Source organism: Paenarthrobacter nitroguajacolicus (assembly GCF_029952445.1).
Taxonomy (GTDB): Bacteria; Actinomycetota; Actinomycetes; order Actinomycetales; family Micrococcaceae; genus Arthrobacter; species Arthrobacter nitroguajacolicus_B.
The window spans coordinates 1-115,343 of sequence record NZ_JAQPPK010000005.1 but is presented as its reverse complement, the minus strand read 5'-3'; the positions used below and the strand labels follow the sequence as shown (position 1 = coordinate 115,343).

General features: G+C 62.9%; 103 protein-coding genes and 1 pseudogene (1 of these 104 running past the window's edge). 42 read left to right on the top strand and 62 right to left on the bottom strand.

What is annotated here, in order from left to right:
• On the bottom strand, positions 1 to 418 hold the beginning of the coding sequence (gene glgA / locus PJL15_RS05045; protein ID WP_281450113.1) for a glycogen synthase. It extends 779 nt beyond the left edge of the window; the window shows 418 of its 1,197 coding nt (coding positions 1-418); the start codon lies at positions 416 to 418; the stop codon falls past the left edge of the window.
• Positions 419 to 511: 93 nt separating this feature from the next.
• Between glgA and glgC the strand changes: the two genes are divergently transcribed.
• Together glgC and PJL15_RS05035 are read left to right on the top strand one after the other, a co-directional pair.
• A complete protein-coding gene (gene glgC, locus PJL15_RS05040; protein WP_281450112.1) occupies positions 512 to 1,912 on the top strand; it encodes a glucose-1-phosphate adenylyltransferase in 1,401 nt (466 codons plus the stop codon).
• 54 nt (positions 1,913 to 1,966) lie between these two features.
• Positions 1,967 to 3,418, top strand: coding sequence for an SDR family NAD(P)-dependent oxidoreductase (locus tag PJL15_RS05035; protein ID WP_281450111.1), 1,452 nt, complete (start codon positions 1,967 to 1,969; stop codon positions 3,416 to 3,418).
• A gap of 74 nt (positions 3,419 to 3,492) precedes the next feature.
• Here PJL15_RS05035 and PJL15_RS05030 read toward each other — a convergent pair whose 3' ends face one another.
• Genes PJL15_RS05030 through PJL15_RS05020 form a run of 3 tightly spaced genes read right to left on the bottom strand, consistent with a single transcriptional unit; the run spans position 3,493 to position 6,882 of the window.
• Positions 3,493 to 4,344 carry a transglutaminase family protein gene (locus PJL15_RS05030; protein WP_281450110.1) on the bottom strand — a complete coding sequence of 284 codons (852 nt, stop codon included), beginning with the start codon at positions 4,342 to 4,344 and terminating at the stop codon, positions 3,493 to 3,495.
• The gene (locus PJL15_RS05025; protein ID WP_281450109.1) at positions 4,341 to 5,267 is read right to left on the bottom strand and encodes an alpha-E domain-containing protein; all 927 of its coding nucleotides are present in this window, start codon (positions 5,265 to 5,267) and stop codon (positions 4,341 to 4,343) included. The genes PJL15_RS05030 and PJL15_RS05025 overlap by 4 nt, the downstream gene beginning before the upstream one ends.
• 58 nt (positions 5,268 to 5,325) lie before the next feature.
• Positions 5,326 to 6,882, bottom strand: coding sequence for a circularly permuted type 2 ATP-grasp protein (locus PJL15_RS05020; protein ID WP_281450108.1), 1,557 nt, complete (start codon positions 6,880 to 6,882; stop codon positions 5,326 to 5,328).
• A gap of 111 nt (positions 6,883 to 6,993) precedes the next feature.
• Between PJL15_RS05020 and PJL15_RS05015 the strand changes: the two genes are divergently transcribed.
• Both PJL15_RS05015 and pepN read left to right on the top strand, forming a co-directional pair.
• On the top strand, positions 6,994 to 8,049 hold the full coding sequence (locus PJL15_RS05015) for a YeiH family protein (RefSeq protein ID WP_281450107.1): 1,056 nt from the start codon (positions 6,994 to 6,996) through the stop codon (positions 8,047 to 8,049).
• A gap of 4 nt (positions 8,050 to 8,053) precedes the next feature.
• Complete coding sequence (gene pepN / locus PJL15_RS05010; RefSeq protein ID WP_281450106.1) at positions 8,054 to 10,660, top strand: aminopeptidase N; 2,607 nt, start codon at positions 8,054 to 8,056, stop codon at positions 10,658 to 10,660.
• A gap of 33 nt (positions 10,661 to 10,693) precedes the next feature.
• Here the strand turns inward: pepN and PJL15_RS05005 are convergent, their stop codons facing one another.
• Positions 10,694 to 11,434, bottom strand: a complete 741-nt coding sequence (locus PJL15_RS05005) for an alpha/beta fold hydrolase (protein WP_281450105.1) — start codon at positions 11,432 to 11,434, stop codon at positions 10,694 to 10,696.
• 73 nt (positions 11,435 to 11,507) lie between these two features.
• Between PJL15_RS05005 and PJL15_RS05000 the strand changes: the two genes are divergently transcribed.
• The gene (locus PJL15_RS05000) at positions 11,508 to 12,206 is read left to right on the top strand and encodes a helix-turn-helix transcriptional regulator (RefSeq protein WP_281450104.1); all 699 of its coding nucleotides are present in this window, start codon (positions 11,508 to 11,510) and stop codon (positions 12,204 to 12,206) included.
• A gap of 21 nt (positions 12,207 to 12,227) precedes the next feature.
• Here PJL15_RS05000 and PJL15_RS04995 read toward each other — a convergent pair whose 3' ends face one another.
• The 5 genes from PJL15_RS04995 to PJL15_RS04975 all read right to left on the bottom strand — a co-directional run bounded on the left by PJL15_RS04995 (position 12,228) and on the right by PJL15_RS04975 (position 16,221).
• Positions 12,228 to 13,328: a lipoyl protein ligase domain-containing protein gene (locus PJL15_RS04995; protein WP_281450103.1), complete on the bottom strand. Its 1,101-nt coding sequence runs from the start codon at positions 13,326 to 13,328 to the stop codon at positions 12,228 to 12,230.
• An 85-nt stretch (positions 13,329 to 13,413) separates the two neighbouring features.
• Positions 13,414 to 13,671: a type B 50S ribosomal protein L31 gene (locus PJL15_RS04990; protein ID WP_017200906.1), complete on the bottom strand. Its 258-nt coding sequence runs from the start codon at positions 13,669 to 13,671 to the stop codon at positions 13,414 to 13,416.
• Positions 13,672 to 13,813: 142 nt separating this feature from the next.
• Positions 13,814 to 14,623: a TrmH family RNA methyltransferase gene (locus PJL15_RS04985; protein ID WP_281450102.1), complete on the bottom strand. Its 810-nt coding sequence runs from the start codon at positions 14,621 to 14,623 to the stop codon at positions 13,814 to 13,816.
• A gap of 7 nt (positions 14,624 to 14,630) precedes the next feature.
• Entirely contained in the window at positions 14,631 to 15,416 is a 786-nt protein-coding gene (locus PJL15_RS04980) for a sulfite exporter TauE/SafE family protein (RefSeq protein WP_281450101.1), read from the bottom strand.
• A 19-nt stretch (positions 15,417 to 15,435) separates the two neighbouring features.
• Positions 15,436 to 16,221 (bottom strand): ABC transporter ATP-binding protein, encoded by a 786-nt coding sequence (locus PJL15_RS04975; RefSeq protein ID WP_281450100.1) that lies wholly within the window; start codon positions 16,219 to 16,221, stop codon positions 15,436 to 15,438.
• 111 nt (positions 16,222 to 16,332) lie between these two features.
• Between PJL15_RS04975 and serB the strand changes: the two genes are divergently transcribed.
• Both serB and PJL15_RS04965 read left to right on the top strand, forming a co-directional pair.
• On the top strand, positions 16,333 to 17,226 hold the full coding sequence (gene serB, locus PJL15_RS04970; protein ID WP_281450099.1) for a phosphoserine phosphatase SerB: 894 nt from the start codon (positions 16,333 to 16,335) through the stop codon (positions 17,224 to 17,226).
• A gap of 559 nt (positions 17,227 to 17,785) precedes the next feature.
• The gene (locus PJL15_RS04965; protein WP_281450098.1) at positions 17,786 to 18,154 is read left to right on the top strand and encodes a hypothetical protein; all 369 of its coding nucleotides are present in this window, start codon (positions 17,786 to 17,788) and stop codon (positions 18,152 to 18,154) included.
• Between the two features lie 99 nt (positions 18,155 to 18,253).
• On the opposite strand, the gene PJL15_RS04960 is transcribed toward PJL15_RS04965, so the two are convergent.
• From PJL15_RS04960 to PJL15_RS04950, 3 genes are all read right to left on the bottom strand, one after another.
• A complete protein-coding gene (locus PJL15_RS04960) occupies positions 18,254 to 19,684 on the bottom strand; it encodes an ATP-binding cassette domain-containing protein (RefSeq protein WP_281450097.1) in 1,431 nt (476 codons plus the stop codon).
• A 332-nt stretch (positions 19,685 to 20,016) separates the two neighbouring features.
• Complete coding sequence (locus PJL15_RS04955; protein WP_281450096.1) at positions 20,017 to 20,769, bottom strand: SDR family oxidoreductase; 753 nt, start codon at positions 20,767 to 20,769, stop codon at positions 20,017 to 20,019.
• 116 nt (positions 20,770 to 20,885) lie between these two features.
• Positions 20,886 to 21,611, bottom strand: coding sequence for a beta-ketoacyl-ACP reductase (locus PJL15_RS04950; RefSeq protein WP_281450095.1), 726 nt, complete (start codon positions 21,609 to 21,611; stop codon positions 20,886 to 20,888).
• A 175-nt stretch (positions 21,612 to 21,786) separates the two neighbouring features.
• On the opposite strand from PJL15_RS04950, the gene PJL15_RS04945 reads away from it, so the two are divergent.
• From PJL15_RS04945 to PJL15_RS04930, 4 genes are read left to right on the top strand one after another with little or no spacing between them, the layout of a single operon-like run.
• Positions 21,787 to 22,320, top strand: a complete 534-nt coding sequence (locus tag PJL15_RS04945) for a DUF3099 domain-containing protein (RefSeq protein WP_281450094.1) — start codon at positions 21,787 to 21,789, stop codon at positions 22,318 to 22,320.
• A complete protein-coding gene (locus PJL15_RS04940) occupies positions 22,317 to 22,607 on the top strand; it encodes a hypothetical protein (RefSeq protein WP_281450093.1) in 291 nt (96 codons plus the stop codon). Before PJL15_RS04945 ends, PJL15_RS04940 begins: the two co-directional genes overlap by 4 nt.
• Positions 22,608 to 23,474: an SURF1 family cytochrome oxidase biogenesis protein gene (locus tag PJL15_RS04935; protein ID WP_281450092.1), complete on the top strand. Its 867-nt coding sequence runs from the start codon at positions 22,608 to 22,610 to the stop codon at positions 23,472 to 23,474.
• Complete coding sequence (locus PJL15_RS04930) at positions 23,458 to 23,943, top strand: YbaK/EbsC family protein (RefSeq protein ID WP_281450091.1); 486 nt, start codon at positions 23,458 to 23,460, stop codon at positions 23,941 to 23,943. Before PJL15_RS04935 ends, PJL15_RS04930 begins: the two co-directional genes overlap by 17 nt.
• Positions 23,944 to 23,951: 8 nt before the next feature.
• Here PJL15_RS04930 and PJL15_RS04925 read toward each other — a convergent pair whose 3' ends face one another.
• Positions 23,952 to 25,550 carry an ABC-F family ATP-binding cassette domain-containing protein gene (locus PJL15_RS04925; protein ID WP_281450090.1) on the bottom strand — a complete coding sequence of 533 codons (1,599 nt, stop codon included), beginning with the start codon at positions 25,548 to 25,550 and terminating at the stop codon, positions 23,952 to 23,954.
• A 274-nt stretch (positions 25,551 to 25,824) separates the two neighbouring features.
• Between PJL15_RS04925 and PJL15_RS04920 the strand changes: the two genes are divergently transcribed.
• The 3 genes from PJL15_RS04920 to PJL15_RS04910 are packed head-to-tail and all read left to right on the top strand — an operon-like array spanning position 25,825 to position 27,820.
• Entirely contained in the window at positions 25,825 to 26,442 is a 618-nt protein-coding gene (locus PJL15_RS04920; protein WP_281450089.1) for a biotin transporter BioY, read from the top strand.
• A 5-nt stretch (positions 26,443 to 26,447) separates the two neighbouring features.
• A complete protein-coding gene (locus tag PJL15_RS04915; protein WP_281450088.1) occupies positions 26,448 to 27,185 on the top strand; it encodes an energy-coupling factor ABC transporter ATP-binding protein in 738 nt (245 codons plus the stop codon).
• A complete protein-coding gene (locus PJL15_RS04910) occupies positions 27,182 to 27,820 on the top strand; it encodes an energy-coupling factor transporter transmembrane component T family protein (protein WP_281450087.1) in 639 nt (212 codons plus the stop codon). Before PJL15_RS04915 ends, PJL15_RS04910 begins: the two co-directional genes overlap by 4 nt.
• On the opposite strand, the gene PJL15_RS04905 is transcribed toward PJL15_RS04910, so the two are convergent.
• Both PJL15_RS04905 and PJL15_RS04900 read right to left on the bottom strand, forming a co-directional pair.
• Positions 27,817 to 29,028 (bottom strand): thiolase family protein, encoded by a 1,212-nt coding sequence (locus PJL15_RS04905; RefSeq protein WP_281450086.1) that lies wholly within the window; start codon positions 29,026 to 29,028, stop codon positions 27,817 to 27,819. The genes PJL15_RS04910 and PJL15_RS04905 overlap by 4 nt on opposite strands.
• Before the next feature lie 10 nt (positions 29,029 to 29,038).
• Complete coding sequence (locus PJL15_RS04900) at positions 29,039 to 30,430, bottom strand: class I adenylate-forming enzyme family protein (RefSeq protein WP_281450085.1); 1,392 nt, start codon at positions 30,428 to 30,430, stop codon at positions 29,039 to 29,041.
• A gap of 61 nt (positions 30,431 to 30,491) precedes the next feature.
• Between PJL15_RS04900 and ypfJ the strand changes: the two genes are divergently transcribed.
• Positions 30,492 to 31,394 carry a KPN_02809 family neutral zinc metallopeptidase gene (gene ypfJ, locus PJL15_RS04895; RefSeq protein WP_281450084.1) on the top strand — a complete coding sequence of 301 codons (903 nt, stop codon included), beginning with the start codon at positions 30,492 to 30,494 and terminating at the stop codon, positions 31,392 to 31,394.
• Between the two features lie 85 nt (positions 31,395 to 31,479).
• Here the strand turns inward: ypfJ and PJL15_RS04890 are convergent, their stop codons facing one another.
• From PJL15_RS04890 to PJL15_RS04865, 6 genes are read right to left on the bottom strand one after another with little or no spacing between them, the layout of a single operon-like run.
• Positions 31,480 to 31,812: a metal-sulfur cluster assembly factor gene (locus PJL15_RS04890; RefSeq protein WP_018777579.1), complete on the bottom strand. Its 333-nt coding sequence runs from the start codon at positions 31,810 to 31,812 to the stop codon at positions 31,480 to 31,482.
• A gap of 13 nt (positions 31,813 to 31,825) precedes the next feature.
• Positions 31,826 to 32,611, bottom strand: coding sequence for a Fe-S cluster assembly ATPase SufC (gene sufC, locus PJL15_RS04885; protein WP_281450083.1), 786 nt, complete (start codon positions 32,609 to 32,611; stop codon positions 31,826 to 31,828).
• 43 nt (positions 32,612 to 32,654) lie between these two features.
• Positions 32,655 to 33,011 (bottom strand): non-heme iron oxygenase ferredoxin subunit, encoded by a 357-nt coding sequence (locus PJL15_RS04880; protein WP_281450082.1) that lies wholly within the window; start codon positions 33,009 to 33,011, stop codon positions 32,655 to 32,657.
• A gap of 37 nt (positions 33,012 to 33,048) precedes the next feature.
• Positions 33,049 to 34,362 (bottom strand): Fe-S cluster assembly protein SufD, encoded by a 1,314-nt coding sequence (sufD, locus tag PJL15_RS04875; RefSeq protein WP_281450081.1) that lies wholly within the window; start codon positions 34,360 to 34,362, stop codon positions 33,049 to 33,051.
• Between the two features lie 2 nt (positions 34,363 to 34,364).
• A complete protein-coding gene (gene sufB, locus PJL15_RS04870) occupies positions 34,365 to 35,840 on the bottom strand; it encodes a Fe-S cluster assembly protein SufB (RefSeq protein WP_281450080.1) in 1,476 nt (491 codons plus the stop codon).
• Entirely contained in the window at positions 35,840 to 36,661 is an 822-nt protein-coding gene (locus tag PJL15_RS04865) for a helix-turn-helix transcriptional regulator (protein WP_281450079.1), read from the bottom strand. Before PJL15_RS04865 ends, sufB begins: the two co-directional genes overlap by 1 nt.
• 109 nt (positions 36,662 to 36,770) lie before the next feature.
• On the opposite strand from PJL15_RS04865, the gene PJL15_RS04860 reads away from it, so the two are divergent.
• Genes PJL15_RS04860 through PJL15_RS04850 form a run of 3 tightly spaced genes read left to right on the top strand, consistent with a single transcriptional unit; the run spans position 36,771 to position 39,476 of the window.
• The gene (locus PJL15_RS04860) at positions 36,771 to 37,736 is read left to right on the top strand and encodes an ABC transporter ATP-binding protein (RefSeq protein ID WP_281450078.1); all 966 of its coding nucleotides are present in this window, start codon (positions 36,771 to 36,773) and stop codon (positions 37,734 to 37,736) included.
• Positions 37,733 to 38,497 carry an ABC transporter permease gene (locus tag PJL15_RS04855; protein WP_281450077.1) on the top strand — a complete coding sequence of 255 codons (765 nt, stop codon included), beginning with the start codon at positions 37,733 to 37,735 and terminating at the stop codon, positions 38,495 to 38,497. Before PJL15_RS04860 ends, PJL15_RS04855 begins: the two co-directional genes overlap by 4 nt.
• Before the next feature lie 34 nt (positions 38,498 to 38,531).
• The gene (locus PJL15_RS04850; protein ID WP_281450076.1) at positions 38,532 to 39,476 is read left to right on the top strand and encodes a COX15/CtaA family protein; all 945 of its coding nucleotides are present in this window, start codon (positions 38,532 to 38,534) and stop codon (positions 39,474 to 39,476) included.
• Here PJL15_RS04850 and PJL15_RS04845 read toward each other — a convergent pair.
• From PJL15_RS04845 to PJL15_RS04825, 5 genes are all read right to left on the bottom strand, one after another.
• Positions 39,473 to 41,422, bottom strand: coding sequence for an ABC transporter ATP-binding protein/permease (locus tag PJL15_RS04845; RefSeq protein ID WP_281450075.1), 1,950 nt, complete (start codon positions 41,420 to 41,422; stop codon positions 39,473 to 39,475). The genes PJL15_RS04850 and PJL15_RS04845 overlap by 4 nt on opposite strands.
• Positions 41,423 to 41,429: 7 nt before the next feature.
• On the bottom strand, positions 41,430 to 42,578 hold the full coding sequence (locus PJL15_RS04840) for a peptidoglycan-binding domain-containing protein (protein WP_281450074.1): 1,149 nt from the start codon (positions 42,576 to 42,578) through the stop codon (positions 41,430 to 41,432).
• A 4-nt stretch (positions 42,579 to 42,582) separates the two neighbouring features.
• Positions 42,583 to 43,287, bottom strand: coding sequence for a hypothetical protein (locus tag PJL15_RS04835; protein ID WP_281450073.1), 705 nt, complete (start codon positions 43,285 to 43,287; stop codon positions 42,583 to 42,585).
• A gap of 199 nt (positions 43,288 to 43,486) precedes the next feature.
• A complete protein-coding gene (locus PJL15_RS04830; protein ID WP_281450072.1) occupies positions 43,487 to 43,867 on the bottom strand; it encodes a peptidase inhibitor family I36 protein in 381 nt (126 codons plus the stop codon).
• Positions 43,868 to 44,253: 386 nt separating this feature from the next.
• A complete protein-coding gene (locus tag PJL15_RS04825; protein ID WP_281450071.1) occupies positions 44,254 to 45,216 on the bottom strand; it encodes a heme o synthase in 963 nt (320 codons plus the stop codon).
• Between the two features lie 428 nt (positions 45,217 to 45,644).
• On the opposite strand from PJL15_RS04825, the gene tkt reads away from it, so the two are divergent.
• Genes tkt through pgl form a run of 6 tightly spaced genes read left to right on the top strand, consistent with a single transcriptional unit; the run spans position 45,645 to position 53,877 of the window.
• On the top strand, positions 45,645 to 47,771 hold the full coding sequence (tkt, locus tag PJL15_RS04820; protein ID WP_281450070.1) for a transketolase: 2,127 nt from the start codon (positions 45,645 to 45,647) through the stop codon (positions 47,769 to 47,771).
• A 31-nt stretch (positions 47,772 to 47,802) separates the two neighbouring features.
• Positions 47,803 to 48,921 (top strand): transaldolase, encoded by a 1,119-nt coding sequence (tal, locus tag PJL15_RS04815; protein ID WP_281450069.1) that lies wholly within the window; start codon positions 47,803 to 47,805, stop codon positions 48,919 to 48,921.
• A gap of 6 nt (positions 48,922 to 48,927) precedes the next feature.
• Positions 48,928 to 50,559: a glucose-6-phosphate isomerase gene (locus tag PJL15_RS04810; RefSeq protein WP_281450068.1), complete on the top strand. Its 1,632-nt coding sequence runs from the start codon at positions 48,928 to 48,930 to the stop codon at positions 50,557 to 50,559.
• Between the two features lie 15 nt (positions 50,560 to 50,574).
• The gene (gene zwf / locus PJL15_RS04805; protein WP_281450067.1) at positions 50,575 to 52,131 is read left to right on the top strand and encodes a glucose-6-phosphate dehydrogenase; all 1,557 of its coding nucleotides are present in this window, start codon (positions 50,575 to 50,577) and stop codon (positions 52,129 to 52,131) included.
• The gene (locus PJL15_RS04800) at positions 52,128 to 53,069 is read left to right on the top strand and encodes a glucose-6-phosphate dehydrogenase assembly protein OpcA (RefSeq protein WP_281450066.1); all 942 of its coding nucleotides are present in this window, start codon (positions 52,128 to 52,130) and stop codon (positions 53,067 to 53,069) included. The genes zwf and PJL15_RS04800 overlap by 4 nt, the downstream gene beginning before the upstream one ends.
• A complete protein-coding gene (pgl, locus tag PJL15_RS04795) occupies positions 53,059 to 53,877 on the top strand; it encodes a 6-phosphogluconolactonase (RefSeq protein ID WP_281450065.1) in 819 nt (272 codons plus the stop codon). The genes PJL15_RS04800 and pgl overlap by 11 nt, the downstream gene beginning before the upstream one ends.
• Here pgl and PJL15_RS04790 read toward each other — a convergent pair.
• The 15 genes from PJL15_RS04790 to PJL15_RS04720 all read right to left on the bottom strand — a co-directional run bounded on the left by PJL15_RS04790 (position 53,830) and on the right by PJL15_RS04720 (position 69,786).
• Positions 53,830 to 54,225: an RNA polymerase-binding protein RbpA gene (locus PJL15_RS04790; RefSeq protein WP_281450064.1), complete on the bottom strand. Its 396-nt coding sequence runs from the start codon at positions 54,223 to 54,225 to the stop codon at positions 53,830 to 53,832. The genes pgl and PJL15_RS04790 overlap by 48 nt on opposite strands.
• Positions 54,226 to 54,393: 168 nt before the next feature.
• A complete protein-coding gene (gene secG / locus PJL15_RS04785) occupies positions 54,394 to 54,651 on the bottom strand; it encodes a preprotein translocase subunit SecG (protein WP_018777559.1) in 258 nt (85 codons plus the stop codon).
• 36 nt (positions 54,652 to 54,687) lie between these two features.
• Complete coding sequence (tpiA, locus tag PJL15_RS04780; protein ID WP_281450063.1) at positions 54,688 to 55,503, bottom strand: triose-phosphate isomerase; 816 nt, start codon at positions 55,501 to 55,503, stop codon at positions 54,688 to 54,690.
• Between the two features lie 77 nt (positions 55,504 to 55,580).
• Entirely contained in the window at positions 55,581 to 56,807 is a 1,227-nt protein-coding gene (locus PJL15_RS04775; RefSeq protein WP_281450062.1) for a phosphoglycerate kinase, read from the bottom strand.
• Between the two features lie 9 nt (positions 56,808 to 56,816).
• A complete protein-coding gene (gap, locus tag PJL15_RS04770) occupies positions 56,817 to 57,827 on the bottom strand; it encodes a type I glyceraldehyde-3-phosphate dehydrogenase (RefSeq protein WP_024821016.1) in 1,011 nt (336 codons plus the stop codon).
• Positions 57,828 to 58,100: 273 nt separating this feature from the next.
• Entirely contained in the window at positions 58,101 to 58,724 is a 624-nt protein-coding gene (locus tag PJL15_RS04765; RefSeq protein ID WP_189018155.1) for a superoxide dismutase, read from the bottom strand.
• Positions 58,725 to 58,899: 175 nt separating this feature from the next.
• Positions 58,900 to 59,880: a DNA-binding protein WhiA gene (gene whiA / locus PJL15_RS04760; RefSeq protein WP_018777554.1), complete on the bottom strand. Its 981-nt coding sequence runs from the start codon at positions 59,878 to 59,880 to the stop codon at positions 58,900 to 58,902.
• 9 nt (positions 59,881 to 59,889) lie between these two features.
• Positions 59,890 to 60,921: a gluconeogenesis factor YvcK family protein gene (locus PJL15_RS04755; RefSeq protein ID WP_281450061.1), complete on the bottom strand. Its 1,032-nt coding sequence runs from the start codon at positions 60,919 to 60,921 to the stop codon at positions 59,890 to 59,892.
• Positions 60,921 to 61,844, bottom strand: coding sequence for an RNase adapter RapZ (gene rapZ, locus PJL15_RS04750; RefSeq protein WP_281450060.1), 924 nt, complete (start codon positions 61,842 to 61,844; stop codon positions 60,921 to 60,923). Before rapZ ends, PJL15_RS04755 begins: the two co-directional genes overlap by 1 nt.
• A 133-nt stretch (positions 61,845 to 61,977) precedes the next feature.
• The gene (gene uvrC / locus PJL15_RS04745; RefSeq protein ID WP_281450059.1) at positions 61,978 to 63,993 is read right to left on the bottom strand and encodes an excinuclease ABC subunit UvrC; all 2,016 of its coding nucleotides are present in this window, start codon (positions 63,991 to 63,993) and stop codon (positions 61,978 to 61,980) included.
• 58 nt (positions 63,994 to 64,051) lie between these two features.
• Positions 64,052 to 64,720 (bottom strand): lysophospholipid acyltransferase family protein, encoded by a 669-nt coding sequence (locus PJL15_RS04740; protein ID WP_142939241.1) that lies wholly within the window; start codon positions 64,718 to 64,720, stop codon positions 64,052 to 64,054.
• On the bottom strand, positions 64,707 to 65,423 hold the full coding sequence (locus PJL15_RS04735) for an HAD hydrolase-like protein (RefSeq protein WP_281450058.1): 717 nt from the start codon (positions 65,421 to 65,423) through the stop codon (positions 64,707 to 64,709). The genes PJL15_RS04740 and PJL15_RS04735 overlap by 14 nt, the downstream gene beginning before the upstream one ends.
• A gap of 61 nt (positions 65,424 to 65,484) precedes the next feature.
• The gene (gene uvrA, locus PJL15_RS04730) at positions 65,485 to 68,412 is read right to left on the bottom strand and encodes an excinuclease ABC subunit UvrA (protein ID WP_281450057.1); all 2,928 of its coding nucleotides are present in this window, start codon (positions 68,410 to 68,412) and stop codon (positions 65,485 to 65,487) included.
• A 65-nt stretch (positions 68,413 to 68,477) separates the two neighbouring features.
• The gene (locus PJL15_RS04725; protein WP_281450056.1) at positions 68,478 to 68,858 is read right to left on the bottom strand and encodes a GntR family transcriptional regulator; all 381 of its coding nucleotides are present in this window, start codon (positions 68,856 to 68,858) and stop codon (positions 68,478 to 68,480) included.
• Between the two features lie 148 nt (positions 68,859 to 69,006).
• On the bottom strand, positions 69,007 to 69,786 hold the full coding sequence (locus PJL15_RS04720) for a trans-aconitate 2-methyltransferase (protein ID WP_281450055.1): 780 nt from the start codon (positions 69,784 to 69,786) through the stop codon (positions 69,007 to 69,009).
• Between the two features lie 70 nt (positions 69,787 to 69,856).
• Between PJL15_RS04720 and PJL15_RS04715 the strand changes: the two genes are divergently transcribed.
• Genes PJL15_RS04715 through PJL15_RS04700 form a run of 4 tightly spaced genes read left to right on the top strand, consistent with a single transcriptional unit; the run spans position 69,857 to position 75,651 of the window.
• A complete protein-coding gene (locus PJL15_RS04715; protein ID WP_281450054.1) occupies positions 69,857 to 72,391 on the top strand; it encodes a DEAD/DEAH box helicase in 2,535 nt (844 codons plus the stop codon).
• Between the two features lie 11 nt (positions 72,392 to 72,402).
• Entirely contained in the window at positions 72,403 to 73,776 is a 1,374-nt protein-coding gene (locus tag PJL15_RS04710; RefSeq protein WP_281450053.1) for a CoA transferase, read from the top strand.
• A gap of 32 nt (positions 73,777 to 73,808) precedes the next feature.
• The gene (locus PJL15_RS04705; RefSeq protein ID WP_281450052.1) at positions 73,809 to 74,321 is read left to right on the top strand and encodes a GNAT family N-acetyltransferase; all 513 of its coding nucleotides are present in this window, start codon (positions 73,809 to 73,811) and stop codon (positions 74,319 to 74,321) included.
• Positions 74,322 to 74,334: 13 nt separating this feature from the next.
• On the top strand, positions 74,335 to 75,651 hold the full coding sequence (locus PJL15_RS04700) for an alpha/beta fold hydrolase (protein ID WP_281450175.1): 1,317 nt from the start codon (positions 74,335 to 74,337) through the stop codon (positions 75,649 to 75,651).
• A gap of 15 nt (positions 75,652 to 75,666) precedes the next feature.
• Here the strand turns inward: PJL15_RS04700 and PJL15_RS04695 are convergent, their stop codons facing one another.
• The 4 genes from PJL15_RS04695 to coaE form a co-directional block, all read right to left on the bottom strand.
• Positions 75,667 to 76,995, bottom strand: a complete 1,329-nt coding sequence (locus PJL15_RS04695; protein ID WP_281450051.1) for an MFS transporter — start codon at positions 76,993 to 76,995, stop codon at positions 75,667 to 75,669.
• Positions 76,996 to 77,022: 27 nt separating this feature from the next.
• Positions 77,023 to 78,051 (bottom strand): TerC family protein, encoded by a 1,029-nt coding sequence (locus PJL15_RS04690; RefSeq protein WP_281450050.1) that lies wholly within the window; start codon positions 78,049 to 78,051, stop codon positions 77,023 to 77,025.
• A gap of 167 nt (positions 78,052 to 78,218) precedes the next feature.
• A complete protein-coding gene (gene uvrB / locus PJL15_RS04685) occupies positions 78,219 to 80,318 on the bottom strand; it encodes an excinuclease ABC subunit UvrB (protein ID WP_281450049.1) in 2,100 nt (699 codons plus the stop codon).
• Between the two features lie 29 nt (positions 80,319 to 80,347).
• Positions 80,348 to 81,586, bottom strand: a complete 1,239-nt coding sequence (gene coaE, locus PJL15_RS04680) for a dephospho-CoA kinase (protein ID WP_281450048.1) — start codon at positions 81,584 to 81,586, stop codon at positions 80,348 to 80,350.
• A 22-nt stretch (positions 81,587 to 81,608) separates the two neighbouring features.
• Here coaE and PJL15_RS04675 point away from each other — a divergent pair, with 22 nt between their 5' ends.
• Positions 81,609 to 82,298, top strand: a complete 690-nt coding sequence (locus PJL15_RS04675; protein ID WP_281450047.1) for an IMPACT family protein — start codon at positions 81,609 to 81,611, stop codon at positions 82,296 to 82,298.
• Between the two features lie 79 nt (positions 82,299 to 82,377).
• Here PJL15_RS04675 and rpsA read toward each other — a convergent pair whose 3' ends face one another.
• The 3 genes from rpsA to polA all read right to left on the bottom strand — a co-directional run bounded on the left by rpsA (position 82,378) and on the right by polA (position 88,189).
• Complete coding sequence (gene rpsA, locus PJL15_RS04670) at positions 82,378 to 83,853, bottom strand: 30S ribosomal protein S1 (RefSeq protein WP_011774756.1); 1,476 nt, start codon at positions 83,851 to 83,853, stop codon at positions 82,378 to 82,380.
• Positions 83,854 to 84,149: 296 nt separating this feature from the next.
• Complete coding sequence (locus PJL15_RS04665) at positions 84,150 to 85,463, bottom strand: GNAT family N-acetyltransferase (RefSeq protein WP_281450046.1); 1,314 nt, start codon at positions 85,461 to 85,463, stop codon at positions 84,150 to 84,152.
• Between the two features lie 83 nt (positions 85,464 to 85,546).
• The gene (polA, locus tag PJL15_RS04660) at positions 85,547 to 88,189 is read right to left on the bottom strand and encodes a DNA polymerase I (RefSeq protein WP_281450174.1); all 2,643 of its coding nucleotides are present in this window, start codon (positions 88,187 to 88,189) and stop codon (positions 85,547 to 85,549) included.
• Positions 88,190 to 88,349: 160 nt separating this feature from the next.
• Here polA and PJL15_RS04655 point away from each other — a divergent pair, with 160 nt between their 5' ends.
• Positions 88,350 to 88,814 carry a hotdog fold thioesterase gene (locus tag PJL15_RS04655; RefSeq protein ID WP_281450045.1) on the top strand — a complete coding sequence of 155 codons (465 nt, stop codon included), beginning with the start codon at positions 88,350 to 88,352 and terminating at the stop codon, positions 88,812 to 88,814.
• 43 nt (positions 88,815 to 88,857) lie between these two features.
• Here PJL15_RS04655 and PJL15_RS04650 read toward each other — a convergent pair whose 3' ends face one another.
• The 6 genes from PJL15_RS04650 to PJL15_RS04625 form a co-directional block, all read right to left on the bottom strand.
• Positions 88,858 to 89,409, bottom strand: a complete 552-nt coding sequence (locus PJL15_RS04650; RefSeq protein ID WP_281450044.1) for a dihydrofolate reductase family protein — start codon at positions 89,407 to 89,409, stop codon at positions 88,858 to 88,860.
• Between the two features lie 13 nt (positions 89,410 to 89,422).
• A complete protein-coding gene (locus tag PJL15_RS04645; protein ID WP_281450043.1) occupies positions 89,423 to 90,307 on the bottom strand; it encodes a hypothetical protein in 885 nt (294 codons plus the stop codon).
• Complete coding sequence (locus PJL15_RS04640; RefSeq protein WP_281450042.1) at positions 90,304 to 91,287, bottom strand: hypothetical protein; 984 nt, start codon at positions 91,285 to 91,287, stop codon at positions 90,304 to 90,306. The genes PJL15_RS04645 and PJL15_RS04640 overlap by 4 nt, the downstream gene beginning before the upstream one ends.
• Before the next feature lie 96 nt (positions 91,288 to 91,383).
• On the bottom strand, positions 91,384 to 91,605 hold the full coding sequence (locus PJL15_RS04635; RefSeq protein ID WP_281450041.1) for a hypothetical protein: 222 nt from the start codon (positions 91,603 to 91,605) through the stop codon (positions 91,384 to 91,386).
• Positions 91,602 to 92,807, bottom strand: a complete 1,206-nt coding sequence (locus tag PJL15_RS04630; RefSeq protein WP_281450040.1) for an inorganic phosphate transporter — start codon at positions 92,805 to 92,807, stop codon at positions 91,602 to 91,604. Before PJL15_RS04630 ends, PJL15_RS04635 begins: the two co-directional genes overlap by 4 nt.
• A gap of 178 nt (positions 92,808 to 92,985) precedes the next feature.
• Positions 92,986 to 93,504, bottom strand: coding sequence for an HAD domain-containing protein (locus tag PJL15_RS04625; protein ID WP_281450039.1), 519 nt, complete (start codon positions 93,502 to 93,504; stop codon positions 92,986 to 92,988).
• Between the two features lie 116 nt (positions 93,505 to 93,620).
• Between PJL15_RS04625 and kynA the strand changes: the two genes are divergently transcribed.
• From kynA to PJL15_RS04610, 3 genes are read left to right on the top strand one after another with little or no spacing between them, the layout of a single operon-like run.
• Complete coding sequence (kynA, locus tag PJL15_RS04620) at positions 93,621 to 94,526, top strand: tryptophan 2,3-dioxygenase (RefSeq protein ID WP_281450038.1); 906 nt, start codon at positions 93,621 to 93,623, stop codon at positions 94,524 to 94,526.
• Positions 94,523 to 95,761: a kynureninase gene (gene kynU, locus PJL15_RS04615; protein ID WP_281450037.1), complete on the top strand. Its 1,239-nt coding sequence runs from the start codon at positions 94,523 to 94,525 to the stop codon at positions 95,759 to 95,761. The genes kynA and kynU overlap by 4 nt, the downstream gene beginning before the upstream one ends.
• Positions 95,762 to 95,768: 7 nt before the next feature.
• Entirely contained in the window at positions 95,769 to 96,644 is an 876-nt protein-coding gene (locus tag PJL15_RS04610; protein WP_281450036.1) for a PaaX family transcriptional regulator, read from the top strand.
• A 32-nt stretch (positions 96,645 to 96,676) separates the two neighbouring features.
• On the opposite strand, the gene PJL15_RS04605 is transcribed toward PJL15_RS04610, so the two are convergent.
• A complete protein-coding gene (locus PJL15_RS04605; RefSeq protein ID WP_281450035.1) occupies positions 96,677 to 97,399 on the bottom strand; it encodes a GntR family transcriptional regulator in 723 nt (240 codons plus the stop codon).
• A 135-nt stretch (positions 97,400 to 97,534) separates the two neighbouring features.
• Here PJL15_RS04605 and PJL15_RS04600 point away from each other — a divergent pair, with 135 nt between their 5' ends.
• The 5 genes from PJL15_RS04600 (at position 97,535) to PJL15_RS04580 (ending at position 102,153) form a co-directional block, all read left to right on the top strand.
• A complete protein-coding gene (locus tag PJL15_RS04600) occupies positions 97,535 to 98,473 on the top strand; it encodes an N-acetylglucosamine kinase (RefSeq protein ID WP_281450173.1) in 939 nt (312 codons plus the stop codon).
• A gap of 74 nt (positions 98,474 to 98,547) precedes the next feature.
• A complete protein-coding gene (locus tag PJL15_RS04595; RefSeq protein WP_432443794.1) occupies positions 98,548 to 99,660 on the top strand; it encodes a LolA family protein in 1,113 nt (370 codons plus the stop codon).
• 9 nt (positions 99,661 to 99,669) lie between these two features.
• Positions 99,670 to 100,656, top strand: a complete 987-nt coding sequence (locus PJL15_RS04590) for an ABC transporter ATP-binding protein (protein WP_281450033.1) — start codon at positions 99,670 to 99,672, stop codon at positions 100,654 to 100,656.
• Positions 100,646 to 101,512 (top strand): ABC transporter permease, encoded by an 867-nt coding sequence (locus tag PJL15_RS04585; RefSeq protein ID WP_281450032.1) that lies wholly within the window; start codon positions 100,646 to 100,648, stop codon positions 101,510 to 101,512. Before PJL15_RS04590 ends, PJL15_RS04585 begins: the two co-directional genes overlap by 11 nt.
• Positions 101,513 to 101,532: 20 nt before the next feature.
• Positions 101,533 to 102,153, top strand: coding sequence for an L-threonylcarbamoyladenylate synthase (locus PJL15_RS04580; RefSeq protein ID WP_281450031.1), 621 nt, complete (start codon positions 101,533 to 101,535; stop codon positions 102,151 to 102,153).
• Between the two features lie 33 nt (positions 102,154 to 102,186).
• On the opposite strand, the gene ligD is transcribed toward PJL15_RS04580, so the two are convergent.
• Positions 102,187 to 103,212 carry a non-homologous end-joining DNA ligase gene (gene ligD, locus PJL15_RS04575; protein ID WP_281450030.1) on the bottom strand — a complete coding sequence of 342 codons (1,026 nt, stop codon included), beginning with the start codon at positions 103,210 to 103,212 and terminating at the stop codon, positions 102,187 to 102,189.
• Positions 103,213 to 103,322: 110 nt separating this feature from the next.
• On the opposite strand from ligD, the gene PJL15_RS04570 reads away from it, so the two are divergent.
• On the top strand, positions 103,323 to 103,988 hold the full coding sequence (locus PJL15_RS04570; RefSeq protein ID WP_281450029.1) for an alpha/beta hydrolase family protein: 666 nt from the start codon (positions 103,323 to 103,325) through the stop codon (positions 103,986 to 103,988).
• Between the two features lie 2 nt (positions 103,989 to 103,990).
• Here the strand turns inward: PJL15_RS04570 and PJL15_RS04565 are convergent, their stop codons facing one another.
• The 3 genes from PJL15_RS04565 to PJL15_RS04555 all read right to left on the bottom strand — a co-directional run bounded on the left by PJL15_RS04565 (position 103,991) and on the right by PJL15_RS04555 (position 107,609).
• Entirely contained in the window at positions 103,991 to 106,093 is a 2,103-nt protein-coding gene (locus PJL15_RS04565; RefSeq protein WP_281450028.1) for an elongation factor G-like protein EF-G2, read from the bottom strand.
• A 170-nt stretch (positions 106,094 to 106,263) separates the two neighbouring features.
• Positions 106,264 to 106,998 (bottom strand): M50 family metallopeptidase, encoded by a 735-nt coding sequence (locus PJL15_RS04560; RefSeq protein ID WP_281450027.1) that lies wholly within the window; start codon positions 106,996 to 106,998, stop codon positions 106,264 to 106,266.
• Positions 106,995 to 107,609 carry a TetR/AcrR family transcriptional regulator C-terminal domain-containing protein gene (locus tag PJL15_RS04555; RefSeq protein WP_281450026.1) on the bottom strand — a complete coding sequence of 205 codons (615 nt, stop codon included), beginning with the start codon at positions 107,607 to 107,609 and terminating at the stop codon, positions 106,995 to 106,997. The genes PJL15_RS04560 and PJL15_RS04555 overlap by 4 nt, the downstream gene beginning before the upstream one ends.
• 149 nt (positions 107,610 to 107,758) lie before the next feature.
• Here PJL15_RS04555 and PJL15_RS04550 point away from each other — a divergent pair, with 149 nt between their 5' ends.
• Together PJL15_RS04550 and PJL15_RS04545 are read left to right on the top strand one after the other, a co-directional pair.
• Positions 107,759 to 109,216 carry an APC family permease gene (locus tag PJL15_RS04550; RefSeq protein WP_281450025.1) on the top strand — a complete coding sequence of 486 codons (1,458 nt, stop codon included), beginning with the start codon at positions 107,759 to 107,761 and terminating at the stop codon, positions 109,214 to 109,216.
• Entirely contained in the window at positions 109,206 to 110,840 is a 1,635-nt protein-coding gene (locus PJL15_RS04545) for an amidohydrolase (RefSeq protein ID WP_281450024.1), read from the top strand. The genes PJL15_RS04550 and PJL15_RS04545 overlap by 11 nt, the downstream gene beginning before the upstream one ends.
• A 41-nt stretch (positions 110,841 to 110,881) precedes the next feature.
• Here the strand turns inward: PJL15_RS04545 and hrpB are convergent, their stop codons facing one another.
• Both hrpB and PJL15_RS04535 read right to left on the bottom strand, forming a co-directional pair.
• On the bottom strand, positions 110,882 to 113,503 hold the full coding sequence (gene hrpB / locus PJL15_RS04540) for an ATP-dependent helicase HrpB (RefSeq protein ID WP_281450023.1): 2,622 nt from the start codon (positions 113,501 to 113,503) through the stop codon (positions 110,882 to 110,884).
• 87 nt (positions 113,504 to 113,590) lie between these two features.
• Positions 113,591 to 114,634 carry an NAD(P)-dependent alcohol dehydrogenase gene (locus PJL15_RS04535; RefSeq protein ID WP_281450022.1) on the bottom strand — a complete coding sequence of 348 codons (1,044 nt, stop codon included), beginning with the start codon at positions 114,632 to 114,634 and terminating at the stop codon, positions 113,591 to 113,593.
• 213 nt (positions 114,635 to 114,847) lie between these two features.
• On the opposite strand from PJL15_RS04535, the pseudogene PJL15_RS04530 reads away from it, so the two are divergent.
• Positions 114,848 to 115,343: pseudogene (locus PJL15_RS04530) on the top strand (hypothetical protein); the annotation flags it as partial.

Here is a 115,343-nt window from a genome sequence, read left to right as displayed (position 1 = left end):
TCTCCACCCAGGAGGACAACGCGTAACCGCCGCCGAGCTGCTCCGCTTTCCACGGTCGCAGTGGTTCCAGGCTGTGGGCGCTGAGGACATGGGGAATGCCATGAAGCAGTGAAGCCAGGTGTCCGGCCATGTTGGCGTACCAGGTGTGCGAGTGGACAAGGTCCGCTCCCGCAATGTCCGGAACGATCCGCAGGTCGACGCCGAGAGTTTGGAGGGCAGCGTTGGCATCGCCGAGGTCTTCGGGCGTGGCGTAAGAGGCCACGGTGGCCCCATGGTAGTCCGCGTCACGGGGCGCGCCGAACGCCCGGACGTGAAGGTCGACGTGCTTCGCCAGCACCCGGCTGAGCTCGGCAACGTGGACACCGGCACCGCCATAAATTTCCGGAGGGAATTCTTTAGTCACAATGTCTATTCGCACGCTAACCAACGTAGTCGTTCCGGCGTATGTGTTCTAGTGTGAAAGGGTCCGGAAAATCGGACTTTTGGGGGATACGAAGACGTACGGGGAGCTGTGACCATGGCGTTGAAGAAAGTTTTGGCAATCGTATTGGCAGGCGGCGAAGGCAACCGACTCATGCCGCTGACAGCGGATCGGGCCAAACCGGCCGTTCCGTTTGCTGGCGGCTACAGGTTAATCGACTTTGCACTGTCGAATCTCGTGAATTCGGGATATTTGAAAATCGTGGTGCTTACGCAGTACAAATCACACAGCCTTGACCGGCATATCTCCGAAACGTGGCGGATGTCTACTCAGCTGGGCCGTTATGTGGCTTCCGTACCAGCGCAGCAGCGCGTGGGCAAGAGCTGGTTCCTGGGCAGCGCCAATGCCATCTACCAGTCGTTGAACCTGATCCACGATGACGCCCCGGACATCGTGGTAGTGGTCGGCGCGGACCACGTTTACCGCATGGACTTCTCCCAGATGGTGGAGCAGCACATCGCAAGCGGCGCCAAGGCCACTGTTGCCGCCGTCCGCCAGCCGCTGAACATGGCCAACCAGTTCGGCGTCATCGAGGTGGACCAGAACGATCCCCAAAAGATCGCCGCCTTCGTGGAGAAACCTGCCAGCACCCCCGGGCTGGCAGCGGATCCGTCGCAGTTCCTGGCTTCCATGGGTAACTACGTCTTCAACGCCGATGCCCTGGTTGAAGCGCTCCACGTGGATGCTGAACGCCTCGACACCAAACACGACATGGGCGGGGACATCATTCCCTACTTCGTGGACCAAGGCGAAGCGGGCGTCTATGACTTCACCTTGAACGACATTCCCGGTGCCACTGACCGTGACCGTACCTACTGGCGCGACGTCGGTACCATCGATTCGTTCTACGACGCCCATATGGACCTCATCTCCCCTGTGCCGGTATTCAACCTGTACAACTCCGAGTGGCCGATTTATACCCGCCAAAGCATTTCCCCGCCGGCAAAGTTCGTCCGTGGCGGGAACAACACCGTGGGTACGGCCTTGGATTCGATCGTGGCCAGCGGCGTCGTGATTTCCGGTGGCATCGTTGAGGGCTCCGTGCTTTCCAACGATGCCTACGTCGCGGCAGGCAGCCGCGTCCAGGACTCCGTTTTGATGGACAAGGTTTATGTCGGTGAAGGTGCCGTCATCAACCGGGCCATCCTGGATAAGAACGTCAAAGTACCCGCAGGCGCAGCAATCGGACTCGACCCCGCCCTGGATAAAGCCCGTGGGTACAAGGTCACCGAATCCGGAATCACCGTCCTGGCAAAGGGCCAGGTTGTTCCCGAGCCCGGTGAGGCCGAACTTGAGTTGTCTGCCCGGCATCGCGGTGCGTTGCCGGAGGCCCTCAAGGTTGCCACCCACCACGACCCCGAAATCCGCGACTCCGCAGAGAAGGTGGCCGCAGGGATCCAGTCCCGCGTGGCAGGGCCGGCTTCCAGCTGAACCGGACAGAGCCCGAGGCAGTCCTCACTCTCCCAAGGCTGTAAAATCAGGTCAATGAGCTCCACCGATCTGACGCCTGAAGAGATCCAGGCCTGCCTCAAGGTTCTGACCACGATCCACGTCTACGACGAAGAGCACCCGGACTACGTTGCCGTCCGGCGTGCCACCGGCAAGATGTTCAAAGCCGTCAAGCGCCACCGCCGCGTCACCAAACGCGACTCGATCGCCGAAGCCGACAGGGCCGTTATTGCCCTGACGGCCACAGCGGCACCGGACCGGATCGACGACGAGACCCGCGGCAACAAGCTGGCTCCGTCCGCTACCGGTGAGATCGCCGGGCACCTGATCCGCTCGCGGCCCTGCTACATCTGCAAAAAGCACTACACCCAGGTGGATGCCTTTTACCACCAGCTGTGCCCCGAATGCGCAGCTTTCAGCCACAGCAAACGGGACGCCCGAACAGACCTCACGGGTCGTCGGGCCTTGCTGACCGGTGGCCGCGCGAAAATCGGCATGTACATCGCCCTGCGCCTGCTCAGGGATGGAGCGCATACCACCATCACCACGCGCTTCCCCAAAGACGCTGCACGACGATTCGCCGCCATGGAGGACAGCAGCGAGTGGCTGCACCGCTTGAGGATTGTTGGAATCGACCTTCGCGATCCGGCACAAGTCATGGCGTTGACGGATTCCCTCAATGAGGCCGGCCCGTTGGACATCATCATTAACAACGCCGCGCAAACTGTGCGCCGTTCAGGCAACGCCTACAAACCCCTGGTCGATGCCGAGGACGAGCCGTTGCCGGCGGCGCTCGAAGCTGCCAACGGAGGTCCTGAGCTGGTGACGTTCGGACATGCCCACGACAAACACCCTTTGGCCCTGGCCAGCAGCGTCACCGAGCACCCGGTCCTGGCTGGCGATGCCATTACTTCACTGGCTCTGTCCACTGGTTCGGCCTCCTTGGAGCGGATCGAGTCTGGGACTGCCATCGACGCCGGTGGCTTGGTCCCCGACCTCGCTTCGATCAACAGCTGGACCCAGGTTGTGGATGAGGTGGACCCGTTGGAGATGCTCGAAGTCCAGCTCTGCAACGTCACCGCACCCTTCCTGTTGGTCAGCCGGCTGCGGGACGCCATGAAGCGTTCCACAGCGCACCGGAAATACATCGTCAACGTCTCGGCCATGGAAGGGCAGTTCTCGCGTGCCTATAAAGGGCCCGGCCACCCGCACACCAACATGGCCAAGGCAGCCTTGAACATGATGACGCGGACCAGTGCCCAGGAGATGCTTGACTCCGATGGCATCCTCATGACCGCGGTGGACACCGGCTGGATCACCGACGAACGGCCGCACTACACCAAAGTCCGGCTCATGGAAGAGGGCTTCCACGCTCCCTTGGACCTGGTGGACGGAGCGGCCCGGGTGTACGACCCCATCGTGATGGGCGAAAAGGGCGAAGACCAGTACGGTGTCTTCCTCAAGGACTACAAGCCCTCGCCCTGGTAAACCCTGCCAAAAGTTTGAGTACAGATAAGGCCCTTAAGAGCACGTCTTAAGGGCCTTAGCTGTACGAAATATCTCTAGGCGAGGCGGGTTATCTCCACGGACACGGAGAGTCCCGAGCCGCCGCCACCGGAGAGGATGCCTTTAAGCGGCGGAACATCCCGGTAGTCACGGCCCCTTGCCACTGTGACGTGGTAGTCACCTGCCGGCTTGTGGTTGGTGGGGTCCCAGCTGCGCCACTCCCCATCCCACCATTCGAGCCACGCGTGCGATTGCCCGGCCACAGTTTCACCGATGTCGGCCGAGGACCGGGGATGGATGTACCCGGAGACGTAGCGCGCGGGGATGCCGCTGCAGCGCAGGGCACCGATGGCAAGGTGGGCAAGGTCCTGGCATACGCCTTGACGCTGCGACCACGCTTGCTCGGCGTTCGTCGTCACGCCGGTGGAGCCCTTCATGTAGGTCATTTCGCCGGCCATCCACGCGAAAACCGCCAGCGCTGCCTCATGTGGATTCTTGCCTTCAACGATCCCGGGAACGATGCCCAGGACTTCCTCCCCCGGGCCGCTGAGCCGTGACTGGGGAAGCCAATCGCTGAATTCGTCCTGGACTTTTTCGGAGGCCATGACGTCCCAGCCCACGATGTCATCTTCCACGGCCACCCGCTCCGTGCGGTGCACTTCCACGGTGGCCGTGGCAAGGACCTCGAGGCTCTCGTGGGGCATCTGCATGTCGAAGGCCGTGACACGGGTTCCCCAATAGTCGCGGTAGGTGCTGACGGAGGCCTGGTTGGGCGAGACCTTGAGGGAGGATTCCAGCACCACTTGTTGGCCGTCAGTCAACGGAGTCATCCGTGCCTCGTTGTAGGACAACGTCACGCGGCGGTTGTACTTGTAGGCCGTCTTATGGACGATGCTCAGCCGGGTCATGAAACTTCTCCCACCCAGGCGTGCTCATCAGCCTGATTGAAGTACTTACGGGAAATCGCGTCAGATGCCTGGGTCACGGCCTTTTGCACACGTTCCATGTGCTCGGGCAGTTCGGACATCAGGTCATCGGTGCGGTGGAACTCCAGGAAGGTGCGGGCCTGGCCCACGATGCGGCGGGCATCGTTGATGAAGCCGACGCGCTGCGCCGACGGGTCCAGCTTGGCAAGGCACTCATCGGCGTCGCGCAGCGCGTACACGATGGAGCGTGGGAACAGACGGTCCAGGAGCAGGAATTCGGCCGCGTGCTGGTCACCGAAAGCCGCCCGCCGGGTCCGGATGAAGGACTCGTAGGCGCCGGCGCATCGCAGCATGTTCACCCAGGACATCCCGGCGGACTGTACGTCGCGGGTGGACAGCATGCGGGCCGTCATATCAGCACGTTCCAACGAGCGTCCCAGCACCATGAACAGCCAGCTTTCGTCGTGGCTGACGGTGGTGTCCGCAAGCCCGCGTACCATGGCTGTCCGCTCCAGTACCCAGTTGCAGAAGCGATACGTGCCCACCACGTCCTTGCGGTGCTGGTTCAGGCCGTAATACGTGGTGTTCAGGCTTTCCCAGAGGGATTGCGACACCGTTTCCCGGGCTCGACGCGCGTTTTCGCGGGCAGCCCCGAGGGAACCGGCAATGGAGGAAGCGCTGTGCTTGTCATAGGCCAGTGCGTGGAGAAGCTCGGGCAGGCCGAAGTCCTCGCTCTGCGGTTTGGCGCCCATGACGGCAAGCAGCTCCCTGGCGACGCTGCGCTGCTCTTCAAGGGGGAGGTGGTTAAGGCGCTCCAGGTGCACGTCCAGGATCCGGGCGGTACCGTCAGCCCGCTCTACGTAGCGGCCGATCCAAAAGAGTGACTCAGCAATACGGCTCAGCATGCGGCTGTGCCTCCTTCGCGTGGTGCATGTCGAAGTTCAAGTGGTGGTTGGAGCGGGTTCACTGCTGCTGCTCCGTTTGGCGGTCGCGCCAGTTGCTTTCAACGGGCCATACGGAAACCTGTTCACGCAGGGTGACGGACTGGCGCGGGATGACCTCGGCCGGCATCTGCGGCGAGTTGGCCAGAACCCACGTGTCCTTTGAGCCACCGCCCTGGCTGGAGTTCACGATCAGTGAGCCCTCCTTGAGCGCGACACGGGTGAGGCCGCCGGGGAGGACCCACACGTCGTCGCCGTCGTTGACTGCAAATGGACGCAGGTCTACGTGCCGCGGCCCGAATTTGTCTCCGGATAGCGTGGGGACGGTGGAGAGCTGCAGCACGGGCTGGGCGATCCATCCGCGGGGATCGGCAATCACCCGTTTGCGCAAGGCATCCAGTTCTTCCTTGGACGCGTCGGGACCGATGACCAATCCCTTTCCGCCCGAACCGTCGACGGGCTTGACCACCAGCTCCTCGAGGCGGTCCAGGACATGTTCCCGGGCTTCCTTTTCCTCGAGGCGGAAAGTGTCGACGTTGGCGATGATTGGCTCTTCGTGAAGGTAGTACCGGATCAAGTCAGGCACGTAACTGTACACGAGCTTGTCATCGGCCACTCCGTTGCCCACGGCGTTGGCAATGGTCACTCCCCCGGCGCGGGCCGCGTTGACCAGGCCCGGGCAGCCGAGCATGGAATCCGAGCGGAACTGCAAGGGATCCAGGAAGTCGTCATCGATGCGTTTGTAGATGACGTCCACACGTTGTTCGCCGGCAGTGGTCCGCATGTAGACACGGTTTCCGCGGCAAATGAGGTCACGGCCTTCCACGAGCTCCACGCCCATGAGTCCTGCCAGGAGCGTGTGCTCGAAGTACGCGCTGTTGAAGACGCCCGGCGTCAGGACGACCACCGTGGGATCGTCGACGCCGGCCGGTGCGGTCTTGCGCAGGGCCGACAGAAGCCGCCGGGGGTACTCTTCAACAGGCCTGATGTGTTGCTGGCCGAAGGCCTCCGGCAGACCTTTCGCCATTGCCCTGCGGTTTTCCAGGACGTAGCTGACACCGGACGGGACGCGGACGTTGTCCTCGAGCACCCGGAACGTACCGGCAGCGTCACGGACGACGTCGATGCCGGAAACGTGGACACGGACGCCGCCTGAGGGTTCGAATCCGTGGACGGCACGGTGGAAGTGGGCGCTGGTGGTGACGAGCTGCCGCGGTATGACGCCGTCCGCCACCACGGCCATCCGTCCGTAGACGTCGTTGAGGAACGCTTCGAGTGCCCTGACCCGCTGGGCAACGCCGCGTTCCAGCACGTCCCATTCGTCGGCAGGGATGACCCGCGGGACGATGTCCAGCGGGAAGGGACGCTCCTCCCCCGCATAGTCGAAGGTGACGCCACGGTCCAGGAAGGTCCGTGCCATGGAGTCGGCACGGGCCGTGACATCCGCCAGGGAAAGCTCGCGGAGGGCACCGGAGACCTGACCGTAGGATTTTCTGGCAACGTGGCCGGGGGCAAACATCTCGTCGTAGGCTCCACTGCGCGCAGCGGCCTCGGAGTAATCCTGGAATAGGTCAGACATGGGAATCAGACAATCACCTTTTTGAGTCGAGCGCATTACGCACTGATTGTGTCGCGGTTTCCGGGTGCTCCCGGTTTCGCCTTCCGTGCCCCCATCCGGCAGGGTTGAGGCATGCCCTTCAACAGACTCACGTCCCAGCTGTCACGGCTGGGGCCAGGGTTGGTCCTGAGCGTCGCCGCGATTGGCCTTGCCTTCACCATCCACGCAGTTTTACCCGTCGTTTCAGTCATACCAGTCATGACGCTTGCTGTTGCCTTGGGCTTGCTCTCAGCAAATATACCGGGGACTGCCGTGGTGGTTGCGGGGCGCGCCCGGGCCGGCCTGGACTTCGCGGGAAAGCACCTGATGCGTGCCGGCATTGTGTTGCTCGGGCTCAAGGTCAGTGTGTGGGACGTTCTGGGCCTCGGCTGGTTGTCGTTGCTCCTGATTGCTGGCGTGGTCCTGGTGAGTTTTGCCGGAACGTATGGCTTGGCGCGCTTGCTGCGCCTGCCAGCTGATGCCTCCTTGTTGATCGCTACCGGGTTTTCCATCTGCGGGGCCTCCGCCATCGGGGCCATGGCGGCCGTACGGCGCATCAAGCACCAGGACACCGTGCTGCCGGTAGCGCTGGTCACCCTGTGTGGAACGCTTGCCATTGGCGTGCTGCCGCTCCTGATGCATCCGTTGAAGCTCAATCCGGAGCAGTTCGGAGCCTGGACCGGTGCATCCGTGCACGACGTGGGCCAAGTGGTGGCCACGGCGCAAACCGCGGGAACTGCGGCCCTGGCGATCGCCGTCGTCGTCAAACTGACCCGGGTGGTTCTCCTGGCGCCCATTGTGGCAGCAGCCGGGCTGCACCAGCGGGTCCAACACGTACGGCAGCGTGCCATCGGCGCGGCTAATGCGGGCGACGTCGACGGCAAGTTCCCGCCCATCGTGCCGCTCTTCGTGGTCGGCTTCATTGCGATGGTGGCGGTGCGTTCCCTCGGTTGGGCATCTCCGGAAGTCCTGGAAGCAGCTGCGGTGGCACAGGACCTCCTCCTGGCGTCGGCGTTGTTCGGTTTGGGCTCTGCCGTGCGTGTCAGGACGCTGATCCACACGGGTGGGCGGGCCGCCCTGGTGGCGCTGGGGTCCTGGCTGATCATCGCTACGCTGGGCTTGGGGGCTGCCTGGATCATGATTAGATAGCCGTGTGTCGAATCACAATTTGTCGCGCGATGAAGCCGCTACCCGTTCAGCCCTGATCACCACCCACAGCTACGACGTCACCCTTGATGTCCGGGACGCGGCAGATCCCGCAGTTACCGGCTATCCGAGCACCAGCACCATCACCTTTTCGGCCGAGGCCGGCTCCGCCACTTTCCTTGATTTCATCAGCGGCGGCGTGAACTCCGTGGTGTTGAACGGACGCCTCCTGGATGTCGGGAAGGTGGTGGACCAAGACAGGATCATCCTGGAGGGACTCGCAGCCGAGAACACGGTCACGGTTATTGGCACGGCTCTTTACAGCCGCTCCGGTGAAGGGATGCATCGCTTCGTGGACCCGGCGGACGGCCAGTGCTACCTGTACACCCAGTACGAGCCCGCCGACGCCCGCCGCGTCTTTGCCAACTTCGAACAGCCCGACCTCAAAGCGGAGTTCACGTTCCACGTCATCGCCCCGTCCGGCTGGGAAGTTGCCTCCAACGGCGTTGAAGCCTCCCGGACGCCGGTCGCCTCCGATCCCGCGGTTTCGCGCTGGGACTTTGCCACCACCAAACGGATGTCCACCTACATCACCACCGTGCTCGCGGGACCCTACTTCAAAGCGTCGGACCACTGGAGCGCAACGCTCGACGACGACACCCGACTTGAGGTTCCGCTGGCCCTTTACTGCCGCGCGTCGTTGGCGTCGTCGTTCGACGCCGACGAGCTGTTCAGCCTGACCAAGAGTGGCCTGGCCTTCTTCAACGAGCTTTTCGACTACCCCTACCCGTGGGGCAAATACGATCAGGCCTTCGTGCCCGAATACAACCTGGGAGCCATGGAAAACCCCGGGTTGGTAACCTTCACCGAAAAGTATGTCTACGCCTCACGGGCAACCGATGCCCAGTACCAGGCGAGGGCGAATACCCTCATGCACGAGATGGCCCACATGTGGTTCGGGGACCTCGTGACCATGGCGTGGTGGGATGATCTGTGGCTTAAGGAATCCTTCGCCGATTTCATGGGGACGCTGGGCGTGGACCGCGCCACGGACTGGGACACCGCGTGGGTGAACTTCGCCAGCAAGCGCAAAGCCTGGGCCTATGTCCAGGACCAACTGCCCACTACGCACCCGATCGTGGCCGACATCCCGGACCTTGAGGCTGCCAAGCAGAACTTCGACGGGATCACCTACGCCAAGGGCGCATCGGTGCTCAAGCAATTGGTGGCCTACGTTGGCTTTGATGCCTTCATAGCTGGCTCGCGTGAGTACTTCCGGGACCACGAATTCGGTAATACGTCGCTGGAGGATCTCCTGAAGGCCCTCAGCGCAGCCTGTGGACGGGATCTCGGTGATTGGGCACGGCAGTGGTTGCAGACCTCCGGCATCTCCACCATCGCAGCGGAGATCGTGGAAGATGACGGCGTGATGGGCGCGGTGACGCTGCAGCAGGAGGCGATTGACCCCCTCACCGGTCACCAGGAACTCCGGCCCCACCGCATGCGCCTCGGCCTGTACGACGCCGACGCGGGCGGCGCCTTGCTCCGGTCCGAAAGCGTGGAGGTGGACGTTAGCGGTCCCAGCACCCTGGTAGTCGGGCTGGCTGGAAAGAAGCGGCCCGCCCTGCTGCTGGTCAATGATGACGATCTCAGCTACGCCAAGGTACGGCTTGACGCCGTTTCCGAGCGCACCGTCAGGAACTCCCTCGACAGGATCCAGGACCCCATGGCACGGGCCCTCTGCTGGACGGCCCTATGGGACTCGGCCCGCGATGCCGTCACCCCTGCGGCACTCTACGTGAGCGCCGTCGAACAGTTCGCCCCGGCCGAATCTGGCATCGGCGTCCTGCTCAACGTGCTGGGGAATGCCTCCAGTGCCATTGAACGTTTCGTTCCCCAGGCGGATAGGGAAAATGTCCGCAGTGGTTTCCTGGCTGTCGCAGCCCACCAGTTGCAGGTTTCGGCGCCTGGATCTGATGCCCAACTTGCCTGGGCGAGGACGCTGGCGGACGTATCCCGGCACGGTGGCAGTGAACTCCCCCTGCTCCGCCGCATTCTTGACGGCACCACAGTTGTTGAGGGCTTGGCCGTGGACGCTGAGCTGCGATGGAGCCTCTGGCAAGCATTGGCCGCACACGGGCGAGCCACACAGGCAGAGTTGGACCGGGAGCTCGAAGCAGACAAGACGGCCTCCGGCCAGGAGGGGCACGCGCTGGCATCGGCGGCGCGCCCTGATCCTGCCGTGAAGGCGGCCGCTTGGGAGGCCGCTGTCAATGCCAGCGGGCTCTCCAATGAGATCCTCAGCGCAACGATCGCGGGCTTCGCGACGGCCCCCGCTACCCTGACCGCACCCTATGTTGAGCCCTACTTCGAATGCCTGGAGCGTGTTTGGGCCGGGCGCAGTATCGAGATTGCCGGCAGGATCGTCCGCGGGCTTTTCCCTGCCGCGCAGGATCTTGAAGTGGGCATGGATCCTTCGAATCATCCGGTGCTCGTACGGACGGATGAATGGCTGCGGGGCCATGCCGGTGCACCGCGTGCCTTGCGACGGATCATCATCGAGCAGCGGAGCCACCTCGCCAGGGCACTGACAGCCCAGGCAGTTACGGAGTAGGCCACCACAGAGTAGCTGTGGGACCGAACCCTCTCAGTTGCTTCGTGAAGCCGCTGACTTTATGGCTTGGGCAAGGTCGCCGGGACGGCTCCACATGGGCCAATGCCCCGTCGGCAGGTCGACGACGTCCAGGCGCTCCAGGTTCGCAACCTCGGCAAACATGGCATGGCCGGCCCGTGCCAGTTCCAGCACCTGGGCACCCGGTATGGAGCAGCACACCATCGTGGTCGGGACCTTGCGTCGGGCATCGTTGCTGAGCTCGACGGGCTGCCGCAGCACTGGCCCGGGTTCGGGAACGGCCCGGGCCTGAAAGCGCTCAAGTACCTGAGTGTCCAGGCCTTCGAGGCTTGCCTGCCGGGCAACGACGTCGAGGGCCGGCAGCGGGAGCTCTTGCACATCGTCCGGAATGTCCGGGGCGAAGATGCTGCCCGGCGCTACAGGTCCGGAATCCACCCAGACCACCCGCTGGACAAGCTCCGGGTGACGGTCAAGGACGAGGCTGACGGGGGCGTTGGCGCCGCTGTGGGCGACGAGGATTGCGGGCTCGTGTTCTGAGACCCCTTCTTGGGCCATGAGGTCCAAGACAGCTGAGGCTTGATCGTCGAGTGTCCTGGTTGCCCGCGCGGGATCGTCTGCATCGAGACCGGGCAGGGTCATTGCGATTGCCCGCATCTGCACGGCCGCCAGATGTTCAAGGACTTCGTCCCACGCCCAGGCGCCCAGCCAGTGGCCGGCGACGAGGATGATGATCGGGCTGCTTGAAATAGTTGTCATGGCACTACCCTCGCAGGCAGCATGGACAAGGGTGTGTCACTATTTATGTCATGAATTATGGACGGCTTGAACGGTGAAAAGGGTCGAGAGGCTCCAGGCACTCTCCGAGATGCTGCGCCGCAGCGGAAAACATGGAGTCTCCGCAGAACGGTTGGCCCGCGGGTTTGAGGTTTCCGTGCGCACCATAAAAAGGGACCTGGATGCCTTGGAAAGCAGTGGCGCTCCCATATGGTCCCGTCCGGGACCGGGAGGTGGCTACGGACTCGTGGCAGGCCAGTCCCTGCCACCCATCACCCTGTCCCCCGCTCAGGCCGTTGCGCTGATGGCTGCCGTATCCGCTGCTCCTGATGCCCCCTACGCCGATCTTGCAGCAGCGGGCATAAGGAAGATCCTGGATGTCCTCGATCCCACAACCCGGGCACGAGCCGATGAACTGGCCCACCGTGTTTGGGTCAACATGCCTGCTGCATCTTCGCGCGCCATCAAGTCGGCCCTGGAAGAGGCCATGTCCGGGCAGCGGGTGATCCGAATCCGCTACACCTCGGCAGACGGGGCCACCACTACCCGCGATGTTGAGCCCGTCCTGTTCGCCTCAACGAACGGCCAATGGTACTTGGTGGGGTGGTGCCGGCTTCGCGATGCGATGCGATGGTTCACCGTGGCGCGGATCGAGCGGGCCAGCGTGACAAGCATGGTTTGCAGCGGCCATACAGTCGAGGAGGTCGGAGAACCCCCAGCCGGTGCCAGGCCGGTGCACGATGGGGGCAGGTAACTCCCCCAACGGCCAGAGCGGCTAGGGAACCCGGTTCAACCATTCCCCGGTGCCGAACTTGGCGTCCACACGATTCCTGGCTTCTTCGAGTTCTGCCTTAGTGAGCCTGGACTCCACCGCGCCGTACCTCTCGGTAAACACCTCCTGCATGGCTTCAAGGATTGCTGCCCGGGCCATGCCGGTCTGGCGGCGCAAAGGGTCCACGCGTTTCTTGGCACTGCGGGTACCTTTGTCCGACAGTTTCTCTTTGCCGATCCGCAGCACTTCGACCATTTTGTCGGCGTCGATGTCGTAGCTCATGGTGACGTGATGGAGCATGCCGCCGTTGGCGAGCCGCTTTTGGGCGGCTCCGCCGATCTTCCCCTGGTCCGTGGCGATGTCATTGAGCGGCACGTAGTAGGCCGTGATTCCGATTTTCTCGAGGGCGGCCATGACCCAGGCGTCCAGGAAGGCGTAAGAATCGGCGAAGCTGATGCCGTCTACGAGGGTCTGCGGCAAGTACAGGGAATAGGTAATGCAGTTTCCGGCCTCCATGAACATGGCACCGCCGCCGCTGATGCGGCGAACCACCGTGATTCCATGGCGCTGGACACCGTCAGGATCCACTTCGTTCTTCACGGACTGGAAACTGCCGATGACCACCGATGGCTCTTCCCAGTCCCAGAAACGCAGGGTCGGGTTGCGTAGCCCCGCACCGACTTCCTCCGTCAGGACCTCGTCCAGTGCAACGTTGACCTGCGTCGGGAGAACCGAGGGCGGAATGACTTCCCACTGGTGATCGGCCCAGCTGGTGGCTTTGGAGAGCGCACGGCGGACCGTAATGGCCACCGCCTCTGCGGAGAAGCCGAACAGCACCGCGCCTGCAGGCAACCCACTGTTGATGGCAGCCGCGATCTCTGCTGCCGTGGATGAGTCCGGAAGTCCGGTCAGGGCAGAATTGATCTCTTCCAGGGCCTCATCCGGCTCCAGGAAGAAGTCCCCGCTGAGGGAGACGTTGGCAAAGCGTCCGTCCATGACATCCAGGTCCACCACCACGAGTTTGCCGCCCGGAACCTTGTATTCGCCGTGAAGGCGGCTGCCGGCGTCGTCGTTTTTCGCTTCGGGTGAGTGTTGGGGAGTCATGGTTTCCATCTTGCCGGAAAACGCAAAAGCCCGCATTGCCGGAAAATCCGGCAATGCGGGCTTTGAAAGCCTTGGGGTGAAGTGGTTACTTCTTGCCGCCGAAGCCCTTGAAGCGGGCGTTGAAGCGCTCGACGCGGCCAGCGGAGTCCATGATGCGCTGCTTGCCCGTGTAGAACGGGTGGGACTCCGAGGAGATTTCGACGTCGATAACCGGGTAGGTGTTTCCGTCTTCCCACTCGATGGTCTTCGAGGAAGACACGGTGGACTTGGTCAGGAACTGCGTACCGGAAGCGAGGTCGTTGAAGACAACAGCTTCGTACTTCGGGTGGATATCAGACTTCATAATGGGACCTTTTGTTCACGCAACTGGATTTTGCCAGCTGCCAGGTATGAATGGAGGTGGTCCATGAACTGCAATGTGAACATTCCAGCTTCCGGGCCAACAACCAATCATAGCCGAAACGGACACTCCACACGAACCGGGTTCAGCTTCGCGGACGAAGTTCCCAGAAGGCCACGGCCGAGGCAGCTGCCACGTTGAGGGAATCGACACCGGCCCGCATGGGAATTTTGACCGCAAGGTCGACGGCGGCAAGCGTCTCCGCGCTCATGCCGGCACCTTCGGTTCCCAGCACCAGCGCCAGTTTCGGCAGCTGCCTGGACGCAAGGTGGTCGAGGTCCATTGCGTCCCCGGTAAGTTCCATGGCAGCTACTGTGAAGCCCTGCTCCTTCAGTCGCATGAGGTCCAGTGGCCAGCTCTCCAGCCGTGCCCATGGGACCTGGAAGACCGTGCCCATGCTGACACGTACGCTGCGCCGGTACAGGGGGTCACCACACCGCGGCGAGACCAGCACCGCATCCACGCCCAGCGCAGCGGCTGAACGGAATATGGCACCCACGTTGGTGTGGTCCACGATGTCTTCGAGCACGGCTACCCGCTGCGCCCCGGCCAGGAGCTCTTCGAGCGGAAGGGGAGCCGGACGATGCATTGCCGCCATGGCACCGCGGTGGAGGTGGAAGCCTGTGATCTCCTCCAGGAGTGCGGCCGTTCCGATGAAGACCGGAACATCCGGATAAGCCCGGAAGACGTCGCTGAGATCTTCGAGCCACTTCTCGGCAAGGAAAAAGGAACGGGGCTGGTGCCCCGCTGCCAATGCCCTGCGCAGGACCCTGGAGGACTCGGCGATATACATGCCCTCCCGGGGCTCCCGCAGTTTGCGCAGGTGCACGTCCGTGAGAGTGGTGTAGTCACTCACGCGGGGGTCATCGGCGGATTCGAGGTAGTGGAAGGTCACCGGGAGATCACTTGAGGAGGTTGGCGATCATGAAGCCAAGGGCCACGATCCCGAGCGTGAAGATGACAGCCCGCAGGACCTTTGGCGACAACTTGCGGCCCACCTTGGAACCTAGCAGCCCGCCGATGGTGGAACTCACGGCAATCAGCAGAACCACCAGCCAGTTAATCCTGTCGAAGGCGAAGATGAGGTAGGAGACTGCCGCCACCATGTTCACCGTCAGCGTCAGGATGTTCTTCATGGCGTTGGCGTTCTGCATGGTTCCTGACAGGAAGACGCCCAGGATCCCGACCAACAGGATTCCCTGCGCGGCTACGAAGTAGCCACCATAGACGCCGGCAAGATAGATGAGCACCACGAGGAGGATTCCATGGCTCTTGTCTTTGAGGGCATGTTCCGGATTCTGCTCACGGCTGCGGATCCACGCCTGCAGCTTCGGCTGGAACAGGACCATCAGCAAAGCCGCCACCAACAGAACGGGCGCAACATAGGCGAAAACTTTCTCCGGCAAATGCAGGAGAAGCCAAGCGCCCGTGATGCCGCCAAGCAACGAGGCCGGCATGAGCTTCATCAGCTGCCTGCCACGACCCGCCAATTCGCGCCGATAACCCCAGGCGCCGGCGGCGGTGCCCGCGACAAGGCCCATGGCATTGCTCATGGAGGCCACGACCGGAGCCACACCCAGTGCGATGAGCACCGGGAAAGTAACCAAGGTGCCGGATCCGACGACGGCATTGATGGTGCCCGCCCAGAGTCCAGCGAAAAAGACCAGGATGCTACTAAGAATTTCCACAGTTGACGCGCTTTCCGGCCTAACGGCGTGCAGTGGCCGTGTACCGGCCAGCATTTTCCGTGACGTCCAGGTCAAGACCGAACGTGTTGCTGAGGTGCTCGTCGGTGAGGACGTCCTTGATGGGTCCGGCGGCGACCACTTCGCCTTCACGAAGGAGCATGGCGTGCGTGAATCCGGGCGGCACTTCTTCGAGGTGGTGGGTGACCAGCACCATGGCAGGAGCAGCTTCGTCCCGGGCAAGCTCGCCGAGTTTGTGCACCAATTCCTCGCGGCCGCCAAGGTCCAGGCCCGCGGCGGGCTCGTCCAACAGGAGAAGTTCGGGATCGGTCATCAGAGCGCGGGCGATTTGGACACGCTTGCGCTCCCCCTCTGACAGGGTTGCGAAGGTCCGGTTGAGAAGGGGGCCCATCCCCCAGTCGTTCAGGAGGCCGAAGGCGCGCCGTTCGTCGTCGCGTTCGTACCCTTCCCGCCACCGGCCGGTGACTCCGTACGCTGCGGTAACCACCACGTTCAGGACGTTTTCGTGTTCAGGGATCTGTGTGGCCAACGCCGCCGAGGAGAGGCCGATCCGGGGCCGGAGCTCAAAGACGTCGACGCGCCCCAATGTTTCGTCGAGGATCCCCGCCTTGCCGCTGCTGGGATGCAGGCGGGCAGCCGCAATCTGGAGAAGCGTAGTCTTGCCTGCACCGTTCGGGCCCAGGATGACCCACCGTTCGCCTTCGTTGACCTGCCAGTCAACCTTGTCCAGCAGGGTCTTCTTGCCTCGGACAACGCTGACGGAAGCCAATTCCAGAACATCACTCATAGCAGTAGACACTAGGACAAAAGTGAAGATGACTGATAACCGGCACTTTCCGCTGGTTTATCAGGCGAAACAGATTCGGATGGACGAAGCGCCCTCAGTAGGATTGAAGCCATGACTTCGAACTTGGCTGCGGTCAGCTATGGCGTGAATTTGTCCCCTGAATCGCTTGATGGCGTACGCAAGGCGCTGGCCGACGCGGGTGTGGCAGTGTCAGCGGAATCACAGTCCGACGACGGCCGTTACAGCGTCTACACGGCCGACCTCGAAGTGCGGCTTGATTCGGCCGCTGATCTTTCTGCGCTTCGACGCCGGGTGGCCGACGCAGAAATGACAGGCGTCGATATTGCCCTTGTCCCCACAGCCCTTCGGCAAGCAGAACGCAAGCTGCTCATCATGGACGTGGACTCAACCCTTATCCAGCAGGAAGTCATCGAGCTGCTGGCCGCCTACGCCGGCAAGCGGGACGAGGTGGCAGCGGTTACCGAAGCCGCCATGCGTGGCGAGCTCGACTTCGCCCAAAGCCTGCACGCCCGGGTCGCCGTGTTGGCGGGCTTGCCGGCCGACGTCGTGGACTCCGTCCGCGGAGAAGTGCGGCTCAGCCCCGGGGCGGCGGAGCTTGTGGCCGCGTTCAAGGCAGCCGGCCACGTGGTGGCTGTGGTCTCCGGCGGCTTCAACCAGATCCTGCGTCCTATCGCCGAAGAGCTGGGACTCGATTACTGGATTGCCAATGAACTTGAAATCGTCGACGGCGCGCTCACGGGCAAAGTCCTCGGTGCCGTCATCGATCGGGCCGCCAAGGAAAAGTACTTGCGGCAGTGGTCCGCGGCCGAGGGTATCGATTTAGCTCACACCATTGCTGTCGGTGACGGCGCCAACGATCTCGACATGCTGGGCGCGGCAGGGATCGGTGTTGCGTTCAATGCCAAGCCCGCGGTTCGTGCCGTAGCCGATGCCGCGATCAGCATGCCGTATCTTGACGCTGTGCGGCACATCGCCAACGTCTGACCCTCGGCAGCTGAAATTTTCCACTTTCGCGACACGATCTGCATTCCTGCGCCACTTATTTGGTGACTCGCAGTAACAAGATCCCCAGGAGCGAAAGATGGTATCTCAGCAAGCACACCTCGGAACGTCAGTTGCTATGGCCGGCATTGACTCCGCAGCCGTACACATCAGCCTCATGGCCGTGCTCGTTCTTGGCGCGGTGATTTTGGCCCTGTTAGGTTCCTTCGCCGTTCTCGTCCTGGTTCCGCTTGCAGCGGTGGTGGTGAGGAAGGGCCATGCCAAACGATCACGGCCTTCTTCGTTTCCTGCTGAACCGGAGGGTTCGATCCCCCTGCCAGCTATCGGTCCGCGGCATGCCAACCCAATAAGAAACACCTAACATCATTTCGTGACGCTTGAATTGAAATGTTTTATTTGATTGTTATCGGACCGTGAATCTGCCCGGAATAATCTGGAAATGTCCTGATCGAAATGGTTTTTAATGCTGGACGGCGCATATCCTGTGGAAGATACTTTCGCGTATTCAAATGCTGACATTACTGAACAGGAAGAGCACACTATGAGCACGCTTGATGAAGCCATAAAACAACTGCTGTCCATCGAAGGCGCCACGGGCGCGGCCGTCGTCGATCATTCCAGTGGCATGGCACTCGCACAGGGCGGAAGCCCAGGATTCGACCTCGGCGTAGCCGCCGCGGGTAATTCCAACGTGGTGAGCGCAAAGCTGCGCACCATGGCTGACCTGGGCCTGGACAGCGACATCGAGGACATCCTCATCACCTTGGACGGGCAGTACCACTTGATCAACGTCCTGAACTCGGGTGGCTCCAAGGGCCTGTTCGTCTACCTTGTGCTCGACCGGACCTATGCCAACCTTGCCTTGGCCCGCCACAAGCTCAACAATCTCGCAAAAGGAATCACTATCTGAGCCCCTTGGACCCGAGTAGGGACGGGACTGAAGAGGGACGGCCGCTGTGAAAGCGGCCGTCCCTCTTCATTGTTTAGCTCCTGGCAGTTTCCCGAGTTCTCAGCTCTTCAGCCTGCGGGCGTTGCTGTTCCCGGAAGCTGCAGCGCTGCCAAGCATGTGGTAGACCAGCACGTCCTCATTGGTGTTGGCGTTGGCCTCGATAGTGACCAGTTCACCATCGCGGACCACTCCAATCCGATGACACCAGCTGACCAGTTCAGTCAGGTCCGAGGACATCAGGATGATCGCCACACCCGTATGCCTAAGTTCGTTGAGCATCTGGTACACAACGTCCTTGGCGCCAATATCGATACCGCGGCTGGGATGGCTAAGGATCAGCACGTCACAGCCCGTGGTCATCCACTTGGCGAGGGAGACCTTCTGGCGGTCCCCGCCGGACAGCGTCGTGAGCGTACCGTGGATGTTCGTTGTGTTGATGCGCATCCGGCGCACCAAGTCGATCACACCACGGAGGCCGCTGATCTCGTCCTCCAGGTCCGCGTCGGGGGGATCCTCGCGCAGGCCCTTGGCGATGCTGGTTGTGGCGTCCACGTTTCCGGCATCGTCAGCGAGGTAGCCGATCTTCAGCCGAAGGGCAGCTTCCGGCCCATCGATGTGGACCTGCCGTCCGTGCAGGAAAACCTGCCCGGACGTGCTTTGCCTGATACCCACGAGCGTTTCAAGCAGGTGGTAGACCCCGGATTGATGGGTTCCGAGCAAGCCAAAAATCTCGCCCTTGGCAACGCTGAAGGTCACGTCCCGAACGGAATCGTCGACGCTGAGGGCCACTACCCGCAAGGCTTCATCGTTGCCGGCGGGCTCCGTGGGCCGGCTGCTGCCGGCCGGCTTTTGCTGCAGAAGCAGGAAAGCGAGTTCGTCGACGTCGGTCTGGCTGGCTTCCAGGACTTTGTGGACTTTGCCCTCACGCAGTACGGCAATACGATGGGCGATCGAACGGACTTCATCAAGGCGATGGGTGATGTAGATGATCGCCCTCCCCTGGTTCACCAGCATCCTGAGCACCTGGTGCAAGGCAGCGACGTCGTGATCGGGTAGCGAAGCTGCCACCTCATCCATGATGACCAGCTGCGCTTCCTCGGCAACCATCCTCAGGACTTCCACCAGGGTTTGTTCTGCCCGGATCAGCGTCCCGACTGTGGCGTCCGGGTCGAGGTCCATTCCAACGTCGCTGATGAGTTTCAGGGCAGGACCCCGGAGATCCTCATGAGGTTTATCGGACTGGAACGTGCCCCGGTAGATGGCCTTGGCGACGGTCATCGCGGGATCGAGCCGGAAGTTTTGAGGAATAATCCCTACGCCGCAAGCCTGCGCTTCGTCCCTGGAGTCTGGTCCGTATTTCTCGCCGGACAAGGTGATCAGCCCGGAATCGTGCCGTAGGGCCCCCGACAAGACATCCATTAGCGTAGTCTTCCCGGCGCCGTTGGTGCCGATCAATCCAAGAATCTCGCCGCGATGCAAAGAGATATCCACGCCTTTGAGGATTCGGCGCTGATCATGTGAAGCGTGAATACCATCGGCATTCAATAGCAGGTCCAAAGAAGCTCCTAGTTCACCTTTATGCGATGACAGCGGTTGCAGCTGCAGGGCGCAATGCATGCCGGAAATAGTGCCGGTGATGGCGGATCGGGATGCACTGCCGAGTCAACCAGATGCATGCATTAAAGGCAAAAGGAAAGTTCTGAAATGTCGAGCTTGAATTCGTGACGCTAAAACTCGCAGAATTTATCAAATTGTCACTACTTCATTGTTAAACAACTGCGGCCCGGGACAGAGTCCCGGGCCGCAGCGCCTGAAGCAGTAACCTACTCGGCACTCTTGCTGAAGTAATCCGCACCGCCGACGTACTCGGTGTGACCGGATTCGACATCTGCGGTCACCATCTTGGCAACCTCGGCCGCGAATTCCTCCACAGAGTACAACTTGCCGGCCTCAGCGCGACGGGCCTCGATGGCACCGGGGTTGGACCGGTCGAGAAGGGTTGCGGTCACGGTTCCCTCGATCATGTCGCCGGAAACCACCACGAGCGAGATGCCCTTGTCCGCAAGGCTCGGCAGCAGCGCACGAAGGGCGTCCTCCCCTGCGCGCTTGCTCTTGGCCACGGGCTCGTACTCAGGCATTGTGGGAACAGTCTCCACGAAGTGTGCCTGGTGGCTGGTCACAAAAACCACCCTGGAACCCTCGGGCATGAGCGGCACTGCGGCATTGAGCATGTTGATCTGCGCGTCGCGGTTCAGCTTGAGCGCGTAGCCTTCCTCCATGCCGGACTCCATGCCGCCCGAGGCATTAAGCACAAGGACGTCAAGGGAACCGAATTGCTCCATGGCAGTGCTGGCCAGGGCGTGTACGCCCTCGTCGGTGGTGAGGTCCGCGCCAACGGCGGCGGCGCGGCCACCGGCGGCCTGGATCTCGGTCACTACCTTGTTGGCGCGTGGCGCCTTTTGGCGGTAGTTAACGACGACGGCGGCACCTTCGCCAGCGAGGATCTTGGCAACTTCAGCGCCAATTCCGCGGGAAGACCCCGTAACGATGGCGGTCTTGTTATCCAGCGTTCCCATTCGTGCTCCTTTTGTTCAGTTCATCCAAATTCCGTGGGCCTGGGTTCCATCATGCCAGCGGCAACCATGAAATCCGTTGTCGACCCCGGACAAAAACTACCGTGCGGGCTGGTGCGTCAGTGGCCCATTCCCAAGCCGCCATCGACGGGAATCACGGCGCCGGAGATGTAGGCAGCCTCATCGCTGGCTACCCAGCGAACCACGTCGGCTACTTCCGAGGCCTCAGCAAAACGGCCGGCCGGGACGCTGGCGAGGTAGGACTTCTGGGTCTCCTCCGGCAGCTCCGCAGTCATATCCGTGTTGATGAATCCGGGCGCCACCACGTTGGCAGTAATTCCGCGGCTCCCCAGTTCGCGAGTCAAGGACCGGGCGATACCTACCATTCCGGCCTTGGAGGCGGAGTAGTTGATCTGCCCGGGCGCACCGTACAGGCCGGATACCGATGAGATAAGGACCACACGGCCCTTGCGGAGCCTGATCATGCCCTTGGAAGCACGCTTGATAACCCGGAAAGCTCCCGTCAGGTTGGTGTCCAGTACCGAGGTGAAGTCGTCTTCGCTCATGCGCAACAAGAGTGTGTCCTTGGTGATTCCTGCATTTGCCACGAGTACCTCAACCGGGCCGTGAGCCTCTTCAACAAGCTTGAAGGCCGCATCGATCGACGCCTCATCGGTGACATCTGCCTTGACGCCCAGGATTCCTTCAGGGAGCTCTGTTTCACTGCGGTAGGTAACAGCCACCTTGTCGCCGTTGGCAAGGAATGATTCCGCGATGGCCAGGCCGATGCCGCGGTTGCCGCCAGTGATCAGGACACTGCGACCGGTGGATACTGCTTCAGACATACTTTCGCTCCAGGTTCTGCGGTCTTCGAATGCCGCTGTGAAGAGGGATTTTCCTGTCTTGATCTTATCCGCCGCCCGCAGCAACCCGCGGGTAACCGGCAACCCGCGCGGGTTTGGGCGGCTACGGCCTTGGTGAGAGAATTGTAAGAGGCCTTTGGAGCGTGATGATTCAGCTGTGACACGAGAGAACAGTCCCCTGCAGCAAGTGCCCGGGGAACCGGACGCTGTTTCCAGCGACCCCGAAGTCCACAGCATCACGGACGCGGCGGCCGCGCACTCGGAGGACATGCGCGAACGAATGATCAAGTACGCCGTTGCCATGGGCATTCGCATGGTGTGCATCGTCCTGATCTTCGTCGTTGATGGCTGGTTCAAGATCATTGCCATCGCGGGCGCGGTCTTCCTCCCCTGGATCGCAGTAGTCATCGCCAACGGCAATGACAAGGCGGAGGACCACAGCGAGTCGCTACTGGATTATGTTGCGGTTCCGGAAATTGGGCGAGCGGAGGCTCCGGAGGGCGACGTGGATGCGGACTCTCCCACAGTGCTCCAGGGCGAACTGGTTGAGGACCAACCCAACGAAGATCCGGGCCCCAACCCGCCGAACACGCCAACCCCGACTCACAATGCAACCCCAACTGAAAAAGCAACCCCCACTGAAAAAGCAACACAGACCGGTGACGCCGGAGACGAACGGGCGGCATCATGAATATCTTTGACCTTGGCGGCGCAGGCTTGGCCGGCAGGGCATCCGAGCGTGCCACCGGGGCTGCCATGTGCTCCCGGAAGGGATGCCGATCGGATGCGCAGTGGCAGCTCTTGTGGAACAACCCGCGCATCCATACGCCGGAGCGGCGCAAAGTATGGCTTTCCTGTGGTGATCACCGGGAATGGCTTGAAGAATATCTGCAGACCCGGGGCCTCTGGAAAGAGACGGTGCCCTTTGCAGGCGACTCACCAGCAAACGGCGATTCACCAGCAAGCGAGGCCCACTGAATGTACCGTTTCCTCTTCTCCAGCAAGTGGCTGGGGTACTTTGTACTGGCCGTGATCTTCGCCACGGCATGCGTGTTCCTCGGCCGCTGGCAGATGGATCGCAGGGCAGAGACCCTGGCCGAAATCAACCGGGTGGTCAGCAACTATTCTGCAACTCCCGTCCCCTACTCGGAGATCAAGGACCAATTCGACGCCTTGGATCCTGAACGGGAATGGACGCAGGTCCAGCTGCGGGGAACCTATGACATCAACGGGCAGCGCGTAGTGCGTAACCGTCCCTTGAATGGCCAGCCAGGTTACGACGTCGTGGTTCCTTTCCGCCTCACCACAGGCCAAGCGGTGGTGATTGACCGCGGCTGGCTGCCGATCGGAAACAACACGCCGGGCCGTCCCGATGTCGTCCCGGCACCGCCCACAGGTGAGGTCACCGTTATTGCCCGCCTGAAGCCTGCTGAACCGAAACTGGACCGTGGAGCGGTGGAAGGTCAACTTGCCTCCATTGACCTCGCAAGCTTTGCCACTGAACTGCCCTACTCCATCGCTACCGGGGCCTATGGGCAACTGGCCAGCGAGGATCCCGCGGTCCAGCCCATGCCCACGCCGTTCCCCAAGCCGGCCACCGAAGAGGGCACCCACCTCTCCTACTCCCTCCAGTGGTTCGCCTTCGGAGTGCTGATGTTCATTGGTTTCGGTTACGCCGCACGCCAACAGGCGCGGAACGCCGCCATCGATGCCGAAGACGAAGAGGACGAGCAGATCATCGCGGCCGGTGGAAGCCCCAAACCACGAGTGCAGTCCACCCGCAAGAACAAGCGGCCGACGTCCGAAGAAGAGGAAGACGCGATCCTGGATGCACAAGGCTACTGAAAGCACTCCGGATGCCGTCCTGAATGTTAAGGCGGCCTTGACCGCCTCAGGCGCCCAAGACACCGTCCGCATTTTCGAGGACAAAGTACCAACAGCGGCAGCAGCTGCGTCAGCCTTGGGATGCGACGTTGCCGCTATCACGAACAGCCTGGTCTTCGAGCTCGACGGCGGCCCGTTGCTCATCCTCGCAAGCGGCGCCGCAAGGGTGGACACGGCCTTGGTCGCGGCCCAGTTGGGTACGGGCAAGATCCGCCGGGCCGCGGCGGACTTCGTCCTGAAGCACACCAGTCAGGAAGTCGGAGGCGTAGCACCCCTGGGCCACCCGGAAAAGATCCGCACGATTCTGGACATTTCGTTGGCGCAGCACCCCGTCTTGTGGGCCGGAGCCGGAGACCACAACTCCATGTTCTCCATCTCCTACGACGAATTGGCGCGCATCACAGGAGCGGAACCGTTGAGGGTCCGCTAGCCGAGGCTTTACGCCAGCGTGATGAGGTCCAGGTAATCCTCGTTCCAGTGGTCCTCGACGCCGTCCGGAAGCAGCACCACACGCTCCGGGTTCAAGGCTGAGACGGCTCCCTCATCGTGGCTGACCATGACGACGGCACCGCTGTAGTTCTTGAGGGCGCCGAGAATCTCCGCGCGGCTGGCGGGGTCGAGGTTGTTGGTGGGCTCGTCAAGGAGAAGCACGTTGGCGCTGGAGGCCACGATAGTGGCCAATGCCAGACGGGTCTTTTCACCGCCGGAGAGCACGCCGGCAGGCTTGTCGACGTCGTCACCGGAGAACAGGAAAGACCCCAGGATGCCACGGACTTCTGCGTCTTTCATGTCCGGAGCCGATGAGCGCATGTTTTCCAGGACAGTACGATCGTGGTCCAAGGTCTCGTGTTCCTGGGCGTAGTAGCCCACCTTGAGGCCGTGACCCGGGATGATGTCCCCCGTGTCGGGCTTGTCCACTCCGGCCAGCATGCGCAGCAGTGTGGTCTTGCCGGCACCGTTGAGGCCCAGGATGACAACCTTGGAGCCGCGGTCGATGGCCAGGTCCACATCGGTGAAGATTTCCAGCGAGCCATAGGACTTGCTCAGGCCCTCCGCGGTGAGCGGGGTCTTGCCGCACGGAGAAGGATCCGGGAACCGCAATGCCGCCACGCGATCGTTCTCGCGTACAGCCTCCAGCCCGCTCAGCAAACGTTCTGCGCGCTTGGCCATGTTCTGTGCTGCGACGGCCTTGGTGGCCTTGGCGCGCATCTTGTTGGCTTGGTCGATCAGGACCTGGGCTTTCTTCTCGGCGTTGGCACGTTCGCGCTTGCGGGCACGCTCGTCCGTTTCGCGCTGGAGCAGGTAGCGCTTCCAGTCCATGTTGTAGTAATCGATCTGGGCACGGTTGGCGTCGAGCAGGTACACCTTGTTGACCGTGGCTTCGAGCAGCTCCGTGTCGTGGCTGATCACGATCAGGCCGCCTTGGTGGTTTTTCAGGAAGTCCCGCAACCAGGTGATGGAGTCCGCGTCGAGGTGGTTGGTGGGTTCGTCGAGGAGCAGCGTCTCAGCGTCCGAGTACAGGATGCGTGCCAGCTCGACACGGCGGCGCTGACCACCGGAAAGGGTCTTCAGGGGCTGGTTCAGGAGCCGGTCCGGCAGTGCGAGGTTGGAGGAAATCGCAGCTGCCTCGGCCTCCGCGGCATAGCCACCCCCGGCGAGGAACTCGGCTTCGAGGCGGTCGTAGCGGCCCATGGCCTTGCGCTGGACTGCGGGATCATCACTGGCCATGTCGTCGTGCGCTTTTTTGAGCTTTCCTACAACGACATCGAGGCCGCGGGCTGAGAGGATGCGGTCCCGCGCCAGCTGCTCCATATCCGGGGTCCGGGGATCCTGCGGGAGGTAACCGATCTCGCCGCTGCGGGTGACCTTGCCACCGGCTGGGAGGCCTTCGCCCGCCAGGACACGGGTCAAAGTGGTCTTGCCGGCACCATTGCGCCCGACGAGGCCGATCTTGTCCCCTTTGTCCACCCGGAAGTTAACCTGGTCCATGAGCAGGCGGGCGCCGGCGCGGAGTTCAAGGTCCTGGACGGTAATCAATTCGGGTGATGCCTTTCAATGGGGAACGCCTGCGGGACCGGTGGGCCCAATAAGTGCGGCGGGATCTGGCCGTGAGAACAGCCTGTTCAAGTCTACCGGCACCCCGGGCTTAGGGTGACATCCGCGCTGCCGCCGGTAACTGTGCCAACGGCCAAAGAATCGGCCACCGCAGTTGTAGGGAGGCTCCAAAAACGCCAACCTGTACCCTCCGTATTCTCGAAAGCAGGGGAAACAAGCACCTTCAACGCACCACACCCATTCGATAGGACCCACCATGAGCACCACCAACCCTGCCACCGTGCAGCCGCCCGCCACCTCACGCAAACGCTGGAACGCCACCGACCTCGGCCTCATCGCCGTCTTCGCGGCCCTTGTGGCTGCATCTGCGATTGTTCCGGGTATTCCGGTAGGGGCCCTTGGTGTTCCCATCACCTTGGTGACCCTGACCGTGATGCTCAGCGGCCTGGTTCTTGGCGCTGGGCGCGGCTTTGCCGCCGTCGGGCTGTATGTCCTCCTGGGCCTGGCCGGGCTGCCCATCTTCAGTGGCGGCCGCAGCGGCCTGGGCATTCTGGCAAGTCCATCAGCCGGCTACATCATCGCCTTCCCGCTGGCTGCGGCGGCCACCGGCTACCTTGCCGGCGTCGTGATCCGCAGGACGGTCAAGTACCGCGGGCTATGGCTCTTCGCCGCGACCATGGCCAGCAGCATCGTAGTCGTCCACGCACTGGGTGTCCTTGGCATGATGGCCAACGCCAAACTGGATTTCGGCAAGGCCGTCCTCGCTGACCTTCCCTTCCTTCCCGGCGATACCCTCAAGAACGTTCTGGCAGTCGTCATCGCCTTGGCCATTCACAAGGCGTTCCCGGATGTCCTGGTGCGTCGGGTCAAATAATGGGCGTGGATAGCATCAGTTTGAGTCGCGTCTCGGTGCGCGTGGCCGTGGACGACAGCCAGGTGCCCAAGACCCTGCTGCACGACGTTTCCCTGGACCTGCCAGAGCGCCGAATAGGCGTGATCGGTGCCAACGGATCCGGCAAGTCCACTCTTCTGAGGCTCCTGAACGGCTTGGTGGCGCCGACGGAGGGAACAGTGGTGGTGCACGGTCACAGCACGAGTTCGGAGCTTCGCCGTGTCCGGTCCAACGTAGGGTTTGTCTTCACCGATCCTTTGTCCCAACTCGTCATGCCGACAGGGCGTGAGGACGTTGAGCTCTCATTGCGCCGTTCGCTCAGGAATTCCAAGGAACGTGCGGCCAGGGCGGAAGCGGTTCTTGATCGTTTTGGACTCCTCCATCTGGCAGACCAAAGCATCTACGAACTTTCCGGCGGTGAACGCCAGCTGCTCGCTTTGGCCGCCGTGTTGGCCGTAAATCCCGGTGTGCTGGTCCTGGACGAACCGTCAACCCTTCTTGACCTGCGTAACCGTGAACTCCTTCGGCGCACCATTGGGGCGCTGGAGCAGCAAGTTGTCATGTCCACCCATGACCTGGACCTGGCCCTTGATATGGAACGGGTGTTGGTGGTGGAGGCAGGCCGAATAGTTTTCGACGGCGGTGCCGCCGAAGGCGTCGCCCATTACCGCGCGCTGTGTGCAGCTGCCGTGGACGGACTGCCGCTGAAAGGTTCAATGTCGTGAGGGGCCACGGCTTCCTCATGGCCAATTATGTGCCGGGCCACTCCGTGGTCCACCGCGCTCCCCTCTGGTCCAAGTTCCTGGTGGTGGCTGCATGCGGAACGGCCTCGTTCCTCATTGTTGACTGGGTGGTTTCCTTGGCGGCGTTCGCCTTGATGTGCGGGCTGTTCCTGCTCAGCGGTGCCGGGTTCAAGCGGCTTGCAGGGTCCATTCGTATGGTGGCCCCCATCCTCCTGGTCATCGGCCTGTTCCAGTGGTGGCAACTGGGTGGACCCACCGCAGCGCGGATCGTGCTCAACGTCCTGGTGTGCGTTGTGGCAGCATCCGTACTGACGGCTGCCACCCCCGTGCAGGAGCTGCTGGATGGAGTGGTGTCCATTTCCAGGCCTTTTCGCAGGTTTGGTGCCGATCCTGAGCGCTTCGCATTAACCATTGCGGTGATGCTCAGGAGCATTCCATTCATCGCCGGTGCTTTCGCGGATGTGCGGGATTCGGCCCGCGCACGCGGCCTCGAGCGGAACCCCAGGGCGCTGGTTCTGCCGGTCTTCATCACTACGGTGGCATACGCACGGCAAACCGGTGACGCCCTTGCGGCCCGGGGACTCGGTGAAGCGGACGAACTGCCGGGGTCGGACTAGAGCCGGGCGTAACGCAACAGGCTTGCGGTGCCCATGCCGCCGGCGATGCTGATCATGGCCAACCCAAGCACTTCAGTACCTGCCTCTGCATACCGGCTTCTCGCCTGTGCCAGCAACCGTGTCACCAGGACAGCGCCGGAGGCGCCGTAACCGTGCCCCAGCGCCAGCGCACCTCCTTGAAGATTCGCCCTTTCCGGGTCCAGGCCCAAATGCTCCAAACATGCGATGGTTTGGGACGCGAATGCTTCGTTGAATTCGATGAGATCCAAAGCGTCCGCGCCTACTGCCTGCCGGGAGAGCAGCCGTTCGGCGGCAAAGGCCGCGCCGATACCCAGCAGTTCCGGATCGACACCCGCGGTATCACTGCCCAGCACCAGCAAGCCATCGACGGCGCCCATGTCGCGTGCACGTTGAAGGGACGTTACGACGACGGCGGACGCGGCGTCCGCATCGAAGCACGAGTTTGCTGCGGTGACAGTCCCGCCAGGCACGAACGCAGCGGGGAACCTGGCCATGAGCGCCGGCCTCAGGGAGGGCTTGGGTCCGTCGTCGGCGGTCACCGGCGAGGAGGCGCCCATCAGGGGAACGATCTCGCCTGTGTACTTCCCGGCAGCGGCAGCGTCCACTGCCCGGCGATGGCTGCGGAGGGCGTAGTCATCCTGCTGCCCCCGGGAGACCCCAAACCTGGTGGCAACGGTCTCCGCGGCCACCCCCATGTCCGGATCTCCGAACCGGGGCGGCACGAAGGTGGCACGGGAGAAGAAGTCCAGGCCGCCGTCGTAGTTCCTGTGTGCCCTGGCCGGTGCCGTACTGATGCTTTCGACGCCGCCGGCAAGGAACAGCGGATTGTCACCGGCCGCCACCAGACGCGAAGCCAGGGCAATGGCGTCCAGGCCGGAGCCGCATTGACGGTCCACAGTGAGTCCCGGCACGGTGGTGGGCAGGCCCGCCTGGAGCGCGGCGTACCTGGCGAGGTTCCCGCCGCCGCCCACGGCATTGCCGATGATGACATCGTCCACGTCGGCAGGGTCCACGCCAATGGACTCGATCAGTGAGGCCAGCACCGGCGCCAGCAGATCCGGCGCGCGCAGATGCTTGAGTTGCCCGTTGGCCCGGCAAATCGGAGACCGCAGCGCCGCGATAATGACAGGCTGCCGGGTTGGGTCAGTTGCCGGCCCGGTGCCGCTCAATGTGTTGGTGTCCGCCAATTTACTGATGCTAGCCAAGTGGCTGCGCCCGGGAGTCGTGGTTTTTGATCCAGTCCAAAAGTACTTTCCGGCTGACCTTGCCCCGGTCAGTCATTGGCAGCGCGGACAGCACGTAATACTGCAGGGGCCACTTGTCCCGCGCCAACAGACCATCCAGCCCGGTGCGCAGTTGGGTTGCCGTCACGGCGCCATAGGCAGGAACGACGCCGGCGATCACCTTTTGGCCGCGGATGTCGTCAGGGGCACCGGCGGCGACCGCAACTTCGATTCCTGGAACAGAGGCGAGGGCCAGTTCCACCTCGTGGGGGTAGACGTTCTTCCCGGACGTGACAATCATGTCCGAACGCCGGCCCAGAATGTGGAGGACTCCCCCGCGCAGATAGCCCTGGTCCCCCACGGTGTACCAACCCTCCAGGCATCGCAAAGCCTGTCCGTCGTCACCCCACAAGTAGCCATTGCTGACCATTCCGCTGCGCACGCTGATGTTGCCGTGGGCTCCTTCAGGCAGAACGTTGCCGGCGTCATCAAGAATGCTCAGCTCCACTCCGGGAAAGGGAGTTCCTATGCCCGTACCACCGACATCCAGCGGTTCACCTGCCGCGAGGCGGGTCCCGGAAACGAAGCTCAACTCCGAGGCGCCGTAGTACTCGTAAATGGCGGCATGGGGGGCCCAGCGCCGGGCGGCTTCCAAGGTGCGGGCATCCAGCTTGGAACCTGCGCAAATGATGCTGCGGATTCCGGACGCGTCCACGTCGCCGGCCAGCCCCCGTTCGCTCAACAACCGCAGCATGGTGGGGACAAGGACCAAACGGGTGATGCCGTCATGGCTGATGGCCGCATGGGCGTCACCGACATCGAATGATTCCAGGGTGTGGAACGCGGCGCCCGCATACAGGCACTCGGAGAGGGCATAGAGGTTGAGGCTGGCCGAAAGGGGGCCCGGAGCCAACGTATGGTCGTCCTTGGACAGTCCGAAGAACTCGATGGAGGCCTCGAACGATACCTGCCATGAACGCCGGGAACGGGTGAAGGCCTTGGGCACAGACGTGGTGCCGGATGTCATGCCCACCAGGAAGGTACTGGAAGGATCTCCGTCCACAAGTGCGTCCCCGGCTGCGTTTCCTGAGCCGGCGATCCGGGAGGCAACCTCCTCGATCATCGGAGCGGGCCATAGGGGGTCGAGAACCGCGCAGCGCCGTTCCCCTGCGACGGCGGCGGCATACCGCTCAACGAAGCCGACGGAGTTCGGCTCGGCGAGGACCGTGGTGGGACCGGAAGCACCCAGCAGCTTCGCTGCCGCGTCACGGAGTCCGGCCCAGGTGATCCGGCTGGTGCCCACGACGACGGCGGTGTCGTGAGGGCGCTCATCAGCCCAGATGTGAAGTTTGTCCAGGAATGGCATCCAGCCAATTTTACGGCAGTGTCCGGCCCCCGGCAGCAAAAGTGACGTCTATTCTGACTGTATGAGTTTCAACGATGGCGCACAGCTTGACCCGTCCCAAGTCGAGGACCGACGCGGCGGTGGTATGGGCAGGGGTACCAAGATTGGCGGTGGCATCGGAGGCGGCATTGTGGTGCTGCTGCTTGCCCTCTTTGGCATCAACCCCAACATCCTCGGCGACCTGGGCGGCGGTGGGGGTACGCCGCCGGCCGTGGATGCTGGAAGTGGCACAGGGGGCGTCCAGGAATGCCAGACCGGCGCGGACGCGGACAAACGCCTTGACTGCCGCATCACCGGCACGGTCAATAGCCTCAACGCCTTTTGGCCCGATTACCTCGCCCAGTACAACGTGAAATACACCCGGCCCGGGACGGTCATCTTCGAGCAAGGCACAAATACCGGCTGCGGCCCGGCCACCACGGATGTGGGACCGTTCTACTGCCCGGCCGACGTGAAAGCCTATTTCGACCCCGGATTCTTCGATGAACTGGTAACGAGGTTCGGCTCCTCCGGCGGACCGTTGGCGCAGGAGTATGTAGTGGCGCACGAGTTTGGGCACCACATCCAGAACATCCTGGGCAACCTCGACCGCGCGCAGCAGGATCCCCAGGGACCCCAATCTGGTGGCGTCCGGGTTGAGCTGCAGGCAGATTGCTATGCAGGACTCTGGGTACGCCACGCCACCACGCAAACAGACGCCACGGGAAAGCCGTTCCTTGATCCCCTCACCGAGCAGGACCTGCAGGACGCGCTTTCGGCGGCGTCCGCCGTCGGCGATGACCGGATCCAGAAGGCCGCGACTGGAAGGGTCTCCCCCGAGTCGTGGACGCACGGTTCCAGCGCACAGCGGCAAAAGTGGTTCTACCAGGGCTACAGCACAGGCGACATCAACAAGTGCGACACCTTCGGAGTGGCAACGCCGTAGCGATCCCGCCCAAACAGAGGAAGGGCTCCGGGCAATATGCCCGGAGCCCTTCCTTGTGCCCGCAAGCGCGGGAGAAAACCAATGATCAGATATTGAAGCCGAGGGCCCGCATCTGGTCCTTGCCGTCGTCAGTGATCCGTTCCGGACCCCACGGCGGCATCCATACCCAGTTCAGGCGCCAATCGTCAACAACTCCGTCGAGGGACTTGCCAACCTGCTCTTCAAGCACGTCCGTCAGCGGGCAAGCCGCTGTTGTCAGTGTCATGTCGATCAGGAGGGCGCCGTCCTCGTCCGAGTACTTGAGGCCGTAGAGGAGGCCAAGATCCACAACATTGACACCGAGTTCGGGGTCAATGACGTCCTTGAGCGCTTCCTCAACGTCCTCGAGGCTGGTGCGCGCCGCGTTGATTTCGGTCATGAAACGATCCTAACTAGGCCTGGACGGCAGGAGCAACGGCAACGCCGGCGCCCGGTGCGTAGCGGTCGTAGCCTTCTTCTTCGAGACGGTCGGCGAGCTCCGGGCCGCCTTCCTCAACAACCTTGCCGTCAACGAAAACGTGGACGAATTCCGGCTTGATGTAGCGCAGGATGCGGGTGTAGTGGGTGATGAGCAAGGTGCCCATGTTTCCGGCCTCGTGCGCGCGGTTTACGCCTTCGGAGACCACCTTCAAGGCGTCCACGTCAAGGCCGGAGTCGGTCTCGTCCAGGATGGCGAACTTCGGCTTGAAGAGTTCAAGCTGGAGGATCTCCACGCGCTTCTTTTCGCCGCCCGAGAAGCCTTCGTTGACGTTGCGCTGGGCGAAGTCGGCGTCGATACGCAGCTGCTGCATGGCAGCCTTCACGTCCTTGGTCCACGTACGCAGGGCCGGTGCTTCGCCGTCGATCGCGGTCTTGGCGGTGCGCAGGAAGTTGGTCATGGTCACGCCGGGGACCTCAACCGGGTACTGCATGGCCAGGAAGAGGCCGGCGCGTGCACGCTGGTCAACGCTCATGTCCAGAACGTTTTCGCCATCAAGGGTGATGCTGCCGCTGGTGACCGTGTAGCGCGGGTGACCGGCGATGGTGGAGGCGAGGGTCGACTTGCCCGAGCCATTGGGGCCCATGATGGCGTGGGTTTCGCCGGTCCTGATGGTCAGGCTGACGCCCTTCAGGATCTCCTTGGTGCCCTGCTCCGTCTCAATGCTGACGTGCAGGTCCTTGATCTCAAGAGTAGACATGCTCTTCTTTCTTTTCGTTCGTAAGTCTGGCGGTACTGGGTGCTCAGTAGTTCTCTACCGAGGCACCGTTCACAACGTTGGTCACGTCCACGTAGACGTCGTCGCCATCGATGGTGACGGCGAAAACAGGTACGGGATCGTAGGCGGGCAGCTGGAGGGGTTGTCCGCTGCGGAGGTCGAACTGGGAACCGTGTCCCCAGCACTCGATCGCACAGCCTTCAATTTCGCCTTCGGACAACGAAATATCCGCGTGCGAGCAGGTATCGCCGATGGCGTGGATCTCGCCCATGGAATCCCTGACGATCGCTACGGGATAGTCATCGATGAGGACCCGCAGGGCCTGCTTGACCTGGATGTCATTGGCGTTGCACACCAGTTCACCCTTGGTTTGTTCACTCATGCTTGTCCGGACTGCCTGTCTTGGTTGATGGTCGTCGTTAGTTGTCGGTCGCGGCGAGCTCGCGCTCGACAGCTTCCGTCAGGCGATCTTCGATGGCCGGTACGTTGATCTTCTGGATGATCTCGTTCAGGAAGCCACGAACCACAAGCCTGCGGGCCACTTCTTCCGGAATACCGCGAGCCATGAGGTAGAACAGGTGCTCGTCGTCGAAACGGCCTGTGGCGCTGGCGTGGCCCGCGCCGGCAATAAGGCCGGTCTCGATTTCCAGGTTCGGCACGGAGTCGGCGCGGCAGCCATCGGTCAGGACCAGGTTCTGGTTCTTCTCGTAGCTGTCGGTACCTTCGGCGTTCTTCTGGATCAGGACATCGCCCACCCATACGGTGTGAGCACCCTTGCCCTGCAAGGCACCCTTGTACAGCACGTTGGATACGCAGTTCGGCTGACCGTGGTCAACGAACGTGCGGTGCTCAAGGTGCTGGCCGGCGTCGGCGAAGTACAGGCCGAACAGTTCGACTTCGCCGCCCGGGGCAGCAAAGCGTGCTGTAGGGGTGACGCGGATGAGGTCGCCACCCAGGCTGACCACGATGTGCTTGAACTTGGCGTCGCGGCCGATCTTCGCCTGCTGGGAAGAAGCGTGGACGGAATCGTCGTTCCATTCCTGCAGGGACACGACCGTCAGTTCTGCGCCGTCCTCAAGGATGATCTCCACGTTCTCGGAGACAACGGCAGAACCTTCGTGGCCCAGAACCAGGACACCCTTGGAGAACTTCTCCGCTACCACAACGATGTGCTGTGCAGCGGCGTCGGTTCCGGCGCCGGTGAGGGTGACAGTGATCTCCGACTCGAGGGAGGTCTCAGCGGGAACCGTGACGATTGTGGCTTCCTTGAAGCCGGCCCAGGCGTTCGCCGAAACACGGTCCTCCGGAATACCGGCCGAACCGATGCGGTGATCATCGCGACCGACGGTTTCGACCCTCACGCCGGCAGGTGCCGAAACGGTGACAGCCGGAGCCGTGCCCGTGAGGGCTTCGGAGTGCAGGCCGCGGAGGCGGCGAAGCGGAGTAAAGCGCCAGTCCTCTTCGAGCCCCGTCAGGGCCTTGAAATCTTCAAGGGTGTAGGAGGTAAGGCGTCCGGCGCGTGAGCTGTCCGGAACGCCGACGCCGCCACCGTGGGAGTGGCTCTTGGCCGAAGCGCCTGCCAGCGGACCAGCGGAAGGCTGCTCCGACGTCGTGCTGGTGTTCGTTCCAGTGTTGACGGGCGAGAGGTTCTCGCCTTCCTCGGTGAAGCCGTCGATAAAGGGCTGTGCTGAGGGCGCGCCGATGCGGGCCTTTTCAGTAGTGATATCAGTCATTGTTAACCGACGGATCCTTCCATCTGAAGTTCAATCAAGCGGTTCAGCTCGAGGGCATATTCCATGGGCAATTCACGGGCGATCGGCTCGATAAAGCCGCGCACGATCATGGCCATGGCCTCGTCCTCCGGCATGCCGCGCGACATCAGGTAGAAGAGCTGTTCTTCACTGACACGGGAAACGGTTGCCTCGTGACCCAGCACGACGTCGTCCTCGCGGATGTCGATGTACGGGTACGTGTCCGAGCGTGAAATGGTGTCCACCAGCAGCGCGTCACAGCGGACCGTGTTGGCTGAGTGCTTGGCACCCTCACGAATCTGGACCAAGCCGCGGTAAGCCGCGCGGCCACCGCCACGGGCAACGGACTTGGAAATGATCGAGCTCTTGGTGTTCGGAGCAATGTGGACCATCTTGGAGCCGGTGTCCTGGTGCTGGCCTTCGCCGGCGAAGGCGATCGACAAAGTCTCGCCCTTGGCGTGCTCGCCAACAAGGTAGACGGCCGGGTACTTCATGGTCACCTTGGAACCGATGTTGCCATCGACCCACTCCATGGTGGCGCCCTCTTCGCAGATGGCGCGCTTGGTGACGAGGTTGTACACGTTGTTGGACCAGTTCTGGATGGTGGTGTACCGGACGCGGGCGCCCTTCTTGACCACGATTTCCACAACGGCCGAGTGCAGCGAATCCGAGGTGTAGATCGGAGCCGTGCAACCTTCGATGTAGTGAACGTAGGAGTCCTCATCGGCGATGATCAGCGTGCGCTCGAACTGACCCATGTTTTCCGTGTTGATGCGGAAGTAGGCCTGGAGCGGGATGTCGACGTGCACTCCCTTGGGCACATACACGAACGAACCGCCGGACCATACAGCCGTGTTCAGCGACGCGAACTTGTTATCACCCACGGGAATGATGGTGCCGAAGTACTCCTGGAAGATCTCAGGGTGTTCGCGCAGGGCGGTGTCGGTGTCCAGGAAGATAACGCCCTGGGCTTCCAGGTCCTCGCGGATCTGGTGGTAGACAACCTCGGACTCGTACTGGGCAGCGACGCCCGAGACGAGGCGGCTGCGCTCAGCTTCCGGAATGCCCAGCTTCTCGTAGGTATTCCGGATGTCCTCGGGAAGGTCTTCCCACGTTGCCGCCTGCTTTTCGGTGGAACGCACGAAGTACTTGATGTTGTCGAAATCGATGCCTGAGAGGTCTGCACCCCAGGTAGGCATGGGTTTGCGGTCGAAGTACTTCAAGCCTTTCAGGCGCAGATCGAGCATCCATTCGGGCTCGTTCTTCTTCGAGGAGATGTCGCGGACGACTTCCTCGTTGAGGCCACGACGGGCATTGGCGCCTACGTCGTTCTTATCGGCCCAGCCGTACTCGTAGTTTCCGATACCGTGCAGTTCGGGATTCTTCTCCAGAATCTCCGAGATCACAGTGCCGTCGGCTACCGCTTTCTCCGCTGTTCCTTCAGCTATTTGACCCGTCATCACGGCCTTTCTTGCTGGTTGTTAGATTCCTGATACGGGTTCTTGGACTGCACTTCGGCGCCTGGGGGCACCGTGGCAGCCAAACGCCCGGTAGGTATATGGGTGGTGCATACATGCCCGCCCTGCGCGAGCGTGGAGAGACGCCGGACGTCCACTCCCACCAAACGGGAGAAAACCTTGGTCTCGGCATCGCAAAACACCGGGAATTCCGCGGCGAGGCGCTGGATGGGGCAGTGTCCTTGGCAGAGCTGCACGCTGGACAATGCCGCAGGCAAGGGGGGCTTGGCTTCAATCGAATGGGCGGAAGCAACAAAGCCGTCCCTGCTCAAAGCCTTCGACAACGCCATGGCCCGCGCGGTGATGTCGTCGCCTGCTGCCTGGACTTCAGGTGCGTAGCGGCGCTCCATGTCCGCAAAACGCTCTTCGGCGTACTCGCGGACAGCGTCCTCACCGGCGAGTTCCTGGAGGCGCCGGAGCGCTGAACTTGCGATATTAAGGTAGTCGTCGCCCAGCTTGGACTGTCCTTGCGAACTGAGCACGTAACGGCGTGCGGGGCGGCCTGCGCCGGAACCCGCCTTGGCTACCCTCTTGACTTCGATGACGCCGCTGCGTTCCAAATGGTCGAGGTGTCGGCGGACGGCAGCCGGGGTGAATCCCAAAAGGTCCCCGAGTTCGGCTGCGCTGACTGGCCCATTCTCGAGGACGGCACTCAGGACACGGTCACGGGTGCGGTCATCCGCGTCCGGCAGCGAGGGCGAGGCAACGAAAGCCTCTGCCGCTGCAGCATGCCGCTTGGCGGGCATGGAAACTGGACTGCTCATGGAATACACAACACAATCATGTCGTAATTTGTTTCACGCATCCAGTAAGGCAAGACTGACCTTGGTTCCCCGCCAAGTGTGACCGTACTACTTCACGTAGAATACTTTGGTGCGATCACCCGAATCTCCAGTCCTCAGCATAGAGGGACTCATCAAGGATGTAGGCCCCCTGGCCTCCCTCGACGGCAAAATGCTACGTGTGGTCAGTGGACTGTCCCTCGTGGCTGAGCGCGGGCAAGTAACCGCCCTCCTGGGTGCCAACGGGGCCGGAAAGACCACCACCCTCGAATGCGCCCAAGGCCTGCAGAAGCGAACAGGCGGGAAGATCTCACTGCTGGGTGCAGACCCGGATACCGCGGGGGCTGAGCTGCGTTCCCGGGTAGGTGTGATGCTTCAGGACGGTGGCCTGCCGCCGTCGGCCCGTCCCATCCCGCTGTTGCGGCACGTGGCCGGCATGTACAACAACCCGATGAACGTCGATGCCCTGGTGGAGCGGCTCGGGATCAACCAGTTCAGCAGGACTGGTGTTCGGCGGCTCTCCGGCGGCCAAAAACAACGGTTGGCTTTGGCAGCGGCACTGGTGGGCAACCCGGAGATCCTGTTCCTGGATGAGCCCAGTGCCGGCCTTGATCCGCAATCGAGGCAGATGGTTTTCGAACTCATTGCGGAACTGCGGGACGCCGGTATGGGCATTGTCCTCACAACGCACCTGATGGACGACGCCGAGCGGCTGGCAGACTACGTCTACATCATCGATGGCGGCCACAACGTGGCGGAGGGGACGGTGGCCGAGCTCCTGAGCCATGATCACTCCACGGACGCTGCTGCTTCGGACCGGACACTGTACTTTGACGCGCCCCCCGGGCTCGACTTCACAGGAGTGGTCGGTGCCGGGCTCCACATCTCGGAGTCCCGTTCCGGAAGCTACGCCGTTACCGGCGCCATCACTCCCGCTGACCTGGCCGCGCTGACGGCCTGGTGGGCAGAACGGAACATCATGCCGGCCTCGTTGCGCTTGGAATCGCGAAGCCTGGAAGACGTGTTCCTCGATATCTCCGGAAGGGACCTCCGATGAGCCGGCTTCTCACTCCCAACGCAGGGCCGGCTTCCCTGCCGCGTCGGATCGTGCAGCAGGGGCGCTACGAAACAATCACCATGCTGCGGAACGGCGAACAGCTGATCCTCGCCATCGTCCTGCCCCTGATGGCGCTGGTGGGTCTGGTAGTCACTCCCCTACTGGATGGCTTGGGCCCTTCACGCGTCGATACCGCCACCCCGGGCATCCTGGCTCTTTGCGCGATGTCCACGGCCTTCACCGGACAGGGCATTGCTACGGGCTTTGATCGCCGGTACGGCGTTCTCCGTTTCCTTTCGACCACCCCGCTTGGCAGGGGCGGACTCATTGCGGGCAAGATTCTTGCTGTCTTGGTGGTCCTTTTCCTCCAGGTATTGGTGGTGGGAGCTGTGGCCGGCTTCCTTGGCTGGCAGCCGCGTCCGGAGGCCTGGCTTCCGGGCCTTGGCCTTCTGGTCCTTGGCGCAGCCGCCTTCACGGCACTCGGTTTGTTGGTGGCAGGCACGGTGAGGCCCGAGGCTACCCTGGCCATCACCAACTTGCTCTGGATCCTGCTCGGTGCGCTGGGCGGAATCGTTGTTCCGGCCGATCGTCTGCCGGAAGCACTGCAGGGCATTGTGCATTTCCTGCCTTCGGGAGCACTGGGGCAGGGGCTGCGTGATGCGTTCCTGCTGGGCACCATCGCCCTTCCGGCCGTCCTTATCCTCTTGCTGTGGACTGTTCTGGCCGGCGCCGCAGCTATCCGCTGGTTCAAGTGGAACTAACCAAATCCGAGCAGAACTGAGAAGTGAGATAACTGTGAGCACGGCTTCGCGCCTCCCGAAAACCGTCCAGCAATGGACGTCCAAACTTCCTACCGAGGTCAACGCGACCGTACGTCGACTGGCGTTGCTGTCGCTTATTGGGCAGACCATCCTGGTGGTAACCGGAGGTGCCGTGCGGCTCACCGCTTCGGGCCTCGGCTGCCCCACCTGGCCCCGCTGCACCAGCGATTCCCTGGTCAATACGCCGGAAATGGGCATTCACGGCTTCATTGAGTTCGGCAACCGCCTGCTCACCTTCGCCCTTGCCGCCGTCGCCGCGTTGATGCTGGTGTACTTGTGGAACCTCCGCAAGCAGCGCCGTGATCTCTTCATGCTTGCCCTCGGCCTCCTTGCCAGCATCCCTGCGCAGGCCGTCATCGGCGGGATCACTGTCCTTTCCAACCTGAACCCCTGGGTTGTTGGCCTGCACTTCCTGGTCTCCATGGCGCTGGTGGTCTTTGCGACCCTGCTGGTCAACCGGGCTTACGGGCGCACGGGCCGTTTCATGAACCGGACCCTGCCCGCACTTCCCGCACTAACGCGTCCTGTGATGATGGCGGTTGCCGTGTTCGCAGCGCTTTCGGTGATGCTCGGCGTCGTGGTTACAGGAGCCGGCCCGCACGCCGGAGATGCCGATGCACCCAGGAACGACCTCGACTGGGACCTCTTCTCCCACATCCACGCGATTCCTGCCTACCTCATCACAGCGGGTACTTTGCTGGCCGTGTTCCTGGTAGTCCGGCGCAGGATCAACGGTCCGTTCCGCACCGCCGCCTACCTGTTGCTCGGTGTCACCCTGCTTCAGGCGGTTATTGGCTTCACGCAGTATTACAACGGTATTCCGGCGCTTTTGGTTGGCGCGCACATGCTGGGTGCGGCACTGCTCATGAGTGCTGCCACCAACGCGGCCGATGTAGCCGGGCACAGTCCGGTTAGCTAGCCGCGAATCAACTGTGCGGGGTCGGCCCTGGATGCAACGAGGGCAGGGTACGCGGCAGCGATGGTGCCGCTCAGTGTGCCTGCGCCAATTCCCCACAGTGCGGCAAACCAGGGAATAACGGGAATCCAGCCCTCACCCGCCGCGTAGGCAAGGACGGCTCCCATGCCGATAGCGGCCCCCGCTGCTCCGCCGATCGCCCCCAGGATGGCTCCTTCCAAAAGAAACATGCTGCCCAGGGGCCCGCGCCGCATACCGAGTGCCCGCCGCAAGGCGATCTCATTGAAGCGCGCCGTCACTCCGAGGTACATGGTGGTGCCGGCGCTGAGGCAGGCTATGGCCAAAAGGACTGCCGAGACTATCGCTACGAGTCGGCCAAGATCGGAGTTGATACCTTGCCGGAGTTCACGAAGATCCGCCACAGTTTCAACCTGGACGGAACCGGTATCGACCGGGTTCAACGCCTTGGGAAGTGCCTCGGCAACCGCGGCCGGCATCCCCGGGTCGGTCCGGAGAACCAGGCTCGCAGCCATCCTGTCCGTCACCGGATAAGAGCCCACGCCTACCACCACAGCCTCTGCGAGGATGGGATCCCGCCCCGGGTCGGCGATGAGGCCCACCACCGGGACGGGTTGCCCATAGAGCCAGACGACGACGCCGGGCCCAGGCTTCCCGATGCCGAGATCCTGCGCGGCCCCCTCGCCCAGGAAGGCCACAGGTCCGCCGAAGGACTGATCGAGCAGCGCCGGGTCACCGAAGGAAACCTTGGCCCCTTGTATGTTCAGGTACCCGGAGTCGGCAACCCTGACTGCTCCACCAAATATGGGCTGGTCGGAAAGGGAACCTGGGCGGAACGTCGACGGCATCACAACCGAGGCTGATAGATCGGCGACAATTCCGCCCCCACGGACTCCGTTGAGCTGTTCAGCCCGTTCGAGATCCGAGTTGACCGCGTCCCACGACGGGTACCCGCCTTCGCGGCCGGCCCTGACCTCATCGCTGGCTGCTGCGTCAATGCGGGTGGCCACCTTTATAGCGGCGCTTTCGCTGAGGCCTATGGCTGCAACCAATCCACCGCTTCCAATGAGGAAGGCCAGTATCAGCAGCAGCGCCTTCGCTGGACGTCCGGTGAGGGCTGAGATCGCCTCTGCGACGAGATCCGTGAACTCACTCGTGCGATGGCGCTCAAGGGCATGGCTGAGTTGAGGCTCCTCAACGTTCTTTCCCACGATCTGGCGTATCGATGGACCGGTGTCGCTGATCACCATGCCGTCGCGCATCGTAATGACACGGTCTGCCGATGCAGCAATGCCTGGATCATGGGTGACCATCACAACCGTGGTTCCGCCGTCGTGCAGTTCCCGCAAATGTTGGAGCACTATGGCGCCGTTGGCGGTGTCCAGACTTCCGGTCGGCTCGTCTGCAAGGACGACATCCGGAGCCCCGACGACAGCACGAGTGATAGCGAGCCTTTGCCGTTCGCCACCAGAAAGCATGGCGGCTGGTGTGGCGATGCGATGGTCGAGACCAAAACGCGAGAGTTGTGGTCCCACAAGCGCTTTCTGGTGCGCCGGCTTGATCCCCCGTGCACGCAGGCCCAGGGCCGCGTTGCGCGCCGTTGAGTCGCGGCCCACCACATGGGAATCCTGGAACACGAAACCAAACGTGCGTGCCCGGCTTTCGGCGCGTTGCCCCTCGGTGTAGCCCGCTATGTCAGCGCCTCGAACCAGGTAGGCGCCGCTAGACATCGTATCCAGCAGTCCCAGGATGTTCAGGAGCGTAGACTTTCCGGAGCCGGAGGGCCCAACTATCGCCACAAACTCCCCCGCATGGATATCCAGGTCGATGCCATCGAGAGCCTTTGCTCCTGGAAACGAACGGGAGACACGACGCAGGCTCAGCAGCGGTGGCTGGCCGGCAGGCGCGTCCGTCAGCTGGTCCTTCACCATTGCCCGATCATGGGAGCCGGACATGATCGCCGACGGCAACGTCGCTACCGTCTGCGATGGCGGCCCACCCATCAGCTTGGCCTGTGACGGTGACGTCAACGCGTCGGACATCGGAACCGGATTCCACATCAACGAACGCAGTGCCTGACTCTTGGCGGATGGCGATCAGCGGGACGGCCAGCGAAGTGGGTGCGTCCGCCGTCGCAGTGACTGTCACGGTTTGACCGGGTGCAAGTCCCGCAGTCCCGGGAACCAGCGGCAACGTGACGTCCTTGCCTGGGATGTCGCTGCTGTCAGGGGCGCCGGGGATGAAAGCGCTGATCCCGGATACTTTCGTGTCGAGCGTTGCCGAACCGGCGTGGACAGTAACAGGGGCTCCCACGGGGAAGGACTCGGCCTGGAGCACGTCGGCACGCGCAACGATGGTGTCCTCTGCAATGGTCACGTTGGCGACGATGCCTTCCTCGCCGAGGACAGTTCCCGGTTGTGCGATGGAAGCGATCGTTCCGGCATCACCGGGAACCTGAACGAACTCCTGCCAGCGGAAGATGACACCCGAGGTGGAGGGGGCTTCGCCCCCAGTGCCGTCAGCGGCTGCGGTGGGCGCTTTTGAGCCAGCAGCCCGGTACCAACTGGAGAGCGCCAGCTGGGTTCCGGCGTCGAAAGTCCCGGTGGCTGGCGCAGCGAATCCAAAGGCGGTGAGCGCCTCTTGAAGGCCTTTGACGTCGGGCCCGGACTGGCCCGGCGATATGTCCCTGAAGAGTGGGACGCCGGAGGGCAGGACGAGAAGCGGGCGGCCGGAGACGACGGCCACGAGTTGCCCCGGGACGAGCTCATCGCCGGCCGATTTGGCAGTCGAGGTGACCACCAGGCGGGCAATTCCGACGCCGGCGGTCGCCTTGATGGCCGACTGTGCGCCGGCAACTACCTTGCCGGACAGGATGACTTGCTTGGTGACGGCACGCCGTTCCACTGCCGCAGAGACAGGCACCGTCTCTTGGGTGGCCTGGGGTGATTCTTCCCCCGCTGCTGACGATATGCCGGCCCAGTAGGCTGCGCCCAGCCCGGCAAGGACAAGGACCAGCACCAACGGAACGAGCCACCACCGCTGAATGCGCCTCATTGCCGAGTTAAGTTGGGCTTCGGAGTTTTGCATGGTGTCAGAGCCTGGCATCGGCCACGCCGTGATCCCTCAACACCTGTTTGGCCCGTTCGACGGATGCAGCCTTCTGGCTGGCGACTTCATTGAGCTCGGCCTGATGGTCTTTCATTTGCGCGGCCTCGTACTGGGCGAGAATGTCATAGGGCTTTCCCGCTCCCCCGCTGGCGTCTTTGCAGTCAAGGTCAAGTAATGCCATACGGATTTCCTCCTCTTTGGACCCTCCGCCGTTGAAAGACCATGAATTCGGGCTCGAAAGCTTTAGTCCTTTGGCCGCCACGCACTCTTCCCATGAACGCCGATATGACAGGTACTCGGGATCTCGATCAGTCAAGGCCAGGGAAGTTTGAACTATCCGGTTCTGAACGGACTGATCTCCAGCCAATCCTTGGAGGAGCTCCGGAAAACCCGCCCGCCCAACTGAGCTGTAGCATCCTAATTCCGCCTCCTGTTGTCGTGCAGTGACGGGTGATCGCTCGGGCTGTGCGTCCAGCACACCTGGGATTTTGCGGATCTCCGGGCTGGAACCGTTCCTCGCGGCAATGGATCGGGACCACTGACCGTAGCTGCGGTCCTGAAGTGCCTTACCGTCGCCACCTCGGGGAGACGCGGCGAAACCGGCATCTTCGACGCAATCGTAGATAAGGAAGGCGACCGCCGTGTTGACGATGACATTCTCTCGATCCGAGTACCAATAGCTGCTCATGGGAAGGATGACTTCGCCGGTGGCCTCATTGAGAGAGGCCCTTGCCCCCGCTCCGTCAGAACGGTCGACGACCGGCAGTCTGCCATCGGGGCCGGGGTCTGGCGGCGGGGCTGTTGGTACTGAACAAGCTGTCCCCCACATAACCAGGACCGTGACGATGACAGCAAAGCCCGCAGCCAGACCTCGGGTCTTCAAGAACTCAGCCCCAAACACTTGAGATTTCGTCATCCCAATTCACGCCGGGGACCATGGCACTCCCACGCAGGTCATTCATTGCGTTGCCGCCACGGAAGATGATGGCGTGGCCGTCGTAGTTAGCATCCCGATAGAAGTACACGTAGGGAGACGCCCAGTCTGAGGGCGGTCCAACTACCAAGGAACTCGCCTTGTCATTTGCCGAGTCGCCGACGTACGACGTCACCCAGCCGTAGGTGCGATTGGTTCCCGTAAACCAATAATCGTCGTACAAGCACACCCGGGCCGTGGAGCAGGCAGGAGCGGCTTGAGCTGCGCTCACTCCCGTCAGGACCGAGGCTGACGCTACTGCCAAAACACCAGCTGTTCGAAGTGCAGCTTTCATGATTTTCCCCAATGTTTGAGTTGGACCGGAACAACGTTGTTCCACAACGAACGTTAGGCCTCCCGAAGGGGCACCTAGTCGCGAATAGGCTCATCTAGGTGGTGATTCCATCAAATTTGAGTGGTCAGATCGCCAAAAATAGGTAGTGTCTGTCCACCGTCTAGGTGCTCACCGTCGTTCGACCTTTGTGGGGATGTGAGCGAGCGTTTGGGTGAAGGGGTGGGGATGTGAGAGAGCGTCGGGTGGAAGGGGTGGGGATGTGAGCGAGCGTTTGGGTGAAGGGGTGGGGATGTGAGCGAGCGTCGGGGGCGCGGGAAACGGAACGACGCCGGCACCCAGGTGAGTGCCGACGTCGTCAAGGCGTCCTGCCGGATTGAGTGGTGGACTTAGCCGCCGATGATGGGTGAACCGATGAACGGATCCACTGCCAGCGCGATGAAGAGCAGCGTCAGGTAGCTGATGGAACCATGGAAGACCTTCATGGCGCCCTTGTTGGAGACGTCGCCGCCTTGCGCACGCTTGTAGAGGGCGTGGCTTTCGTAGAGGAACCAAGCCCCGGCTGCCACAGCGATGATGGTGTAGACCCAGCCGGCCCCTCCCACGGGGATCATCAGCAAGGAGCAGGCAACCATGGCCCAGGCGTAGAGGACAACCTGCACGGAAACCACCTTGGCGCCAGCGATGGCTCCAAGCATGGGTACGTTGGCGTTGCGGTAGTCCTCGCCGTAGCGCATGGACAGCGGCCAGTAGTGCGGCGGCGTCCACAGGAAGATGACCATGAACAGGACAATGGCCGGCCATTCAACCGTGTTGGTCACAGCTGCCCACGCGATAAGGACGGGGAAGCAGCCCGCGGCGCCGCCCCAAACGATGTTCTGGGCGGTACGGCGCTTCAGGATCATGGTGTAGATGACCACGTAGAAAACGATGGCTCCAAGGCCGAGCCACGCCGAAAGGGGGTTTGCGCCGAACCACAGAATGGCGATCGACGCTGCGCCCAGGACCCAGGCGAAGACCAGCGCCTCGCGCGGGGTCACTTCGCCCGTTACCAGGGGCCGCTTCTCGGTACGGTGCATCAGTTTGTCGATGTCGCGGTCGATGTAGCAGTTAAAGACCCCCGCGCTGCCGGCTGCGAACGCGCCGCCTACGAGGGTCGCAAGGATCAGGCCGATGGAGGGGAAGCCGCGCTGGGCGAAAATCATGGTGGGCAGGGTGCTGACCAGGAGCAGTTCGATCACTCGGGGTTTGGTCAGTGCCAGATACGCCTTTAACTTACGGGAAGTTCCGATGCTTCCCCGGGCCGGGGAAGCGTTGACGGGCGTATCAGTTGTGCTCACGGCGGCAGTCACTCTGTTCTATGCTCTGGGGTTCTCGCAGCGGATGCCGTCCCGGTTGTCGAAAGCAAACGCGGGCGCATGAAACGCTGGTGGCCTCCAAATATCATACCGTGGCCGGAAGTGGCCCGATGTCCGAAAAATACGTCAATGTTTCAGAATCTTCACTGCGCCCGGAGGCAATCGTGATTCATATAAGGGAATTTCTGTCCAGTTAGTGGGATTCCCTGAGTTCCACGACACGTTTGGGGCTAAGCTGTTGACCAGAACAGCACACGTTGATCATCCGGGAAACCGTATTCTCGGATATCCGTGGGTCTGGATGAGAGATCAACGTTTCAATGGTGAACGGCTGGTAGACACATTGCAGCGGGCGCCATCCTGTGCTTCCTGCGTGCCGTGTCCGTACGCCTGCCGTCAGCACAGAGAGGGGCTCGGTTTTCGTGCCACATTTGGAAGAGCAAGAACTGTCATGGACCGATCTGGACAAGAAGGCTGTTGACACGGTTCGCGTGTTGGCTGCTGATGCCGTGGAGAAGGTCGGCAATGGCCACCCCGGTACGGCGATGAGCTTGGCTCCGGCAGCATACTTGCTGTTCCAGAAGCTGATGCGTCACGATCCGAAGAACCCGGATTGGTTGGGCCGTGACCGGTTCGTCCTGTCCCCCGGTCACACGTCGTTGACCCTTTACATCCAGTTGTTCCTTTCCGGTTATGGCCTGGAGTTGAAGGACCTTGAGGCTCTGCGTACTTGGGGTTCGTTGACCCCGGGCCACCCTGAGTACAAGCACACCGCGGGTGTGGAGATCACTACCGGCCCGCTGGGCCAGGGCCTGGCGTCGGCTGTTGGGTTCGCTTACTCGCAGCGTCGCCAGCGTGGATTGTTCGACGCCGATGCTCCCGCGGGCGAATCGCCTTTCGACCACACCATCTGGGTCATCGCCTCCGACGGCGACCTGCAGGAAGGCGTGACGTCCGAGGCGTCCTCGCTGGCAGGCCACCAGGAACTGGGCAACCTCGTCGTGATTTACGACGAGAACCACATCTCCATTGAAGATGACACCGACATCGCGTTCACCGAGGACGTCCTGAAGCGCTACGAGGCGTACGGCTGGCACACCCAGCGCGTTGACTGGACCAAGACCGGCGACTACGTCGAAGACGTCCAGGAACTCTACTCGGCCCTGCAGGCTGCGAAGGCTGAGACCAACAAGCCGTCCATCATTTCGCTGCGGACCATCATTGGTTACCCGGCCCCGAAGAAGCAGAACACGGGCAAGATCCACGGCTCGGCCCTGGGTGCTGAGGAAGTCGCCGCGTTGAAGAGCGTGCTTGGTTTCGATCCGGCCAAGTCCTTCGACGTCGACGAAGAGGTCCTGGCGCACGCCCGCAAGGTCCTGGACCGCGGTGCCGAGTCCCGTGCTGCGTGGCAGTCCTCGTTCGAGGCCTGGCAGTCCGCCAACCCGGACGCCGCAGCCCTGCTGGAGCGTGTTGAAGCCAAGAAGCTCCCCGTGGGCATCGATGCTGCCCTTCCGGTGTTCGAAGCGGGCAAGGACGTCTCCACCCGTGCGGCTTCGGGCAAGGTCCTGAACGCCATCGGCCCGGTCCTTCCGGAGTTGTGGGGCGGTTCGGCTGACCTTGCGGAGTCGAACAACACCACGATCGAAGACTCGCCCTCGTTCATCCCGGTCTCGCGTTCAACGGACGCGTGGAAGGGCAACCCGTACGGGCGTGTGCTGCACTTCGGTATCCGTGAGCACGCTGCGGCGTCGATCGTGAACGGTATTTCCCTGCACGGCCGTACCCGTGCGTTCTCCGGTACGTTTCTGATCTTCTCCGATTACCAGCGCCCGGCCATCCGCCTCGGCGCGTTGATGGGTGTCCCGTCCCTGTACGTGTGGACGCACGACTCCATCGGCCTGGGCGAAGACGGTCCCACCCACCAGCCGGTCGAGCAGCTCGCCTCGTTGCGTGCGATCCCGGGCCTGGACGTCGTCCGTCCCGGTGACGCGAATGAAGTCTCCGCCGCGTGGAAGGCCATGCTGGAGAACCACCAGAACCCCGCCGGTATTGTGTTGACCCGCCAGAACATCCCCACCTACGCCCGCGGCGAAGGCGAAGCCACCGGGGACACGTTCGGTTCCACCGCTGGTGTGGCCAAGGGCGGCTACGTCCTGGCCGAGGCCTCCAAGGACGGCGAAACCGTTGACGCGCAGGTCATCCTGATCGGCACCGGCTCCGAAGTCCAACTCGCCGTCCAGGCCCGCGAAGCCCTCCAGGCTGAAGGCATCGCTGCCCGCGTTGTGTCCATGCCGTGTGTTGAATGGTTCAACAAGCAGGACGAGGCCTACCGCGAATCCGTCCTCCCGGCCTCCGTGAAGGCCCGCGTTTCGGTTGAAGCCGGCCTGGCGCTGGGATGGCGCGAATTCGTCGGCGACGCCGGCCGCTCCATTTCCCTGGAACACTTCGGCGCTTCGGCTGACTACAAGCGGCTCTTCAACGAATTCGGCATCACAGCCGAAGCCGTCGCGGCCGCCGCCAAGGACTCCCTCGCAGACGCCACCGCGTAAGCGCCTGATACCTCACAACAGGAGAAATCACATGTCTACAACTCCCACACAGCAGCTTTCCGACGCCGGTGTTTCGATCTGGCTCGACGACCTTTCCCGCACCCGCCTGGAAACAGGGACGCTGCAGAAGCTCATCGAGGAAAAGAACGTCGTTGGTGTGACCACCAACCCGTCGATCTTCCACGCCGCCATTACGGCAGGCACGGACTATGACGCCACCATCGCAGCCAAGGCCGCGGCCGGGGCAAGTGTTGAAGAGACCATCTTCGAAATCACCACCACCGACGTCGCTGACGCCTGCGATCTGTTCGCACCCGTCGCCGCGGCGACCAACGGTGTGGACGGCCGCGTTTCCATCGAGGTGGACCCCCGCCTTGCCTGGGACACCGAGGGCACCATCGCCGAGGCCAAGAACCTCTACGCGAAGGTCAACAAGGACAACGTCCACATCAAGATCCCGGCAACCCTCGAAGGCCTCGAAGCCATCACCGCGACCCTGGCCGAGGGCATCAGCGTCAACGTGACCCTGATCTTCTCCCTGGAGCGCTACCGCGCGGTCATCAACGCCTTCCAGACCGGTCTGGAGCAGGCCAAGGACAACGGCCACGACCTCTCCAAGATCCACTCCGTGGCCTCGTTCTTCGTTTCCCGCGTGGACACCGAGATCGACAAGCGCCTTGACGCGATCGGCACCGACGAAGCAAAGGCACTCAAGGGTAAGGCCGGCGTCGCGAACGCACGCCTGGCCTACCAGGTCTACGAAGAGCTCTTCTCCACCGAACGCTGGGCAGTGCTGGCCGAAGCCGGCGCCCTCCCCCAGCGCCCGCTCTGGGCCTCAACCGGCGTGAAGGACCCCGCTTACCCGGACACCCTGTACGTCACCGAGCTCGTCGCAGCAGGCGTGGTTAACACCATGCCCGAGAAAACCCTCGACGCGACCTTCGACCACGGCGTTGTCACCGGAGACACCATCACCGGCACCTACGACGAAGCCAACGAAACCCTCAACGCCCTCGAAGCACTCGGCGTCTCCTACAACGACGTCGTCGCCCTCCTCGAAACCGAAGGCCTCGAGAAATTCGTCGGATCCTGGAAGGAACTCCTCGCCGACGTCGAAGGCGCCCTCGCCACCGCACGGAAGGCTTCCTAACCCACTATGAGCACAATCAGCTACGACGCCAGCGGTGCTGCCCAGCAGGCCATCGCAAAGCACATTGACGGCTTGGTCGAAGAGAAGGTCGCCACGCGGATTTTCGCCAAGGACCACACGCTGTGGGGCCCTGACGCGGAATCCGAGTCCGCGATCCGCCTCGGCTGGGTCGAGGCCGCCACGGTGTCCCAGCCCTTGGTTGAGGGCATCCTGGAACTTCGCGATGCCCTCCGGGCCGAAGGCGTTTCACGCATTGTCCTTTGCGGCATGGGTGGGTCGTCCTTGGCACCTGAGGTTATTGCCGGTACCGCCGGCGTCGAGCTGACTGTGCTGGACAGCACCGACCCTGAACAGGTCAGTGCTGCCCTGAGCGACCGGCTGGCGGAAACGGCCATCGTCGTTTCCTCCAAGTCCGGTTCCACTGTGGAGACCGACTCGCAGCGCCGGGTTTTCGAGAAGGCGTTCAACGACGCCGGTATTGATGCCAAGAGCCGCATCATCATTGTTACGGACCCGGGGTCACCCTTGGACAAGGCGTCCCGGGAAGCCGGTTACCGCGCAGTGTTCAACGCCGATCCCAACGTGGGTGGACGTTTCTCTGCGCTCACCGCTTTCGGATTGGTCCCCTGTGGACTCGCCGGCGTGGACATCCAGGCTTTCCTGGACGAAGCAGAAGAGGCCGCTGAAATCCTCAACGAGGACTCCTCTGACAACATCGGCCTGGCCCTTGGCATTGCCCTTGGTGGTACCAGCCCCCTGCGCAACAAGATCGTCATCGCCGAGGACGGCTCGGGAATTGTTGGCTTCGCCGATTGGGCCGAGCAGCTCATCGCAGAGTCCACGGGCAAGCTTGGCACCGGCGTTCTTCCGGTCGTTGCCGGCCCGGATTCGCCTGAGGCGCTTAACGGAGCCGACGACGTCCTGGTGGTTCGGCTGGTAGGCGCTGATTCCGACGTCGAACTTCGCGAAAACGAAGTGGCCATCGCCGGTGGGCTGCCTTCCCAGATGTTCGTTTGGGAATTCGCTACCGCAGTTGCGGGTCGCCTGCTGGGCATCAACCCGTTCGACCAGCCCGACGTCGAGGCCGCCAAGGTGGCTGCGCGCGGCTTGCTGGACGCCCGTCCTGAGCCCACGCCGGCGGCCTTCACCGATGGCGTAGTGGAAGTTCGCGGCGGTGACTGGCTCGGCTCCGCTGACTCGGTAGCCGGCGCCGTCCAGGCCCTGCTGGGCCAGCTTGGCCCGGACGGTTACTTGAGCGTCCAGGCTTACCTTGACCGCATCTCGCACGCCCCGCTTGAAGGGATTCGCGACGAACTCGCAGCTGTCAGCGGGCGTCCGGTGACCTTCGGTTGGGGTCCGCGGTTCCTGCACTCCACAGGACAGTTCCACAAGGGCGGACCCGCCATTGGCGTGTTCCTGCAGATTACTGCGGCATCGTCCACGGACCTTGAGATTCCTGAGCGCCCGTTCACCTTCGGGCAGCTCATCGCCGCCCAGGCGTCCGGTGACGCCCAGGTCCTTGAAGGCCACGGCCGCCCCGTGCTGCGCCTGCACCTCACCGAGCGGGCAGCGGGCGTAGCCCAGCTTCAGGAAGTCGTCGCTGCGTTGGCCGCCCAGGCCAGCACACTCGAAAGCTAAGGCACACAGACAAACATGCCAGAAACTGAAAACGGCAGGAAGAACGGCGGCCTGCGGAACCCCTTGCGGGATCCGCGGGACCGCCGCCTGAACCGCATTGCCGGGCCGTCGTCCTTGGTGTTCTTCGGAGTCACCGGCGACCTCGCCCGTAAGAAACTCATGCCTGCGGTCTATGACCTGGCCAACCGTGGCCTGCTGCCGCCGAGCTTTGCGCTGGTCGGTTTCGGGCGCCGCGAATGGGACAACGCCGACTTCGCGGCAGAGGTCAAGGAAAACGTCAAGGCCCACGCTCGCACCAAGTTCGACGAAGCGGTCTGGGAGCAGCTCGCTTCCGGCATCCGGTTTGTCCAAGGTGAGTTCGACGACGACGACGCCTTCGAGCGTCTCGGCGACGTCCTGGACGAATTGGACGAGACCCGCGGCACCCGGGGAAACCACGGTTTCTACCTGTCCATCCCGCCGAAGGCCTTCGAACAGGTTTGCCGGCAGCTGTCCAAGCACGGCCTGGCGCAGGCGCAACCCGGTCAGTGGCGCCGCGTGGTGATCGAGAAGCCCTTCGGGCATGACCTTGAATCCGCACGCCAGCTCAATGACATTGTTGAGTCCGTCTTCCCGCCCGATGCCGTCTTCAGGATTGACCACTATCTGGGTAAAGAGACGGTCCAGAACATCCTGGCCCTTCGCTTCGCAAACCAGTTGTTCGAGCCCCTCTGGAACGCCAACTACGTTGACCACGTACAGATCACCATGGCCGAAGACATCGGCACCGGGGGTCGCGCCGGCTATTACGACGGCGTGGGTGCAGCCCGCGACGTCATCCAGAACCACTTGCTGCAGCTTCTGGCGCTGACGGCCATGGAAGAGCCGATTTCGTTCAATGCGGACGACCTGCGTGCTGAGAAGGAAAAGGTCCTGGCTGCGGTCAAGTTGCCTGAGGACCTCTCCACCCACTCGGCGCGGGGCCAGTTCACTGGTGGTTGGCAAGGCGGCGAGGAGGTCCTTGGCTATTTGGACGAGGACGGTATCCCCGCCGATTCCAAGACCGAGACCTACGCTGCCATTCGCGTGGACATCAACACCCGCCGCTGGAACGGAGTTCCGTTCTACCTGCGTGCCGGAAAGCGCCTGGGCCGGCGCGTCACCGAGATCGCGGTGGTATTCAAGCGCGCGCCGAACCTGCTCTTCCGTGACCACGGAGAGGACGATTTCGGGCAGAACGCCGTGGTGATCCGTGTCCAGCCCGATGAGGGTGCCACGATCCGTTTCGGTTCCAAAGTCCCCGGGACGCAGATGGAAGTCCGCGACGTGACCATGGACTTCGGCTACGGGCACTCCTTCACCGAGTCCAGCCCTGAAGCCTACGAACGACTCATCCTGGACGTGCTCCTGGGCGAGCCGCCGCTCTTCCCGCGGCACCAGGAAGTGGAACTGTCCTGGAAGATCCTGGACCCGTTCGAGGACTACTGGGCCGGGCTGGATGAGCAACCGCAACCTTACGCACCAGGCAGCTGGGGACCGGCATCCGCCGATGCGCTTCTTGCCCGTGACGGACGAACCTGGAGAAGGCCATGATCGTAGATCTTCCCGATACCACTACCTCCAAGATCTCCAAGAAGATCATGTCGCTGCGCGAACAGGGCGGCGTGATTGCCCTGGGCCGGGTGCTGACCCTTGTGGTGGTGACCAAGTCGGGCCAGGAAGAGGAAGCCATCGAAGCGGCCAATGAAGCCAGCCGGGAACACCCGTGCCGGATCATTGTCCTTGCCGATGCCGGCGCTGAAGGCCCCGACCGCCTCGACGCCCAGATCCGTGTTGGTGGCGACGCCGGCGCGTCTGAGGTCATCGTGCTTCGCGGTCACGGCCACATGGCCCACGAAAGCGAATCCCTGGTGGCCGCCCTCCTCCTGCCGGACGCGCCGATCGTTGCCTGGTGGCCGCACGGCGCCCCGGAGAGCGCTTGCGAAACCTCGATCGGCCGCATCGCCCACCGTCGCATCACGGACTCGGCCAACGAGCCCGATCCCCGCCTTGCACTGGAGAACATCCGGGCCACGTACAAGGCCGGCGACACCGACCTCGCATGGACCCGCCTGACCAACTGGCGCATGCAGCTTGCTGCAGTCTTTGACCAAGTGGACGGAGATCCTGTTTCAGCCGTGGCAGTAGAAGGCGCTTCGGACTCCCCCAGCACCCTTTTGCTGGCCGCCTGGTTGAGCTTGGCGCTGCAGGCGCCCGTGACCATCGTCGCGGACCCTGCAGGCACCGGCATCCGCCGTGTCAGGCTGACCCGCGCCAGCGGTGACGTCCAGCTGTTCCGCCCGGGGCTGTCCGTGGCGGAGCTGACACAGCCGGGCCAGCCGGCGCAGCGTATCACTCTTCCCCGCCGAAGCCTCAAGGATTGCCTCGCCGAGGAACTCCGGCGGTTGGATCCGGACGAAGTCTTTGGAGAAGTGATTACGATGGGACTTCCACTTACCAGCCAGAGGAGAGTCCAGACCAGTGCACGCTGAGCCAAGAGTAAGCATCCACCCCGACTCAAAGGTGTTGATGGCCGCCATCGCGGCCCGTCTCATCACCAAACTAGTGGATGTCCAGGACAAGCACGGCGAGGCCACGGTGGTCCTCACAGGCGGCACGGTGGGCATCGGCACACTGAAGGCCGTGGCCGACTCTGCCGCGGCTCCCGCCGTGGATTGGTCGAGGGTCAACTTCTGGTGGGGTGACGAACGGTTCGTTGCCGCTGACAGCGATGACAGGAACACGCGCCAAGCCCACCAAGCACTGTTGTCGCACTTGAACGTAGACCCGGCGCGGGTCCACGAGCCGGGGTCAACGGATCAATTCGCCACGGCGGCCGAGGCAGCAACGGCCTACGAGGAAGAACTCAGGGCTGCCGCGGAGGCAGAACACGCCGCGGACATGTCTGATGACAGGCCTGAACAACCCGGCAACCTCCCGCGGTTCGACGTCCTGCTCCTCGGAGTAGGACCTGATGCGCACATTGCCTCGCTCTTTCCGGAGCAAGGCGGTATCCGCGAGAAGAGCCGCACCGTGGTGGGTGTCGAAAATTCGCCCAAGCCCCCGCCGTCGCGCATTTCCCTGACGCTGCCCGCCATCAACACTGCCCAGGAGATCTGGATGGTAGTGGCAGGCGAAGACAAGGCCGGCGCCGTAGGCCTGGCTTTGGCCGGAGCCAATCCGGTCCAGGTTCCCGCAGCCGGCCCGGCAGGCCGCGCCAGGACCCTGTGGCTTATCGACGAAAACGCGGCCTCACGTGTCCCCCAGCAGCTGGTCCGAAAGGATCCCGCGGGCGCGTAACCGCTCCAACGCTCCAGCCAGGACCACTTCAGCGTCCTGGCTGGAGCGTCTTTCTTTAACGTAATCAAGATGGGATTTGAAGAGCTCATCATCAGGCCTTGCCGCAGCAGGGCTCTCGGGATCGCGCGACGCGGGCATTCCGCATTTGGGGCAGTCCCACGTCCGGGGAATCTGTTCGTCCGGCAGCTTAAGAAAAACAAGCCGCGTTTCGTGTCCCTTTGCACACCAATAGGGAACGCGAATACGCGGCAATTGTTCGCCTTGGCCGTGGTCGCTGTGATTTCCAGGTCCGGATCCCTGGACCACACCCACGCGGGTGCCCCGATAACCTGGCGTGCCATGAACCATTTTCGAACCCCTAGCGACTCGGTGGTCGGCCGTCACGGCCCGCTGGCCTTAAAGCCAACAGGGTCAGTCTAATGCGAGGGGCCCGACGGCGGCACTGGTAGTTCGGTGCCTGTCCGTACACAAAAAATGGGGAGGCTCCCCTATGGGAACCTCCCCGCCCGACGTCGACTAGGAGTCGCCGCCGGAAGTGAAGCGCATGATGAGTCCCAACCCGATGATGACGACGCCCCATGTGACACCAAGAATGATGGTGAAGCGGTTCAGGTTGCGCTCTGCCACGCCCGAGGAACTCAATCCCGAGCTCATTCCGCCACCGAACATGTCGGACAAACCGCCACCACGTCCCTTGTGCAGGAGAATGAGCAGCGTCAGCAGAAGGCTGGTGATGGCCAGCAGGATCTGCAGGATGACTTGAAGAACGTCCACGACGGCCTTTCGAAGAAGCGGAAAACGGGAGCCGGACTAGTCCGTGACGAGGTGGCTCTCGAACCTGACAATGTTAGCAAATTCAGCGGGGTCCAGGCTGGCGCCACCCACAAGGAGTCCGTCAACGTCGCTTTCGGCCATGATGGCAGCGGCATTGTTGGCCTTGACGGAGCCCCCGTACAGCAGGCGTGTCTTGGCCGCGACGGCGTCATCGAAGAGCACAGCGAGTTCGGCGCGGATGGCGGCGCACATTTCCTGGGCATCCTCCGGGCCGGCTACCTCGCCCGTTCCGATGGCCCACACGGGCTCATAGGCTACGACAAGTTCAGCGGCCTGTTCGGCAGTCAGTCCCTCAACACCGGCACGCAGCTGGGTAAGTGTGTGCTGCACGTGGGTGCCGGCCTGGCGGATTTCGAGGCCCTCGCCCACGCAGAGAACAGGAGTTAGGTCATGACGGAAAGCTGCCTTGACCTTGGCGTTCAGGACCTCGTCTGATTCGTTGTGGATGGTCCTACGCTCGCTGTGTCCAACCAGGACGTAGGAGCATCCCAGCTTGTTGAGGAACTGGCCCGAGATGTCTCCGGTGTAGGCGCCGGAATCAAACTGCGAAAGATCCTGTCCGCCGTAAACGACGTCGAGTTCGTCGCCCTGGACAAGCGTCTGGACACCGCGGAGGTCGGTGAAAGGCGGGAAGACTGCGACCTCGACACGGCTGTAGTCGTGCTTCGCGTCGGACAGGGTCCACGCGAGCTTCTGCAGCAAGGTGATGCCTTGCACGTGGTCCATGTTCATCTTCCAGTTACCGGCGATGAAGGGCTTCCGGACAAAGTTGCCGTTGGCGGAGGTAGTCACATGTACTCCAAAAGAATGCGTTGGGATGTGGAACGGCCGGCAGGACGCAGTGGCGTCCTGCCGGCCGGTTTGCTGCTTTAGCGGTCCAGGACGCTCAAGCCGGGAAGTTCCTTGCCTTCAAGGTATTCCAGGCTGGCGCCACCACCGGTGGAGATGTGGCCGAACTGCGAATCCTCGAACCCGAGGGTGCGTACGGCGGCAGCGGAATCGCCACCACCAACCACAGTGAAGGCCACGGTGTCCGTCAATGCCTGGGCGATGGCCCGGGTGCCACTGGCGAACGCTTCGAATTCAAAAACGCCCATGGGGCCGTTCCAGAAGACTGTCTTGGCGCCCTCGATCTGCGCGGCGAAAGCAGATGCTGACTCCGGGCCGATGTCCAGGCCAATGCCGGAAGCGCCGAAGGCGCTCTCCTCAATGGCATCTGCCTTGACGACCTCATGCTCGGCATCCGCTGCGAAGCGGCTGGCGACTACGACGTCCGTGGGAATCACGAAAGACGTGCCGGCGTCGGCTGCACGCTTAAGGTAATCCTGGACAACCGGAATTTGGTCTTCTTCAAGGAGGCTTCCGGCCACCTTGTGCCCTGCGGCTGCAAGGAAGGTGAAGAGCATGCCACCACCTACGAGGATGGTGTCAGCCTTGCCCAGCAGGTTGTCGATGACTGCAAGCTTGTCCGAAACCTTGGAACCGCCGAGGACTACGACGTATGGCCGTTGGGTGTCCGTGGTCAGCTTCCGCAGGACTTCAACCTCGGTGTGTACGAGGTCGCCGAGGTACGACGGCAGCCGCGTGGCGACGTCGTAGACACTGGCGTGCTTGCGGTGGACGGCACCAAAGGCGTCGTCCACATACGCTCCATTGCTTCCCGTGAGGGCAACCAGCTCATCGGCGAAGGCGCCGCGTTCGGCGTCATCCTTGCTGGTTTCGCGGGCATCAAAGCGGACGTTCTCCAGAACGAGCACTTCACCGTCCTGCAGGGCAGCGGCGTGCTCCTTGGCGGAGCCTCCGACGGTGTCCGCAGCGAGCTGGACCTTGAAGTCCGCCAGTTCCGCAAGGCGGTCCACAGCGGGCTTCAGCGAGTACTTGTCTTCCGGAGCGCCCTTGGGGCGTCCGAGGTGGGCTGTCACGAGCACACGGGCACCGGCGTCCGAGAGCTTCTTGAGGACCGGGAGGGAGGCCTTGATGCGGCCGTCGTCGGTCACTGTAGAGCCGTCGAGCGGCACATTCAGGTCACTTCTGACCAGAATGTACCGCCCGCGGACACCTTCAGCGATGAGTTCGTTGAGGGTGTGAGATGTCATGTGTCTACCCTAGCCCAGCTTGGATGCGACGAGCTCCGTGAGGTCTACGAGGCGGTTGGAGTAGCCCCACTCGTTGTCATACCAGGAAACAACCTTAACCTGGTTGCCGATGACCTTGGTCAGGCCGGAGTCGAAGATCGACGACGCCGGGTCCCCGACGATGTCCGAGGAAACGATCGGTGCGTCCGTGTAGGAAAGGATGCCGGCCCACTGCTCGGACTCGGCTGCGGCCTTGACGGCTGCATTGACTTCCTCAACGGTGACTTCGCGGGAAACGGTGACCGTGAGGTCCGTGGCGGAACCGGTGGGGACGGGAACGCGGATGGCGTAGCCGTCGAGCTTGCCCTTGAGCTCCGGCAGGACCAGGCCAATTGCCTTGGCTGCACCGGTGGAGGTGGGGACCATGTTGATGGCAGCAGCGCGGGCGCGGCGGAGGTCGCCGTGGGGGCCGTCCTGGAGGTTCTGGTCTGCCGTGTAGGCGTGGACCGTGGTCATGAGGCCACGCTCGATGCCAAAGGCGTCGTTGACTACCTTGGCCAGCGGGCCAAGGCAGTTGGTGGTGCAGGAGGCGTTGGAGATGATGTTGTGCGCTGCGGGATCGTAGAGCTCGTGGTTGACGCCCATGACGATGGTGATGTCTTCGTCGCTGGCAGGTGCCGAGATGAGGACCTTCTTGGCGCCGGCATCAATGTGCTTCTGTGCGGCTGCGGCCTTGGTGAAGAAGCCGGTGGACTCGATGACGATGTCCACGCCCAGCTCGCCCCAGGGCAGGTTGGCGGGATCGCGCTCGGCAAGGACCTTGATGGACTTGCCGTCGACTACCAGGTTTCCATCGACAACTTCCACGGTCTGGGCGAGGCGTCCACCGACGGAGTCGTACTTCAGGAGGTGGGCGAGGGTTTCAGGGCTGGTGAGGTCGTTGACTGCAACGATCTCGAGGTCTGCGCCCTGGGCCAGTGCTGCGCGGAAGTAGTTACGGCCGATGCGGCCGAAGCCGTTGATACCAATACGGGTGGTCACTATGTGTCAATCTCCTTGGTGCTCTTGCAAGCACGCCTAGTGAGTCGGATCAAATATTTCCAACTAACAGACCCCGCACGTCGTTGGGCAGAGGTGATTATCAGATCGGAGGGCGACCAGCCACGTTGCTGAAGGCTAACCGCCTTCCGTGATCCATCTTACGTTTAACTAAGCCTGCCCCCGCAACTGCGGAGGCAGGCTTTTCAGCATTTGGCCCCAATTCACGCCAAAAGTGACTTTTGTTACATCGGCGTGAACCGGGACTCACACCAGCTACAGGACGATGAGGCCCGTGGCGTTGGTGCGGGCGGCCTCGAAGCGCTTGGCGACGTCGGCCCAGTTGGCGATGTTCCAGAATGCCTTGACGTAGTCAGCCTTGACGTTGACGTAGTCCAGGTAGAAGGCGTGCTCCCACATATCCAGCATGAGCAGCGGGGTGGTGCCAACGGCTACGTTGCCCTGCTGATCGTAGAGCTGTTCGATGAGCAGGTTTCCACCGATGGGCTCGTAGGCAAGGAAGGCCCAGCCGGAACCCTGCAGGCCCAGCGCGGCAGCGGTGAACTGTGCACGGAAAGCATCGAACGAGCCGAAAGCGTCGTCGATGGCAGCAGCCAGCTCACCCTCGGGCTTGTCGCCGCCGTCCGGGGAGATGTTGTTCCAGAACACGGAGTGGTTGATGTGTCCGCCGGTGTGGAACGCGAGGTCCTTGGAGAGGCGGTTGATGTTGGCGAAGTCACCCTTGTCGCGGGCTTCGGCGAGCTGGGCGAGGGCGTTGTTGGCGCCTGCAACGTAGGCAGCGTGGTGCTTGCTGTGGTGCAGCTCCATGATCTTCGCCGAAATGTGCGGCTCAAGTGCTGCGTAGTCGTAGCCGAGCTCGGGCAGAACGTACTCTGTCACGAAATCCTCCAATGTAATGGACTAACGTCCGGTTTGGTAACTCTCGTTATGTTCATCCGGCCGGCGGACCAACCGGAAACCCTTGGGGAAGAAGCCTGCTCCTGCCTCCACCGGAATCAACCAGCAGTTGCCTCGCAGTATTTCCTCCTCGCTTTCCCGATTCTATGGGTGCTTACTACTCGTCCATCATTTCGGGAGTCACATTTGCCTCAGTCCCCGGAATTCCGAGGTCCAGGGCGCGCTTGTCTGCCATGGCCAACAGGCGTCGGATACGGCCCGCAATGGCGTCTTTGGTCATTGGAGGGTCCGCGAGCCTGCCCAGTTCGTCAAGGCTGGCCTGCTTATGGGCCACGCGGAGTTCCCCCGCGTACTTGAGGTGGTCCGGAACGTCGTCGCCCAGAATCTCCAGGGCCCGGTCCACCCTGGCGCCGGCTGCCACCGCTGCCTGGGCCGAACGGCGCAGGTTGGCGTCATCAAAGTTGGCCAGCCGGTTGGCGGTAGCCCGGACTTCCTTCCGCATGCGTCGTTCTTCCCAGACCATCAGCGCATCATGGGCACCCATCCTGGTGAGAAGGGCAGCAATGGTGTCGCCATCCCGGATTACCACCCTGTCCACGCCGCGGACCTCGCGTGCCTTCGCCTGGATACCAAGGCGGCGGGCGGCGCCAACCAGGGCCAGCGCAGACTCCGGGCCAGGGCAAGTCACCTCAAGCGAGGACGAGCGCCCGGGTTCGGTGAGGGAACCGTGGGCGAGGAAGGCTCCGCGCCACACAGCCTCGGCGTCAGCGGCGGAACCGTTGACCACAACAGATGGAAGTCCCCGGACCGGACGCCCGCGGCCATCGAGCAGTCCTGTCTGGCGCGCCAACGCTTCGCCATCGCGCACTACCCGTACGACGTAGCGGCTGCCGCGGCGCAAACCGCCCCCGGAAACCACGATGATTTCGCTCTGGTGGCCGTAGACCTCGGCGATTGCGGCACGCAGGCGCCGTGCGGTGGAGGCGAGGTCGACTTCGGCCTCAATGACGATGCGGCCGGAGATGATGTGTAGTCCGCCCGCAAAACGGAGCATGGCAGAGACTTCTGCCTTGCGAACCGAAGATTTCTTGATGTCCAGCCGGGACAGTTCGTCCTTGACCGACGCAGTAAGTGCCATCGCGTATTCCTAACTGTTCCCGAAAATATCGTGGTAAGCCGCTGCCAGCAGCAATGGGTCATGGACTGGGCGGCGCCTCGACGCCCCTACTCTACCCAACACCACTTCCGCACCGATCATCCCGGCAGCCTTCTCAAAGGCCTTGAGGTCCTGGATGGCGGCGGGGTCGGCAAGCACCACGTCAACGCTGAACTCGGGAGCATAGCGACGCAGGACGTCCAGGTGGTCGGCGGCGGTCATGCCGGAGGTTTCTTTCGTCTCCACGTCCAGGTTCATGGTCAGGCAGCGTTTGGCGGCCGTGTCACCGAGGGCCTGCCGCAGCTCCGGAAGCAGCAAATGCGGCAGCACGGAGGTGTACCAGGAGCCGGGACCAAGAATGACCCAGTCGGCCAGTTCAATGGCTGTCAGGGCTTCAGTGCAGGCCGGAGCGTCCTCGGGAAAAAGCTTGACCTCTTCCAGCTTGCCGGCAACAGCGCATTTGGCCTGCCCGCGAACTGTCCGCAGCTCGTGGCCGCCATCGGGCAGTTCCACACTGGCCTTGCCCTCGATGGTCAGCGGAATGCTGGACATGGGCAGGACCTGTCCGCGGGCGCCGAGGAGTGCTCCGGCCCATTTCAGGCCGGCGACAGTATCCCCAAGGAGCTCCCACAGCGTGACGATGAGCAGGTTGCCCATGGCGTGGTTGTCCAGGGAGCCGCCCTTGGCCGGGCTGCCCTTGGCTGAGCCAGCCTCGAAACGGTGCTGCATGACATCGCGCCAGGTGCGGCCCCAGTCGGTGTCGTCGCAGAGGGCGCTCAGCGCCATCCGCAGGTCCCCTGGCGGGAGGACGCCGTACTCCTCGCGCAGACGCCCGGAGGACCCGCCGTCGTCAGCCACTGTGACGATGGCGGTCAACTCCGAGGTGAGCAGCCGTAACGCTGACAGCGACGCGGCCAGGCCGTGCCCGCCACCAAGGGCGACCACGGACGGGCTCTTCTTCTGCTGGCTGCCCGGCACGCCTTTGGGCGGTATGAGGGGCAGCGGACCCGTGAGGACACCCACTACTCGCGTCCCAGGTCGCGGTGGGCAGTGGTGACGGTGACCCGCGGATATTGAGCCAACCGTTTTGAAAGCTCGACGGCGACAGCCACGGAACGGTGCTTGCCTCCGGTGCAGCCAACGGCCAGGGTGGCGTAGTGCTTGTTCTCCTGGCGGTAGCCGTCCAGGACAGGCTCCAGGGCCCGGACATAGCGGTCCACGAACTCCTGGACACCGTCAGCCCCAAGCACGTAGTCGCTGACGTCCTCGTCGAGGCCCGTGTGCGGACGGAGCTGGGGAACCCAATGGGGATTGGGAATGAAGCGGGCGTCGGCTACGAAGTTGGCATCCACGGGCAATCCGTATTTGAAACCAAAACTCATGACGTTGAGCCGAAGCGTGACAGGCCCGGTATCGCTGAAGAGTTCGGTGATGGCGGTGGCCAGGCCGTGGACGTTGAATTCCGAGGTGTCCAGCACTACGTCGGCATGCTCGCGAAGTTCCCGCAGGACCTCGCGCTCGATCCCGATGCCGTCGAGGATCCGGCCGCCGCCCTGCAGCGGATGGGGCCGCCGGCCCTGCTCGAAGCGGCGTACCAGGACGTCGTCATTTGCATCGAGGAAGAGCACGCGGAAGGTAATTCCGCTGGCGCTCAACGCACCCAGGGCCGTTTGGATGTCCGTGAAAAGGTCCTTGCTGCGGACGTCCACCACTACTGCCAGTTTGGGAATGGACTTGGGGGCATGGGAGACGATCTCAGCCAAGGTGCCCAGCATCTGGGGCGGCAGGTTGTCCACCACGTACCAGCCATGGTCCTCAAGGGCGTCCGAAGCAGTGCTGCGCCCCGCACCCGACATGCCGGTGACGACCAAAAGCTCCGCCTCCGGTGGCTTGACCGGCGTCAGGCCGTCCTGCTCCGTGCCGGACCCAGCCGTTGCCTCGTCCATCAGTTGTCCCCGTTTCGTCGGAAGTGTCAAAGCTGCCTGTGCCGCCCGCCGGACATGGCGGTGCATGCTTGGCTCGCTGTACCGGCAATCGCGTATACCGGCAATCGCGGCAGTGGCCAAGTTCTTACCCTAGCTAAGATTCGATGATTTCGCCGGTGGTCATGTTCACTGCGGGAGCAGTTTCATCGTCCCCGGCGGTGGAACCGAGGTGCTGGACCACGGCCGCGGCCAAGGCGGGGCCGATGCCCTTTGCATTGGTCAGCTCCTCCACCGAGGCAGCCTTGATCTTCTTGAGCGACCCAAAGTGCGCCACAAGGGCCTTGCGCTTGGCTTCGCCCAGGCCAGGGACTCCATCCAGGATCGATACGGTCATGGCCTTGCCGCGCTTTTGGCGGTGGAAGGTGATGGCGAACCGGTGGGCCTCATCGCGGATGCGCTGAAGCAGGTACAGTCCTTGGGACGTCCTGGGCAGGATGACCGGGAAGTCGCTGTCGGGAAGCCAGACCTCTTCCAGGCGCTTGGCGAGTCCTACGACGTAGACGTCGTCGATACCCAGTTCCGCGAGGGCACGCGCAGCTGCGTTGACCTGCGGCTGGCCGCCATCGACCACCACCAGGTTGGGCGGATAGGCGAATTTGGCCTTCGGTGCCGGGGAGATGCCGTCCGACGGCGATGCTTCCGTTACGCCGCTGGACACGGACCGGGTGGGGTTGACGATCTCACCCGAGACCACTGGGACCTGAGCGGCCTTGTCCGTCAGATAATGCCTGAACCGACGGGTCAGGACGTCGTGCATCGCCGCGGTGTCGTCCGCAGCAGCCGCGCCGGTGATGGAGAACTTACGGTAATCGGCCTTCTTGGGAAGACCATCTTCGACCACCACCATGGAAGCCACCACGTTGGTGCCTTGGACATGGGAGATGTCGAAACATTCGATGCGCAGCAAGGGAACCGGGATTTCGAGGGCTTCCTGGAGTTCCTGGAGCGCCAGGGACCGGACGGTGATATCGCCGGCACGGCGCGTCTTGTGGAGCTTGAGTGCCTGTTCGGCATTCTCACGGACAGTGGACATCAGTGCTGCCTTGTCCCCACGTTGGGGAACCCGGATATCGACCTTGGCGCCTCGAAGTCCACCAAGCCACTGAGTCAGTTCGGCATGGTTGCTGGGGTTCTCAGGAACCAGGACCTCCCTGGGGATCCTGCCCTGGACCTCGCTGTCTTCCCCGTAAACCTGTTGCAGCAGATGTTCGATGAGTTCCGGAGTGGTGGCGTCTTCGACCTTCTCCACGACCCAGCCACGCTGCCCGCGGACGCGTCCTCCGCGGACGTGGAACACCTGGACCGAGGCTTCGAGTTCGTCATCGTGCAGTGCGAAGACGTCGGCATCGGTATCCTCAGCCAAAACCACGGCGTTGCGCTCGAAGACCTTGCGCAAGGCGATGATGTCATCCCGGAGCCCAGCGGCTTTCTCGTAATCGAGTTCTGCGACGGCGGCCGCCATGTCCTTTTCCAGCCGGCTGATGAAGCGTTTGGCTTCTCCACCCATGAAGGAACAGAAGTCCTCGGCCAGCACGCGGTGTTCATCCGGCGTGACCCGGCCTACGCACGGTGCAGAGCATTTATCGATGTAGCCGAGCAAACACGGCCGACCACTGGCCTGGGCACGCTTGAACACACCAGCGCTGCAGCTGCGGACCGGGAAGACCCGCAGGAGCGTGTCCATGGTTTCCCGGATGGCACCGGCAGTATAAGGACCGAAGTACCGCGTGCCTTTCTTGCGTTCGCCACGCATGACCTGTACCCGGGGAAACTTCTCCCCCATGGTCACGGCCAGGTATGGGTAGGTCTTGTCATCCCGGAACACCACGTTGAACCGCGGTTTGAATTCCTTGATCCACGTGTACTCGAGCTGCAGGGATTCCAGCTCGCTGCCCACCACCGTCCATTCAACGCTGCTGGCTGCATGGACCATGGCATGGGTCTTGGGCAGCAGCCCTGCGGGATTTGCGAAGTAGGAGTTCAGCCTGGAACGGAGGTTCTTCGCCTTGCCCACGTAAATGACCCTGCCGTGGGGGTCGCGGAAACGGTAGACGCCCGGGGTGGTGGGAATTTCACCCGTCCGGGGTCGGTAACTTGCTGGATCTGCCACAAGTCCAGTCTAGTGAACCGGACCGGCTGCCAAATGCCAGCGCAGTGCGGTGCCGGTCCTAGTCCACCGACTTGCTCTGGTTGTAGCTCGTGGAACGCTCCTGGCCACTAAGCACTGCGATCGCGTCCATGATTTTGTCCGTCACTTCGCGCCGCGCAGGCAAGGAGTGGTCCGGTCCCGTCTTGTCGAAGTACAGGGGCTCGCCGACCTTCATGGTGAAGTGTTGGGGACGCACGGCATTCTTGTCAGCGGGTTGCAGTTTCTCGGTTCCAATGAGGCCCACGGGAATGACCGGCGCGCCTGTGGTCAAGGCCAGCCAGCCAACTCCGGTCCGTCCCCGGTAGAGGATGCCGTCGCGTGACCGGGTGCCCTCAGGATAGATTCCAATACCCTTCCCCGATTCGAGAATGTCCAGAAGGGTCTTGAGGGCCTGCACGCTGGCTGCCTGCTCGCCGCGCTCCACGGGAATGGAACCGACGGCTTCAAAGAAAGACTTCATCACTGCGCCCTTGACGCCTTTTGTGGTGAAGTACTCTGCCTTGGCAAAGAATGCCACTGGCCGCGGCATCAAGGCCTGCACGATCACACTGTCCAAAAAGGACAGGTGGTTGGGGGCAACGATGAAGGGGCCGTCTTTGGGAACGTTTTCCAGACCGATGACCGTTGGCCGGCACGTAGAGGAAATCAGTCCACGGGTCGTCCACCGGATCGCATCAAAGACTGCCATCGTTTTGTACCTCGCTAAGGGCCGCCGCACGGACAGCATCAAGTTCTTCAATTCGCGTACGCAGTTCCAGCGCAGTCTTTACTACCGCCACTGCGCCGGCGTCTTCCAGTTCGCCTTCAGGGGCAAATCCCCAACTGACGCCAATGCAGTCCAAACCGTTGGCCATTGCCCCGGCAACGTCCTGGTGCCGGTCCCCCACCATGACAGCTGGTTGCGTATGCAAATCGGCCAGGGCAGCGGCGACAATTTCGATCTTGCCCGGTGCCGTGTTGGCCTTCACGGACTCGTCATCCGCCGCACCACGGATCGAAACAAAGAAATCACCGATTCCGTGGTGCTCCAGGACCAGACGTGCAATGGACTGGGGCTTTTGGGTTGCCACCGCAACGGGGCGCCCGGATTCGGCGAAGAACTCCAGAAGGTCAAAGATTCCCGGGTACAGCTTGCTTTGGCCGATACCCGTTTCCTTGTAATGACGCCGGTACCGGTCGATGGTCTCGTCCACCAATTCGCTGGGGACGCCTGCCAAATGCAGCAGGGAATCACTGAGCTTGGGTCCCACCATTGAATTCAGGATGGCCTGATCAGGAACGGGAAGGCCCATTTCGCTGAGGGCCGTTGAAATGCCTCCAGTGATACCGCCGGCAGGATCGACAAGGGTGCCGTCCAGATCGAATATTACGGGCACCTTTGTTTCAGTCACCGGGTTAGTTTCTCACGAGTAGCGGCATGCCTGAAACTCGCATGCCGCTACCGGAATACTTCTAACCCAGAATTTCTGCCAGGAAGGTCGCGGTGTGGCTCTCGGTGGATTTCGCCACTTGCTCCGGAGTTCCGGTCGCCACGATACGTCCGCCGCCGGAACCACCGTTGGGACCAAGGTCCACGATCCAGTCAGCTGACTTGATGACATCCAGGTTGTGCTCGATGGTGATGACAGTGTTGCCCTTGTCCACCAGACCCTGGAGGACCATGAGCAACTTCCTGATGTCCTCGAAGTGCAGCCCCGTGGTGGGCTCGTCCAACACATAGATGCTGCGGCCGTTGGACCGCTTCTGCAGCTCTGCGGCGAGCTTTACGCGCTGGGCTTCGCCACCGGAAAGCGTCGTGGCAGGCTGCCCCAGCCGCACGTAGCCCAAGCCAACATCAACCAGGGTTTTCAAGTGCCGGGCGATCGGGGTGAAGGCTGCGAAGAACTCCGCACCTTCTTCGATGGGCATGTTGAGCACGTCCGCGATGGTCTTGCCCTTGTAGTGGACCTCCAGCGTCTCGCGGTTATAGCGGGCGCCGTGGCAGACCTCGCACGGAACGTAGACATCGGGCAGGAAGTTCATTTCGATCTTCAGCGTGCCATCACCGGAACATGCTTCGCAGCGGCCGCCCTTGACGTTGAACGAGAACCTACCTGGCTGGTATCCGCGCACCTTCGCCTCGGTGGTCTCCGCGAAGAGCTTGCGGATGTTGTCGAACACGCCCGTGTAAGTTGCCGGGTTGGAGCGCGGCGTACGGCCAATGGGGCTTTGATCGACGTGCACTACCTTATCCAGGTGCTCCAGCCCCGCCACGGAGCGGTGACGTCCGGCTACCTGCTTGGCGCCGTTGAGCTTATTGGCAAGGACCTTGTACAGGATCTCGTTGACCAGGGTGGACTTACCCGAGCCACTGACACCCGTTACCGCGGTGAAGAGGCCCAAGGGGAAAGTTGCGTCAACGTTGTTGAGGTTGTTCTCCCGGGCGCCGACAACCTTCAGTTCGCGTTTTTTGTCGTACTTGCGGCGCTTGGCAGGAATATCGATCTTGCGGCGCCCAGCCAGGTAGTCACCGGTAAGGGACTGCGTGTTTTCAAGCAGCTCCTTATAGGTACCCGAGTGCACAACCTGGCCACCGTGCTCGCCTGCGCCGGGTCCGATGTCCACAACCCAGTCAGCCTCATGAATGGTGTCTTCGTCGTGTTCGACCACAATAAGCGTGTTGCCGAGGTCCCGAAGCCGCGTGAGTGTCTCAATGAGGCGGCGGTTGTCACGCTGGTGCAGCCCAATGGACGGCTCGTCCAGGACATAGAGGACTCCCACCAGCCCGGACCCGATCTGCGTGGCCAGCCGGATGCGCTGGGCCTCGCCGCCGGAGAGCGTACCCGAAGGGCGTTCGAGGTTCAGGTACTCCAAGCCGACATCCAGGAGGAACGTCAAGCGGGCCTGGATTTCCTTGAGCACCTGGTTGGCGATCTGGGCTTCCCTGCTGGTCAGTGTCAGGCTGCCCAGGAACTCTGCGCATTCCCGCATCGGGAGCGCGGCAACCTCGGCGATCGATTTTCCATTGATCAGCACCGAGAGGGATGCGGGGTTCAAGCGCGCACCGTTGCACTCGGGGCAGGGAATTTGGCGCATGTACTCTTCGTAGCGGTCCCGTGCCCAGTCCGAGTCCGTTTCACCGTGCTTCCGGTGCACATACTGGATGGCACCCTCGAAGCCCGTGCTGTATTTGCGCTCACGTCCAAAACGGTTCTTGTACTGCACAACAACCTTGTGGTCCTTGCCGTGAAGCACCGTGTTCCGGACATCCTTGGGAAGCTTTTCCCACGATGTCTTCATGGAGAAGCCAAGCTCGTGCGCGAGGCCTTCAAGGAGTCGGGTCCAGTACTCGGTGGTGGCTGTTCCCAAGGACCAGGGGGCGATGGCGCCCTCGCCCAGCGACAACTCCGGGTTGGGAACAATAAGTTCCTCATCTACTTCGAGCTTAGTTCCGATGCCGCTGCAAGCAGAGCAGGCGCCGAAAGGGTTATTGAACGAGAACGACCGCGGCTCGATCTCATCGATGGCCAGGGGGTGCTCATTGGGGCAGGCCAGGTTTTCCGAGAAGGCCCGGATGCGGGCAGGATCATCGGCGTCGAGATCGACGAATTCCACCAGGACTCGGCCTTCGGCAAGTCCCAGGGCCGTTTCGACCGAATCAGTCAGGCGCTGGCTGATCTCGTCCTTCACCACCAAGCGGTCGACGACGACCTCGATGGTGTGCTTGAACTGCTTGCCCAGTTTGGGCGGATCGCTCAGCTGGACCAACTCGCCATCCACGCGGGCACGGGAGTAGCCCTTGGCGGTCAGTTCCTTGAAGAGGTCGACGAATTCGCCCTTCCGGCCGCGAACCACCGGGGCAAGTACCTGGAAACGGGTACCGGCCTCCAGTTCAAGCAACTGGTCGACGATTTGCTGGGGCGTCTGGCGGGTAATGGGCTCACCGCACACAGGGCAGTGCGGGCGGCCAACGCGGGCCCACAGCAACCGCATGTAGTCATAGATTTCGGTAATGGTGCCCACGGTGGAGCGGGGGTTCTTGCTGGTGGACTTCTGGTCGATGGACACCGCCGGCGACAGGCCCTCGATGAAGTCGACATCGGGTTTGTCCACCTGGCCAAGGAATTGGCGGGCATAAGCTGACAACGATTCGACGTACCGGCGCTGGCCTTCGGCAAAGATTGTGTCGAAGGCCAAGGAGGATTTACCGGAGCCTGAGAGACCGGTGAAGACGATCATGGCGTCGCGCGGGAGATCGAGGTCTACGTTGCGCAGGTTGTGTTCCCGGGCTCCCTTGACCACCAAGCGGGAAAGATCCGGCTTGGCTGGCTTGATATCAGAAACGACGGAAGCGCTGTTCAGGGAATCGATGGCTGCATCTTCAGCTAAGGCTTTGGGCACCCACCAATGCTAATCGAAAACTTCTTCGAATTTCCATGTCGTGCCTCACACGCTACCGATCAGTATCAATCGGCATCGTAAGCAGCGGCGAAAAGCTGCACCGCCTCGGCGAACGAAGCACCTTGGGCCTTGGCGGCCGCCGCGTATTGGGACGCTACCTCGGCCAGGGCTCCCCAACGGTCATCCCGGGCACAGACTACTGTTCCGTTGCGGCCGTGCGTAGCCACGACGCCGGCCGCTTCGAGTTCCTTGTAGGCCCGGGCGACCGTGTGCGGCGCGACGTCGAGCAGGCCTGCCAGGTTCCGGACGGGCGGAAGTTTCGAACCCACCGCGAGCACACCCGAATCTGCGAGTTCGATGATGCGCAGCCGTAACTGTTCAAAGAGCGCCACGGCACTTCCGGCATTGGGACGCCAGCTTCCCGGAAACTCGCCTGTTGGAGTCACGATGAACTCCGGGCCGGTGCGTGCGGCACCATGGGTGAGTGATCTGGAATGCGGCGTTGGTCCATGCCGAGAATTAGACCAGCGCCAACCCCGCGGAACAAGGTATTCGTGCCTATGAAGCCCCGCGCGGCCACAAATGATTGTCCGCTCATGCGTTCTTCCTCGCCACCGCGAAGATCCGTCGAAAGGGATATACCGTCCCGTGGCTCGAGGCCGGGTAGGCCTCCCGGAGCATTGCCGCGTATTCCTGTTCAAACGCTGCAGCGTCCGATTCAGAAAGGGCAGCCAGTACGGGACGAAGTCCCGTGCCACGCACCCACTCAAGCACCGGGTCCTCGCCTTGCAGTACTTGCTGGTAGGTGGTCTCCCAAGCGTCAGCCGAGCATCCGGCGTCGAGCATTATTTCCAAGTAGTCCGCTGGCCCGCCCACCGCGCCGTCGTGGCGCAGCACTCCGTCCAGCTGGTTCCGCCACCGGGGGGAACCGGCAAGTTCGCGCATGAGTGAGTGGGAAGGCGACGTGAAATTGCCGGGGACCTGCATGGCGAACCAGGCCCCCGGCTTCAACGCCGTGAGCCACTTGCGCAGCATCCCCTGGTGTCCGGGAACCCACTGCAGCGCGGCGTTGGTCACCACGACATCGGTGTCCGCGTCCGGACTCCAGTCAGCGATGTCGCCCTGCATGAACTCCAGCCCGTCGAACTGCCCGGCCAGCGGTGCAGCCTTTGCGAGCATTTCCCCTGATGAATCGATCCCGACCACGCGCGCCGTCGGCCAGCGTTCGGCCAAGGTTGCGGTCAGGTTGCCTGGGCCGCAGCCAAGATCCACCACGTGCTTGGGTTCTGCTGCCTGGATTCTCGACACGAGATCCACGAACGGCCGGTCCCGATGATTGCCGAACTGCGCATATTTGGACGGATCCCACTTCACAAAAGCCTCCTCGAGCCGGGCGTCGTTGCTGGGCTGAGCCTAAACCGTCCGGGCACTAAGCTGGAAACCAATGAAACTTCTTGAGCAGCTTCCCGGTTCCACTGCCACTGGTCCGTTGGACCCGGACGAAATCTACACACGCTTTGTGGAGTGGACTGAAAGCCGCGGACTGCAGCTGTACCCGGCCCAGGACGAGGCCATCATGGAGCTGGCCTCCGGTGCGAACGTCATCCTTGCCACTCCCACGGGGTCCGGCAAGTCGTTGGTGGCCATCGCAGCCCACTTCGAAGCCATGGCCCGCGGGCAACGGAGCTACTACACGGCACCGATCAAGGCGCTGGTGTCGGAAAAGTTCTTTGCCCTGTGCGATATCTTCGGCGCCGAAAACGTTGGCATGATCACTGGCGATTCGGGCGTTAACCAGGATGCTCCCATCATTTGCTGCACGGCCGAGATCCTGGCCAATATTGCCCTGCGCGAAGGATCCACGGCCGAGCTCGGTTCTGTGGTCATGGACGAGTTCCACTTCTACTCCGACCCCCAGCGCGGCTGGGCGTGGCAAGTGCCGCTGCTGGAACTCCCCCAGGCCCAGTTCCTCCTGATGTCCGCCACGCTGGGCGACGTCAGCCGGTTCGAAACGGGCCTCACGGAACTGACCGGACGGACCACCACCACCGTCAGCTCTGCGGAGCGGCCCATCCCGCTTCATTACTACTACCACCTGACTCCGGTCCACGAGAGCCTGGAAGAACTGCTCGCCACCAAGCAGGTCCCCGTGTACGTAGTGCATTTCAGCCAGGCAGAGGCAATCGAGCGCGCCCAGAACCTGATGAGCATCAACATGTGCAGCAGGGACGAGAAGGACCGCATCGCCGAGCTGATCGCAGGCTTCCGCTTTGCCGCCGGCTTTGGCAAAACCCTCAATCGACTGGTGCGCCACGGCATCGGCGTGCACCACGCCGGCATGCTGCCCAAGTACCGGCGGTTGGTTGAGCAGCTCGCCCAGGCAGGTTTGCTGAAGGTCATTTGCGGTACGGACACTTTGGGTGTGGGCATCAACGTTCCCATCAGGACAGTGCTTTTGACTGCCTTGAGCAAATACGACGGCGTACGCACCAGGTCGCTGAACTCGCGTGAGTTCCACCAGATTGCCGGACGTGCCGGACGCGCTGGATACGACACCGCCGGGACCGTGGTGGTGCAGGCACCCGATCACGTGGTGGAAAACACCAAAGCCATGGCGAAAGCCACAGCCAAGTTTGGTGACGACCAGAAGAAGCTCCGCCAAGTAGTCAAGAAGAAGCCGCCTGAAGGATTCGTCTCCTGGGGAGAGCCGACGTTCAAGAAGCTCGTCGAGTCCATTCCGGAGCCACTGACCTCCAGTTTCACCGTGACGCACGCCATGTTGCTGAACCTCATGGAGCGTCCGGGAGATCCCTTCCAAGCCACTCGACGGCTGCTGAGCGAAAACCATGAGAGCCGGCCGGCCCAACTTCGGCTGATGAAGAAGGCCCTGGGGATCTACCGCGAGCTGTTGGCCGCCGGGGTTGTTGAACGCATCCCCGAGGAAGAGCAGGAAGCAGAAGGACGATCGGTCCGGCTGACTGTCCACCTCCAGGCAAACTTTGCGCTCAACCAGCCGTTGTCTCCTTTCGCCCTTGCGGCCTTGGAACTGCTGGATCCTGAGTCGCCCTCCTACGCCCTGGACGTTGTTTCGGTGATTGAGTCCACGTTGGAAAAGCCACGGCAGATTCTCTCCGCGCAGCAGAAGAAGGCCCGCGGTGAAGCTGTTGCCGCCATGAAGGCTGACGGAATCGAATATGAGCAGCGCATGGCCATGCTGGATGAGGTTACCTATCCCATGCCGCTGGCCGGGATTCTTGGTGAGGCTTTCGAGGTCTACCGAAAGGCTGCCCCGTGGGTCGGGGACTTCGAGCTGGCACCCAAATCCATCATCCGGGACATGTACGAACGTGCCATGAACTTCGGCGAGTTCGTGCAGTTCTATGGCTTGGCACGTTCGGAGGGCATCGTCCTGCGCTACCTTGCAGACGGTTTCCGCGCGCTCCGGCAGACCGTCCCCCAAGACCTGCTCCGCGAGGATCTTGAAGACCTGATTGCCTGGCTGGGAGAACTGGTCCGGCAGGTCGACTCGAGCCTGCTGGACGAATGGGAGGAGCTGACCGCCGGGCTCGCTCCGACGCCGCATGACGCTCCACCTCCCCCGCCGCCGCTGTTGACCTCCAACATCCGGGCTTTCAGGGTGATGGTCCGCAATGAGATGTTCCGCAGGGTTGAACTTTTCGCGGACGAGGATTCGAACGCCCTGGGCGAACTCGACGCCGACGCCGGATGGGACGCCGCGCGATGGGAAAAGGTCCTGGACGACTACTTCGACGAACACGACGACATCGGCACGGGCCCGGACGCCCGTGGCCCCGGTTTGCTCATCATTACGGAGGAGCCGGGCTTGTGGAAAGTCAGGCAGATTTTCGATGACCCTGCTGGGAACCACGACTGGGGTATTTCAGCCGAAGTGGACCTGGCGGCCTCTGACGAGAACGGCACAGCCGTAGTCCGCGTCACCGAAGCCAACAGGCTTTAACTGGACAAGCCGTGGAATCCGTCCCCGACCTGACAAGCAGCTTGCGCAGCGTGGAGGCGCTGCGGGCGGTAGGCGCTGCTGTGCCAGCCGGATTGCGACGATGGTGGGGCGGGGCCCTTGATGTGGAGGGCCTGGCGTTGGGCTCAGTCGTGGCAGCAGCCACCGCGCTGGAAGCCCTGACGGGAGTTGCGGGGGCCTACACAGTCTCATCCGGGCCGGTCGCTGCCTCGTTCGATTCCCTCGGGCACCTGAGGATCAACGGCGCCAAGCCGCAGGGGTTCGCTCCGGCGTCGGGCTTCAGGCGCACTTCCGACGGCTGGATCCGCCTGCACGCCAACTACCCCCACCACGCGGCGCGGCTGATGGAGGCCTTGGGAGCCAAGGGGCCACAAGAGGTGGACACGGCACTGCTGTCCATGTCGTCGCTGGAAGCCGAGGACCTCATCAATGCCGCCCATGGAGTGGCAGCTGCTGTCCGTAGCCGCACCGACTGGCTGTCTTCTCCCATGCAAAGAGCAATAAGGGATGAGCCTTGGATCAGGTTTCAGTCCCCGTCTGCCGGGCACGTTTCGGTGGCCACCACGCCGTGGAAGCCTGCCAAGGACCCGAACCGGCCCCTTACCGGCCTGAGGTTACTGGACCTGACCCGCGTTATCGCAGGTCCTACAGCAACCCGGCTCCTGGGAGCCCTCGGGGCAGACGTTTTGCGGATCGACCCGCCCCAACTCCCGGAGTTGGAGGAGGCTTTCGTGGACGGAGGCTTCGACAAACGTTCCGCCGTGGCCGATTTCGGGAATGCTGCCGAACTTGGGGTGGTCCGGTCCCTGATCGCCACCGCCGACGCTGTGGTCACCGGATACCGCGACGGCAGCCTGGACCGCTTTGGCTTGGGAGCTGACGCCCTTTTGGCCGGGAAGCCTGATCTGGTGGTGGCAACTTTGTCCGCGTGGGGATCCGCAGGGCCGTGGAAGCACCGCCGTGGCTTCGACAGCCTGGTTCAGGCCGCGTCAGGCATCGCCGAAGCATACGGGCAAGAGGACGACGGCGGGTGGAAACCGGGGGCCCTGCCGGTCCAGGCCCTTGACCACGCCACAGGCTATGGCGTGGCCGCGGCTGTCCTGGCGTTGTTGGCAGAGAGGTTGAGGACGGGCGCAGGAGGCTCGGCCACACTCTCCTTGGCGCGCACTGCCGAGGAACTGTTCCGATTGCCTTCGCCCCGAGGTGACGGTATCGCCGGCCTTCTGACGCAGCCGGACTACCTGGAGACGCCAAGCCCGTTTGGTCCGCTCCGTTTCGTAGGTCCGCCATTAATGGTGAACGGTGTCCAGCTCACGTATCGCCAACCTCCCGTGCAGTACGGGACATCCGCATTGGAATGGCGCTAGCTGGCCGCACCTGTCCTAGTAAGCTCGAAGGCATGAGTGTAATCCGCCAAGCCACTGCCGACGACGTCCCTGCGATCCTGCGTATGATCCACGATCTTGCGATTTACGAAAAGGAACCCGACGCCGTCAAAAACACCCCGGAGAAGCTCACTGAAGTGCTTTTCGGGGAGAACCCACGGGTGTATGCCACCATCGCGGAAAACGCTGCCGGGACGGTGCAGGGATTTGCGCTGTGGTTCCTGAACTACTCCACGTGGGAAGGCGTGCACGGCATCTACCTTGAGGACCTCTACGTCGAACCCGACGCGCGTGGCGAAGGCCACGGGAAGGCTCTCCTGCAGCACCTGGCCGCGACCGCCGTCGAACGTGGTTACGCCCGTGTGGAGTGGAGCGTCCTGAACTGGAACGAGCCGTCCATCAACTTCTACAAGAACCTCGGCGCGTTTCCCATGGAGGAATGGTCCACCTTCCGCCTCACCGGAGACGCGCTGGACGCTTTCGTTGCCAAGGCCGGGCAGGCAGAGGAATCGTTTGCCCGTGGCTGACGCGCTCTCCTCCATGCCAGGCCACAGCATCCGCGCACGCCATGAATTCCGCGGGATCCGTACGGCTGAACACTACTTCACGGTTCCGCTGATGCATTCGCCCGGAAACAACGGGGCCACCGGTGAAATGATCACGGTCTTTGCCAGGGAGTACTCTTCCACTGTGCACACCGAGGAGGAGGCGTCCAGGCTCCCCTGGTTGCTGTTCCTGCAGGGCGGGCCGGGTGGCAGGGGGAACCGGGTCACGTCGCTGGCCGGTTGGATGAAGGCAGCAGCGCGGGATTTCCGCATCCTGATGCTGGACCAACGTGGTACCGGTCTCTCCACTCCCGTTGAACGGCAGACCCTGGAGCGTCGGGGTGACGCAGCGGCGCAGGCTGAGTACCTGACGCACTTCCGGGCCGATTCCATTGTTGCCGACGCCGAGTTCATCCGGGGTGTCCTGGGCTCGGAGCCGTGGAGCGTCATGGGGCAAAGCTTCGGCGGTTTCTGCGCTTTGACGTATTTGTCCTTCGCGCCGGAGGGTCTGCGCGAAGTCCTCGTCACCGGTGGCCTCGCTCCCCTCGAAGGACCTGCCGACCGGGTGTACCAAGCTACCTTCAAGCGCGTTGCCGCCCGGAACGCCGAGTACTTCGGGTGGTACCCGGAAGACCGGGAAAAGGTCACAAGGATCGTCCGCCACCTGGAAAAGACTCCGGAGTTCCTGGCCAGTGGGGAACGGTTGACCCCGGAACGATTCCAAATGGTGGGTTCTTTCCTGGGCGGAAACACCCGCGTGGATTCGCTCCACTATCTCCTGGAGGACGCCTTCATCGACACCCTGGACGGGGAACGGTTGTCCGAATCGTTCCTTGAGCAAGTCCGCGGACTCGTCAGCCGTGCTGCCAACCCGCTCTACGCCGTGTTGCACGAATCCATCTATGCCCAGGGTGAAGCGAGCAATTGGGCGGCCTGGCGTGTCCTGGAGGACTTCCCCGAATTCGAGCCCGCCGCCGAGGACCCCCTGCTTACCGGGGAAATGGTGTATCCGTGGTACTTCGAGCAGGATCCCTCGCTGGCGCCGTTGCGCGATGTTGCGGAACTCCTGGCTGCCCGCAAGGACTGGAAGCCGCTCTACGACACCACCGTACTGGCTGCGAACACGGTGCCCGTGGCCGCTGCCGTGTACAAGGACGATATCTATGTTGACCATGATCTATCGCTGGAAACAGCCGCTGCCGTGCGTGGACTCCAGGCGTGGGTCACTTCCGATTTCCACCACGACGGAATCGCCGAAGACGGTGAAGGTATCTTCAAACGGCTCCTTGGCATGGTCCGCAGCTCGCGCTGAGTGCCGCAGTGCCCTTCAGCTGCTGCTGACGCTCGAGCTGCGCCGGAGGGCCATGGCAAGAGTTAGGGCAAGGACGGCTGCAGCCACCAGGCTGGAGGCCATGTTCAGGCCCTGGTAGCCGATCCAGGCAAGGAGGAGACCGGAGGAGGCGCCACCGAGTGCTCCTGCACCGCCCATCAAGGTGTCGGAAACTCCTTGGACCGTGACGCGGTCGTCCGGGCTGACGCTCTCAGCCAGCAGCGTGGAACCGGCAATGGTCGCAGCCGACCAGCCCAGCCCCAGGAGGATCAATCCTGCGGTGACCAACGTGGGTTCGTTTTGCCCGAAACCGGCGATGAACACGGCCAGCAGCAACAGTCCATGTCCCATGGCGATGGTCTGCAGCCGGCCAGCCTTATCGGTCAGCCATCCCCACAGCGGGGACAGGGCAAACATACCGGCGATATGAAGCGAGATGGTGAGTCCGATAACCACCAAAGCGTCCGTGTTCTCGGATGCTCCCCCGTGATGGCTTGCGTGGGATCCCCCCACCAGTTGTTGGAGGTGCAGGGGCGTCATGGACATGACAGCCACCATCACTCCGTGCGCGGCCACCACTGCAGCCAATGCCAGCAGGGCCCGTGGAGACGCGCGAACGGCGCGCAGTCCGGACCGCACCGTTCCCCTGACCGGGAGACCCCCGGTACCACCGGTACCATTCGGACCTGAGGCCAGGCGTCGGGCAAGCAGCAAGGGGTCCGGCCGCAGGCCAAGGAACAGGAGTACGGACGCCAGCAAAAGTCCGGCGGCTGAAAACACGAAAGGGCCGGCTATGGCCGGCAGGCCAAGGGCCTGGCCCACGACGGCCCCGGGTTGGATGAGGTTTGGCCCGGCAACAGCGCCGATCGTAATGGCCCAGACAACCGTGGACAACGACCTGCCGCGATGTTCCGGCTCGGCGAGGTCGACGGCGGCGAACCGCGCCTGGAGGTTCGCCGCGGTACCCAAACCCAGGAACGCGGCGCCCAGGATCAGTATGGGGAAGGACTGCGCCACGACGGCCACGATGAAAAGAAGTGCCCCGATCATGGCGGCCCCCAACCCAGTGACCAGACCCACCCGGCGGCCACGCGCTTCGGCCAGCCGCGCCAGGGGAAGGGCGGCAAGGGCAGCTGCCAAAGTCAGCACCGTTGTGATGGAGCCGGCCCAGGCCTCGGAGCCTGAGAGTTCAACGGCCAATAAGGAGCCAATGGAAAGGGTAGCGCCGTTACCGATGCCGCTGAGCAGCTGGGAAGCGCTAAGCAGGAAAACACTACGGCGCTGGACCCGTTGGGGGTCCAGCGCCGTCAGTGGGGAGGTAGTCACCTCATGAGACTACAACTTCCGCTGAAGTTACTCTGCCTCTGTGAGGCTCTTTCGTGCGTCTTCTTCCAGGCGGGCGTCCAGCTTGGCCTGGCGGGCTGCCGGGCTCAGGAGGCTGGCCACGACCGCCACGATGATGGTTCCCACGATGACCGCCAGGGACACATAAGTGGGGATCTCCGGCGCCCACTCAATGTGGTGGCCGCCGTTGATGAACGGAAGTTCGTTGACGTGCATCGCGTGCAGGACAAGCTTGACGCCGATGAACGCCAGGATGACGGACAGCGCGTGCTTCAGGTACACCAGTCGGGTCATGAGGCCGCCCAACAGGAAGTAGAGCTGGCGAAGACCCATCAGCGCGAAGATGTTGGCCGTGAACACAATGAACGCACTCTGCGTCAGGCCGAAGATCGCCGGGATGGAGTCCACGGCGAACAGGAGGTCGGTGAGGCCAATGGTCACGAAGACGATCAGCATGGGGGTGAAGACCTTCTTGCCGCCAACCGTGGTCCGCAACTTGCCGCCGTCGAACTTTTCCGACATCGGCAGCACCTTGCGCAGGCGGGCGATCAAGGGGTTTTCGGCCCCTTCTTCTTCGTCCTCGCCGGAGTCCTTGGCCTGCTTCCAGGCGGTCCATAGCAGGAAGGCGCCGAAGATGTAGAAGACCCAGCTGAACTGTTCGATGACGACAGCGCCCAGGGCGATGAAGATACCGCGGAGTACCAGGGCGATGATGATGCCCACCATCAGCACTTCCTGCTGGTACTTACGGGGCACCGCGAAGCGGGCCATGATGATGATGAAGACAAACAGGTTGTCGATGCTGAGGCTGTACTCAGTGACCCAGCCCGCGATGAATTGGCTGCCGTACTCGGGACCCGTGAAGTAGAACATGGCTCCGGCGAACACCATGGCCAAGGCCACGTAGAAGGCGACCCACAGGCCGGCTTCCTTCATTGAAGGTTCGTGGGGGCGTTTGACGACCAACAAGAGGTCGATCAGCAAAATGATTCCGAGGACGACGAACGAGCCGACCTCGAACCAGACAGGGAGCTCCATTAAAGGGCCTTTCGCAGGGTACGGGAAAACGGTGTAAGTCTCTCCGGCCGGCCTGGAGCGTTTGATGCTCTGACATGGCGACCCGCTAGGCCCGGCGAGGCAACCATGCCTTGCGTGCTGACGAACCTAGCGCTTGGGATACTCCCCTACGTGCCTTAAACCATACCCTAGGCGTGGCCAGCGGTCTGCATCTGGCGTAACTCCCGCTTCAACTCCTTGACTTCGTCACGGATTCTTGCCGCGACCTCGAACTGAAGTTCAGCGGCAGCTCCATGCATTTGTTCCGTGAGTTGCTCGATAAGTCCCACCAGGTCCTCCGCCGGCGCAGCGGCCAGCCCGTCCTGCCGGACGGTCGCGGCGCCCTTGGCGGACGTCTTGCCCCGCTTGCCGCCCTTGGCCAGCCTGTTGTTGTTCAGCAGCTCCTGGGTATCGGCGTCCTCCTTGGCCAACTGATCGGTGATGTCGGCGATCTTCTTGCGCAACGGCTGCGGGTCGATGCCGTGGTCAGTGTTGTACTTGACCTGGATGGCACGGCGACGGTTGGTCTCATCGATCGCGTGTGCCATGGAATCGGTGATGCGGTCGGCGTACATGTGGACCTGGCCGGACACGTTACGGGCGGCACGGCCGATGGTCTGGATCAGCGAGGTGGAGGAACGCAGGAAGCCTTCCTTGTCGGCGTCGAGGATGCTCACCAAGGAGACCTCAGGCAGGTCCAGGCCCTCCCTGAGCAGGTTGATGCCCACCAGGACATCGAAGACGCCCATCCGCAGCTCACGGAGCAGTTCAACGCGCCGCAGGGTATCGACGTCCGAGTGCAGGTACTCGACCTTGATGCCGTGGCCTACCAAGTAGTCCGTGAGGTCTTCGGCCATCCGCTTGGTCAACGTGGTGACCAGGACGCGCTCGTTCTTCTCCGTGCGGATCCTGATCTCCCCCAGGAGGTCGTCGATCTGGCCCTTGGTGGGTTTGACCACGACCTCGGGATCGATTAGGCCGGTGGGACGGATGATCTGCTGGACGTAGCCATCAGCCTTGCCGAGCTCGTACTTTCCGGGAGTGGCGGAAAGATAGACCGTCTGGCCGATCCGCTCCAGGAACTCATCCCATTTCAAAGGCCGGTTGTCCATGGCAGAGGGCAACCGGAAGCCAAAGTCCACGAGGTTGCGCTTACGGGACATGTCCCCTTCGTACATCGCTCCGATCTGGGGAATGGTCACATGCGACTCATCAACCACCAGGAGGAAGTCGTCCGGGAAGTAATCGAGGAGGCAGTGGGGCGCTGTGCCGGGGTCTCGGCCGTCGATGTGCACTGAGTAGTTCTCGATGCCGTTGCAGAAGCCCATCTGCTGCATCATTTCGAGGTCGTAGGTGGTGCGCATACGGAGCCGCTGCGCTTCCACCAGCTTGTTCTGCGCTTCGAGGACCTTCAAACGGTCCGCTAGTTCATCCTCGATCCGCTTGATGGCCCGGGCCATCCGTTCCGGTCCGGCCACATAGTGCGATGCCGGGAAGACATACATCTCTTCTTCGTCGCGAATGACCTCCCCGGTCAGCGGATGAAGCGTTTGGATGTTCTCTATCTCATCGCCGAAGAACTCGATCCTGATGGCCAGTTCCTCGTACATGGGAATGATCTCCACGGTATCGCCCCGGACCCGGAACGTTCCACGGTGGAAGTCCATGTCGTTGCGCGCGTACTGCATGGAGACGAACTTCCGGAGCAAGTGGTCGCGGTTCATTTCCGCACCCTTGCGGAGGGTGACCATGCCCGCAATGTACTCTTCGGGCGTACCCAAGCCGTAAATGCAGGACACCGTTGCCACCACGATGACATCGCGTCGCGTCAGCAAGGCATTGGTGGCGGAGTGCCTCAACCGCTCGACTTCCTCGTTGATGGACGAGTCTTTCTCGATAAAGGTATCTGTCTGCGCCACGTAGGCTTCAGGCTGGTAGTAGTCGTAGTAGGAGACGAAGTACTCGACTGCGTTGTTCGGCAGGAGTTCCCGGAATTCATTGGCCAGCTGTGCTGCGAGGGTCTTGTTCTGCACCATGACCAAGGTGGGCCGCTGGACCTGCTCGATGAGCCAGGCGGTGGTGGCGCTTTTACCCGTACCCGTGGCGCCAAGGAGGACTACGTCCTTCTCACCGTTTTTGATGCGTTCGGTCAGTTCGGCGATGGCGGTTGGCTGGTCGCCGGCAGGCTTGTAGTCACTGACAACTTCAAAGGGCGCGACGACACGATTGATTTCCTGGGCAAGGCTCATGAATCAAATCTACCCCCGCCCACGGACAGCTACTGTCCGCGTTTGCGCTCAGCGGAAGAGGAATACGACGGCGGCCGCCAACCCGTGCGGTTGGCCCACTGGTCCATGAGCGGCCAGGCGACGTCCGTGAACCACGGTTCCTTGGCATCGGCGTAGGCGGCTGTTCCGCCATCGCCCGCATACAGGCCTGCGAGTTCACGTTTATGGGCCTCGTACAGAGCGACCGCCGCGGGTTCTGCCCGCAACCAGTCACGGAACAACAGCGCGTATTGCCAGCCCGGCGACCCTGCTACCCGTACGTGCAGGTTCACTGCCCTGCCGGGATCTGCGTTGGCATGAAACCGCTTCTCCCAGTTCTCCATGCCCGGGTCGGAAGGCTTGGGCGTGTCTTGCCGGACGTGCGGCACGGCGGGGAAACCAGCGGTCCCCAGTAACGGTGCAATCCGGTCCGCAGTCGCCAGATCGGTAACAGCCAGCTGCAGGTCCAGGACGTCTTTGGCTGCCAGGCCCGGCACCGACGTTGAGCCGATGTGGTCCACGGCCAGGATCTCCGCGGGAGCGGCCAAGGTGATGCGAGCTGCCAGGCGTTCGGCTTGCCGGGCCCAGTCCCCGTTCGGGTCCGCCAGGACCGGGCCGGCGTCGCGTGCAGCCCGGGTCCCTTGCTTGATGTTTTCGGCGAAGGGCACCAGGCGCCGCTCCCATAAAGTGTCCACTGCGGCGAGCAGATCCTGCTTGGCGCCCGAATTGTCCAGAATGACATCTGCAGCGGCGTTGCGCTCCGCCCGGGTAGCCTGCGCTGCCATGCGGGAGTGCGCGTCCTCCGGCGTCATCCCCCGGTACTCCACCATGCGGCTGACGCGCATGTCATCGGGCGCGTCCACCACCAGGACCAAGTGGAAGTTGCTCCCCTGTCCGGTTTCCACGAGGAGGGGGATGTCCTGTACCACGATGTCGCCTGCGCCGGCGTTTTCCATGATGCTTGCAGCAGCGTGGCGGACGAGCGGGTGGACGATGCCATTGAGGACTTCGCGCCGTGCAGGGTCGCCAAACACGATCGAGCCCAGCTTCGGCCGGTCGAGCCGGCCCGCCTGGTCGAGGATGCCAGGACCGAACGCTTCCACAACCTGCTCCAGCCCGGGTGTTCCGGGCTCCACCACTTGACGCGCAATCAGGTCTGCGTCGATGAGGAGGGCGCCCAGTTCCTGCAGCCTCGAGGCCACCAGCGATTTACCTGAGGCGATGCCGCCCGTCAGTCCGATCTTCAGCACTCCTCAACACTAGACTGAAGCGGTGGAAATTGAGGAAGAAAGCCGTGCGACCCAGTACACAACGCTCACGGCAGGTCCTGACTTCCGCCATGAACTGGAAATCCGACGGTCGCGTTTCATCACCGTCCTTCGCCGGGCGTCAGACGAGAAAGCCGCGCGGTCGTTGGTCAGCGAACTTCGGCGTGAATTCCATGACGCCCGCCACCACTGCTCTGCGTTCGTGATCGGCGCGGACCGGATGATCCAACGATCCAGCGACGACGGTGAACCCTCCGGGACCGCGGGCATACCGATGCTTGAAGCACTCATCAAACGCGAGTCCGAACCTGGGGTGACCGACCTCAGCGACGTCGCGGCCGTCGTCGTCCGCTACTTTGGCGGTATTCTCCTTGGCGCTGGCGGACTGGTGCGGGCCTACTCCGAATCCGTCTCCGCAGCACTGGAACTGGCCCCTCTTGTCCAGCGCCGGCGGCTGAGGCTTTGCGCCATTGAGGTTGCACACGCCGATGCCGGGCGCCTGGAGAACGAACTTCGCAATGCCGGATACGTCATGGCAGATACAGGGTATGAAGCGCGGCACGCGGTCCTGCGTATCGCTCTGGCGGATGAGGCCCAGGAGATCGCGGACGCCCATGCCCGAGTGGCGGCACTGACCGCAGGTGGTTCCATCCTCCGGCCCGAAGGTACCGAATGGATTGACGTCCGCGGCTAAGGATTTAGCAAAAAGGACCCCTGCCCGGAGGCAGGGGTCCTTTTTTGGCTATTCAGCACATCCCGTGAGGGAGGCGGAATTAGTTGCCGGTCAGCTTCTCGCGCAGTGCGGCGAGTGCTTCGTCGGACGCCAGGGTACCAGCGTTGGACTCAGCAGCAGCCGGCTCCGAGGAGTAGCTGGTGGTGCCGGAATCGGACTCACCGGACGTTGCAGCAGCAGCGTCGTCAGCAGCGTGCTGGGCAACCTGCTTCTTGTGGGCTTCCCAACGGGTCTGGGCGTCAGCGTACTGCTGCTCCCAAGCGGCGCGCTGGGTCTCGTAGCCTTCGAGCCATTCGTTCGACTCGGGGTCGAAGCCCTCGGGGTACTTGTAGTTGCCCTCTTCGTCGTACTCAGCGGCCATGCCGTACAGAGCGGGATCGAACTCGGTGCTGTCAGCGTCAACGCCCTCGTTAGCCTGCTTGAGGGAGAGGGAGATGCGGCGACGCTCGAGGTCGATGTCGATGACCTTGACGAACAGTTCGTCGCCAACGGAGACAACCTGCTCGGCGAGCTCAACGTGGCGGACAGCCAGCTCGGAGATGTGCACGAGGCCTTCGATGCCGTCTTCGACGCGAACGAACGCACCGAACGGAACCAGCTTGGTGACCTTACCCGGAACAACCTGGCCGAGGGCGTGGGTACGGGCGAAGGTCTGCCACGGATCTTCCTGCGTAGCCTTGAGCGACAGGGAAACACGCTCGCGGTCCAGATCCACTTCGAGGACCTCGACGGTGACTTCCTGGCCAACTTCGACAACCTCGGAGGGGTGGTCGATGTGCTTCCAGGACAGCTCGGAAACGTGAACGAGGCCGTCCACGCCGCCCAGGTCCACGAAGGCACCGAAGTTGACGATGGAGGAAACGACGCCGGGACGAACCTGGCCCTTTTCCAGCTTGTTGAGGAACGTGGAGCGAACCTCGGACTGGGTCTGCTCGAGCCATGCACGGCGGGACAGAACAACGTTGTTGCGGTTCTTGTCGAGCTCGATGATCTTGGCTTCGATCTGCTGACCGATGTACGGAGCGAGGTCGCGGACGCGACGCATCTCGACGAGGGATGCGGGCAGGAAGCCGCGCAGGCCGATGTCCAGGATGAGGCCACCCTTGACAACCTCGATGACGGTACCGGTAACGACGCCGTCTTCTTCCTTGACCTTCTCGATGTCGCCCCAGGCGCGCTCGTACTGAGCACGCTTCTTGGAGAGGATCAGACGGCCTTCTTTGTCTTCCTTGGTGAGAACCAAAGCTTCGACCTGATCGCCAACGGCGACAACGTCACCGGGATCAACATCGTGCTTGATGGAAAGTTCACGGGAAGGGATGACACCTTCGGTCTTGTAACCGATGTCGAGCAGAACTTCGTCGCGGTCGACCTTGACGACGGTACCTTCGACGAGGTCTCCGTCGTTGAAGTACTTGATGGTGGCGTCGACAGCTGCGAGGAAGTCCTCAGCGGTACCGATGTCGTTAATGGCGACTACGGGGGTACCGGGCTTCTCGGTGGAGGTGATGGTCATGTAGTAGGGGCTCCGTTGTGGATAGTTAGTCGGTCAGGCAAACCGCTGCCGCCCGGGTCCGGACGGCAGAACACGACAAATTGCCGGGTCATCCTGATTTGTGGATTAGTACAAAATGGATGCATGCACGTAGTACACGCCCGTTTATTCTAGTCGCTTAGGCAAAGCAGGGTCAAAGCGGCGTTACGGCGGGCGTTACGGCGACAGGACGTCCCCGAGCCGGCCGAACGAAATACCCTTCTCCAGCAACTCCCTGCTGACGTTGTGACTATGTGAGTGTGATGAAGCGGTGCCGCCTAGAAGTGTGTAAGACAGTGGGCGGAGCGTTCCACCGCGAACAGCTGCTGTGCTTGAAAAGCCGAACCCGGGGTGTGCTCGCGAATGCGTCCGGCAGCAGCCAACGTCACTGGCGAGACCGCTCCGAGGTAGATGGAGGCGAGGTCGGCGGCGTCCATGCTGAGGTCGGGCGTCAGTCCGGTGCCGTCATTTACGACGGCGGCAGCACCGCCGTCGGACTCCAAGACCCAGGTGCCGTCCGCCAGTCCCAAGCGGTCCGTAACCTCCAGAACCACGCGCCCGGATACGGGATAGCTTCTGGCCTCCAACGCTGCCTGCGTGTCCAGGATCCTGAGCCACAACATGTCACGGACGTCAGAAGCTTCGATGCACCGCGGATCCTCGAGCGCCCAGGCCAGGGGATCGTCCACAGGGGCCTCTGCCCAGGTCACCTCATCGATGAGGTCGATGCTGCCCAGGAACCGCCACAGATCGAGGTATGCCACGTGGGTTGCCGCAACGAGGTCCACGATTTCCATGGTGAACGGCTTGTGGTCCCAACCCTTGAAACGGTAGGAGACGTAGCCGTCCAGAGTTCCGGACGTGTCGTAGTGCAAGGCAACTCGAACGGACATATCGGGCTTGCCGTCGTGACCGATCGAGCCTGAGGCAACCAGGCGGTAGTACTCCTGGCGGTCCACCGAACCCGGTGTGTGCTGGTGAACCCTCGCGAAAACTTGCGGAGCCACGTCAAGGAGGACTGCGGGGTCGGCAACTTCGACGGCGCCCCCCGCCTGGCCCTTGAGCCGGAAACGGGGACCGGTATCGACCTTGACGCTGCGTTCAAAGGTTGCGACGCCGAATCCAAAGCGTCCGTAGATGGACCCTTCGGAGGCAGTGAGCGCCGCCATGGCAAGGCCTTCGTCCTTGGCGCTTTCCAGGTCCGCGGTGATCATGCCCCGCAGGATTCCGTTGCGCCGATGTGTTCCGCGGACGGTCACGGCGGTAATCAGGTTGGACTCCAGCTGCCGCCCAAAACCAATGTTCAAGGATTTGCGCATGGTGGCATACGTTGCCACTGGGACGTCGGCAGGCAGCGAATGACCGGGCACTGCCCCTGTGACGTAGACACCGGTCAGCTCACGCTTGTCGGTTTTGTAGGACGCCAGGGTCCTGGCCAGGTATTCGTCGTCCCGCCGCTCCTGGTGGAAGCCGTGGGAGACCGCTTGCACCCAGGCGGTGCAGCGGCCGTACGCTGCGTCGTTGCGGTCGGCAACGACGGGGAATCTTTGGACGGAATATTTTTCGGTGTTTTGTTCCTTGGGATCAGCCACGCCTTCGAGCCTAGCCAGAGGGCTGGGGGCGCGCCACCATCACGACGGCGCGCCCCCAGGGGATCATTGGCGGTGCATCGCGCCTAGTGTCCGGCCTCGTACCAGCTGGAACCAACGCCGATCTGGACGTCGAGCGGCACCGACAGGTCCGCGGCCGAGCCCATCTGTTCGATGACCAGCTTTTCCACGGCCTCGCGCTCCCCCGGAGCAACTTCCAAAACGAGTTCGTCATGGACCTGCAGCAGCATCCGGGACTTCAGTCCCTGGCTGGCGAGCTCTGCCGAGACGCCCAGCATGGCCCGCTTGATGATGTCCGCCGCTGAACCCTGGATGGGCGAGTTCAAGGCGATGCGTTCGGCTGCTTCGCGGGCCTGGCGGTTGGTGCTGGTCAGGTCCGGCAGGTAGCGGCGACGGCCTTCGATGGTGGCGGTGTAGCCGTCCACACGTGCTTGGTCCCTCACTCCGTCAAGGTAGGCGCGTACCGCACCGAAGCGGTCATAGTAGTCCTTCATCAGTGTCCGGGCCTCGTCCACGGAGATCTCCAATTGCTTGGATAGTCCGAAGGAGGTCAGGCCATAAGCGAGGCCGTATGACATGGCCTTCACCTTGGAACGCATGGCGCTGGTGACTTCTGCCGGTTCAACGTTAAAGATCCGGGCACCGACGAACCGGTGCAGGTCTTCCCCGTCCTTGTAGGCCTGGATCAACGCCTGGTCCCCCGAAAGGTGGGCCATGATGCGCATCTCGATCTGCGAGTAATCGGCCGACAATAAGCACTCGTAACCCTCGCTGACCACGAAAATGCTGCGGACCCTGCGGCCTTCTTCGCTGCGTACGGGGATGTTCTGCAGGTTGGGGTTGTTGGAGGAGATACGGCCCGTGGCTGCGATGTTCTGCGCGTACGTGGTGTGGATCCGTGCATCGTCTGCGACGGACTTTTTCAGTGTCTCCACCATCTGTGCCAGCTTGGACGACTCGCGGTGCGCCATGAGCTGGACCAGGAATTCGTGGCCGGTCTTTTCCAGGAGGGCCTTGAGGGAGGCGGCATCGGTGGTGTAGCCCGACTTGATCTTCTTGGTCTTGGGCAGGCCCAGTTCTTCGAACAGGACGGTCTGCAGCTGCTTGGGCGAACCCAGGTTAACTTCGTGGCCAATTGCCGCGAACGCCTGCTCCTGGGCAGTTTGGATCACCTTGGTCAGGTCTGCCAGCTGCTCATCCATGCGGTCCGTGGAGACGAAAATGCCTGTCAGTTCCATCTGGGCCAGGACCCGCGCCACGGGAAGCTCCAGGGTGGTCAGGAGGGCATCTGCCTTGCGGTCCGCCAGTTCCTTTTCGAAGTGCTTGCTCAGCGCATGGACGACGGCGGCCTGCTGCACCAACGCTGCAGCGGCGGCATGGTCCGTGTCACCGCTGAGGTCCAGTTCCAGTTGTCCGGACTGGGCAGCAGCTGCGGTCAGGGAGATCTTGAGGTGGACCTGCGCGAGCTCGGCGAGGTCATAGCTGCGGCGGTCCGGCTGGATCAGGTAGCCGGAGATGGACGTGTCATCCACTACGCCTTCGAGGCCGAGACCACGGTTGTGCAGCGCCTTGAGAGCCGATTTGAACTCGTGCAGGACCTTGGCTTCTTCGGGGTCGCGCAGCCAGCGGGCCAGGACTTCCTCGGCCTCGGCGTCCAGTCCGGTCAGCTCGATGAAGGCTGCCCCGTTGGCACGGACGACGGCCAGCGCACTGGCGTCATCCCCGACACGACCCGGGACAAGCTGGACGGCAACGGCAGACCGGACCCCGGAACCTGCTGCGAAGAATGCTTCAAGTCCCGGCGCGTCCGTAAGGGTGGCGAACTCCGGGGCGTCAATGGTGTCCGGGGCAGCCCCCGCCGTGTCATCCCCGTAGAGGTCGAAAAGCCGCGTGCGGAGAGTCCGGAACTCAAGCTCCTCAAAGAGCTCCTCGATGGCTTGCCGGTCCGGACGCGGCTCGTGCAGGTCCTCCAAGGTGATCGGCAGGTCCAGGTCAGTCAGCAACTGGTTGAGCCTGCGGTTGCGCTTGACGTTTTCCAGGTTTTCCTTGAGCGCACCGCCCACCTTGCCGCCAATGGCGTCAAGGTTTTCCAGGATGCCTTCAAGGCCACCGTAGAGGTTGATCCATTTGGCCGCCGTCTTGGGGCCAACACCCGGAACGCCAGGCAGGTTATCGGCCGTCTCTCCGACGAGCGCGGCGAGGTCCGAATACAGTTCGGGCTTGACGAAATACTTCTCCTCAATGGCAGCAGCGTCCATCTTGGGAATGTTGCTGACGCCCTGCTTGGGGTAGAGCACAAAGACGTTGTCATTGATGAGCTGGAACGCGTCCCGGTCGCCGGATACAAGCAGCACCTCGAAACCCTCGGCATCAGCCTGCGAGGCCAAGGTGGCGAGGACGTCGTCAGCCTCGTAGCCGGGCATGGCGATGGTCTTGATCCCCCATGCCTCCATCACCCGTGCAATGAGGCCGATCTGGCCGGCGAACTCCGCCGGGGTGGCATTGCGGCCACCTTTGTACTCGCTGTACTCGGCCTTGCGGAACGTGGTGTCGTCGGAGACGTCAAAGGCCACGGCGACATGGGTTGGCTTCTGGTCCTTGATCAGGTTGATCAGCATGGACGTAAAACCGTGCACGGCGTTGGTGTACTGACCCCGGGCCGTGGAGAAATTCTCGGCAGGAAGGGCATAGAAAGCCCGGAAGGCCATGGAGTGGCCATCCAGGACCAGCAACCTGGGCCGGCCCTCCCCCGAGAGGCTGCCCGATGTCGTGGCAGAGGGGGCGGGTGCTGTGGCAATGGCAGCAGCTTGGGCCGTTGGAACCTGGTCCGGTTTGGTTGTTTCACTCACAGGTGCCAGCCTAGTTGGCATGATGGACAATTTCACGCCGAACAGCTTTGAGGACCAACTCAACGAGGCCGGGGTGCCGGAAGAATTCCACGATTGGCTTTCCGCGCACGGAGTGGGAAGCCTCGTGGTGAAAATGGGAATCCGTTTCACCGAGATGAGCGCGGAACGCATGGTGGCCACAATGCCCGTAGAGGGAAACACCCAGGTGGCAGGCATCCTCCATGGTGGCGCCCACGTGGTGTTGGCGGAAACCCTGGGCTCGTTCGCAGCTTCCCTGCACGCGGGACGGGGACGCCACGCCGTGGGCATTGAGGTGGGTGCCACCCATCACCGCTCCGTGGCAACAGGCACTGTGACAGGGACCTGCACGGCGATCCACCTGGGCGGCACCCTCGCTACCCATGAGATTGTCATCACAGACGAGTTGGGCCGCAGGCTCTCGACTGCCCGCATCACCAACATGATCCGGGACAACCGCCGCTGAATCCTCTGAATCCGCTGAATCCCGGCCGGTTTCGAACGGCGGATCAGCGGGGGCGCTGCGGCAGCCGGTAGTGCAACTCTGCCGCAGCCCCGCCGAGGATCCTTGACGAGACCAACTCAAGTGGCGCCGTCGGACCCTTGAGCGGCAAGAGCGGCTTGCCAGCGCCCAACACCACCGGAACGATCGTGACGATGATTTCGTCGAGCAGTCCGGCGTTGGCGAATTGGGCCACCAAGTCCCCTCCACCAAGCAACCAGACATTCTTTCCTCCTGCGTCCTTCAGGAGATCCGGCGCGAACTCCGCGACGTCGCCCCGGACGAAGGTGATGTCCGAACCGGTGGGTGCGGAATATTCGTGGTGTGTGAAGACCCAACAAGGGATGTTGGGGTAAGGCCAAGTGTCCGGCGCGTTGTCCATGAGCCACCTGTAGGTATCCCCGCCCATGGCGATCGAACCAACTCCGGCCATGAAGGACTCGATGCCCTGGTTTAGGCCGTCAACGCTTTCGAACTGCAGGAGCCAGCCGAGGTCGTCGTCCGGCGAGGCTATGAAGCCGTCGATGGTGGAAGCTACGTAATACTGGAATGCCGACATGGGCCCAGCCTAGTCAGCCGGAAGCAGGGTTCCCATACTCCACGCGGACGCTTCCGTTGTCCGGCAGGACGACAACCCTGCCATGCTCCAGCGACCACCCATCGTTCAAAAGGAAGATCCGTCCTCCACTGACCACCAGCAAACGCAGACCGGTGTACCTGAAAAGTGGCGAGGCCTCCGAACCGGCCGACTCTTCCTTGACGTTTGGAACTGTGACCGCCAAGCGCTCCTTGCTGTATACGACGGCGGTGGGCAGCAGGTGGGAACGCTCCTGGTAGTCGACCGCCGCACCCCGTCCCAGCGCCTGGGCGTAGTCCGAGGTTCCCCAAAACAGGAGCAGCGTGACCAGGACAAAGACCAGCCAGCCCTCGATGGCACGCGGGGTGGCCCGCCTGCCCTGCGGCGAGGCAGCGGCAGCCCGGCGTCGCACGCTCAGCCCCCAGGCCCCCACAACCAGTCCGGCGGCTACGAGGAAGGGTGCATAGAGGACAGTTTCGCCGGGCCGTGCCGTCACTGCTATCCACATGGCTGCCGCGTAGGCGAAACCCAGCAGGAGAACCACAGTGGCGGATAGCTGGACCCGCCGCCTGTTTCCGGGCACGTCAAGCAAGCGGGCCACTGCCCGGTCCAACATGAGCCACAGCAGGCCGATAACCACCAGCCACGCCAAGGGCTGGAACAGTGACTGGATGCTCCTCAGCATGAAATCCTGCACCGTGTAGCCGAAAAGGCTGACGTCCAGCCCCATTGCCTTGGCTTGCGCATCCGTGCGTGCCCAGCCGAAATAGACCAGCAAGGCCGTGACCACTGTCAAAGGCGGACCCACCACGGAGAGCACCTCAAGGGTCCGCTTCCAGCGGGTACTGGCGGGGTCCTGACCCTCCTGGGCATCACTCACGATGTGGCCGTGGGAGATGCTTCAACGGATGCCGGCGTTGGGGGCTGGTTGGTGTTGAGCGGGCTCCCGCCCGATGCGGTTCCTGTTCCTGTGGTACCCGAGGCCCCGGCGTCGTCGTAGAAGAAAGTGACTGCGCCCGAAATATCCACGGTATCCGTCACGGAGATACGTACCGACGTGCGTCCCTGAGCGGGCGGCATCCGCAGGTACAGGGTCCCATAGTCTTCCCGGGCACCCACGAATTCGACATCCGCCGGAACGCCGTCGAACAAGACCTCGCCAACGCGGACGTAGTAACCGTCGAGGCGGACAATGGTGCCACCTGAACTGGGTCCCGAAGCCCGGGGTGTTCCCGGCACGGGCCTGAGTTCTTCGTCCACCACGGTCAAGCCGGACAACTGGCGGGGGCAAGCTTCACCAAGGCCTGGTTCCACCTTGAGCCCGGCACCAGGGTTGCTTCGATACTGGGCCACGAGGGAAGCCGACATGGCCGCAACACTGAACTCCAGGCACTGGTTCTGCGGAATCCGCGGTGTGGCTGACACGGCGTTGGCCGCCTTCTCCCAGTCATCTTTGCTTCCGCTTTGGACGGCCCGGCACACGGCTGCCCCTGCCAGCCAAACTGCCTGGTCCGTGGCGCCTTCCACGCTGCGGGCCAGTGAATCGCACTGGAACTGCTGGAGCAGGAGGTATCGCTGACCCGACGTGGGGTCGTTCGGGCCAACAGGGCCTACGGGAATCCACCGAACCACGGGCGCGTTTTCCTGCGGGGCTGCCGGGCCGGCGGGGCCCGCCGGTTGAGCCGCGGTGGGGGCGCCGGCCGTGGAGCTGTTCTGCCCGGGGGTTCCGGACGTTTGCACACCGGAACCCGGTTGCGGGGACAGTCCTTCAGAGGAGGGCGGCAAGCAAGCTGAAAGGGCCAGCATCAGGACCGGGACCAGCGCCAGTCCGACGAGGTGGCTTCGCGATGGGCACTTCATGACAGCCCCATATCTGCCGGATCACAACCACGCAGCCATACGCATGGCTACACTGCTGATTATTCTCCCGAATGGACTTCGCTGCCAGAGAGACTGCTACTTTCCGAAGTACGGAACAATCAGGTAGATGCCGAACAGCACGGCCGCCCCGCAGAAGCCAAAGCAGATGTAGGCCAGGGAACGCACCAGGACCGGCGACTTCTGCTGTGCATCACCGGCAATCGCCGTGAGCCGTACACCCAGGGAGTAGAGGACCACCAGGGTTACAGCGGCCACCAGGGTAACGCCGGCCACCTGCAGCAATTCCAACCATTTCATCGCTGCACGTCCTTGCTCGGGGAGGTCTTTCGGGACTTCTTCTTCTTGCGGAACCGCACTGCGTGGCCGGCCTCTTCAACCTCGACGGCGTTGTGGTGGCCCACGTGAGATTTCCGGGAAACAACGAACATGAACGCGATGGCTGCCGTCCCGGCGATCGCGGCGATGATGACACCCACGACGCCGACCCCCACCAGCAGTGCGGTCAACGCACCAACGATCGCCGATGCCGGGAGCGTGAACAGCCACCCGAGGGCAATCTTCCCTGCCGTGCCCCAGCGGACAGAGGTACCTTTGCGGCCAAGTCCGGAGCCGATAACGGAGCCCGAAGCAACCTGTGTGGTGGACAAAGCGAAGCCCAAGTGCGAAGAAGCGAGGATCGCGGAGGCGGTGCTGGTTTCGGCGGAGAAACCTTGGGCAGGCTTGACCTCCGTCAGGCCGGAACCCATGGTACGGATAATGCGCCAGCCCCCGGCATAGGTACCGATGGCGATGGCAAAGGCGCAGGCTGCGATGACCCAGAACTGCGGTCCGCTTCCGGGCGCCTGGGTGCCGCCGGCGATCAGGACCAAGGTGATGATGCCCATGGTCTTCTGCGCGTCATTGGTGCCGTGCGCGAGGGCAACCAGGCTGGACGTGAAGATCTGTCCCGTGCGGAAGCCGCCACGTTTTTGAGTGAGTTTGTCGCCGGTTTCGGGATCATGGCGGGAGGTCAGCGCATATGCCAGGCGGGTACAGATGTACGCCACGAGCCCTGCGATCAGCGGTGCGAAAACGGCGGGAAGGATGACCTTCTGCAGCACGGTCTCAAAGTTGATGGAGTGGAAGCCGATACCCACCACTGCGGCGCCGATAAGGCCACCGAAGAGGGCATGCGAGGAGCTCGACGGCAGCCCCTTGAGCCAGGTGACCATGTTCCAGAGGACAGCACCCATAAGACCGGCAAAGATGATGTCCGGGGTGATGTGGATGCCATCGGAGCCTTCCCGGATCAGTCCCCCGGAAATGGTCTTGGCCACTTCGGTGGAAAGGAATGCGCCGACGAGGTTGAGCACCGCAGCCAGGGCAACGGCCGTCTTGGGCTTGATCGCCCCCGTAGCGATAGGCGTGGCCATCGCATTGGCTGTGTCGTGAAACCCGTTGGTGAAGTCAAAGAATAGGGCCAACGCTATTACCAGCGCGACCATGAAGGTGATATCCACCTGTTGCCCAATCTGCAGAGTCGACGTTCAGCAGTTTCACTTCCCCATACCTGCCATCCACAGCATAGTTCAGCAACTGTTCTACTGACCCTGCTTGCGGGATTCACTCCGGCGGGCTTGAAACCTTAAGAATCCTACGTGCCATACCCTGAGCGGCCAAACGTATGGGGTCCCCGAATCAGCCCAGATACGCGCGCACGGCCTCGAGCTCGCCGCGACTCAACCCTTTGCGCGGATCGGGTGAGATGCAAAGCACACGGTCCTGCTGGTACTCGGCCCACGAGCGGGCGTCCGACTCCTGGCTGAGCTGATCGTCCAGCCAGATGACGCGTTGGCTTCCGGTGGCCGCCAGGTCCTTCTGCAGCGCCACGAGCTTCCACCATTCCGGCCCCTCGTCCCAGCCCTGGCTGGACAGGACGGGCCAATCCTGGCCGTTCAGGCCGATGGCCGGGCACAGGAACTCCGGAGCCAGCCGCTCCCACGTCGTCAGCCAAACGAAACGGGCTGCAGGGTGCTCGGCCAGGCTGTTGAGTTCAGCGACAACCTCCGGTGCGAAGGCCACTTCCAGGATGCCGGCGTCGGCTATATTCCATTCGCCACCCCAGTCCGTGGTGCCCAGCGGGCTGAAGGGGTTCACCACGCCGTCGACGTCCAGATAGATGGACACAGGCATCACGGCGCGCTCCATGGAATCCACAATCGTCCACCTTCCCCAATGGTTGAAGCCAGCCTACGGTAAGGGGGCATCGCCCGGTGGGACGAGCGGGGAAATCAATACCTAGACGTTCGTCATGTAAGTGATATTCTCAGGGTATGGAAAAGCCCGCAGTCCATTCCGCCCGCAATGTCCGCGACATCGAGGACACCGTCCGCACCGATTTCCGGCACGCCATGTCGTATGGCGGATACCTGGACCTTGACCGTTTGCTCACGTCCCAGCACCCCTTGAGCAAACCGGAACACCACGATGAATTGCTCTTCATCATTCAGCACCAGACCAGTGAACTCTGGCTCAAACTGGTGCTCCACGAGTTGCTCGAAGCCAGGCGGCTTTTCGACGCCGACAACCTGGGCAAGGCGCTAAAGTGCATCGCCCGCGTCAAGGCCATCCAACGCACCATGACCGAACAATGGTCCGTGCTGGGCACCCTCACGCCGCGTGAATACGCCCAGTTCCGTAGCTTCCTGGGAAGTTCATCAGGCTTCCAGTCCTACCAATACCGCGCAGTGGAGTTCCTCCTGGGCAACAAGAACCGTGGCATGCTGCGGGTCTTTGAAAGCGAACCCGAAGCCCACGCCCTGCTGAGCTCACTCCTGGAAGAGCCCACGCTTTACGACGCGTTCCTCGCTGTACTGGCCCGCGCAGGCTACGACATTCCCGCCGGCATCCTTGAACGGGACACCAGTGAACCCTGGACATTCCACGAGGACCTCGTCCCCATCTTCCAGAAGATCTACGAATCGGACGACACTCCGTGGGGGCTCTACGAGGCCTGCGAGGACCTGGTGGACATCGAGGACAACTTCCAGGCCTGGCGCTTCCGGCACCTGAGGACCGTCCAGCGGACCATTGGCTTCAAAGTTGGCACCGGCGGCTCGTCGGGAGTGGACTTCCTCAAGCGCGCCCTGGACCTGACGTTCTTCCCCGAGCTCTACGCAGTCCGCACCGAGATCGGCAACCCGCAGCCATCCCCCACCCTTCCGCAGGAGAAGCCATGACCACCCAACAGCAGACACAGTGGCCGACGTCGGCCGAACTGGACGCCGCTGATCCCCTCGCCGCCCAGCGTGAGGCCTTTTACGCGCCCGACGCCGATCAGCTCACCTCGTACCTGGACGGCAACTCGCTGGGGCGGCCCTTGAAGGCGACAGCGGCGAACCTCGCGTCATTTGTCCATGACGCCTGGGGCAGCCGACTCATCCGCGGCTGGGACGAACAGTGGATGGATGAGCCCACCCAGGTTGGCGACCGCATCGGCGAAGTGACGCTCGGAGCCGCTCCGGGCCAGGTCACGGTGGGTGACTCCACCTCCGTGATGCTCTACAAGATGATCCGCGCAGCGGTGGATGCCCAGCCCGGCCGCGACGAAATAGTCATCGACCGTGACAATTTCCCCACGGACCGGTTCATCATCGAAGGCATCGCCAAGGAGCGCGGGGCCACGATCAAATGGATTGCGGCCAACCCCACCAGCGGCGTCCGCGCCGCTGACCTGGATGGCCTGCTGGGCGAGCGTACCGCCGTCGTGGTCCTCAGCCATGTCGCTTACCGCTCGGGGTTCCTGGCAGACGCCAAGGGCATTACGGCGAAAGTCCACGAGGCCGGGGCGCTGATGCTCTGGGACCTTTGCCACTCCGTCGGTTCGGTACCTATGGAGCTGGACGCGTGGGGCGTCGACCTTGCGGTGGGCTGCACCTACAAATACCTCAACGGCGGCCCGGGCTCCCCCGCGTTCGCGTACGTCAGTGCCTCACAACAGGATCGTTTGCAGCAGCCCATCTGGGGCTGGATGGGGGCCGACAATCCCTTTGGCATGACCGAGGCCTACCGGCCGGCGCAGGGCATCCGCCGCTTCATCACCGGAACGCCGCCGGTACTGGCGATGCAGCCCCTGAAGGACATGGTGGAACTGATCGCCTCCGTGGGGATGGAGGCTGTACGTGAGAAGTCGATCAAGCTTACGGAGTACGCCATAGCTCTCTCCGAGGAACACCTTGTGCCACTCGGCGCAACGATTGTGAGCCCCCGCGATCCGTCGGAGCGTGGTTCGCACATCACCGTTGACCACCCGCTCTTTGCCGATGTCACCGCCAGGCTCTGGGAAAGGGGTGTCATTCCCGATTTCCGGCCCCCGCACGGTTTGCGCATAGGCCTCTCGCCGCTGAGCACCAGCTATGCCGAGGTTGAGTTGGGGGTCGCCGCGATCCGCGACGCCCTGGCCGAACTGCTGTGAGGCTGGAATGAGTGCCGTCCTCGATGACATGGACTCCCGGCCCGGGAGCACAACGTCATTGCTGCGCACCGTCATCGGCCTGTACTTGCGCGATGCCGGTGGATGGATGTCAACAAAGGACATTGTCCTGCTCATGGATGCCCTGGGGACTTCGGGAACAGTCACGCGGACTGCCTTGGGACGCCTGCGGAAGAAGGACGTGCTGCTGCAGCAGAACCGGGAAGGAATTCCCGGATTCACCCTTACCGACGGTGCTGCGGCCATGCTGGCCCGCGGAGACCGCAGGATTTATACCCCACGGAGCATGTCCCCTGCGGACCCGTGGTGCTTGATCTCGTTCTCCATCCCGGAGACCGAACGCGAGAAGCGCCATCAGTTGCGGCGCAGGTTGCACTGGATCGGGTGCGGGACTGTAGCGGCCGGCCTCTGGATCTGCCCTGACTCCCTGAGGGTGGAGGTCGAGGAAATCCTTGCAGACCTGGACCTGCGGGAGATGGCCACCGTTTTTGTGACCGGAACCCCTTTGGTGGGTGGCAGCCTGGAGGACGCGGCCGCGAAATGGTGGGACCTGGACTCATTGGCTGAACTCCACAGGGACTTCATCCGCGAGCACTCCGCCGCAGTCCCTGATGGAGGAAAGGAAGGTGCAGGAGAGGAAGTGGAACCTGGCGCAAGCGCGTTTGCTGCCTACGTCCAGTGCATAGACCGGTGGCGGATCATTCCGTACCTGGACCCGGGGCTCCCCGCGTCGTTTCTTCCCTCGGACTGGCCCGGGGAGGAGGGCGCAGCATTGTTCGGCAGGATTGTTTCGGCCTACGGAGAGCCAAGCGCTGAATTCGTGCAGGCGACGGTACAGGTAGCCCGCGCCGCCACAGCTTCCTGAGGGCTGCTGGGAGTGCGGGGCATCCGGCTCCCTCAGGTGCCTGCTGTCACCCGCGACACGAATCGGAACCTGTCTCCCCGGAACGTACTGTGCGTCCATTCAACCGGCGCCCCTTTCCCGTCCCGCGCCAGCCTGCGAACCACCAGCAGTGGTGCGCCCATCTCAATTCCCAGCAACCGAACGTCCTCGGGGCCGGCCAGGGCCGTTTCCACGGTGTCCTCTACCTCGGCGATGCGGATCCCGTAAACATCCTTGAGGGCGGCATACAGGGAACCTGTCCTGGCCAGGGTGGATTTGAACCGGGGAAGCTTGCCCGGCAGCCATGCAACCTCATGGGCCAGAGGAGCCCCGTCAATCAACCGGATGCGTTCCAAGCGGGTCACCGCCTCGCCCTCGTCAAGGCCCAGGTGTGCAGCAACGTCCTGTGAGGCCTTCACGACCGCCAGTGCCACCAGTGTGGAACCCGGGTTGAGTCCCTGCATCCGGGCGTCATCCGAAAATGACGTTAATTGCCTGACGTGGGTCACCTTGGGTGGCGCTACGAATGTGCCGTGCCCTTGGATCCTGCCAAGCTTTCCCTCCGCAACAAGCTCGCTGATGGCCAGCCGGACTGTGGTGCGGGACGTGGCATAGCTCTGCGCAAGGGACCGCTCGGTGGGGATGAGCGTACCCGGCCCCATCCCGGCGATGAGCCCCAGTATTCCAGTTTTGACGTGGTAGTACTTGGGCGTTGCGGGCGTAGTGTCAGCGGACATACCGGACAACCTACCTGTAGACAAGGTGATTGGTCTATGCCAATGTTTACCAAGGCCAAGCTTTTCAAGGCCTATCTTTATCATGGCCAGTGTTGATCAGCTTGGTCCGCGACGAAGGGACGTCAGGTGGAGGAAATGCAGCAGGCCGGGAATAAGCATGGGGGCCCGACCGCTGCCCCGGTGGTCCTGGGGCTCCATATCGGTGGCTCCAAAACCCACGCGGTCCTCTCCGGCGCCCGCGGGCCCGGCGCGGACAGCGACCTGCGGTTGGAGATCACAGAGGCACGCGCCAACCTGTCTTCCGTAGGGCACCAAGGGGCCGACGCCGTGCTGCGACGGATTGCGGCCCGTGTGGGCGGCGGCGTTGAAGCGGTTTGTGCCGGAGCTGCCGGAGCCGATACCCCCGCGAGCCGTGCCGTTTTGTCAGCACTCCTCTCAGAACATTTCCCTGGCGCCAGGATCGAAGTAGTCCATGACACCCGCATCATCCTCGCCGCGGCAGGCCTGGAGGCAGGGGTGGTCCTGGTGGCGGGAACGGGTTCGGTCGCCTGGGGCAGGAACCGCGAAGGACGCGAAGCGCGCAGTGGTGGATACGGCTACCTGCTCGGAGACGAAGGCGGCGGATACTCGGTGGTTCGCGACGCCGTTCGCGAGGCCCTTCGCGAGTATTACGCCGGGCTCGAACCAGGTCCGCTGGTCCAGTCGCTGATGGCCGCGACGGCAAGCGTGGATGCCTTGCAACTCATGGACTTCTTCTATGCAAAACCGGAACCCGACCATTGGGCAGGCCTGGCCCCGCTCGTCCTCGATTTGGCAATCGACGGTGACCCTGCGGCGCTGCGGATCCAGGCCGAGGCTGCGCACTCCCTGGCGTCCTTGGCCCGGCAAGTGCTGGGCGAACTCGGATTGGACCTTCCCTTGGTCATGGCCGGAGCGCTGCTGGTCAACCAGAGCCAGCTTGCCGCCGCCGTCGCCCGGAAAATGTCCCTGGAGGATCCTTCCCTGATCAGCATCCTCCCCCAGGCCCCCGTCTTCGGAGCGGTCAAGCTCGCCCGTCGACTGATCCAGCAGTAATGCGCTGCGGGTGATCCCCGCAGGCAACGGGAGTAGTCTGGATTCATGCCTTTGATGTGCGGCGGCCGGTAAAAATGACCCGGGCCAGGCAACGGTGGCTGCCAGCTCTCCTGATAAGCCTTGCCATGGGCATGGCCGTGCTGTTTGGTGCCGTACAAGCGGGCGCCTCCGGCTCCCTCCCGCCCAAGACCGCTGACGAAATCCTTGCGATGATAGCCAGCACGCAGGTTCGCGAACTGTCCGGGACCGTGGAACAAAACGCAGAGCTCGGACTTCCACAAATTCCCACGACCGGCCCGGGCGTCGCCCCCGGCCCTGTGTCCGCCTTGGAATTCCTGACAGGCTCACACACCGCCCGCGTATACGTCGATGGCCCGTCCAAGGCGCGCGTGCAGATCCTGGACCCGATGGCGGAGCGTGACCTCGTGCTCAACGGCGGGGACGCGTGGTTCTATAACTCTGCAGACAACAGCGCTACCCACCTGAGCGTCCCGTCGCCGTCCGCAGCAGGCCCCAACGAGTCCCGGCCGTCCACTCTCCCCCGCCCGGACATGCCCACTCCCGAGGCAATGGCCTCCCGTTTCCTCGCAGCTATTGACGCCAGCACCGAGGTGAGTGTGGCTGATTCAGCCACCGTGGCCGGCCGCAGCGCCTACCGCCTTCTCCTGAACCCCCGCAGCGCCGATACCTTGGTGGAATCGGTTGTGATCGACGTCGATTCCGAAACCGGCTTCCCGCTGGGCGTCGAAGTCAGGGCCAAGGGACAGGCTGAGCCTGCCTACACCCTGGCTTACACGCAGCTGGACTTGTCCACGCCGGACGCTTCGCTGTTTGAATTCACGCCGCCAGCAGGTTCAACGGTCACAGAGCAGGCCATTCCCGCAATGCCGGTTGCTACCAAGGAACTGCCTGCCCCTGGTGTCCACGCGGCCAAAACCGACCACGGGGCGTCGGTCACAGGCAAACGCTGGGACGCCGTGATAGCGCTTCCGGCAGGGGCTGCCCCGGCAGGGCTCACCTCCAACCCGCAATTGTCGCAGGCACTTCAACCCGTTACCGGCGGCCACGCATTGACGACGTCTTTGCTCAGCGTGCTGATACTCGACGACGGCCGCGTCTACGCGGGCATGGTGCCTTTGGACCGGCTCCAGTCAGCGGCCCTGCAGCCCATCTCCCCGGCCCAGTGACGGAGCCACGTGACAGAACCCGCCCACCAGGAAACCCACCCGGGTCCCCGGTACGGCCTTGCCATCGAAACCCGTGGCCTGGTGAAGCGCTTCGGGCATCGGGCGGCCGTCGACGGCATCGATCTGGCAGTGCCGCGGGGATCGGTCTTTGGCTTCCTCGGGCCGAACGGCTCCGGTAAGACCACCACCATCCGGCTGCTTCTGGGCCTCGCCACAGCCAACGGCGGTGACATCAACGTCCTGGGCAGGAAGATGCCACAGTCGTTGGCCTCTGTTTTGCCGGATGTCGGCGCGCTGGTGGAGGGTCCGGGCTTCTACCCCTTCCTCAGCGGCGCGGGAAACCTCATGCGCTTGGACTCGGCGGACCGGCATGCAGCGTCCTCAACCAGGCGGCAAAGGGTCCACGATGCCTTGGAAAGGGTGGGACTGGGCCATGCTGCAGGAAAGAAGGTCCGCGCCTACTCACTGGGCATGAAGCAGCGCCTCGGCCTGGCTAACGCGATGCTGCGACCACGTGAATTGCTGGTCCTGGACGAACCGACCAACGGACTGGACCCACAAGGCACGCGCGAAGTCCGGAGCCTGGTTCGATCGCTCGCCGCGGGCGGGACGACCGTCTTCGTCTCCAGCCACCTCCTGGCCGAAGTTGAGCAGATGTGTACGCACGCAGGCATTATGAGCGCCGGCCGGCTGGTGGCCCAGGGGCCATTGGACGAGCTGCGTTCGGGCGGAGAGTCACGTGTGATCATTCAAACGCCCGACGTCGGCAAGGCCGTCGGCGTTCTGTCGCGCCTGGGGCTGGTCCCGGAAACAGGGGTGGCGCAGCGTGAAGCGGGCACCCTGGCAGGCGCCGGTCTCAACGGCGTGGCCCCGGAGGCAATTGTCGCTGCCCTTGTGGCAGAAGGCGTCCGCGTGCGGGGCTTCACCGTAGAAAACGCAAGCCTGGAAGAGCGCTTCGTGTCCTTGACCGGAGAGGGGTTCGACGTTGCCGGCTGAAACCGTTGGCCCGTCTGTAGCCGCCACTGCCCGCCCGCGGGCAGGATGGGCGCTCCTCGCCTCGGAACTGTCCGTCTTGTTTCGAAGGCTACGCACGTGGGCGATGCTTATCGCCTTGGCCGCCGTGCCCGTCCTGATTGCAGTTGCCGTGAAGCTCTCGTCCCGGCCCACAGCCCCCGGCCGTGGACCGCTGTTTCTGGACAGGATCACCCAGAACGGCCTGTTCGTGGCGGTCACGGCGCTGGTGGTGTGCGTGCCGTTGTTCCTTCCGCTCACCATAGGGGTGGTCGCGGGAGACACGATCGCAGGGGAAGCGAACCTTGGCACGTTGAGGTACCTCCTGCTGGCACCTGCAGGTCGGGTTCGGCTGCTGGTGGTGAAGTATGCCGGGATCTTGGCTTTCTGTATTGCTGCTACGGCAACAGTGGCAGCGTCAGGTGCCCTGGCCGGCGTCGTGCTTTTTCCTGTGGGACCGGTGACGCTGCTCTCCGGAGACACCATCAGTGTGGGCGAATCGGTTTTGAGGTCGCTTCTGATCGCGGCCTACATCACGGTTTCGCTGATGGGGTTGGGTGCCATCGGGCTCTTGATCTCAACCTTCACCGACGTGCCGGTGGGCGCCATGGCCGCCACCATTGTCCTCTCCGTTGTCTCACAGGTGCTGGACAACCTTCCGCAACTGGACTGGCTGCACCCTTGGCTGTTCAGCCACCACTGGTTGGGATTTGCTGATCTGCTGCGGCAACCGATCGGGTGGACGGCGTTCGGTGACAACGCACTGCTGCAGGCCGGGTACATAGCGGTGTGCGGCGCATTGGCCTACGCGAAATTCTCCAACAAGGACGTCTTGTCCTAGCTTTGTCGTAGGCTCTTCCCATGGCCAGATTCTTTGACGTTCATCCGGAAGACCCCCAACCCCGCGCCATTGGCCAAGTGGTCAATATGCTCCGCGAGGGCGGGTTGATCGCCTACCCCACCGACTCCTGCTACGCCTTGGGCGCCCAAGTGGGCAACCGGGAAGCGCTGGACCGGATCCGGACTATCCGGCACCTGGACGACAAACACCATTTCACCCTTGTCTGCAAGGACTTTGCCCAGATGGGGCAGTTCGTCATGTTGGACAACGACATCTTCAGGAGCATCAAAGCTGTCACGCCTGGCAGCTATACCTTTATCCTTCCGGCTACCCGGGAGGTTCCCAAGCGGCTGTTGCACCCGAAAAAGAAGACGGTGGGTGTCCGCATCCCGGACCACAAGGTAGTCCAGGCGCTTCTGGCGGAACTGGGAGAGCCCCTGCTCTCCAGCACCCTCCTGCTCCCGGATGAGGAAGAACCACTGACCCAGGGCTGGGAAATCAAGGAACGATTGGACAACCAGGTGGACGGCGTGATCGATGCCGGGGACACAGGCTCCGAACCCACCACCGTGATCGATTTCTCCAGCGGTGTGGCCGAGGTGGTACGGCGCGGGACGGGCGATCCTTCACGTTTCGAGTAGGAACCCCACCACGAGCCGCCGGGACAGCGAGGCCTACTCTTCCTGTTTGCGGGCCCGGCTCGGCTGAACGCGCATGGGCTCGCCGGGCATCTTGGGAAATTCGGGCGGGAACGGCATTTCACCCTGGCCGTTCTTGACGTCCCGTTCCCACCACTTGAGCAGCACATCGATGTCGCCTGGATTCTCGTGCATGGTTGCCCACGGATCCCCCACCTTCTTCAGCCGGTCAGGGACGGTAGTGATGGTGTACTTTGCGGGGTCGGCGTTCTCCAACTCCTCCCAGGCCAAGGGGCAGGAAACCTGCGCCGTGGGTACAGCCCGCGGGCTGTAGGCTCCGGCGATGGTGCGGTCCCGGTTGGCCTGGTTGAAATCCACGAAGATCCTGGTTCCGCGCTCCTCCTTCCACCAGGCCGTGGTGACTTTGTCCGGCATCCGGCGCTCAAGTTCGCGTCCGGCCGCGATCACGGCGTGGCGGACCTCGAGGAATTCGTGCTTGGGATGGATGGGGGCGTACACGTGCAGCCCCCGGTTGCCCGATGTCTTGATGAACGCGGCCAGTCCTGCCTCTTCCAGGACGGTACGAAGTTCCAGGGCAGCAGGAATGGCGTCATCGAAATCGGTTCCTGGCTGGGGATCCAGATCGATTCTCAGCTGGTCCGGATTGTCGGGATCGTTGGCCCGGGAGGCCCAGGGGTGGAACACCACCGTATTCATCTGCGCGGCCCACACTGCGGCTGCGGGTTCGTCGATGACCAGCTGTGGATGAGCCCGCGCGCTGGGATAGGTCACAGTGACTGCGTGGACGTAGTCCGGGGCACCCTTGGGTGGGTTCTTTGAAAAGAACATGTCTCCGTCGATGCTTCCCGAGTACCTTTGGAGGCTAATGGGCCGGTTTCCGTTGGCGGTGACAAAAGCCTCGCCTACATCGATGAGGTAGTTGGCGAGATCGAGCTTGGTCAGCCCCGCCTCCGGCCACATGACACGGCTGGGGCTTGAAATCCTGACCTCGCGTGGGCCGTTTGGACCGGGAACGGTAACAGTGGTTGCTTCATTCGCCATGGGCACAAGCTACCCCGGAATGGCGTATCGCGTCAGCACCCGGGGCGTAATTCGCCGGGGTGTTTCACAATGGCTCCTTTCCCAGGGCCCGGGTGGGTAATGATGGGTACATGCCCACAGCTGAGAAGTCCCTGAGCGTCCCTGTCTCCGATACGAAGGTATCGGCGTTGTATCTCTGTCCGGAGCACCCCGTTGCCACCCTGGTACTGGCACACGGCGCAGGGGCAGGAATGGAACACCCCTTTCTGCAGGGATTCGCAGCGGCCCTGGCTGAAGAGGGCGTCGCGACCCTTCGCTTCAACTTCCCCTACCGTGAAGCCGGGCGTCGCTTCCCGGACCGTCCGCCCCTGGCAATCGCCACCTGGCGGGCTGTGATGGAGGCAGCGGCGGAACTTACGGACGGCGGACCGTTGTGGGCTGGAGGCAAATCATTCGGCGGCCGCATGGCATCCATGGCCGTGGCCGAAGGCATGCCTGCACAGGGACTGGTCTACCTTGGCTATCCGCTGCATGCCCCGGGCAAGCCGGAGAAACTCCGGGACGAACACCTTTATGGGGTTACCGTACCGATGCTGTTCCTGCAGGGCACGAGGGATACCTTTGCCACCCCTGAAATCCTGGAGGCAGTGGTGGGTCGGATCGGGCCGACGGCGAAACTCCAATGGTGCGAGGGCGGCGACCATTCGTTTGCCGTCAAGGGCATGAAACGGAGCGCGGCGGAGGTGGGGGCATCCCTGGCGCCTGCAGTTGCTGAGTTCCTTCGGGCCGGCGCCTGATCCTATTTCAGCAGTGGCTCGTGGCGAAGGAACGATCTCCGGAAATGTCCTGTGCCCGCTGTCAAGGCACGCAGTTCGAGGGCATACCGAACCAGTTCCTGGTCCGGCACTTCCGCAAGGATCTCTGTCCCTTCGCCTTCGGCGGCGTCGGTTCCATTCACCCGCCCCCTCCGTGCCGACAGATCGCTCATGACGGCCCCAACGTACTCGTCGGGGACGCTGATCACCACAGAGGACACTGGTTCAAGGAGTTGGATTTTCGCAGCGGCCGCAGCCTCCCGCAGTGCCAAGGCACCGGCTGCCTGGAAAGCGGCATCCGAAGAGTCAACACTGTGGGTCTTGCCACCGACCAAGGTGACTTTGATGTCCACCACCGGGAATCCGTCCGAAACTCCTTTGAGCATTTGCGCACGCACTCCCTTTTCGACGGACGTGACAAACGTTGCCGGAATGGCGCCCCCGACGATCTTGTCCGTGAACGCGAACCCTTCCCCGCGACCCAGCGGCTCCACCTCAATGTCGCAAATGGCGAACTGGCCATGGCCACCCGATTGCTTGACATGGCGCCCGTGACCGGTGGCCTTACTGGCAAACGTCTCCCGCAGGGGCGTGATGATGTCCACCGTCTGCAACTTAACCCCTTGGTTTCGCAGGCGGTCCATGATCACCTCGGCATGCGCCTCTCCCATGCACCACAGGATCAGCTGATGGGTATCCGGATTGCGCTCCAGCCTGAGCGTCGGGTCAGCTGCCGCCACCTTTCCAATGCTCTTGGCCAACGCATCCTCGTCGCTGCGTGAGGCGCCCTCGATGGCGATCGGCATCAAGGGTTCCGGCATGTTCCAGGTTTCGATCAGGAGCGGGGACCCGCGGTCTGACACCGTATCGCCGGTCTCGGCGCTGGCCAGTTTGCTGATGGCGCAGATGTCACCGGCGATGCACTGCGGCACGGCTTTGAGGCTGGACCCCACCGGCGAATAGAGGTGGGTGACGCGTTCGTCGGCGTCGTGATCCTCGTGGCCCCTGTCAGCCAGTCCCCTGCCGCCGATATGGATCGATGAATCTTCACGCAGGGTCCCTGAGAATACCCGGACCAAGCACACCCGGCCGAGGAAAGGATCCACTGTGGTCCGTACGATTTCGCCGGCAAGGCGGCCGTTCGGATCGCATTCGAGGGGTTTCAGCGAGGAACCCTCCAGGGTCATGGCTGCAGGCAGTGTCCCTTCCAGGGGCGAAGGAAGGGCGTCAGTCAGAAGGGCCATGAGTTCCGGCAGGCCCAGTCCGGTTTCGGCCGAGGCGGGCATCACGGGAAAGAAACTGCCGCGCGCCACAGCGGTTTCCAGGTCCTTCACGAGATCGGCCAGTGGAAGTTCTTCACCGCCCAGATACCGGTCCATGAGGGTTTCGTCCTCGCTCTCGGCGATGATTCCTTCCAGCAGCGGCTCTCGTGCCGCTTCCACATCCGGGCCCGGCTCCTGACCCTCCATGCCGCCAGCGAGCACGGCAATGAGGCCGGCGTTTCCAGGCGCGGGAAGGTATAGCGGGAGGACCGATTCTCCGAAGGCTTCCCGGCAACGCTCGACGGCGGCGCTGAAGTCGGCGCGGGGATGGTCAAGTTTGCTGACCACTACGGCCCGCGGCAGCCGGATCTTCGCGCACTCGTTCCAGAGTGCGGTGGTGGCGCCGTCAATACCGTCCACGGCTGAGACAACAAAAAGGGCCGCGTCTGCGGCCCTCAAACCAGCTCGCAATTCGCCGGTGAAGTCGGTGTAGCCCGGAGTGTCGATCAGATTGACCTTGACATCACCAACCATGATTGGTGCCACCGACAGCGTGACCGAGCGTTGTTGATGGATGGCTGAGGGATCGGAGTCACTGACTGTGGTGCCTTCGCTGATGGAGCCCATCCTCGTGATGGCTCCCGTTGCCGCGAGAAGTGCTTCCACCAGCATCGACTTGCCCGAACCTGAATGCCCCACCAGCGCCACATTTCGAAGCTTGCCGGGATCCAGGGCCGTCAAGGCGGCACTGTTGTCGCTGCGCCTGGTTTCGTTGGCAGTGGAGCCCGTCCCCTTTGCCTCTTCGCGCGTGCCCTTTGCAGACATGGACGCCTCCTGGTCTTCCGGCGAGGGAGTCCGAACGCTCGTGGGTTCGAACCCGAAAATCCGAATGTTAAAGAGGATTGGACACCCTGAGGCGACCACAGGGCAAGTGCCTGCAGCCACCAAACCCAGGCCGGCGCCGTCGTGGGTCCCTGGCTCCTTCCGACGCCGGGCTAAACGGTGAGCATCCCCCACAACAACCAGACGGACGCGGCCGCGCAGGCGGCAATAACCATGGCAAATCCGGAGAGCCAAACGAACGCGGGGACCCCGGTGGTACGGCCCAGGATGAAGGCGTCGGATGCCGTCAGCCGTTCACGGCGCTTTGTGTGGACGGCAGCAAGTTTGAAGAGGTCGCGCACTCCTCCCACGGACAGTGCGACCCCAAGGGCCAACACCGCGTAGTTGACCACAGTCGGGGTGGCGAAGAGAACCAGGAGCTGCGCAATGACCGCACTGGCCACTGCCACCAATATCCCTGTCAGGTTCCGCAGGAAAACCAGCGACACCAGCAGCACCAGTGCTCCCACCGACATGGCAGCCCCGGACCGCCCTGCACTGACTGCGGCAATCAGGCACAGTCCCACCAAAGCCGGGGCCGGATACCCCCAGAAGCCGGACCAGGCGGCGCCAAAGGCACTCCTGCCGCTGCTGACCAGGCGTCCGGAGTGGTCAAGGCCGATCCTGAGTCCGTGGACAAACCTGCCGGTCATCAACGCCGCGTAGGCGTGGCCCAGCTCGTGGACGAATGTGACATAGAGGCCGAACCAACGCCAGGTGGCCCGGGGGATGCTGAGGATCACGGCACAGGCAATGATGCCAAGCAGGACCGGCAAGGGCACAACGGTGGTGTGGCTCTGGGTGAAGCCGCGGACAACCGCATCCCACCACGTTTGCAGAAGGTTCACAGAACCGTGGACCGGAGCAGGGAATGCAAGCCCGCGATGAGGATCTCCAGGCCGAATTCGAACGCCGCTTCGCCGCGCTCGTCAGCAGGTCCTGCGTTGGACAAGGCGCTGGCAAGGGCCGGGAACCCCTCCGACGGCGGCGCCCAGACCACATCGGGAGCTGCCAGGTCCAAGGCGAAACCCAAGGCGAAACTGTCGATGGTGGAGATGGCGGACAGTACGTCCCGGCCCCGGAAACCGGCGGATTCCAATGCCACCGCCAGGTTCTCGTAAAGGGCCAGGACCTGGTGGTCCTGGACAGTCTGGAGTACCAGGAGGGGTGCGAGCCTGGGGTGCCGGGCGAAGGCGTCCCGGTAGCTGCGCACAATGGTTCGAAGGGCGGCCTCCCAGTCGCCGCCCCTGATTTCGTAGGGGCTCTCGGAAATGATGCGGCCCCGCATGAGTTCAAGGATTTCTTCGCGTCCGCTGACGTGGTTATAGATGGAGGACTGGCTGACGCCGATCCTTTTGGCCAGTTTGGGCAGGCTGAAGTCCCCTGCCTCGTCCACCAACTCCAAGGCGGCGGTGACGAGTGCGTCGATGGATATCAGCGGGACCAGCGGGCGTGCCATTCGGGGTACTCCATTCAAGGTTGATGTTACGACTCTAGCCAGAAGTTACGCCGAAGGTATTGTGCCGCGAATCACAACGCCTTACGATAAACGAAAGCCTTTCGCTTAATGTCATTTACCACATACTTCCCACCCCCAATAGGATCCTCATGTCAGACCTCGAAACCCGACCTCCAACATCCGAGGCCGGAAATGGGCTCAAACGGAACGCCCTGGGCACCGGCGGCATCGCCTTCCTGGTGATCTCCGCAGCAGCCCCCCTCACCGTCATGGCCGGCGTGGCCCCGGTAGCCATAGGAATCGGGGGCATAGGCGCCCCCATGGGCTACGTCATCGCCGGCGCGGTGCTTCTGGTCTTCGCCGCAGCTTTCATGGCAATGACCAAACACGTCAAAGCCGCCGGCGGCTTCTACACCTACATCACCCTGGCCATGGGCAAAACGGTGGGCCTCGCCTCGGCAATCCTGGCGATAGTGTCTTACAACTGCCTGCAAATCGGGGTTTACGGTCTCTTCGCGGTGCAGACCCAAGCCATGCTTCGGACTCTCTTCGGACTGGACGTTCCCTGGCCCCTGGTCGCCTTGGTGGCCATCGCGGCCGTCTGGTTCCTCGGGTACCGCGGCATCGACGTCGGGGCCAAAGTCCTGGGCGTACTGCTCATCGCAGAGACGGCGATCCTCGCCATCATGGGCGCAGGAATCCTGGCGCACGGCGGCGCCGAAGGCATCAGCTTTGATTCCTTCGCCCCCGAGCACGCCTTCACGCCCGGCGTCCTGGCCATCCTTGCCATCTGCTTCGCGGCGTTCATGGGCTTTGAATCCACCGTCCTCTACCGGCGTGAAGCCCGGGATCCGGACAAGTCGGTCCCCCGGGCCACCTACATCGCTGTGGGATTCATGTCCGTGTTCTATGCCTTCATTGTGTGGACAGTCATCCAGGCCTACGGCAACGGAAACGTCGTGACTGCCGCCGGGCAACTGGCCGATGGAATGTTCTTCGCCACGATCAACCAGTACGTCGGCCCGTGGGCCGAGGTAGTGATGTACCTGCTGATCGTCACCAGCGTTTATGCCTCGCAGCTGGCCTTCCACAACGCCATCAACCGCTACGTCTACATGCTTGCCAAGGACGGCATCCTCCCGACATTCCTGGCCAGGACCCACCCCAAGTACAAATCACCCCACCGCGCCGGGCAGATCCAGACTGTCCTGGCCGCCGTCGTCATCCTGATCTGCGCGATCGCCAATGCCGACCCGTACAAACACTTGCTGATTTGGGTCAACACGCCCGGCATTGTCGGGATCGTAGCCCTCCAAGGCCTGGTCTCGGTGGCCGCGTTCGTGTACCTGCGCCGCAATCCTGCCGCCGTGACCAACCGGCTGCTCCTGCCCGTGAGCATCGCCTCGGCCGTCCTCTTGTTCGGAGTGGTGGCTCTGATCGCCATCAACATCGAACTCCTCACCTTTGCGGATTCCCTCACCAACGCCATCCTCCTGGCTGTTACCCCCATTGTTTTCCTTGTCGGCCTGCTGATCGCCCGCCGCTTGCGAACAGCCCGCCCCGACGTCTTCGCCCGGATTGGAAGCTTCGAAACCCATGACTCCTGACCTGATCGTCCTTGCAGACACCATCCACACTCTGGACGGGAACCCGCAGCATGAGCCCGTCCAGGCCGTTGCCGTCAGCGGCGGCACGGTAACCGCCGTCGGAAGCCGCGCGGATGCCCAGGAGTGGCGCCAAGCGGGCACCCGTGTGGTGGACCTCGGCAGCGCGACGCTGACGCCGGGCCTGGTTGACTGCCACATGCATCCGGTGTTTGGCCTGGACCTCACCATCGGCGTCGACCTTTCGGGCGCGGCAACGCTGGACGAAGTCCGGCGGCTCCTGACCGCCCAGGCAGCGAACGACGGCGACTGGTTGCGTGGCTGGGGCCTGAATCCAAACGCTTTCGGCTCCGTGCCTTTGCACCGCAGCGTGCTGGATGACGTCAGCGGCGGCAAGCCGGCGCTGATCCGCCTGTTTGATGGCCATTCCGCAGTCGCGAACAGCCTTGCGCTGGAGCTGGCAGGGGTCCGCGGCAGGTACGAGTTCGAGCAAGCCTCGGAAGTGGTCTGCGACGGGGACGGAGTTCCTACAGGCCTGCTGCTTGAAGCCGCGGCAATGGAATTGGTGCAACGCCACATTCCCCAGGAGCCCTTCGCGCGACGCAAGGAAAGGTTGGCCGACCTGCTTCGCGATTTCGCGAGATCGGGACTCACCGGGGGCCACGTCATGGATCACAGCGATGAATCCGCAAAGCTGTTTCAAGGATTGGAGGCCGACGGCGAGTTGCCTCTGAGGCTTCGTTCAGCTCCCTGGTGCATGCCCGGCACCTCCGAAGCAGACTGGAAGAAGCTCGCCCGGACAATAGGCACCGGCGGACGCCGCTGGTCCGTTGAAGCCATCAAGCTCTTTGTCGACGGCACGGTGGACAACGGAACAGCCTGGCTCTACGAACCGGACATGTACGGCGAATCCACGGCACCTTTCTGGCCGCGGCCCGAGGAATACTCAGCCGCCGTCCGCTACTTCGCAGCCCGCGGAATTCCAACGGCGACCCACGCGATCGGCGACGCCGGGGTCAGCCATGTACTGGCGGCCCTGGAATCACTGGGCGGCGTTGTCCCAGCTGATGTGCTGCGGCGGACCGTCCACAGGATCGAACACATCGAGACCGTGCCAGACGAACTCGTTGCGCGTTTCAAGGATTCGGGCGTTGTGGCAAGCATGCAACCGAGCCACTGCACGCACTACTCACTGGCAGACCACAGCGACAACTGGTCCACCAGGCTGGGCACAGTGCGGGCGGACAGGGCCTGGCGATGCCGGGACGTTCGTGAAACCGGAGTTGTCCTGGGAATGGGTTCGGATTGGCCGATCGCCCCCTTCCCGCCGTTGCCGATCATGGCGGATGCTCAATTGCGTCGTCGCTCGGGCCACCCCGAACAGCAGCCCATTGCTCCGGCCCAGGCCCTGACGGCGCTGCAAGCGCTCGAGGGTTACACCTCCCACGCTGCGAAAGCTGCGGGCCTTTGGGAAGTTTCGGGGTCGATCACCGTGGGCAAGCGGGCGGACTTCACGGCCTTCGAACTCGACCCGCTCACCGCCGCTCCGGATGAACTTGCCACCAGCAGCGTCCTGGGCACGTTCGTGGACGGGGAAATCCAGTTCATGCTGGACCGGTTGGGCTAGCCGGGGGGGCTGCCTGGGTTTTGCCTACATCCGGGTTTTGCCTACATCCGGTTTTTGGTCCTGGCAGTAGCAGGCGCCGTCCACGGGTCTTCGGGCCAGGGATGCTTGGGGTAGCGTCCACGCATCTCTGCCCGGACCTGTGCGTATGGTCCGGACCAAAAGGACGTGAGATCGTCAGTGACCGCCAGGGGTCGGCCGGCTGGCGACAACAAGTGAAAGAGGACAGGAACCCTGCCGTCCACCAGCCGGGGCGTCCTGTCCCAGCCAAAGCACTCCTGCAACTTGACCGCCACAACGGGACGACCGCCGTCGTCGTCCACATCCGGATAGTCGAGGCGGACCAGCGAACCACTGGGAACCTCCAGGCGTTCGGGAACAAGGGCATCCAAGCGACTGGCTTCCGGCCACGGCAGGAGGCGGCGCAGCGGTTCGGCCAGATTGATGGCTGCCGAGGCTGTGCCGGTTGCCATGGCCTCCAACTCCGGTGCCAACCACTCCTCCAACCTGGCCAGCAACCCTGCTTCAGTGACGTCGGGCCAGGGAGCGCCGAGCTCCCGATGCAGCAACGCCAACCGACGCCGCAACGCATCTGCGGCAGCTGACCAGTTGAGCATGGATAAGCCGCTTTTCCCCAGGGCATCGGCCACGGCGAGTCGTCCGGACTCAGCGGTGGCGCGGACCGGTGTGGAGGAGAGGACAATCGCCCCCAGCCTCCGTTCCAGCCTGGCGGTCACGCGACCCTGCTTGAACGCTGCGTGCACCTTTGTGGTCAGCAACTGGGGAGCCGCAGCTTCGGCCAGTTCAGCAGTGAGCGGCGCCGCCGAGCGAATAACCGCCCCGGTGCCGGCGGCGTCGCGACCTTGCGCGCGTGACACCTCAGCAACTGCCAGCCACTCCTGGCCGGACAGGGAACTTCCCGCAGGCAGTCCGGCCCGAGTCCCTGACGTCAGCAAATAGTTGGCCGGGCCGTCCCCCGGAACGCGTTTGGCCATACGGTCCGGGAACGCCAGGGCCACGACGAACCCGGGCGCCTCGCCTGTGGTGATCGTGTGGACATCCGGAGCAGGTACGACGGCGCCCGCTTCCTGCCGCGCGATCGATTCCATCCGCTGGACGTCCTCGGCGAAACGACGGGCGGCGGCATCAGACCCGGAGCGGAGGAAAGCCAGCAGCTTGGTGATGTCCGCCCCGGGTGCCCGCTGGTCGCCCGCCACGAGGGCCACGGTCTCGGCCGCGGCACGCCTGCCAACAACTGACGACCCGTCGAGCAAGGCCCTGGCAAGGCGCGGGTCGGAAGGAACGCGCGCCAACATTCTTCCCACGGCCGTAGCTGTTCCGTCCTCCGAGACGGCACCGAGTTCCCTGAGGACTTCAACGGCATCGTTCATTCCGGCGAGGGGCGGGGCATCCGGCAGCGCCAGCCCCCGGCCACCGGGCGAACCCCAACACGCGAGAACCAACGCAGCACCGGTCAGGTCGGCGGCCAGGATCTCCGGCGTTTGATGAGCCGGCGCCGCGGCAAACGCCCGTTGGTCGTAGCAGCGGACCACGGTGCCCGGACCCTGCCTGGCAGCACGCCCGGCGCGCTGCTCCGCCGAAGCCCGGGAACACGACACAGTGACAAGGCCCGACATGCCGCGGCCCGCATCGCGGCGTGGTTCGCGGGACAGCCCGGAATCGATGACCAGGCGAACTCCGGGAACAGTGAGTGACGACTCTGCCAAGGCTGTGGACACGATGATACGCGGCGAGCCCCCGGGCTCGCGGCCCGATACTGCCCTGTCCTGGGCTTCCGGACCGACCTGGCCATGCAACTCAAGAACCTCAGTGCCTCCTGGGACCTCCGCCCGCAGGCGGGAAGCGACGTCGGACACCTCGCGGACACCCGGGAGGAACACCAACGCATCCACATCAGGGTTGCCGGCCAGCGCTGCAGCATGGGCCGCCGCCGCGGTCCGGGCAACGTGGTCAAGGAAGGTGCGCGCCACTCCCCGTTCGTCCAGGCGGTTCTCCCGCGCTGGGCGCCACTGGACCTCCAATGGATGCAGAGCCGAAGGGCAGTCAACGACGGGAGCCGGCTTGCCGCCGTCGTCCGCCGTTCCCAGCAACGCGGCGAACCGTTGGGCGTCGAGGGTGGCCGACATGGCCACCAGTATGAGGTCCCCACGGAGTTCCCGGACCTCTGCGAGCATGCCCACCAGAAGATCGGATTCGAGGCCACGCTCATGGACCTCGTCAAGGACCACGGCATGGACGCCCTCAAGGCCAGGATCGCTGAGAAGCCGACGCAAGAGAATGCCGGGCGTGACAAATTCGACTACCGTGTCCCGGCCGGTTCTGCTTTCCCCACGGACGGTGTAGCCAACCCTTCCACCCATGCGGGTTCCGTCCAACGCCGCGAGTCGACGCGCGGCAGAGCGGGCGGCCACACGCCGGGGTTGCGTGACGACGACGCGTGGTTGGGCGGGCTGCTGCTGTTCGACCTGCTGCTTTTCGACGAGATTCGCCAGCAGCGGAGGCACCAAAGTGGTCTTGCCCGTACCGGGCGGTGCCTGCACGACTGCAGCGCCGCCGTCGCCCTGCTGCGTGAGGGCCTCTGCGAGGTTCCCAATGGAGTCCGCGAAGACCAGTCCCCTGCCGATGGTGTCCAGTCTGAAAGTCACCGAACCATTGTCGCTGGTTTCTGGAACCTTCCTGGCAGCGAAAAGGCCGCGCCCCCCGTGGGAGCGCGGCCTCTTCAACCGTTGTGCCTAGCCAATCGTGGAGGCATCGATGACAAAACGGTAGCGGACGTCCGAGGCAAGGACGCGCTCGTAGGCGTCGTTGATCTTGCTGGCCGGAATGACCTCGATCTCCGCTCCGAGGCCATGCTCTGCACAGAAGTCCAGCATTTCCTGCGTTTCGCGGATGCCACCGATCATGGAACCGGCAAAACGACGGCGGCCACCGATCAGGGCAAAGGCGTTCACTGGTAGCGGCTCGGCGGGGGCGCCGACGTTGACAAGGGTCCCGTCCAGGGTAAGCAACTGCAAGTAGGCGCTGATGTCGATGGATGCGCTGACGGTATTGATGATGAGGTCGAATGTTCCGGCGAGCTCTTCGAAGGTGGCGGGGTCACTGGTTGCGTAATAGTGGTCCGCACCGAGCTTGAGGCCGTCTTCCATCTTTTTCAGTGACTGCGAAAGAACCGTCACGTCGGCACCCATGGCGTGGGCGATCTTGACGCCCATGTGGCCCAAACCGCCCAGGCCCACAATGGCGACCTTCTTGCCCGGACCCGCGCCCCAGTGGTGAAGGGGGGAGAACGTCGTGATGCCTGCGCATAGCAGCGGAGCAGCTACATCGAGGTCCAGACCTTCAGGGATAGTCACCACGAAGTCTTCGTTCACTACAACATTGCTGGAGTAGCCACCTTGGGTGATGGTGCCGTCGCGGTCCACGGCGCCATAGGTGCCGACGTTGCCCTTGAGGCAGTACTGTTCCTCACCGGCCAGGCAGTTCTTGCATTCCTTGCAGGAGTTCACCATGCAGCCGACGCCGACGCGGTCGCCGACCTTGTGCTTGGTGACCTCGGAGCCGACCTTTGTGACGATGCCTGCGATTTCGTGGCCCGGTACCAGGGGGTACTGCTGCGGACCCCAGTCACCGCGGACGGTGTGGATGTCTGAGTGGCAGATGCCGGCGAACTTGATGTCAATATGGACGTCGTTCGGGCCAACCTCGCGGCGTTCAATAGTGGTCAGGGTCAGGTCGCCCGTGGCCGAGGGTGAAGCAAATGCGGAAGCGGTAGGCATGTTTCTCCTGCGTCTCTGTCTTTAGCGGATGTTTCCATCTAACACTCTTTACCTGAACGTAAGGAGTTACTGCTGTTAGGGGTAATGGCAGTAACTCCCTCCGCAACCACAAGTCCTCACGGTGGAAGGTGCCACGCAAAGGATTTCGCCGACTTTTCCACATAGCTCATATGGACCCCAACTATTGATGCGGTGCCGTGACAGGCTCTTTGTATGGAAGCAATCGGGCACGTATTCGGGGCGGAGGCCGGCCTCGCCGACGCGCCCGCCCGGTCCGTCGCATCCACAGTCAGCGCCTTCCCGTCCGGCGATGTGGGCAGCCGACGGCGTGCTTTAGGCATCGAATCCACGTTTGGTTCCGGGGCCCCGTTTGGTTCCGGGACTGCGTTTGGTTCCGGAACTGCGTTTTGTTCCGGAACTGCGGCTCCGGGAGCGGCGATGTGGGCTGATGAGGATCCTGCCTTGGCCGTGGGCTCTTCCCTTGACGATGTGTCGGAGGCGTTGGCTGAGTTGCGTGCCTCGGTTGCCGCGGATGCCCGGTTGTTTGGGTTCGCTGAGGCCGCGGATTTCGCGGGCAGGGTCGAGGATCTGTCGCGGCAGTTGGAGTACGTGCAGGTGGTCGCGGCGCAGGCAGTGGAGCGGACCCGGCGGGAGGCCGCACAGGCCGAAGCTCGGGCGGGCGGGTCTGCGCGGCAGGCCGGGTCTGGCG

What these genes read in the sequence shown, in the direction of transcription:
- PJL15_RS04890 (WP_018777579.1), bottom strand. Translation starts at nt 31,812, where the DNA reads ATGACCGAAATCAACGCGGCGCGCACCAGCCTCGAGGACGTTGAGGAA.
- PJL15_RS04965 (WP_281450098.1), top strand. Translation starts at nt 17,786, where the DNA reads ATGAGCACGCTTGATGAAGCCATAAAACAACTGCTGTCCATCGAAGGC.
- PJL15_RS04995 (WP_281450103.1), bottom strand. Translation starts at nt 13,328, where the DNA reads ATGACTCCCCAACACTCACCCGAAGCGAAAAACGACGACGCCGGCAGC.
- PJL15_RS04955 (WP_281450096.1), bottom strand. Translation starts at nt 20,769, where the DNA reads ATGGGAACGCTGGATAACAAGACCGCCATCGTTACGGGGTCTTCCCGC.
- PJL15_RS05015 (WP_281450107.1), top strand. Translation starts at nt 6,994, where the DNA reads ATGCCCTTCAACAGACTCACGTCCCAGCTGTCACGGCTGGGGCCAGGG.
- rapZ (WP_281450060.1), bottom strand. Translation starts at nt 61,844, where the DNA reads ATGGACGAGGCAACGGCTGGGTCCGGCACGGAGCAGGACGGCCTGACG.
- PJL15_RS04845 (WP_281450075.1), bottom strand. Translation starts at nt 41,422, where the DNA reads ATGGTGAAGGACCAGCTGACGGACGCGCCTGCCGGCCAGCCACCGCTG.
- PJL15_RS04810 (WP_281450068.1), top strand. Translation starts at nt 48,928, where the DNA reads ATGAGCACAATCAGCTACGACGCCAGCGGTGCTGCCCAGCAGGCCATC.
- PJL15_RS04555 (WP_281450026.1), bottom strand. Translation starts at nt 107,609, where the DNA reads ATGGCACGCCCGCTGGTCCCGCTGATATCCATCGACGCACTCGTCACC.
- PJL15_RS04790 (WP_281450064.1), bottom strand. Translation starts at nt 54,225, where the DNA reads ATGGTTCATGGCACGCCAGGTTATCGGGGCACCCGCGTGGGTGTGGTC.
- polA (WP_281450174.1), bottom strand. Translation starts at nt 88,189, where the DNA reads ATGGCCTTCCGGGCTTTCTATGCCCTTCCTGCCGAGAATTTCTCCACG.
- PJL15_RS04940 (WP_281450093.1), top strand. Translation starts at nt 22,317, where the DNA reads ATGAATATCTTTGACCTTGGCGGCGCAGGCTTGGCCGGCAGGGCATCC.
- kynA (WP_281450038.1), top strand. Translation starts at nt 93,621, where the DNA reads ATGGAAAAGCCCGCAGTCCATTCCGCCCGCAATGTCCGCGACATCGAG.
- PJL15_RS04800 (WP_281450066.1), top strand. Translation starts at nt 52,128, where the DNA reads ATGATCGTAGATCTTCCCGATACCACTACCTCCAAGATCTCCAAGAAG.
- PJL15_RS04640 (WP_281450042.1), bottom strand. Translation starts at nt 91,287, where the DNA reads ATGAAGTGCCCATCGCGAAGCCACCTCGTCGGACTGGCGCTGGTCCCG.
- PJL15_RS04830 (WP_281450072.1), bottom strand. Translation starts at nt 43,867, where the DNA reads ATGAAAGCTGCACTTCGAACAGCTGGTGTTTTGGCAGTAGCGTCAGCC.
- PJL15_RS04705 (WP_281450052.1), top strand. Translation starts at nt 73,809, where the DNA reads ATGAGTGTAATCCGCCAAGCCACTGCCGACGACGTCCCTGCGATCCTG.
- PJL15_RS04655 (WP_281450045.1), top strand. Translation starts at nt 88,350, where the DNA reads ATGATGGACAATTTCACGCCGAACAGCTTTGAGGACCAACTCAACGAG.
- PJL15_RS04975 (WP_281450100.1), bottom strand. Translation starts at nt 16,221, where the DNA reads ATGAGTGATGTTCTGGAATTGGCTTCCGTCAGCGTTGTCCGAGGCAAG.
- PJL15_RS04740 (WP_142939241.1), bottom strand. Translation starts at nt 64,720, where the DNA reads ATGGCAGTCTTTGATGCGATCCGGTGGACGACCCGTGGACTGATTTCC.
- PJL15_RS04610 (WP_281450036.1), top strand. Translation starts at nt 95,769, where the DNA reads ATGAGTGCCGTCCTCGATGACATGGACTCCCGGCCCGGGAGCACAACG.
- sufC (WP_281450083.1), bottom strand. Translation starts at nt 32,611, where the DNA reads ATGTCTACTCTTGAGATCAAGGACCTGCACGTCAGCATTGAGACGGAG.
- PJL15_RS05025 (WP_281450109.1), bottom strand. Translation starts at nt 5,267, where the DNA reads ATGCTGAGCCGTATTGCTGAGTCACTCTTTTGGATCGGCCGCTACGTA.
- PJL15_RS04990 (WP_017200906.1), bottom strand. Translation starts at nt 13,671, where the DNA reads ATGAAGTCTGATATCCACCCGAAGTACGAAGCTGTTGTCTTCAACGAC.
- uvrB (WP_281450049.1), bottom strand. Translation starts at nt 80,318, where the DNA reads ATGAGCCTTGCCCAGGAAATCAATCGTGTCGTCGCGCCCTTTGAAGTT.
- whiA (WP_018777554.1), bottom strand. Translation starts at nt 59,880, where the DNA reads ATGGCACTTACTGCGTCGGTCAAGGACGAACTGTCCCGGCTGGACATC.
- PJL15_RS05035 (WP_281450111.1), top strand. Translation starts at nt 1,967, where the DNA reads ATGAGCTCCACCGATCTGACGCCTGAAGAGATCCAGGCCTGCCTCAAG.
- rpsA (WP_011774756.1), bottom strand. Translation starts at nt 83,853, where the DNA reads ATGACCATCACCTCCACCGAGAAGCCCGGTACCCCCGTAGTCGCCATT.
- PJL15_RS04595 (WP_432443794.1), top strand. Translation starts at nt 98,548, where the DNA reads ATGACCCGGGCCAGGCAACGGTGGCTGCCAGCTCTCCTGATAAGCCTT.
- PJL15_RS05030 (WP_281450110.1), bottom strand. Translation starts at nt 4,344, where the DNA reads ATGACCCGGCTGAGCATCGTCCATAAGACGGCCTACAAGTACAACCGC.
- PJL15_RS04635 (WP_281450041.1), bottom strand. Translation starts at nt 91,605, where the DNA reads ATGAAATGGTTGGAATTGCTGCAGGTGGCCGGCGTTACCCTGGTGGCC.
- PJL15_RS04700 (WP_281450175.1), top strand. Translation starts at nt 74,335, where the DNA reads ATGCCAGGCCACAGCATCCGCGCACGCCATGAATTCCGCGGGATCCGT.
- PJL15_RS04650 (WP_281450044.1), bottom strand. Translation starts at nt 89,409, where the DNA reads ATGTCGGCATTCCAGTATTACGTAGCTTCCACCATCGACGGCTTCATA.
- ypfJ (WP_281450084.1), top strand. Translation starts at nt 30,492, where the DNA reads ATGAGTTTCAACGATGGCGCACAGCTTGACCCGTCCCAAGTCGAGGAC.
- PJL15_RS04835 (WP_281450073.1), bottom strand. Translation starts at nt 43,287, where the DNA reads ATGAGCAGCTATTGGTACTCGGATCGAGAGAATGTCATCGTCAACACG.
- PJL15_RS04535 (WP_281450022.1), bottom strand. Translation starts at nt 114,634, where the DNA reads ATGCCTACCGCTTCCGCATTTGCTTCACCCTCGGCCACGGGCGACCTG.
- PJL15_RS04950 (WP_281450095.1), bottom strand. Translation starts at nt 21,611, where the DNA reads ATGTCTGAAGCAGTATCCACCGGTCGCAGTGTCCTGATCACTGGCGGC.
- PJL15_RS04565 (WP_281450028.1), bottom strand. Translation starts at nt 106,093, where the DNA reads ATGTCTGCAAAGGGCACGCGCGAAGAGGCAAAGGGGACGGGCTCCACT.
- PJL15_RS04865 (WP_281450079.1), bottom strand. Translation starts at nt 36,661, where the DNA reads ATGAGCAGTCCAGTTTCCATGCCCGCCAAGCGGCATGCTGCAGCGGCA.
- PJL15_RS04570 (WP_281450029.1), top strand. Translation starts at nt 103,323, where the DNA reads ATGCCCACAGCTGAGAAGTCCCTGAGCGTCCCTGTCTCCGATACGAAG.
- PJL15_RS04840 (WP_281450074.1), bottom strand. Translation starts at nt 42,578, where the DNA reads ATGCAAAACTCCGAAGCCCAACTTAACTCGGCAATGAGGCGCATTCAG.
- PJL15_RS04545 (WP_281450024.1), top strand. Translation starts at nt 109,206, where the DNA reads ATGACTCCTGACCTGATCGTCCTTGCAGACACCATCCACACTCTGGAC.
- PJL15_RS04715 (WP_281450054.1), top strand. Translation starts at nt 69,857, where the DNA reads ATGAAACTTCTTGAGCAGCTTCCCGGTTCCACTGCCACTGGTCCGTTG.
- PJL15_RS04855 (WP_281450077.1), top strand. Translation starts at nt 37,733, where the DNA reads ATGAGCCGGCTTCTCACTCCCAACGCAGGGCCGGCTTCCCTGCCGCGT.
- PJL15_RS05005 (WP_281450105.1), bottom strand. Translation starts at nt 11,434, where the DNA reads ATGACAACTATTTCAAGCAGCCCGATCATCATCCTCGTCGCCGGCCAC.
- PJL15_RS04930 (WP_281450091.1), top strand. Translation starts at nt 23,458, where the DNA reads ATGCACAAGGCTACTGAAAGCACTCCGGATGCCGTCCTGAATGTTAAG.
- zwf (WP_281450067.1), top strand. Translation starts at nt 50,575, where the DNA reads ATGCCAGAAACTGAAAACGGCAGGAAGAACGGCGGCCTGCGGAACCCC.
- PJL15_RS04605 (WP_281450035.1), bottom strand. Translation starts at nt 97,399, where the DNA reads ATGTCCGCTGACACTACGCCCGCAACGCCCAAGTACTACCACGTCAAA.
- PJL15_RS04935 (WP_281450092.1), top strand. Translation starts at nt 22,608, where the DNA reads ATGTACCGTTTCCTCTTCTCCAGCAAGTGGCTGGGGTACTTTGTACTG.
- sufD (WP_281450081.1), bottom strand. Translation starts at nt 34,362, where the DNA reads ATGACTGATATCACTACTGAAAAGGCCCGCATCGGCGCGCCCTCAGCA.
- kynU (WP_281450037.1), top strand. Translation starts at nt 94,523, where the DNA reads ATGACCACCCAACAGCAGACACAGTGGCCGACGTCGGCCGAACTGGAC.
- PJL15_RS05020 (WP_281450108.1), bottom strand. Translation starts at nt 6,882, where the DNA reads ATGTCTGACCTATTCCAGGATTACTCCGAGGCCGCTGCGCGCAGTGGA.
- PJL15_RS04600 (WP_281450173.1), top strand. Translation starts at nt 97,535, where the DNA reads ATGCAGCAGGCCGGGAATAAGCATGGGGGCCCGACCGCTGCCCCGGTG.
- PJL15_RS04690 (WP_281450050.1), bottom strand. Translation starts at nt 78,051, where the DNA reads ATGGAGCTCCCTGTCTGGTTCGAGGTCGGCTCGTTCGTCGTCCTCGGA.
- PJL15_RS04775 (WP_281450062.1), bottom strand. Translation starts at nt 56,807, where the DNA reads ATGACATCTCACACCCTCAACGAACTCATCGCTGAAGGTGTCCGCGGG.
- PJL15_RS04880 (WP_281450082.1), bottom strand. Translation starts at nt 33,011, where the DNA reads ATGAGTGAACAAACCAAGGGTGAACTGGTGTGCAACGCCAATGACATC.
- ligD (WP_281450030.1), bottom strand. Translation starts at nt 103,212, where the DNA reads ATGGCGAATGAAGCAACCACTGTTACCGTTCCCGGTCCAAACGGCCCA.
- PJL15_RS04550 (WP_281450025.1), top strand. Translation starts at nt 107,759, where the DNA reads ATGTCAGACCTCGAAACCCGACCTCCAACATCCGAGGCCGGAAATGGG.
- sufB (WP_281450080.1), bottom strand. Translation starts at nt 35,840, where the DNA reads ATGACGGGTCAAATAGCTGAAGGAACAGCGGAGAAAGCGGTAGCCGAC.
- PJL15_RS04900 (WP_281450085.1), bottom strand. Translation starts at nt 30,430, where the DNA reads ATGCCATTCCTGGACAAACTTCACATCTGGGCTGATGAGCGCCCTCAC.
- PJL15_RS04920 (WP_281450089.1), top strand. Translation starts at nt 25,825, where the DNA reads ATGAGCACCACCAACCCTGCCACCGTGCAGCCGCCCGCCACCTCACGC.
- tal (WP_281450069.1), top strand. Translation starts at nt 47,803, where the DNA reads ATGTCTACAACTCCCACACAGCAGCTTTCCGACGCCGGTGTTTCGATC.
- serB (WP_281450099.1), top strand. Translation starts at nt 16,333, where the DNA reads ATGACTTCGAACTTGGCTGCGGTCAGCTATGGCGTGAATTTGTCCCCT.
- PJL15_RS04580 (WP_281450031.1), top strand. Translation starts at nt 101,533, where the DNA reads ATGGCCAGATTCTTTGACGTTCATCCGGAAGACCCCCAACCCCGCGCC.